The 110,952-nt window shown below is 51.1% G+C and carries 116 protein-coding genes (2 of these 116 only partly in view); 68 read left to right on the top strand and 48 right to left on the bottom strand.

Features of this window, described 5'->3' with window-relative positions; genetic code table 11:
• Together ACO0LI_RS17880 and ACO0LI_RS17875 are read left to right on the top strand one after the other, a co-directional pair.
• Positions 1–1,174, top strand: partial view of a glycosyl hydrolase family 18 protein gene (locus tag ACO0LI_RS17880; RefSeq protein ID WP_423034230.1) — the 3' portion only. It extends 182 nt beyond the left edge of the window; the window shows 1,174 of its 1,356 coding nt (coding positions 183–1,356); its start codon lies off the left edge, out of view; it ends in the stop codon at positions 1,172–1,174.
• A 363-nt stretch (positions 1,175–1,537) separates the two neighbouring features.
• Entirely contained in the window at positions 1,538–2,419 is an 882-nt protein-coding gene (locus tag ACO0LI_RS17875) for a hypothetical protein (protein WP_423034228.1), read from the top strand.
• A gap of 269 nt (positions 2,420–2,688) precedes the next feature.
• Here ACO0LI_RS17875 and eutC read toward each other — a convergent pair whose 3' ends face one another.
• The 3 genes from eutC to eat are packed head-to-tail and all read right to left on the bottom strand — an operon-like array spanning position 2,689 to position 6,325.
• A complete protein-coding gene (gene eutC, locus ACO0LI_RS17870; RefSeq protein ID WP_423034226.1) occupies positions 2,689–3,489 on the bottom strand; it encodes an ethanolamine ammonia-lyase subunit EutC in 801 nt (266 codons plus the stop codon).
• Positions 3,486–4,913: an ethanolamine ammonia-lyase subunit EutB gene (locus tag ACO0LI_RS17865; RefSeq protein ID WP_423034224.1), complete on the bottom strand. Its 1,428-nt coding sequence runs from the start codon at positions 4,911–4,913 to the stop codon at positions 3,486–3,488. Before ACO0LI_RS17865 ends, eutC begins: the two co-directional genes overlap by 4 nt.
• A complete protein-coding gene (eat, locus tag ACO0LI_RS17860; protein ID WP_423034222.1) occupies positions 4,910–6,325 on the bottom strand; it encodes an ethanolamine permease in 1,416 nt (471 codons plus the stop codon). The genes ACO0LI_RS17865 and eat overlap by 4 nt, the downstream gene beginning before the upstream one ends.
• Positions 6,326–6,505: 180 nt before the next feature.
• On the opposite strand from eat, the gene ACO0LI_RS17855 reads away from it, so the two are divergent.
• The gene (locus ACO0LI_RS17855) at positions 6,506–6,913 is read left to right on the top strand and encodes a hypothetical protein (RefSeq protein ID WP_423034220.1); all 408 of its coding nucleotides are present in this window, start codon (positions 6,506–6,508) and stop codon (positions 6,911–6,913) included.
• 171 nt (positions 6,914–7,084) lie between these two features.
• On the opposite strand, the gene ACO0LI_RS17850 is transcribed toward ACO0LI_RS17855, so the two are convergent.
• The 5 genes from ACO0LI_RS17850 to ACO0LI_RS17830 form a co-directional block, all read right to left on the bottom strand.
• Complete coding sequence (locus ACO0LI_RS17850) at positions 7,085–7,291, bottom strand: hypothetical protein (protein ID WP_423034218.1); 207 nt, start codon at positions 7,289–7,291, stop codon at positions 7,085–7,087.
• Entirely contained in the window at positions 7,281–7,892 is a 612-nt protein-coding gene (locus ACO0LI_RS17845; RefSeq protein WP_423034216.1) for an RNA polymerase sigma factor, read from the bottom strand. Before ACO0LI_RS17845 ends, ACO0LI_RS17850 begins: the two co-directional genes overlap by 11 nt.
• Positions 7,893–8,053: 161 nt before the next feature.
• Complete coding sequence (locus tag ACO0LI_RS17840; protein ID WP_422954184.1) at positions 8,054–8,263, bottom strand: YgaP family membrane protein; 210 nt, start codon at positions 8,261–8,263, stop codon at positions 8,054–8,056.
• Between the two features lie 86 nt (positions 8,264–8,349).
• Positions 8,350–8,691, bottom strand: a complete 342-nt coding sequence (locus tag ACO0LI_RS17835; protein WP_422954185.1) for a low molecular weight protein tyrosine phosphatase family protein — start codon at positions 8,689–8,691, stop codon at positions 8,350–8,352.
• 91 nt (positions 8,692–8,782) lie between these two features.
• Positions 8,783–9,508: a hypothetical protein gene (locus tag ACO0LI_RS17830; RefSeq protein WP_423034214.1), complete on the bottom strand. Its 726-nt coding sequence runs from the start codon at positions 9,506–9,508 to the stop codon at positions 8,783–8,785.
• A 247-nt stretch (positions 9,509–9,755) separates the two neighbouring features.
• On the opposite strand from ACO0LI_RS17830, the gene ACO0LI_RS17825 reads away from it, so the two are divergent.
• Entirely contained in the window at positions 9,756–10,202 is a 447-nt protein-coding gene (locus ACO0LI_RS17825) for a hypothetical protein (protein ID WP_422954188.1), read from the top strand.
• 9 nt (positions 10,203–10,211) lie between these two features.
• Here ACO0LI_RS17825 and ACO0LI_RS17820 read toward each other — a convergent pair whose 3' ends face one another.
• Positions 10,212–11,000 carry a hypothetical protein gene (locus tag ACO0LI_RS17820; protein ID WP_423034212.1) on the bottom strand — a complete coding sequence of 263 codons (789 nt, stop codon included), beginning with the start codon at positions 10,998–11,000 and terminating at the stop codon, positions 10,212–10,214.
• A 135-nt stretch (positions 11,001–11,135) separates the two neighbouring features.
• Entirely contained in the window at positions 11,136–12,305 is a 1,170-nt protein-coding gene (locus ACO0LI_RS17815) for a serine hydrolase domain-containing protein (RefSeq protein ID WP_423034210.1), read from the bottom strand.
• A 252-nt stretch (positions 12,306–12,557) separates the two neighbouring features.
• On the opposite strand from ACO0LI_RS17815, the gene ACO0LI_RS17810 reads away from it, so the two are divergent.
• Entirely contained in the window at positions 12,558–13,388 is an 831-nt protein-coding gene (locus ACO0LI_RS17810) for an APH(3') family aminoglycoside O-phosphotransferase (protein WP_423034208.1), read from the top strand.
• A 277-nt stretch (positions 13,389–13,665) separates the two neighbouring features.
• On the opposite strand, the gene ACO0LI_RS17805 is transcribed toward ACO0LI_RS17810, so the two are convergent.
• Complete coding sequence (locus ACO0LI_RS17805) at positions 13,666–14,418, bottom strand: SIMPL domain-containing protein (protein WP_423034206.1); 753 nt, start codon at positions 14,416–14,418, stop codon at positions 13,666–13,668.
• Between the two features lie 412 nt (positions 14,419–14,830).
• Here ACO0LI_RS17805 and ACO0LI_RS17800 point away from each other — a divergent pair, with 412 nt between their 5' ends.
• The 6 genes from ACO0LI_RS17800 (at position 14,831) to ACO0LI_RS17775 (ending at position 18,851) form a co-directional block, all read left to right on the top strand.
• Positions 14,831–16,057, top strand: coding sequence for an HPP family protein (locus ACO0LI_RS17800; protein ID WP_423034204.1), 1,227 nt, complete (start codon positions 14,831–14,833; stop codon positions 16,055–16,057).
• Positions 16,054–16,536, top strand: a complete 483-nt coding sequence (locus ACO0LI_RS17795) for a hypothetical protein (protein WP_423034202.1) — start codon at positions 16,054–16,056, stop codon at positions 16,534–16,536. Before ACO0LI_RS17800 ends, ACO0LI_RS17795 begins: the two co-directional genes overlap by 4 nt.
• A gap of 89 nt (positions 16,537–16,625) precedes the next feature.
• On the top strand, positions 16,626–17,432 hold the full coding sequence (locus tag ACO0LI_RS17790) for a hypothetical protein (protein ID WP_423034200.1): 807 nt from the start codon (positions 16,626–16,628) through the stop codon (positions 17,430–17,432).
• An 84-nt stretch (positions 17,433–17,516) separates the two neighbouring features.
• On the top strand, positions 17,517–17,891 hold the full coding sequence (locus ACO0LI_RS17785; protein WP_423034198.1) for a hypothetical protein: 375 nt from the start codon (positions 17,517–17,519) through the stop codon (positions 17,889–17,891).
• A gap of 1 nt (position 17,892) precedes the next feature.
• Complete coding sequence (locus tag ACO0LI_RS17780; protein WP_423034196.1) at positions 17,893–18,309, top strand: hypothetical protein; 417 nt, start codon at positions 17,893–17,895, stop codon at positions 18,307–18,309.
• Positions 18,310–18,494: 185 nt separating this feature from the next.
• Complete coding sequence (locus ACO0LI_RS17775) at positions 18,495–18,851, top strand: DUF1801 domain-containing protein (RefSeq protein ID WP_423034194.1); 357 nt, start codon at positions 18,495–18,497, stop codon at positions 18,849–18,851.
• Positions 18,852–19,035: 184 nt separating this feature from the next.
• On the opposite strand, the gene ACO0LI_RS17770 is transcribed toward ACO0LI_RS17775, so the two are convergent.
• Positions 19,036–19,530: a hypothetical protein gene (locus ACO0LI_RS17770; RefSeq protein WP_423034192.1), complete on the bottom strand. Its 495-nt coding sequence runs from the start codon at positions 19,528–19,530 to the stop codon at positions 19,036–19,038.
• Between the two features lie 128 nt (positions 19,531–19,658).
• Entirely contained in the window at positions 19,659–20,225 is a 567-nt protein-coding gene (locus ACO0LI_RS17765) for a GNAT family N-acetyltransferase (RefSeq protein ID WP_423034190.1), read from the bottom strand.
• Positions 20,226–20,332: 107 nt separating this feature from the next.
• Between ACO0LI_RS17765 and ACO0LI_RS17760 the strand changes: the two genes are divergently transcribed.
• A complete protein-coding gene (locus ACO0LI_RS17760; RefSeq protein ID WP_423034188.1) occupies positions 20,333–20,731 on the top strand; it encodes a GFA family protein in 399 nt (132 codons plus the stop codon).
• A 3-nt stretch (positions 20,732–20,734) separates the two neighbouring features.
• On the opposite strand, the gene ACO0LI_RS17755 is transcribed toward ACO0LI_RS17760, so the two are convergent.
• The 4 genes from ACO0LI_RS17755 to ACO0LI_RS17740 form a co-directional block, all read right to left on the bottom strand.
• Positions 20,735–21,145 (bottom strand): hypothetical protein, encoded by a 411-nt coding sequence (locus ACO0LI_RS17755; protein ID WP_423034186.1) that lies wholly within the window; start codon positions 21,143–21,145, stop codon positions 20,735–20,737.
• Positions 21,146–21,200: 55 nt separating this feature from the next.
• Complete coding sequence (locus ACO0LI_RS17750; RefSeq protein ID WP_423034184.1) at positions 21,201–21,875, bottom strand: GNAT family N-acetyltransferase; 675 nt, start codon at positions 21,873–21,875, stop codon at positions 21,201–21,203.
• 412 nt (positions 21,876–22,287) lie between these two features.
• Positions 22,288–22,815 (bottom strand): demethoxyubiquinone hydroxylase family protein, encoded by a 528-nt coding sequence (locus ACO0LI_RS17745; RefSeq protein ID WP_423034182.1) that lies wholly within the window; start codon positions 22,813–22,815, stop codon positions 22,288–22,290.
• Positions 22,816–22,870: 55 nt separating this feature from the next.
• A complete protein-coding gene (locus ACO0LI_RS17740) occupies positions 22,871–23,299 on the bottom strand; it encodes a MarR family winged helix-turn-helix transcriptional regulator (RefSeq protein ID WP_423034180.1) in 429 nt (142 codons plus the stop codon).
• A 136-nt stretch (positions 23,300–23,435) separates the two neighbouring features.
• On the opposite strand from ACO0LI_RS17740, the gene ACO0LI_RS17735 reads away from it, so the two are divergent.
• Complete coding sequence (locus ACO0LI_RS17735; protein ID WP_423034178.1) at positions 23,436–24,239, top strand: alpha/beta fold hydrolase; 804 nt, start codon at positions 23,436–23,438, stop codon at positions 24,237–24,239.
• 17 nt (positions 24,240–24,256) lie between these two features.
• On the opposite strand, the gene ACO0LI_RS17730 is transcribed toward ACO0LI_RS17735, so the two are convergent.
• A complete protein-coding gene (locus tag ACO0LI_RS17730) occupies positions 24,257–25,414 on the bottom strand; it encodes a serine hydrolase domain-containing protein (RefSeq protein ID WP_423034176.1) in 1,158 nt (385 codons plus the stop codon).
• A gap of 257 nt (positions 25,415–25,671) precedes the next feature.
• Here ACO0LI_RS17730 and ACO0LI_RS17725 point away from each other — a divergent pair, with 257 nt between their 5' ends.
• The 3 genes from ACO0LI_RS17725 to ACO0LI_RS17715 all read left to right on the top strand — a co-directional run bounded on the left by ACO0LI_RS17725 (position 25,672) and on the right by ACO0LI_RS17715 (position 30,105).
• Positions 25,672–27,003: a hypothetical protein gene (locus tag ACO0LI_RS17725; RefSeq protein ID WP_423034174.1), complete on the top strand. Its 1,332-nt coding sequence runs from the start codon at positions 25,672–25,674 to the stop codon at positions 27,001–27,003.
• A gap of 457 nt (positions 27,004–27,460) precedes the next feature.
• Positions 27,461–29,587, top strand: coding sequence for a S9 family peptidase (locus ACO0LI_RS17720; RefSeq protein WP_423034172.1), 2,127 nt, complete (start codon positions 27,461–27,463; stop codon positions 29,585–29,587).
• A gap of 161 nt (positions 29,588–29,748) precedes the next feature.
• Positions 29,749–30,105 (top strand): hypothetical protein, encoded by a 357-nt coding sequence (locus tag ACO0LI_RS17715; RefSeq protein ID WP_423034170.1) that lies wholly within the window; start codon positions 29,749–29,751, stop codon positions 30,103–30,105.
• Between the two features lie 324 nt (positions 30,106–30,429).
• Here ACO0LI_RS17715 and ACO0LI_RS17710 read toward each other — a convergent pair whose 3' ends face one another.
• The 4 genes from ACO0LI_RS17710 to ACO0LI_RS17695 form a co-directional block, all read right to left on the bottom strand.
• Positions 30,430–31,524, bottom strand: coding sequence for an SMP-30/gluconolactonase/LRE family protein (locus ACO0LI_RS17710; protein WP_423034168.1), 1,095 nt, complete (start codon positions 31,522–31,524; stop codon positions 30,430–30,432).
• A gap of 112 nt (positions 31,525–31,636) precedes the next feature.
• Positions 31,637–32,305, bottom strand: coding sequence for an O-methyltransferase (locus ACO0LI_RS17705; protein WP_423034166.1), 669 nt, complete (start codon positions 32,303–32,305; stop codon positions 31,637–31,639).
• A 49-nt stretch (positions 32,306–32,354) separates the two neighbouring features.
• Positions 32,355–32,867 (bottom strand): hypothetical protein, encoded by a 513-nt coding sequence (locus ACO0LI_RS17700; protein ID WP_422954029.1) that lies wholly within the window; start codon positions 32,865–32,867, stop codon positions 32,355–32,357.
• Between the two features lie 4 nt (positions 32,868–32,871).
• The gene (locus ACO0LI_RS17695; protein ID WP_422954030.1) at positions 32,872–33,342 is read right to left on the bottom strand and encodes a YbaK/prolyl-tRNA synthetase associated domain-containing protein; all 471 of its coding nucleotides are present in this window, start codon (positions 33,340–33,342) and stop codon (positions 32,872–32,874) included.
• Positions 33,343–33,514: 172 nt separating this feature from the next.
• Here ACO0LI_RS17695 and ACO0LI_RS17690 point away from each other — a divergent pair, with 172 nt between their 5' ends.
• Positions 33,515–34,168 carry a hypothetical protein gene (locus ACO0LI_RS17690; RefSeq protein ID WP_423034164.1) on the top strand — a complete coding sequence of 218 codons (654 nt, stop codon included), beginning with the start codon at positions 33,515–33,517 and terminating at the stop codon, positions 34,166–34,168.
• Between the two features lie 62 nt (positions 34,169–34,230).
• Here ACO0LI_RS17690 and ACO0LI_RS17685 read toward each other — a convergent pair whose 3' ends face one another.
• The 7 genes from ACO0LI_RS17685 to ACO0LI_RS17655 all read right to left on the bottom strand — a co-directional run bounded on the left by ACO0LI_RS17685 (position 34,231) and on the right by ACO0LI_RS17655 (position 40,335).
• Entirely contained in the window at positions 34,231–34,962 is a 732-nt protein-coding gene (locus tag ACO0LI_RS17685; RefSeq protein ID WP_423034162.1) for an ATP-grasp domain-containing protein, read from the bottom strand.
• Positions 34,963–35,022: 60 nt separating this feature from the next.
• Positions 35,023–35,427, bottom strand: coding sequence for a hypothetical protein (locus ACO0LI_RS17680; protein ID WP_423034160.1), 405 nt, complete (start codon positions 35,425–35,427; stop codon positions 35,023–35,025).
• Positions 35,428–36,179: 752 nt separating this feature from the next.
• Positions 36,180–36,551, bottom strand: a complete 372-nt coding sequence (locus tag ACO0LI_RS17675; RefSeq protein WP_423034158.1) for a VOC family protein — start codon at positions 36,549–36,551, stop codon at positions 36,180–36,182.
• Positions 36,552–36,741: 190 nt separating this feature from the next.
• On the bottom strand, positions 36,742–37,173 hold the full coding sequence (locus ACO0LI_RS17670) for a hypothetical protein (RefSeq protein ID WP_423034156.1): 432 nt from the start codon (positions 37,171–37,173) through the stop codon (positions 36,742–36,744).
• A gap of 26 nt (positions 37,174–37,199) precedes the next feature.
• Complete coding sequence (locus tag ACO0LI_RS17665; RefSeq protein WP_423034154.1) at positions 37,200–38,732, bottom strand: ankyrin repeat domain-containing protein; 1,533 nt, start codon at positions 38,730–38,732, stop codon at positions 37,200–37,202.
• Between the two features lie 154 nt (positions 38,733–38,886).
• Positions 38,887–39,339, bottom strand: coding sequence for a DUF6714 family protein (locus ACO0LI_RS17660; RefSeq protein WP_423034152.1), 453 nt, complete (start codon positions 39,337–39,339; stop codon positions 38,887–38,889).
• Positions 39,340–39,435: 96 nt separating this feature from the next.
• On the bottom strand, positions 39,436–40,335 hold the full coding sequence (locus ACO0LI_RS17655; protein ID WP_423034150.1) for a LysR substrate-binding domain-containing protein: 900 nt from the start codon (positions 40,333–40,335) through the stop codon (positions 39,436–39,438).
• A gap of 129 nt (positions 40,336–40,464) precedes the next feature.
• Here ACO0LI_RS17655 and ACO0LI_RS17650 point away from each other — a divergent pair, with 129 nt between their 5' ends.
• The 3 genes from ACO0LI_RS17650 to ACO0LI_RS17640 all read left to right on the top strand — a co-directional run bounded on the left by ACO0LI_RS17650 (position 40,465) and on the right by ACO0LI_RS17640 (position 42,047).
• Positions 40,465–40,806, top strand: a complete 342-nt coding sequence (locus ACO0LI_RS17650; RefSeq protein WP_423034148.1) for a carboxymuconolactone decarboxylase family protein — start codon at positions 40,465–40,467, stop codon at positions 40,804–40,806.
• A 3-nt stretch (positions 40,807–40,809) separates the two neighbouring features.
• On the top strand, positions 40,810–41,214 hold the full coding sequence (locus ACO0LI_RS17645) for a tautomerase family protein (RefSeq protein ID WP_423034146.1): 405 nt from the start codon (positions 40,810–40,812) through the stop codon (positions 41,212–41,214).
• A gap of 254 nt (positions 41,215–41,468) precedes the next feature.
• Positions 41,469–42,047 (top strand): DUF4865 family protein, encoded by a 579-nt coding sequence (locus tag ACO0LI_RS17640; protein WP_423034144.1) that lies wholly within the window; start codon positions 41,469–41,471, stop codon positions 42,045–42,047.
• A gap of 125 nt (positions 42,048–42,172) precedes the next feature.
• Here ACO0LI_RS17640 and ACO0LI_RS17635 read toward each other — a convergent pair whose 3' ends face one another.
• Positions 42,173–45,841 carry a tetratricopeptide repeat protein gene (locus ACO0LI_RS17635; RefSeq protein WP_423034142.1) on the bottom strand — a complete coding sequence of 1,223 codons (3,669 nt, stop codon included), beginning with the start codon at positions 45,839–45,841 and terminating at the stop codon, positions 42,173–42,175.
• A gap of 538 nt (positions 45,842–46,379) precedes the next feature.
• Between ACO0LI_RS17635 and ACO0LI_RS17630 the strand changes: the two genes are divergently transcribed.
• The 5 genes from ACO0LI_RS17630 to ACO0LI_RS17610 all read left to right on the top strand — a co-directional run bounded on the left by ACO0LI_RS17630 (position 46,380) and on the right by ACO0LI_RS17610 (position 54,002).
• Positions 46,380–47,219 (top strand): YdaU family protein, encoded by an 840-nt coding sequence (locus ACO0LI_RS17630; protein ID WP_423034140.1) that lies wholly within the window; start codon positions 46,380–46,382, stop codon positions 47,217–47,219.
• 72 nt (positions 47,220–47,291) lie between these two features.
• Positions 47,292–48,506: a hypothetical protein gene (locus tag ACO0LI_RS17625; RefSeq protein ID WP_423034138.1), complete on the top strand. Its 1,215-nt coding sequence runs from the start codon at positions 47,292–47,294 to the stop codon at positions 48,504–48,506.
• The gene (locus ACO0LI_RS17620; protein ID WP_423034137.1) at positions 48,506–49,180 is read left to right on the top strand and encodes a hypothetical protein; all 675 of its coding nucleotides are present in this window, start codon (positions 48,506–48,508) and stop codon (positions 49,178–49,180) included. The genes ACO0LI_RS17625 and ACO0LI_RS17620 overlap by 1 nt, the downstream gene beginning before the upstream one ends.
• A gap of 212 nt (positions 49,181–49,392) precedes the next feature.
• Positions 49,393–51,912, top strand: a complete 2,520-nt coding sequence (locus ACO0LI_RS17615) for a beta-1,3-glucanase family protein (RefSeq protein WP_423034135.1) — start codon at positions 49,393–49,395, stop codon at positions 51,910–51,912.
• A gap of 410 nt (positions 51,913–52,322) precedes the next feature.
• Complete coding sequence (locus ACO0LI_RS17610; RefSeq protein ID WP_423034133.1) at positions 52,323–54,002, top strand: MAC/perforin domain-containing protein; 1,680 nt, start codon at positions 52,323–52,325, stop codon at positions 54,000–54,002.
• Between the two features lie 95 nt (positions 54,003–54,097).
• Here the strand turns inward: ACO0LI_RS17610 and ACO0LI_RS17605 are convergent, their stop codons facing one another.
• Positions 54,098–54,301: a hypothetical protein gene (locus tag ACO0LI_RS17605; RefSeq protein ID WP_423034131.1), complete on the bottom strand. Its 204-nt coding sequence runs from the start codon at positions 54,299–54,301 to the stop codon at positions 54,098–54,100.
• Between the two features lie 234 nt (positions 54,302–54,535).
• On the opposite strand from ACO0LI_RS17605, the gene ACO0LI_RS17600 reads away from it, so the two are divergent.
• The 3 genes from ACO0LI_RS17600 (at position 54,536) to ACO0LI_RS17590 (ending at position 57,073) form a co-directional block, all read left to right on the top strand.
• Complete coding sequence (locus ACO0LI_RS17600) at positions 54,536–55,087, top strand: hypothetical protein (RefSeq protein WP_423034129.1); 552 nt, start codon at positions 54,536–54,538, stop codon at positions 55,085–55,087.
• 127 nt (positions 55,088–55,214) lie between these two features.
• A complete protein-coding gene (locus tag ACO0LI_RS17595) occupies positions 55,215–55,553 on the top strand; it encodes a hypothetical protein (protein WP_423034127.1) in 339 nt (112 codons plus the stop codon).
• A gap of 380 nt (positions 55,554–55,933) precedes the next feature.
• The gene (locus tag ACO0LI_RS17590) at positions 55,934–57,073 is read left to right on the top strand and encodes a hypothetical protein (RefSeq protein ID WP_423034125.1); all 1,140 of its coding nucleotides are present in this window, start codon (positions 55,934–55,936) and stop codon (positions 57,071–57,073) included.
• Positions 57,074–57,192: 119 nt separating this feature from the next.
• On the opposite strand, the gene ACO0LI_RS17585 is transcribed toward ACO0LI_RS17590, so the two are convergent.
• The 4 genes from ACO0LI_RS17585 to ACO0LI_RS17570 all read right to left on the bottom strand — a co-directional run bounded on the left by ACO0LI_RS17585 (position 57,193) and on the right by ACO0LI_RS17570 (position 60,591).
• Positions 57,193–57,645 (bottom strand): hypothetical protein, encoded by a 453-nt coding sequence (locus ACO0LI_RS17585; RefSeq protein WP_423034123.1) that lies wholly within the window; start codon positions 57,643–57,645, stop codon positions 57,193–57,195.
• Positions 57,638–58,279, bottom strand: a complete 642-nt coding sequence (locus ACO0LI_RS17580) for a hypothetical protein (RefSeq protein WP_423034121.1) — start codon at positions 58,277–58,279, stop codon at positions 57,638–57,640. Before ACO0LI_RS17580 ends, ACO0LI_RS17585 begins: the two co-directional genes overlap by 8 nt.
• Complete coding sequence (locus tag ACO0LI_RS17575; protein WP_423034119.1) at positions 58,276–59,070, bottom strand: hypothetical protein; 795 nt, start codon at positions 59,068–59,070, stop codon at positions 58,276–58,278. Before ACO0LI_RS17575 ends, ACO0LI_RS17580 begins: the two co-directional genes overlap by 4 nt.
• Positions 59,071–59,199: 129 nt before the next feature.
• Positions 59,200–60,591 (bottom strand): acyl-CoA thioester hydrolase/BAAT C-terminal domain-containing protein, encoded by a 1,392-nt coding sequence (locus ACO0LI_RS17570; protein WP_423034117.1) that lies wholly within the window; start codon positions 60,589–60,591, stop codon positions 59,200–59,202.
• Positions 60,592–60,867: 276 nt separating this feature from the next.
• On the opposite strand from ACO0LI_RS17570, the gene ACO0LI_RS17565 reads away from it, so the two are divergent.
• From ACO0LI_RS17565 to ACO0LI_RS17555, 3 genes are read left to right on the top strand one after another with little or no spacing between them, the layout of a single operon-like run.
• Positions 60,868–61,473, top strand: coding sequence for a SecDF P1 head subdomain-containing protein (locus ACO0LI_RS17565; RefSeq protein ID WP_423034115.1), 606 nt, complete (start codon positions 60,868–60,870; stop codon positions 61,471–61,473).
• A 50-nt stretch (positions 61,474–61,523) separates the two neighbouring features.
• Entirely contained in the window at positions 61,524–62,228 is a 705-nt protein-coding gene (locus ACO0LI_RS17560) for an SOS response-associated peptidase (RefSeq protein WP_423034113.1), read from the top strand.
• Positions 62,221–62,805: a hypothetical protein gene (locus ACO0LI_RS17555; RefSeq protein ID WP_423034111.1), complete on the top strand. Its 585-nt coding sequence runs from the start codon at positions 62,221–62,223 to the stop codon at positions 62,803–62,805. Before ACO0LI_RS17560 ends, ACO0LI_RS17555 begins: the two co-directional genes overlap by 8 nt.
• Before the next feature lie 134 nt (positions 62,806–62,939).
• Here the strand turns inward: ACO0LI_RS17555 and ACO0LI_RS17550 are convergent, their stop codons facing one another.
• Both ACO0LI_RS17550 and ACO0LI_RS17545 read right to left on the bottom strand, forming a co-directional pair.
• Positions 62,940–63,389, bottom strand: a complete 450-nt coding sequence (locus ACO0LI_RS17550) for a GNAT family N-acetyltransferase (protein WP_423034109.1) — start codon at positions 63,387–63,389, stop codon at positions 62,940–62,942.
• A gap of 4 nt (positions 63,390–63,393) precedes the next feature.
• A complete protein-coding gene (locus ACO0LI_RS17545) occupies positions 63,394–63,882 on the bottom strand; it encodes an arsinothricin resistance N-acetyltransferase ArsN1 family B (RefSeq protein WP_423034286.1) in 489 nt (162 codons plus the stop codon).
• A 406-nt stretch (positions 63,883–64,288) separates the two neighbouring features.
• Between ACO0LI_RS17545 and ACO0LI_RS17540 the strand changes: the two genes are divergently transcribed.
• The 3 genes from ACO0LI_RS17540 to ACO0LI_RS17530 are packed head-to-tail and all read left to right on the top strand — an operon-like array spanning position 64,289 to position 65,803.
• Positions 64,289–64,618 carry an ArsR/SmtB family transcription factor gene (locus tag ACO0LI_RS17540; protein ID WP_422954197.1) on the top strand — a complete coding sequence of 110 codons (330 nt, stop codon included), beginning with the start codon at positions 64,289–64,291 and terminating at the stop codon, positions 64,616–64,618.
• A 43-nt stretch (positions 64,619–64,661) separates the two neighbouring features.
• Positions 64,662–65,141, top strand: coding sequence for an arsenate reductase ArsC (locus tag ACO0LI_RS17535; protein WP_422954198.1), 480 nt, complete (start codon positions 64,662–64,664; stop codon positions 65,139–65,141).
• Positions 65,138–65,803 (top strand): aquaporin, encoded by a 666-nt coding sequence (locus ACO0LI_RS17530; RefSeq protein WP_423034107.1) that lies wholly within the window; start codon positions 65,138–65,140, stop codon positions 65,801–65,803. The genes ACO0LI_RS17535 and ACO0LI_RS17530 overlap by 4 nt, the downstream gene beginning before the upstream one ends.
• A gap of 42 nt (positions 65,804–65,845) precedes the next feature.
• Here ACO0LI_RS17530 and ACO0LI_RS17525 read toward each other — a convergent pair whose 3' ends face one another.
• On the bottom strand, positions 65,846–66,748 hold the full coding sequence (locus ACO0LI_RS17525; protein WP_423034105.1) for a LysR family transcriptional regulator: 903 nt from the start codon (positions 66,746–66,748) through the stop codon (positions 65,846–65,848).
• A 282-nt stretch (positions 66,749–67,030) separates the two neighbouring features.
• Between ACO0LI_RS17525 and ACO0LI_RS17520 the strand changes: the two genes are divergently transcribed.
• Positions 67,031–68,266 (top strand): MFS transporter, encoded by a 1,236-nt coding sequence (locus ACO0LI_RS17520; RefSeq protein WP_423034103.1) that lies wholly within the window; start codon positions 67,031–67,033, stop codon positions 68,264–68,266.
• A 93-nt stretch (positions 68,267–68,359) separates the two neighbouring features.
• Here ACO0LI_RS17520 and ACO0LI_RS17515 read toward each other — a convergent pair whose 3' ends face one another.
• Positions 68,360–69,073: an L-2-amino-thiazoline-4-carboxylic acid hydrolase gene (locus ACO0LI_RS17515; RefSeq protein WP_423034101.1), complete on the bottom strand. Its 714-nt coding sequence runs from the start codon at positions 69,071–69,073 to the stop codon at positions 68,360–68,362.
• Positions 69,074–69,291: 218 nt separating this feature from the next.
• Here ACO0LI_RS17515 and ACO0LI_RS17510 point away from each other — a divergent pair, with 218 nt between their 5' ends.
• Positions 69,292–69,939 carry an NAD(P)H-binding protein gene (locus ACO0LI_RS17510; RefSeq protein WP_423034099.1) on the top strand — a complete coding sequence of 216 codons (648 nt, stop codon included), beginning with the start codon at positions 69,292–69,294 and terminating at the stop codon, positions 69,937–69,939.
• Here ACO0LI_RS17510 and ACO0LI_RS17505 read toward each other — a convergent pair.
• Positions 69,929–70,372: an ester cyclase gene (locus tag ACO0LI_RS17505; protein ID WP_423034097.1), complete on the bottom strand. Its 444-nt coding sequence runs from the start codon at positions 70,370–70,372 to the stop codon at positions 69,929–69,931. The genes ACO0LI_RS17510 and ACO0LI_RS17505 overlap by 11 nt on opposite strands.
• An 83-nt stretch (positions 70,373–70,455) precedes the next feature.
• Here ACO0LI_RS17505 and soxR point away from each other — a divergent pair, with 83 nt between their 5' ends.
• The 5 genes from soxR (at position 70,456) to ACO0LI_RS17480 (ending at position 73,318) form a co-directional block, all read left to right on the top strand.
• Complete coding sequence (soxR, locus tag ACO0LI_RS17500; RefSeq protein WP_423034095.1) at positions 70,456–70,923, top strand: redox-sensitive transcriptional activator SoxR; 468 nt, start codon at positions 70,456–70,458, stop codon at positions 70,921–70,923.
• A gap of 47 nt (positions 70,924–70,970) precedes the next feature.
• Positions 70,971–71,864: a hypothetical protein gene (locus tag ACO0LI_RS17495; RefSeq protein WP_423034093.1), complete on the top strand. Its 894-nt coding sequence runs from the start codon at positions 70,971–70,973 to the stop codon at positions 71,862–71,864.
• Positions 71,865–71,882: 18 nt separating this feature from the next.
• Positions 71,883–72,116: a hypothetical protein gene (locus ACO0LI_RS17490; protein ID WP_422954207.1), complete on the top strand. Its 234-nt coding sequence runs from the start codon at positions 71,883–71,885 to the stop codon at positions 72,114–72,116.
• A 64-nt stretch (positions 72,117–72,180) separates the two neighbouring features.
• Entirely contained in the window at positions 72,181–72,714 is a 534-nt protein-coding gene (locus ACO0LI_RS17485; protein ID WP_423034091.1) for a DUF6882 domain-containing protein, read from the top strand.
• Between the two features lie 64 nt (positions 72,715–72,778).
• Positions 72,779–73,318 (top strand): hypothetical protein, encoded by a 540-nt coding sequence (locus tag ACO0LI_RS17480; RefSeq protein ID WP_423034089.1) that lies wholly within the window; start codon positions 72,779–72,781, stop codon positions 73,316–73,318.
• A gap of 46 nt (positions 73,319–73,364) precedes the next feature.
• Here ACO0LI_RS17480 and ACO0LI_RS17475 read toward each other — a convergent pair whose 3' ends face one another.
• Positions 73,365–74,297 (bottom strand): LysR substrate-binding domain-containing protein, encoded by a 933-nt coding sequence (locus tag ACO0LI_RS17475; RefSeq protein WP_423034087.1) that lies wholly within the window; start codon positions 74,295–74,297, stop codon positions 73,365–73,367.
• A 106-nt stretch (positions 74,298–74,403) separates the two neighbouring features.
• Between ACO0LI_RS17475 and ACO0LI_RS17470 the strand changes: the two genes are divergently transcribed.
• Together ACO0LI_RS17470 and ACO0LI_RS17465 are read left to right on the top strand one after the other, a co-directional pair.
• Entirely contained in the window at positions 74,404–75,036 is a 633-nt protein-coding gene (locus tag ACO0LI_RS17470) for a chromate transporter (protein ID WP_423034085.1), read from the top strand.
• Positions 75,029–75,562 carry a chromate transporter gene (locus ACO0LI_RS17465; RefSeq protein WP_423034083.1) on the top strand — a complete coding sequence of 178 codons (534 nt, stop codon included), beginning with the start codon at positions 75,029–75,031 and terminating at the stop codon, positions 75,560–75,562. The genes ACO0LI_RS17470 and ACO0LI_RS17465 overlap by 8 nt, the downstream gene beginning before the upstream one ends.
• A 436-nt stretch (positions 75,563–75,998) precedes the next feature.
• Here the strand turns inward: ACO0LI_RS17465 and ACO0LI_RS17460 are convergent, their stop codons facing one another.
• Entirely contained in the window at positions 75,999–76,355 is a 357-nt protein-coding gene (locus ACO0LI_RS17460; RefSeq protein WP_423034081.1) for a hypothetical protein, read from the bottom strand.
• A gap of 36 nt (positions 76,356–76,391) precedes the next feature.
• Positions 76,392–77,657 carry an OmpA family protein gene (locus tag ACO0LI_RS17455; RefSeq protein WP_423034079.1) on the bottom strand — a complete coding sequence of 422 codons (1,266 nt, stop codon included), beginning with the start codon at positions 77,655–77,657 and terminating at the stop codon, positions 76,392–76,394.
• Positions 77,658–78,588: 931 nt separating this feature from the next.
• Between ACO0LI_RS17455 and ACO0LI_RS17450 the strand changes: the two genes are divergently transcribed.
• The 3 genes from ACO0LI_RS17450 to ACO0LI_RS17440 all read left to right on the top strand — a co-directional run bounded on the left by ACO0LI_RS17450 (position 78,589) and on the right by ACO0LI_RS17440 (position 82,728).
• On the top strand, positions 78,589–79,485 hold the full coding sequence (locus tag ACO0LI_RS17450; protein ID WP_422954216.1) for a glycoside hydrolase family 16 protein: 897 nt from the start codon (positions 78,589–78,591) through the stop codon (positions 79,483–79,485).
• Positions 79,486–79,877: 392 nt separating this feature from the next.
• Positions 79,878–80,747 carry a hypothetical protein gene (locus ACO0LI_RS17445; protein WP_423034077.1) on the top strand — a complete coding sequence of 290 codons (870 nt, stop codon included), beginning with the start codon at positions 79,878–79,880 and terminating at the stop codon, positions 80,745–80,747.
• Between the two features lie 172 nt (positions 80,748–80,919).
• Complete coding sequence (locus ACO0LI_RS17440) at positions 80,920–82,728, top strand: hypothetical protein (RefSeq protein ID WP_422954219.1); 1,809 nt, start codon at positions 80,920–80,922, stop codon at positions 82,726–82,728.
• A gap of 269 nt (positions 82,729–82,997) precedes the next feature.
• On the opposite strand, the gene ACO0LI_RS17435 is transcribed toward ACO0LI_RS17440, so the two are convergent.
• A complete protein-coding gene (locus ACO0LI_RS17435) occupies positions 82,998–83,435 on the bottom strand; it encodes a DMP19 family protein (RefSeq protein ID WP_423034075.1) in 438 nt (145 codons plus the stop codon).
• A 68-nt stretch (positions 83,436–83,503) separates the two neighbouring features.
• Between ACO0LI_RS17435 and ACO0LI_RS17430 the strand changes: the two genes are divergently transcribed.
• Positions 83,504–84,400 (top strand): alpha/beta fold hydrolase, encoded by an 897-nt coding sequence (locus ACO0LI_RS17430; protein ID WP_423034073.1) that lies wholly within the window; start codon positions 83,504–83,506, stop codon positions 84,398–84,400.
• 31 nt (positions 84,401–84,431) lie between these two features.
• Here ACO0LI_RS17430 and ACO0LI_RS17425 read toward each other — a convergent pair whose 3' ends face one another.
• Positions 84,432–85,073, bottom strand: coding sequence for a class I SAM-dependent methyltransferase (locus ACO0LI_RS17425; RefSeq protein WP_423034071.1), 642 nt, complete (start codon positions 85,071–85,073; stop codon positions 84,432–84,434).
• A 137-nt stretch (positions 85,074–85,210) separates the two neighbouring features.
• Between ACO0LI_RS17425 and ACO0LI_RS17420 the strand changes: the two genes are divergently transcribed.
• The 4 genes from ACO0LI_RS17420 (at position 85,211) to ACO0LI_RS17405 (ending at position 92,241) form a co-directional block, all read left to right on the top strand.
• Positions 85,211–86,329, top strand: coding sequence for a DUF4214 domain-containing protein (locus ACO0LI_RS17420; protein WP_423034069.1), 1,119 nt, complete (start codon positions 85,211–85,213; stop codon positions 86,327–86,329).
• A 555-nt stretch (positions 86,330–86,884) separates the two neighbouring features.
• Positions 86,885–88,390 (top strand): DUF4214 domain-containing protein, encoded by a 1,506-nt coding sequence (locus tag ACO0LI_RS17415; RefSeq protein WP_423034067.1) that lies wholly within the window; start codon positions 86,885–86,887, stop codon positions 88,388–88,390.
• 453 nt (positions 88,391–88,843) lie between these two features.
• The gene (locus ACO0LI_RS17410) at positions 88,844–90,313 is read left to right on the top strand and encodes a DUF4214 domain-containing protein (RefSeq protein WP_423034065.1); all 1,470 of its coding nucleotides are present in this window, start codon (positions 88,844–88,846) and stop codon (positions 90,311–90,313) included.
• Positions 90,314–90,384: 71 nt separating this feature from the next.
• The gene (locus ACO0LI_RS17405; protein ID WP_422954227.1) at positions 90,385–92,241 is read left to right on the top strand and encodes a DUF4214 domain-containing protein; all 1,857 of its coding nucleotides are present in this window, start codon (positions 90,385–90,387) and stop codon (positions 92,239–92,241) included.
• 130 nt (positions 92,242–92,371) lie between these two features.
• On the opposite strand, the gene ACO0LI_RS17400 is transcribed toward ACO0LI_RS17405, so the two are convergent.
• Positions 92,372–92,623 carry a hypothetical protein gene (locus ACO0LI_RS17400; protein ID WP_423034063.1) on the bottom strand — a complete coding sequence of 84 codons (252 nt, stop codon included), beginning with the start codon at positions 92,621–92,623 and terminating at the stop codon, positions 92,372–92,374.
• A 311-nt stretch (positions 92,624–92,934) separates the two neighbouring features.
• Here ACO0LI_RS17400 and ACO0LI_RS17395 point away from each other — a divergent pair, with 311 nt between their 5' ends.
• The 7 genes from ACO0LI_RS17395 (at position 92,935) to ACO0LI_RS17365 (ending at position 100,157) form a co-directional block, all read left to right on the top strand.
• Positions 92,935–93,390 (top strand): hypothetical protein, encoded by a 456-nt coding sequence (locus tag ACO0LI_RS17395; RefSeq protein WP_423034061.1) that lies wholly within the window; start codon positions 92,935–92,937, stop codon positions 93,388–93,390.
• Positions 93,391–93,466: 76 nt separating this feature from the next.
• The gene (locus ACO0LI_RS17390) at positions 93,467–93,991 is read left to right on the top strand and encodes a hypothetical protein (RefSeq protein WP_423034059.1); all 525 of its coding nucleotides are present in this window, start codon (positions 93,467–93,469) and stop codon (positions 93,989–93,991) included.
• A gap of 14 nt (positions 93,992–94,005) precedes the next feature.
• The gene (locus ACO0LI_RS17385) at positions 94,006–94,545 is read left to right on the top strand and encodes a DMP19 family protein (protein ID WP_423034057.1); all 540 of its coding nucleotides are present in this window, start codon (positions 94,006–94,008) and stop codon (positions 94,543–94,545) included.
• A complete protein-coding gene (locus tag ACO0LI_RS17380; protein ID WP_423034288.1) occupies positions 94,508–95,029 on the top strand; it encodes a hypothetical protein in 522 nt (173 codons plus the stop codon). The genes ACO0LI_RS17385 and ACO0LI_RS17380 overlap by 38 nt, the downstream gene beginning before the upstream one ends.
• 308 nt (positions 95,030–95,337) lie before the next feature.
• Positions 95,338–97,368, top strand: coding sequence for a DUF4214 domain-containing protein (locus ACO0LI_RS17375; protein WP_423034055.1), 2,031 nt, complete (start codon positions 95,338–95,340; stop codon positions 97,366–97,368).
• A 189-nt stretch (positions 97,369–97,557) separates the two neighbouring features.
• A complete protein-coding gene (locus tag ACO0LI_RS17370; protein ID WP_423034053.1) occupies positions 97,558–99,525 on the top strand; it encodes an ankyrin repeat domain-containing protein in 1,968 nt (655 codons plus the stop codon).
• On the top strand, positions 99,522–100,157 hold the full coding sequence (locus ACO0LI_RS17365; protein ID WP_423034051.1) for a hypothetical protein: 636 nt from the start codon (positions 99,522–99,524) through the stop codon (positions 100,155–100,157). The genes ACO0LI_RS17370 and ACO0LI_RS17365 overlap by 4 nt, the downstream gene beginning before the upstream one ends.
• Here the strand turns inward: ACO0LI_RS17365 and ACO0LI_RS17360 are convergent.
• Together ACO0LI_RS17360 and ACO0LI_RS17355 are read right to left on the bottom strand one after the other, a co-directional pair.
• Positions 100,154–100,453, bottom strand: a complete 300-nt coding sequence (locus tag ACO0LI_RS17360) for a cyclic-phosphate processing receiver domain-containing protein (protein WP_423034049.1) — start codon at positions 100,451–100,453, stop codon at positions 100,154–100,156. The two genes, ACO0LI_RS17365 and ACO0LI_RS17360, sit on opposite strands and share 4 nt — an antisense overlap.
• A gap of 14 nt (positions 100,454–100,467) precedes the next feature.
• Entirely contained in the window at positions 100,468–101,502 is a 1,035-nt protein-coding gene (locus ACO0LI_RS17355) for a hypothetical protein (protein WP_423034047.1), read from the bottom strand.
• Between the two features lie 336 nt (positions 101,503–101,838).
• Here ACO0LI_RS17355 and ACO0LI_RS17350 point away from each other — a divergent pair, with 336 nt between their 5' ends.
• The 10 genes from ACO0LI_RS17350 to ACO0LI_RS17305 form a co-directional block, all read left to right on the top strand.
• Complete coding sequence (locus ACO0LI_RS17350) at positions 101,839–102,585, top strand: hypothetical protein (protein WP_422953782.1); 747 nt, start codon at positions 101,839–101,841, stop codon at positions 102,583–102,585.
• Between the two features lie 95 nt (positions 102,586–102,680).
• On the top strand, positions 102,681–104,504 hold the full coding sequence (locus tag ACO0LI_RS17345; protein ID WP_423034045.1) for a Wzy polymerase domain-containing protein: 1,824 nt from the start codon (positions 102,681–102,683) through the stop codon (positions 104,502–104,504).
• A gap of 113 nt (positions 104,505–104,617) precedes the next feature.
• Positions 104,618–105,004 (top strand): energy transducer TonB, encoded by a 387-nt coding sequence (locus tag ACO0LI_RS17340; protein ID WP_422953780.1) that lies wholly within the window; start codon positions 104,618–104,620, stop codon positions 105,002–105,004.
• Positions 105,001–106,644 carry a tetratricopeptide repeat protein gene (locus ACO0LI_RS17335; RefSeq protein WP_423034043.1) on the top strand — a complete coding sequence of 548 codons (1,644 nt, stop codon included), beginning with the start codon at positions 105,001–105,003 and terminating at the stop codon, positions 106,642–106,644. The genes ACO0LI_RS17340 and ACO0LI_RS17335 overlap by 4 nt, the downstream gene beginning before the upstream one ends.
• 189 nt (positions 106,645–106,833) lie before the next feature.
• Positions 106,834–107,232, top strand: a complete 399-nt coding sequence (locus ACO0LI_RS17330) for a hypothetical protein (protein WP_423034041.1) — start codon at positions 106,834–106,836, stop codon at positions 107,230–107,232.
• A 293-nt stretch (positions 107,233–107,525) separates the two neighbouring features.
• Positions 107,526–108,374 carry a hypothetical protein gene (locus tag ACO0LI_RS17325; protein WP_423034039.1) on the top strand — a complete coding sequence of 283 codons (849 nt, stop codon included), beginning with the start codon at positions 107,526–107,528 and terminating at the stop codon, positions 108,372–108,374.
• Between the two features lie 334 nt (positions 108,375–108,708).
• Positions 108,709–109,059, top strand: coding sequence for a hypothetical protein (locus tag ACO0LI_RS17320; RefSeq protein ID WP_423034037.1), 351 nt, complete (start codon positions 108,709–108,711; stop codon positions 109,057–109,059).
• Positions 109,060–109,231: 172 nt separating this feature from the next.
• Positions 109,232–109,672, top strand: coding sequence for a DUF4279 domain-containing protein (locus tag ACO0LI_RS17315; RefSeq protein WP_422953775.1), 441 nt, complete (start codon positions 109,232–109,234; stop codon positions 109,670–109,672).
• A gap of 234 nt (positions 109,673–109,906) precedes the next feature.
• On the top strand, positions 109,907–110,617 hold the full coding sequence (locus ACO0LI_RS17310; RefSeq protein ID WP_423034035.1) for a hypothetical protein: 711 nt from the start codon (positions 109,907–109,909) through the stop codon (positions 110,615–110,617).
• A 323-nt stretch (positions 110,618–110,940) separates the two neighbouring features.
• Positions 110,941–110,952, top strand: the 5' portion of a protein-coding gene (locus tag ACO0LI_RS17305; protein WP_423034033.1) for a hypothetical protein. Its footprint extends 282 nt past the window's final position; 12 of the gene's 294 nt are visible here — the first part of the coding sequence; it begins with the start codon at positions 110,941–110,943; the stop codon falls past the right edge of the window.

Below are 110,952 nucleotides of genomic sequence, written 5' to 3'. Positions count from 1 at the left end.
CATAGAAATTGGCAGTTCAACGCATGAAGGCGGGCTCAGCAATCAGGATTATCTGAACTCTGTGCTGCATGATGCGCGCCAGGTTAACCCCGGCATCAAGTTTCTGGCGACGATGGTGTATTCAGGCGCCAATACCCTGGCCGCGATTTTTTCCAAGACAGGCGACCCGCAGACACAGGCAACGCAATTTGCCAATAATCTTGTCAGCTATCTGCAAGGCAATGGCATGAATGGCCTTGATATAGACTGGGAAGGCGATGTCTCTGACGACATGACCCAGGACCAGTTCAAGATACTGTTCTCCACGATACGCCAGGTGTTTGATGAGCAGCCTGTCAAATATTTCTTGTCATTCACACCTGCATGGCCGACTGATTCCATCGACTATCCCACCGTCAACAGCGCCTTCGATTTTGTCTCGCCGCAATTCTACGACGGCACTCCTTTATCCAGCTTCATCAATGCCGGTTTTTCCCCGTCCGTGATCGGTTATGGCGCGCAGTTTGAACCAGGTAATTCAGCACCTAACGCCAGCGCACAACAGGTATGGAATGCCGTTTCCACAGGCTTTAACAGCGGTGGCAAGCAGTACAATTATCAGGATATTTTCATGTGGCGCCTGAACTCAGGCAACTTCCAGTTCGAGCAGGCGCAGTTAATGATCCTTGATCAACTGGCGAACCCGCCCGCTGGCAATGCCTTTGACGACACCGCGATTATCGCAGCAGCGGGTAACCCGAATATCACGCAAGTGACGGTGCGCTCCGGTGATGTGCTCAACGCCATACAGTCCGTCAATACCGGCACCGGCCCTTACAACATCGGCACCCAGAACAAGGAAACCGGTATCTTCACCACCCTGCAGCATGGCGGCAATAGCGGGGCCAGCCAGGTCGCCAACATCCCGTATAACGATCCGATAGTGTCCGTCTCTGGCTATACCGGCACATGGTTTGGCTGGCAATGCGTCCTGCAACTGACCCTGACCGGAAAAAGCGGCACCACTTATGGCCCCTACGGCAGCATGGCCCACGCCAGTTCCCGCACTCCTTTCACGCAATCGGCCTCGTCAGGACAAAGCGTGGTTGCTTTCAAAGGCAGCACTGTAACGGTTCCCCTGGCAGATGGCAGCCAGACGGCGATCATTGCTAGCCTGAATGCGGTTTTTGCCTGAGTGATTTTTTGCCGGGCCTGCACTGAGACTGTGTGGGTCTGGTGAATTTTAAAGAATGCATCTCATCCCGTTGATGACATGAGTTCTGGTAAACGTTCCTGAAAATATCCCTGATTGAGCGTAGATACGACTGTGCATCGCCATTGATAGTCGTGCAAGCGCAGTGTGGCAGTATCGCACGCTAACAATCGATTTCCATACCTGACATTATCTTGCATGTAGGACACCGCCGACCCAATTTTGAGAATTCCGCCATTTAATTTGCTGTGCCGGATTGTTATCCTTCTCTTATTCGCGATGCACAAAAAAATATAAAAGTGCACGCACAATTTTTGAAGAACAATTGATCATCAGGAGCACTCCATGGCTGGATATACACTAGAATTTATTCCACAATTCAAACAATTTAACTTGCGTACGCAGCTTGCAAAACCTGCCCGCGCAATGCTGCTCATGAGTTGCATGGCAGCAGCCGCATCAACAGTATCTACGGCATCTGCGGCAGATACCACGGTATCGCCTGCGCTTGACCGTGCCAGTGTGTCGTTCGGTGCTATCAATGCCGATACCAGCTTTCAACTTGGCGTCAACACCACATCGGGCCGTTACGAAACCCCGTCTTATGATGGCGAAAGAGTGACCATACCCAGGATCAAGGCAGATTTTTTGCTGGGCCACAGCCAGGGTATTTCTTTTGATTATTATCGCTACGATAAATCTTATTCCTCCAGTCTCAACGGCAGCACGACCCTGAATGGTCAGCCATTGAACGGCACTGCTGCACTGGCGGCGGATGCGCGGCTGGAGATAGGCCAGGTGGCTTACCGTTGGTGGATGGGTCAGGGATCTGATGTGGTGGGCTTGGGGCTGGGGGCAGCCTATTATCGGGCGACTGTGGGTGGCACGGTGACAGGCTCGGTAGCTGGCATAAGTAATAGTGGCGCAGATAGTTTTGAGCGTAGCACCTTTGCACCCTTGCTGGAGCTGGGCTGGCGCCATTCGTTCACACCAGCTACGCGCATGTTCGTCGAGGCTTCTGGCGTGAAGAAAAATGGCGGCAGCATCAATGGCCATATCTATACAGCGACGATAGGTGCAGAGTGGTTCCCGGTGGAGAACATCGGTATCGTGGCAGACTATGGCATATCCAGAATCAGCCTCACACGTGACATTGGCCGTGATGACAGTGCACAATTGAACCTGCGCCTGAATGGGCCGTCGCTGTATGTTAAAGCAAGGTTTTAAAAAGTCCTTGGACTTGTTGGTGTTGTGAGAGACATGGAGCAATTCAGCTTTCACATCTGCAAAAGCAATTAACTTATCCGGTGGCTTGAGTGGTGCGTTGTAACGCACCCTACTAAACTCAAGCGTAGCCGTGACGTAGGGTGCATTATAATGCGCTCTACGTGACGGCAATTGCGATGGATGTTGAATAACGGGTAGGGTGCGCCGTGCGCACCGCTTTATTTTCACATACAAATTACATAAGCATGAAGCGGTGCGCATGGCGCACCCTACTTTTCCAGCAAAAAATTCGACACGGCCTGGCTGCCAAGCTGAACCGGTGCGTCTGTTTCATCCTTCAAAGCCACTCCCGTTAGCCCTCTCTTGCGTGCTTCTGTCAGCAGGTAATGCATCTTGTAAGCGGCGGTATCGTAACTAAGGCCATCGGGCCGTATGTTGGAGATGCAGTTGCGCGCAGCATCAGTCAAACCTGGTTGCGGTGCCCAGCTCAGGTAGGCTCCCATGCTGTCGGGGGAACTCAGGCCAGGTCTTTCTCCTATCAAGACGAGTACGGCACGCGCATTCAGCAGCGCACCTGTTTCATCTCCTATGGCAACCCTGGCCTGGGTGGCGATGACGATGGGTGTCAGGCTCCAGTTGTCAGGCGTGAGTCTGGCCTGCAAACTTGACAGCAAGGGCAGGGCATTTTGCGCGACGGCAGGGGCTGATAAACCATCGGCAATGACGATGGCGAGATCGCTAACCGGGGATGGCAATTGGCCCAGATGCTGGCGTGCTTCTTCATTCAATCGGCGGCCCAGGTCTGGCCGCTGGAGATAGGTATGACGGTCATGCGCCGCGCTGTTGACATGCATGCTCGCATATCCAGCAGCTTGCAAAGCCTGCGCCAGTGCAGCGACATCCAGCGCCTGATGCACGGCATCACGAGCCTGTGCATGGGCGAGCTGGAAGGCCAGTTGCGCACCGGTAGGTACGCTGACGCCAGCACGGCCCAGGGCAATGCGCGCCTGGGTGAACTGGCGCAGGGCTTGCCATGGGTTGGCATGGACAGGAGGCTTGACTGTACTCATCTCAGTCTTCGCAGCGCAGGTGCAAAACCCCGCGGCAGGGCATCATGTAATTGTAATTGCTCATCGTGCTTATCGTCGTGCTTATCATCGTACTTATATATCTCCATCTGCTTGAGCCATGCTTCAAACTCAGGCGCAGCCCGCAAGCCCAACACACGCCGCAAATACAGCGCGTCATGGAAAGACGTGCTTTGGTAATTGAGCATGATGTCATCCGACCCTGGCACGCCCATGATGAAATTACAGCCTGCGGTGGCGAGTGATGTCAGCAGGATATCCATGTCGTCCTGGTCAGCCTCGGCATGGTTGGTGTAGCAGACATCGCAACCCATGGGCAGGCCCAGCAGCTTGGCGCAGAAATGGTCTTCGAGGCCAGCACGTATGATCTGCTTGCCATCATAGAGATATTCAGGCCCGATGAAGCCGACGACAGAATTTACCAGCAGCGGTTGGAATTTGCGTGCCACTGCATAGGCACGTGCCTCGCAGGTTTGCTGGTCCATGCCATGATGTGCGTTGGCTGACAGGGCACTGCCCTGGCCGGTTTCAAAATACATGACATTCTGGCCCACCGTGCCTCGCCCCAGTGACAGGGCGGCACTGCGTGCTTCAGCCAGCAAGGCGAGGTTGATGCCAAAGCTGCTATTGGCTGCCTCGGTGCCCGCGATCGACTGGAACACCAGATCGACTGGTGCCCCACGCTCGATTGCCGCCATGGTATTGGTCACATGGGTGAGCACGCAAGACTGGGTGGGTATAGCATATTGTTCTATGATGGCGTCCAGCATGTGCAGCAGCTTGATCACTTGCGGCACATTGTCGCTAGCGGGGTTGATGCCTATCACGGCATCACCACTGCCATACAATAAGCCGTCGAGTATGCTGGCTGCGATGCCTGTCGTATCGTCAGTAGGATGGTTGGGTTGCAGGCGCGTGGCGATACGGTTTTCCAGACCCAGGGTATTGCGAAATGCCGTGACCACGCGACATTTCTTAGCTACCAAAATCAAATCCTGTACGCGCATGAGCTTGCTGACGGCGGCAGCCATTTCTGGTGTGATGCCAGGTGCCAGTGCGGTCAGCGTTGCAGTATCTGCTGCATCTGACAACAGCCAGTTACGAAAATCTCCCACGCTCAAATGGCTGATGCTGGCAAACGCAGCGGCATCATGTTCGTCAATGATGAGGCGCGTCACTTCATCACTTTCATAAGGCACCAGTGCTTCATTGAGAAAGGTTTTCAGTGGTAACTCTGCCAGACACATTTGCGCGACCACGCGCTCTTCTGCCGTGCTTGCGGCGACACCTGCCAGCAAATCGCCAGACCTCAGCGGCGTGGCTTTGGCCAGCAAGTCTTTAAGGTCGCGGAACTGGTAAGTGCGCGTGCCGACGATGTGGCTGAATTGTGCAGGCCTTATGCTCATCGTGCTGCGGTTTCTGTGGTCATGGGATTGTTGTCTGCTCCATGCTGCAATGGCGAACGCCTGCCCACTGTCATCGCATGATAAACATAAGCCAGCCCCAGGAAGAGACAAAAAATCCCGAATATCAGCAGATTATAATAAATCATGGTCGCCATGCAGATGCAGGCGCTGATCAATGCAAACGCTGGTGAGTAAGGGTAAAACGGCGCACGGAATGGCCGCACGGTATCCGGCTCTGTGCGGCGCAGTTTGAACAGGGCCAGCATGCTGACGATATACATCAGCAACGCACCAAACACGCTCATCGTGAGTATATTCGCTGTCAGGCTCTGGCCGCCTATCTTGATCAGTTCATCGCTATAAATCGCAGCAATACCGATGGCACCGCCCGCCAGAATTGCCCGGTGCGGTGTCTTGAAGCGCGGGTGTATTTTGGCAAAAAAATGCGGCAGATAATTCTCACGCGCCAGCGCAAATATCTGCCGTGAATAGCCAAGTATGATGCCGTGAAAAGAAGCAATCAAACCAAACAGGCCCAGCCACACCAGCATGTGCAGCCAGTTGCTGTTATTACCAACCACCAGCTTCATCGCCTGCGGCAATGGGTCATTGATATTCGACAGCTTGGTCCAGTCACCCACGCCACCAGCAAACACCATGACACCTATCGCCAGCACCACCAGGGTGATGATGCCGCCTATGTAAGCTATGGGGATGGATCGTTGCGGGTTGCGCGATTCTTCTGCCGCCATAGCGACACCTTCTATCGCCAGAAAGAACCAGATCGCAAACGGGATAGCCGCAAACATACCGGGCAGCGAAGCGATGCTGAAATGATCTTGTCCGGCCCAGCCACCCTTGGTGAAATTGCTCATGCTAAAACCCGGAGACACCACGCCCATGAAGACCAGCAATTCAAATATCGCCAGCAGGGTGACGGCCAGCTCAAAATTGGCCGCGATCTGTATGCCCAGAATATTCAGTGTCATGAACACCAGATAAGCCCCCACCGCCGCCGTCTTGGGATTAATTTCAGGAAATTGCACATTCAGGTAGGCACCTATCGCCAGCGCAATGGCGGGCGGTGCAAATACAAATTCGATGAGAGTCGCAGCCCCGGCTAAGAAACCACCGAGAGGCCCAAAAGCCCGCCTGCTATACGCAAATGGCCCGCCCGCATGCGGTATCGCCGTGGTCAGTTCAGTGAAGCTGAAGATGAAACTGGTGTACATCGCCGCAATGAACAGCGCCGTGACCGTGAAACCCAGCGTACCGGCAGAGGCCCAGCCATAACTCCAGCCAAAATATTCACCAGAGATGACCAGACCCACCGCAATGCCCCACAACTGCAAACTGCCCAGCGTGGGTTTCAACTGTGCAGTCGTGGTTGAGCTTGCCTGATCTGGGGTCATGGATAGCCTCACTGTGGGGTAGGTATCTTGAAGTATCCATGATTCGCGGAGTTATCACAAGTGCCAGAATTGGGTTGGAAGGGAGGTTCTAATTCGTATATTCTGTGTACCAAGACAAGTTATTGTTACGCTCAACTTATATTGCAATTATTAGCTATCACAAAAAAACGAGGCTCCGTCATGAGTTTGAACGCCCATTTATATATAGCAGAGACATTTTCCTATGCAAATTTGCGCGGCTTTATTCTTGACCGTGGTGGCTGGGAGGTCCAGTCGAATTCAAAAGATGCGGTACAGTTCTTTTTACCATTTCTAGAAGGACATGCTCACATATTCATGGATTTGATCTACAAAGAAGAGATATGGGACGATAGTGATATAGTTCATCTACAAAAAATTCAAGAAAAATTAGGCACAAAGCCAAAAGCAAGCATATTTTTTGATTTTGGCCGAGATACAATTCCACAATCTTATTATGAACTGGCTTATGATTTTTGTCGTAAATGGCATGCGATCTTTGAAAACGTTCCAGAAGAACTTCTTTCTTGTGAACAGTTGAAAGAGGCGTTGATACTGTCAGTTTGGTGATTGCTTTTGAATACTCTCCTGCTTATTCACTGTAGCACTTGCGCTCAATGTGTAGGTTGGGCTACGTCTTACCAGCCCAACACTCGGCGCTTAAATAACGTATACGTCTATCAAAGGCCGAGTGTTGGGCTGATACCCCGTAGCCCAACCTACAGGAAATTCAGCTTACGGTTAGCCCTTGTTTCGTCTCTCATAAATCGTCTCAATCAAACCCATCATCCAGCACATGGGGCAGCCGCGCATCAACAAAAATGCAGCTATGAGTGCCAGGCCTGACCAGAGCATGCCAAATGGTTCAAGCAATAAAGCGGCGATCACCAGTACCAGCGCACCAAGACCGCGCAGCAAGTGCACCGTCACAGATGTGCTACAAAACATGATTGCCTCCATCTCGTTCAGCAACTCCGGTAACTCCGGCAGCGTTGGCAACCTCAGGTGCACCATCCTTGAGCCAGTAACCACTGCTGAGCAATTGCTCGCGCACCTGTGCACGGGCGCGGTGCAGGCGGCTTTTGACCGCTTCCAGGCTCAGGCCCAGTTGGGCGGCGACTTCGGGGGCGGTCAGTTCATGCACGTCACGCAGTATCAACACTTCGCGGTAAGGAGGCGACAGCCTTTCCATCGCGCGTACCAGGTCCATGCGCAAGTCAGTCGGCACCATATTGGCCATGGGCATGTCGTGTTCATTGAGCTCATCCAGGGCTTCATGGTATTTCTTGACGCGGAACAGGCGGTAACACTCACGTTCAACGATGCGGAACATCCAGGTGGCAAAGGTCGCCGCACAGCGCAGCGCGCCTACCTTGCGGTACAGCGACCACAAGGCCATTTGCACCGCGTCTTCGGCATCCTCGGCATTTGAGCAGGTGCGGCGGGCAAAGCGCTTGAGATCGGGCTGGCAGACTTCCAGCAATGTGGCAATGGCTTTACCATCACCTTGCCGGGCGGCTTCCAGTAATTGAGGGCGGGACAGGCTCATCTCAGTTATCCAGGTATTTGCGCCCTGGCGGACTATAACAGTAGGAGATAGAAGTGAAAGACGCTTGCCCGGCGATCAGGACAAGGCGCAAAGCACAGTGATAGCAAGCTATCACGAGCATTTGCAACACAGTCATGATCGTCGCGCAAGTGGAAGGCACTCTATTTCCTACTGTTGTAGTTCGCCAGTATTGCGCAGGCGGGGCAAAAACCGACAAAGGCGGTCATGATCATGGTAACAGCGCTGGCGATGATAACCCAGTTCAGCATGCCGCCAACTTGACCACTGTATGCGAGCCAGAACAGCAACAGGCCGCTGATGATGCGCAGGGCGCGTTCCCAATGGGGCAGATTACGTTTGAAATGAAACATGGTGAACTCCTCTTTGTAATGAATGACATAGACCAAGAGTGTTCAGATGCGTAAAAGGATTCAGATTTTTTTAAATAATTTAAAAATCAGTTTAAACCCAGGATGTCGCCTATAGCTTGTTGTAATTGTTCCACCAGTTCTGCATCCATGTACTTGTATTCGTCAGGAATATCCAGCACATGCACAGGCTTGTGTCCTATGAGGTTGCGGTAGCTGGCCATGAGGCGGGACTTGTGCTTTTCTTCCATCACAAAAATGACTTCTGCCCATTCTATGTCAGCGGCAGAGACCGGGTGGCGGGCATTCGGGCTGGTGCCGCCAGAGCGGGCGCGCACCATGGGGTGCTTGCGCCAGACCTGCTCGGCAGTCGGGCTGCGCCACTGGTTGCGGCTGCAGACGAAGAGGGCGTTGATGGGGGTGTCAGGCATGGGATGCTAAGAAAAGATGATGAATGTCATTGTAGTACAAGGCTGCGCTACCCTTGTGTTAAGGAGAATTTTTGCCGCCTTTGCCTCTGAGTCAGACTGGTTTTCGTGGCGGGCATTTAAAATTGATCGTGTCTTCATAAGTCGCGAAGCAGCATTTGCTTCCATACTGGCTAAATGAAAAGGCTGCGATTTTGTCCAAATCCAAAGGAAAATTTTTGGGTAATGGATGTGGTTCGACTGATTTGAAGAGATGGTTTTTGTTGAGATAGTCAACTTGCCTGATAGCGTATTCAGTGTCGTCTTCAGCAATTTCACGGGGAGCATAAATTTTATGGATACGTACTTTACCATCATTAAATTCGATTTCACCTACATACGCCAGGACGCCAGTCCAGCTACGGCAGAAATAAATCCTGGATTGGTAAAGGTAAATATCCCATTTTTCTTCCATAGCCTGTGACTTGAATAAGGCACCATCAGCAATTTCCCCGGCATACGGGTATTCAAGCGAGCATGGTATTTCCATGCAGTTGTCAGGAAGGAGTCCTATCAGCCTTTTACCAAAATCACCCCGCAGATTGAAGTAGGATTCTACGTTTTGCTGGCTGGTGGTCGATCTCAGTGATTGTGTGTAGGCAAAGCAGTCGCAGCCTGCAATGCCAAATGGATTTCCCGGGTCTGTGGCATCCATCCATCTTGGTGCGAAAGACGTATTTTCCGGCTGCTGGGGGCTTAAGTCCCTGGGGGCAGCATCACTTTCTTTCTTGGCTGGCGTAATGTTTTTCTTCCACAGTCTGGATAAAATTTTTTCAAACATGGTTCTGCTTGTACCTGATATTGGTCAGTGAAGAATTATATGCTTAAAATCAAAGGGAACCCGAGCCAACTTGCCCTTCGCATCTGCATTCATGTATGGAACCGGGACGTATGCAATTTCTGTCTCCTGTCCTTAAAAAGAAGAAAAGCCCAGTGACAATCTGGCAGCCGCTCGGATACACTACGCGGTGCAATGCAATGCGCCCTGAGCAGGGTGTTTTCCCAAACATGACAACATCAGGATAATTATGGAAACTATGGGGCCGGTATTCGACATCAAGACTGAATACAGGGATAGCAGGAAAAGTGAAGCAGTAACGTTCACCGCTGCACATGCGCAGATTTGGGGCGAAATTGGCCTGGACAAGTATATCAAACAGCTTGGTGTCTGCCTTGTGATTTATTTGCTTACCCTCGGTATTTTTTGGTATTCGGTAGTGACAGGTAGGCCAGTCAATCCGCTAGTGAGCTTGTTTTTCATGCTCTTTGCTTCGTTTAATTTCATTTTCCTGACGACGAGGGCCTACAAGATTCAAGTTGCCCTCAAGAAGCATGGTTTTCAGAAGCAGGGCGGGTGGCATGTCGTAGTGGGCACGCTGCTCCTTAATCCGTTTTTTCTAGGCTGGTATATTTCATTGTCTGTGCTGATAAAGGCACTTTTGACACGCAGACGTGTAATGATCGCTGGACGGTGAAGCACTTGCTCAGTGCCTGAACATTTCGAGCTTGTCACCATTAACTTCTACGACGGTAGTGGACCAGCAGCCTGCCAGTGAACTCTTATGCTGACTTGCTGCGCTGGCTGGAGTACTTGCGGCATTGCTGGCAGCAGCATCCCCCTCATCATCATTATCATCTGCGCCATCGTTCTCACAGATGAGCCCATCCAGCCACAGTTGCAGACGACCATTTTTGTTGAGGCTGGTGACGGCACTGAGCTTGCTGCTTTCATACATGAACTTGAACTGTGTGATGTCTTTCAATTCCACGACGCCGGTCTTATCGACGGCCAGCATGATGCCGTAGTCGGTGTCGTACCAGCCTGGGTTACCGTCTTGGCCGGGCGATACCAGGTAATAGCAATCGCTGACCAGCAGCTTTTCGGCAACATCCTTCTTGAAATACACGCTTATTTTTTGACTCTCGCAATGCTGGTTTTTCAGCTGGGCCAGAGCTTGCTGGCGCTGGGCCGGGTTCAGGTATTGCGAGAGCAGGGCACGGTCTTCGAGTACGGCTATATCAAACTTTTCGGCTGTGGGGGCGGGCAGCATGCCGGGTTCATCCCTGACGCCTGGCAGTTTTGTCACAAGCGGTGCACTGGCTGCTGACTGCGCAGGGGCAGAAGCTGCGGCGCTGGCGATTGCATCAGCACTTGCGCTGGCACTTGCATTAGCACCGGCAACAGGCCCATCCTGATGCCAGAACAGCCAGGCAAATACCGCCACCATGAGCGCGGCAGCGATGAAAATAAAACGCAATTGGGATTGATTCATACCGGCAAACACAAGCAATGACAAGACCCGCCAAATTATACGAGCAGCCCTGGCATTGCCAGTGTTTTTACCCAAGGTAACAAATGCGCCAGCTTGCGGCTCCGGCTCATTATCCCTGCGCCTGCCCCCGTCAGATTACTTAGCCCCGTCGTCGTAGAGTGCTGCAATGCCGCCCGCCAGCGCATGTGGTTGTGATCCCTGCAGATTGGTCAGTACAACCACGGTCAAATGCTTCTCAGGCAGGTGTACACGCCAGGTGGCAGCACCGCCACCGTAAGAAATCGCAGCCTGTTTGCCAAAGGGCATGAAGATAAAGCCCAGGCCATAATCACCGTCCTGACCATTGCGCAACTTGTAGGGCGTGTTCATTTCTTTGATCAGCGCAGGTTTGATGAGCTTGCCGCTGGCCAGTGCCTGCTCAAAACTGACGAGGTCGTGGATATTGCCATTCAAGAGGCCGGCCGGGGCCAGGTAATCGGGCATGAACTTTGCGCCATAGTGGTAAATCTTGTCTTTCATAACCACGGGGCGGCCATTCTTCATCTCCAGCTTGCTATGGTCTTTGCTGATATCGAGTGAAGTATATAGGTCACTGCGGCCAGGGATGATGGACCAGGCATCACCAAACTTTGCGCCAGTGATGCCCATGGGCTGGAACAAGCGGGTTTGCACAAACTGCTCATACGGCATGCCACTGATTTTTTCTATGACCATGCCCAGCAGCATATAGCCAGTCTGGTTATACACAGATTTTTCACCTGCGGGCTGCAGCGGCAATTTTGCCAGCTCCTGAATCAGGATGTCACGGTCGCCGCTGATGGTGGTGATGTTGACGTCATCGGTAATCGCATCCGGCAAGCCCGAGGTATGTGAGAGGCAATGACGCAGCGTGATGCCAGACCAGGCCGCAGGCAGTTGCGGCAGGATTTTTGTGATGGAGTCGTCGAGGGTAATACGGCCATCCTGCACCAGCAACATGATGGCGCTGGCGGTAAAGGTCTTGGTCATCGAGGCCAGTGTATAGACCGTTTCTGTTTTCGTTGCCACATTGTGTTCCAGGCTGGCCAGGCCATAAGCGCTTTCCTTGATGAGCTTGTTATCACGCAACACAGCCACTGTCATGCCGGGGATATGCCGCTTTTGCATTTCAGCACGGACATAATCATCGACAGTGTCGGCATGTGCCTGCATGGGGCAGGCAGCCAAGCCACCCAGCAAGGCCAGGCTGGCGGCAAGAACACGGTATGTGGGGAACAGGGATGGTGCAGAACGCAGTATTGATTGTACGGATGGTATTGATTGCATTGATTTCTCCTAGTTTGATTTTCACGCTGGCGGGCAAGGTTTGCCATATCGCCTTTGCGCTGTTTTTTCTTGTCTGCCGACAAGTGCAGGCTTACTTTATTGCCAAGTAAAACAGGCGGCTATGGAGAAAAGATGGATTGTAAAAGCAGGGGAATGAAATGCAAAAATCGCAGACAGATGGCGAGACCCTGGATGGCAGGGCAAAGCAAATTTGAATAAGAAACTTGAAATAAGCTGTGCCGCCCAAAGATCATGGACACCAGTAAACCAGAACAGCAGCCCATGCACCCTATGCACCAGCTACCACCCACCATCACTCATTTCATCGCCAACGCCACCCTGATTGCTGATGACATTGGCGAATCCCCCAGCAATGTATATCGCTTCAGCAAAGGCGGCGAACACTTCTTCCTCAAGACTTCGTCACCTGTGCTGGCATCCACCACTTATAGCATCAAACGCGAAGCGCAGGCGCTGCAATGGCTGAGCGGGCGCCTAGGTGTGCCTGAACTGGTGGCGGTGGCTGACAATGAACACGGCGAAGCCATGATCACCCGCGCCGTGCCTGGCGTGCCCTTGTCAGCGCGGATAGAAGCCGGGCAGCCAGTCAGCCATTTATTTATCGAAGCCCTGCGTCAGTTGCAAGCCTTGCCCACGCATGGTTGCCCGCTGCATGCAGGCGCCGCCATGCGCTTGCGCGAGCTTGAATACCTGGTCAGCCAAAACCTGCATGCGCAAGAGTATGAGCTTGATCAATGGCCGGGCCTGCACAGCGTGCAAGACCTGATCAACTTGCTGCACGCGACCCTGCCAGCAGAAAATCCGCAAGACCTGGTTTTTGCCCATGGTGATCTCGGTGACAGCAATGTGTTTGTCGATGAGCACGACCAGCTCTATTTCATCGACCTGGGCCGCGCAGGCCTTGCCGACCGCTGGATGGACATCGCCTTTGCCCACCGCAATCTGCGTGAAGAAGTGTCTGACAAAGTGGCGGATGAATTCCTGGCTTCACTTGCCTCGTTAGGTTACGCAGATGCGCCAGCGAAGCGGGAGTTTTATATGCAGTTGGATGAATTGTTTTAGTGGTGTGGAAAGCGTGAGCAGATGTCGATAATTTTGCGAAAATTCCCTGCATAGCGTCAGACCGGGCATTTGATACAAAAAACGGTGCGCACGGCGCACCCTACTGGCTGCCATGCATTGTCTGATTGAGTGAGCGAATTTATTTTCTGTGCCATCTCTGTGGCTCAGTTACTCTATGGCGAGATTCTTGGTATTAAATTGGGTGTATTTGAGACATTTCGAAATAGCCCTATCCAGTAGGGTGCGCCATGCGCACCGCATCCTGACCAATTTTATATCAACGCTCTATCCCATATTCTATCGTCACCACCACCCGCGCGACCTTGTCTATCGTGGTCTTATCATAGGTACCGCCGTATTCATCTGCACTGGTTTCTGTGCCGACTGGCAGGATATAAAACGCCCCCTGCGAGGCAGAGCGCATGCTGCCTACCTTGACTGCACCATACTTGGCAAATTCAGAGGCGCGCTTGTTGGCGTTTTCGGTGGCGGCACCTATCAGTGACATCTTGATGTCTTCGAGTTTTGATACCAGGTATTGCGGTGCGCTGTGGAATACTGGCTGGCCATCCGCTTCGAGTTGCAGGGCAGCGCGGCTGACGTTCGTTACCTTGGTCAAGTCCTTCGATGTGACCAGTATGCTTTGCGTGGCCTTGTAGCCGCGCTGCACCTGGCGGTTGCGGCCATCGGGCAAATCTTCTGTAACCATATTGGGCTCTACGGCTTCTTCTGATTCTTTCAGCGCAGTTTTTTCAAAGCCTTGCTTACCCAGGAATTCATCAAGCACAGGGCGTGATTTGCGCAACTTGGCCAATGCCTCGGCAAAGCTGGGTGCCACTACCGTTACGCCTATACGCCATTCCGCATAATCAGCTTGCACAGGTTTTTCTGCCAGACCTTTGACCGAGATACTTTGCTTGCCCGCACCGATATGCCTGGCCTGCATGCCAAAGATAAAAGCCGCAGCCGACATGCCCAGGGCCAGCAAGACGCCGAGTATGACCAGGGCACGGGATAAGTCTTTGTTCATTGTATTCTCCAGAAATGACAGGGCATGAAGCAGGTATTTGTGCATTGCAAAAGCACGGTGTTAACATACTCCAACAAAGCAATTATTTTCCCTATACACTTTGCACTTTGTTGCAAAATAAAATGAGGACTCATTTCATGATTGGGAGTGAGTGCGAACGATGTGAGTCGGGATGCAGTGCAAGGCCTTAGGTGTGTACCTTGTGCAGCTAAGGCTGGGCGCCTTAGCAAAAGGCACAACGCAGCAATGCGCCCGAATCGCCCGTTCCCGTAGGGTTTGCCTCGTAACGCTGGTCAGATTGCTGTGGCCCGCGGCAAACAGGCGAATGATTTCGCAGCTACGTACGTCTTGTCGGTTAAAGTTATGAGGCAAACGCACCTCACTCCTAATTATGAAATGAGTTCTACACGCCATGCAAAGAAAATGGTCTACTCTGGAGAGCCTGCTAGCCTGGCTCAAAACTTTTGCGCCTGCGCAAATAGGTACCGACAATCGCGAACGCCTGCGCGCCTGTGCCGGCATGCTGGCCGGGCTGTTACTGACGGGGCTGGCGACCAGGGCCATGCTGGGTTCAATCGACAAGCTTGCCGCCATCCCCATGTTGCTGGCACCGATAGGTGCTTCTGCCGTCCTGTTGTTTGGCGTGCCTGCCAGCCCGCTGGCGCAGCCGTGGTCTGTTGTCGGTGGCAATATGTTGTCGGCCCTCGTGGGGATGTTGTGCGTACATCTGTTCGGGCCGTCGATGGCGACGGCGGCACTGGCGACTGCGCTGGCAGTGGCGGCGATGTTCCTGCTGCGCTGCCTGCATCCGCCCGGTGGAGCGGTGGCGCTCACCGCTGTGCTCGGCGGGCCGGTGATACTCGGCCTTGGTTACCAGTTTGTGCTGATTCCTACCGGTATCAACTCTATCTTGCTTGCGCTGTTCGCGCTGGCGTATAACAATGCCACAGGTCGCCGCTACCCGCATGCGGCACAGCCTGATCATTCCAGTAAACATGGCACCGGCGATGTGCGGCCAATAGACCGCCTCGGTTTTCAGTCGCGCGACCTTGATGAAGTGCTGCAAAAATACAATCAGGTGCTTGATATCAGCCGTGATGATCTTGAATCCCTGTTCCTGCAAACTGAGATGCATGCCTACCGCCGCCGCTTTGGCGAAATCACTTGCGCCGACATCATGTCCAAAGACCTCGTCACAGTAGAGTACGGCACCACGCTCGAAGAAGCCTGGACGTTGCTGCGCAAACACAGGATCAAGGCCTTGCCCGTCATCGACAAGGCACGCCGCGTCATCGGTATCGTCACCCTGGTCGATTTCATGAAAAATGCCAACCTCGACGTCTATGAAAAGTTTGATGAAAAACTGCGCCAGGTATTGCGCCGCACCCGCCTCATGCACTCGACCAAGCCAGAAGTCGTTGGCCAGATCATGAGCCACCCGGTGCGTACCGCCCGCCATGACATGCACATCGTCGAGCTGGTACCGCTGCTGTCTGACCAGGGACTGCACCATGTCCCCATCATCAATGAAGAACGCCGTTTGACGGGCATGCTCACGCAATCCGACCTTGTCGCGGCTTTGTACAGGGGGAAACTGGCGGATACTGAAACTGAAGTGCAAGCACAGACCAAGCAATGAAAGCATATACACCCACCATATTTGCCTTGCGCCAGTTGCTGTACAGGGCTATCCCACTTGCCGTATTCTTGCTGATCATGCTGGGCAGTTACCTGCTGATAGGCAAACTGCTTGATACCATCTTCATTATTTTCGCGTCAGCCGGGCTGGCACTGGCCTACCTGGCCTGGTTTATCTCTGCATATTCAAAGGGCCTGATCGATACCCCAAGGCGGCAATGGCAACTGGCATTCGGGCATGCGACAATCAACATCAATGCAGTATGGGGGCGCACCGTGATTGACCTCAATGCCGTCAAGAAAATTGTCCTGGTCAGTGATGATAATTGGGACCAGATCATAGGCATGGAAGTGCAATGCCTGAAACTGGTCCTAGTCAATGGGTTTTCCATTATTATTCCCGGCAGCTCTGCTAATTTTGATAGTACGCTGGAAGCGATCAGACAAACCAGGCAGGTGGAAGAGGTGCTGGTCAATTAGAATGCCGGGCAAACCCGCAATACCTCAGACATACTGAGCGAGTGTCAAAATGAGATTGTGGATGTTCATGATTATGATGAGGAGTAAGCGTGAAGCAATTTATTTCAAGTATGGAAAACGACGTTCAAGATAAAAATTCTCTGGCTTGGAAAAAGCTTTGCGACTATGTTGATGAATTGGCGATGAGCGGGCATGATGAGTTTTCTCCACGTGACTTTTTAGGCGCTGAGCTTTTTTCCCAGATACATACCTTGCCTGCAACTATCGCCAAACTGGACAAGGTCAAAAAAATCTGGCTCTATGGCAGCAAACTGAAAAGAATTCCTCCAGAAATAGGTGGCATGACCGCCCTTGAATTTTTCGATCCTTACACTTCATATGACCTGCACTGGTTTCCATATGAGATAACGCAGTGCAAAAACCTGGTATCGAGCCGCATCAGTACGCGAGCCTTGTATGGGAATTATAAGTTCAGAACGCCATTTCCTCGTCTGGATCACAATCCTGTCAGATATGACGGCGATATGCTGAAATGCAGTATCTGTAAAAAAACGATCAGCTATGCAGAAACGAATCAACTATGGATCAGCCTGAGAATTGGCACTGATACCGTCCCTTTGCTGGTCAATGCCTGTTCAACGCACTGTGAAGAACAATTGCCAACGCCGCCAGAAAATTATGTGCAATACCCGCATAAGGGCGGAAAATCGCTGCAGCAGCCGCCAGACGTAGAGACCTTCGTAAAAAGCGAAATACTGCGCAGGAGGAATGAAAGTGCCGTGCCAGTATCGCAGACAAGCACGCAGGATGCCAATGTGCTGGATGGCAGTAAATTCAAGGCAGACGCCATGGCACTCAAACCTCTTAACCTGGTTGTGAAGATTTGGGATAAGTAAAATGTTATTCCCAAGCATATACCTATACAAGCTGCCAACACTTCAAAACAAAATGTTGATCTTGATGGATTTTAATTCTCCCTGATGAACCACACTGTACGCCAACTTACTCAAATTACCCTGATAGCACTGCTCACATGCAGCGCTATCGCATGGGCATCTGGCGGCACCGGCGAATACACCCTCAATTGGCCAGTGCGCGGCGAACTACTGGCCTATCATTCCAGCGGCTGCGCAGATGCCTGCTGGGTCGCCGAGGTGCGCAAAAAATCCACCCGCCAGGTTAGGGCGCGTTTGCGTTGTGGTGGTGATCAACTGTATTTTTCAAGAGCAGGTAAAGGCAAGGAGCAACTGCTGTCTGAGGGCTGTGCAAGCTACAATGACAGTAATGACAAACCCAGACTTATTTCTGAGAAGTTGATGATGCTGCTCCAACACAAACACCTGCATCCGGCCTGATATGCGTTTCAAGATATCTGTACTGCCGTTAATGGCTACACTTTTCATCAGCGCTACCAGTATGGCCGCCAATGAGGCCTCACTTTTTGGTCGTTACGAATTCAAGACCGATACACAAAGCCTGGAAACGCTGGGTGGGCTGGTTTGCTTTTATCCCTCAACAGCATCATCCACACTCTTGCACTCGCCTGACGATATGCCAGTAAGCTGGTTTTGTTTCAAAAATGAAGTAGCATCAAAGAAAATGCTTGGCATTCCCACTCGTATCAAAGGAAAAAAATGCGGTATATCAGGTCATGCTACAGTCATAGTCAGCGATCGCGTATCCATGAGTGAAAAAGATGACTTGTATTTGACAAACCTGGTGGCCGTGATTAAGCACTCGGTACACAAGAAATTGGTTTGTGGCGGTTCATAAATACAGCTACTCAGGCGGTGTTTTTAATGTTGCTTAGATTCTTGATTGCGCATGGATACCAGAGTGTATTGCGCGATCATTTGGCATATTTTGTATGGTGCGCCGTGTGCACCATATAAACCATATGCACCACGTGCATCAATTGCGGCAATCCTGACACCGCACATGAATAGGGAGCAGACCTCATGAGTACAGAAAGAATCGACAAGCTGCTGCAAGACATACGCATGCTTAATGAAGAGAATTATGCGCTGGTACAAAGCCTGCGCGAAATGATCCTTAAGCTTGATGAGGGCGTGAGCGAAGATGTCAAATACGGTGGTCTGCTGTTTTCAGCAGCGCGGTCATTTTGCGGTGTTTTTTCTTACAAAAACCATGTGACGTTGGAATTTGGCCTGGGCGCATCCCTGCCTGATAAATACAAGAAGCTCGAAGGCGAGGGCAAGTACCGCCGCCATATCAAACTGACTTCTGAGCAGGACATCAGCGATAAACATGTACATGCTTATTTGCTGCTGGCCTTGAAGGCGGCGAGCGAGTAGCCGTGAGTTGTACCGCGATGGCCGTAAAAGGATAAGCGTAGGGCGCATTGCAATGCGCCGCATGTGTGCGTGTTGTACGGCACAAATATTCCCCCCCGAATGCGGTGACCTCATACGGCGCATTACAATGCGCCCTACATCACGGCGATGATTTGGGTATTAGAGTACCGTACGATGGTGAAAACTACGCAAGGACAGATTCTTTAAATAACCTCAGACCCTTACGTAGCGTCTTGCGTATAATTTTTAACTGACCCTTAGTCCAGAATGGTAGATATTCTTTGTTGGGAGGTGTCAACGCAGACAAATTACTTCCCCATACTAACTTGAGATAAATACGGTTGCTTAATCGCTGGTTACGGTCGAACCGTTGGTTGCAAGAGCGGGCTACATCGTCAAATAAGTTCCATGCATTTAACATATCTTGACAGGCCGTCGGTGTCGTTATTGCGCCAGTTAACTCTGCGGTCATTGCGTCAAGGTCAAACAACAACGGTTCATTGACCTGAAGGCTCAATTCATGTTGATGGGTGTAACTCTCTATCTCTGCAATTGTTTTGAAGCGCAGTGCTTTTTTAAAGGCACTGGTGACTACATGATTTTTTGGTGAGTCATACCACAAGAGGTAGGCATCTTTTCCTGCAAGGCGATACCAGCAAGGATAATAAATATGATTCATTTGAATTAATCAAAATAAGTGTGTAGTCACCATGCGCTATTAATGAGCAGGATCTACAAGCTGCTCACCTCCATCTGGTACGACAATGATACTCAGCCGATATTTAGGCGCCGCACGCGCAAACCTAATTATTGGTCCTCGCCCCGCTTCACCCAATCACTACGCAGCAAGCCATAAATCGCCGAATCCGACACGACGTCGTCGATGATCCAGCGTTCGCGCAGATAGCCTTCGCGGATGAAACCCAATCTTTCGAGTGAGCGGGCGGAGTTGATATTGTCCGGGTGGATGTCGGCGTCGATGCGGTTGAGGTTTAATTCATTGAAGCCATAATTAAGCAGGGTCACCAGGGCTTCGTTCATATAGCCCTGGCCCCAGTAAGTTTCATCCATGTCGTAGCCAATCTCGGCGCGGCGGCAGCCTTCGTCAAAATGGAACAGGATGCAACTGCCCAGAAACACCTTGTCAGTCTTGCGTATCAAGGCCAGGCGCAGCAAATCGCCCCTGACCATGGCGGCCTGATCCCGTTCGACCATGCCAGTGGCCTGGGCAAGTTCTGTCCATGGTGCGGTGGTCATATAGCGCATGACCTTGGCTTTGGAACGCATGCGCAGGATGGCGGCGGCATCGTCCATGCACAGGGGGCGCAGGTGCAGGCGGGGGCTGTCTAACGTGACCTGGTTAAAGGCGGGCATGATAAGTCTCCTAAGTGGATAGCAGGCAGATTATAACCGCGCACCAATGAACTGCACTTCAATAAAGTCTGTGTACAATAACAGGCCACCTACACAAATAAAACATCATGAAAACCTATCACGGCAGTTGCCATTGCAAGGCCATACGTTTTGAAGCGGACATCGATCTGGCCGATGGCAGCATGCGTTGCAATTGCAGTTTTTGCCTGAAGATACGTTGCTGGGCAACAGTCGTAAAACCAGAGTCTTTTCGCCTGCTGGCAGGTGAATCTGAGCTCAGTGAATATCAATTTGGCGCAAAGAACGAACAACACTTTTTTTGCAAGCATTGCGGCGTGCGTCCGTTTGGCATTGCTCATTCACCCCGACGCGGCAAATTCTATGGCGTCAGCGTGAGCTGTCTTGATGATGCCAGCATTGCAGAACTGGCGGCAGCACCGGTGACCTATGTCGATGGTATCAACGATAATTGGGATACGCCGCCAGCAGTAAGCTCTCATCTATAGTGTCTATACAGGCCTGGTGATAAGGGTTTTGATGCCGTGTGAGCCGACCGTATGTTCCCTGATTTGTATGGCAGGAGCATACATGGACCAAATGAGCAGGATGAGGATCATGAATTCGATCATAGCCAGCGCAGCAAATGCGATGCTGCCTTGGCGCCTTGCATGCGGATGCGTGAAGTTGAAAGTACAAAACAGCCATATCGCCAGACATGGAATGACCGCACACCACAACAACTGTGGATAGCTTTCAAACAGGCGTGTGAATGCATTCATTTGCTCCCGGGGGAAATAGATATGCACATCACGAAATGCGGGAACAAAAAAAGTCCCGGCCAGGCCCAGCAATAGCGCAAAAACACTGGCGCAAATGCCATTTGTCCAGAAAAAAAACGGATGCTGTTTCAGGTTTTGCATTTACTTGCGCCATTCTGCTGGTGTCTCGTCTCCATTCATTGTTGCTAGCCCACGCTCACTCCACCAGCACAGCCGCCGTCATTTCAGAAGCCAGTGTCCAGCCCATGGCGGTGTAGAGCGCACGGCCTTCATCGGTCGCCACCAGAATGCCGGTGGATGCCGCTTTGCTGCACGCATGGTTGGCCAGGCTTTGCATGATGGCAAAGGCCAGGCCACGGCGGCGGTGCGCGGGTTCGGTGACGATCTGGTCAAACACGGCATATTGCTTGTAGATGGCCATGCGGCCCGTCGCGGCATGGTGGCCTTCGCTGCTGCAGGCGCGGGCGGTGACAGCATCGCCATCTTCAATGAGGTTGATGTGATAAGCCTCAGGCATGGTGACTGCCGTCGGGGCGATGGGTTTGCTCATCAAATATTCCAGCGGTTTGACCTTCCAGCGTGGCGTCAAGATGCCCGCGACGCTGCTGTGCGGAGCGCATACCTTGAGCCAGGTATCTGGCGTATCGAGCTCTTGCGCGAGTTTTTGTATGGCACTCAGGACATGGCCCTGCAAGACATAGCGCTCCAGATGGCCGGGCAGGCCTACCTGTATGCGATAGCCAAAATCGGCCAGCGGTATGGGGGCATCAGTGCCACGCGAAATCGTCCAGCCATGTGCCCAGGCGCCGAGCAACTGGTCAGTATTGGCTGTGTCTCCAGCAGTGCCACTTGTAGAAATAGGGTTGTGCATATCAGCCTCTGCTTGTATCAAGATAATGATCTATCCAAAAAGCAATTTACTGCATTATGTTGCCTTTAAGTAAATATATCAACTATTTGTCAAAAGCTTAATTAAAATTATTGTGGATGATGCTATTTTGTTAGCCTGCCTCATCAATTTGCCTAGCCTTGTCTGGCAGTAATGCAGGTTACTGTCATAGGTAAAAGCGCATATTGTGCCGGCATATACAGGGTTCTGAGAAGATAGGCGGGGGCGGTCATGACAGCAGGGGTGGCGTTGTAAATATGCAATCAATGTCATAAACCATATGCTGGTTTTTATGCGTTTTTAGCCTGATCTGATACAGGCTTGTGGATGTTTTGCGGTCGGCTGTATCGCGCAGCCTGCGGCATTACACACCATTACACACCATTAGACACCATTAAACACGCATGCCTGTCCAGATAACCGCTTCGGTCGCGCCAGATACAAGGGCTTGCAGGGGTTTTGTGCAAAACGACTTCGTATCCATGTGCGTGGCTGACTGATCATGATGCAATTGTTCTTCAGCGACAATGGAGGCAACGACCTTGCTTGCCGCCTCGTCTATTGTTGCCAGCGCCACGAGTTGCGCCTGCAAGTGGCGCAACACAACGCGCTCAACTGCTACCGTGGTGGCGGCAATGGCGTTGCGGCCAAACAGGCCAGTGATGAATCCCAGTACAAAGCCGCCTGCTGCACATAAAAAAGCGCTGCGGCATGGCGGGCAGGCACGGCGCTGCAATTCTGCTGCAAACAGGGCGCGGTGTTTTTCTTCATGAGCTTTGAACTCGCGCAACTCGGCGAGCATGGCGGTAGCGGTGAAGCGGGCAACAAGAATTTGCCCTGCATAGATGTGTATTGCTCCATACTCACTCGCATGATTGACCTTGAGGATGCGCATTGCATGGGTGCTTGCGTGTGCAGTCATGATTTTCTGTTTGTGCTAAAAGAGAAGGGGCAGCGCCACTGTATCTTAGCCCATCTTACTCCAGACCCGTATCCTCTGCCTCAACCAGCTTGCTCAGCAGCTTAAGCAACTGCTTTTGCTCTGTCGCATTGAGTACGGCAAATTTGTCTGTCAGCACCTGCATGGCGACCTCATTGGCGGTGACGAGCATGCGTTCGCCTTGCTTGTTGAGGAAGTGTTCTATGCGCCGCCCTTCGCCGGGGCGGCGCTCTATAAGGCCTTGCGTGACGAGGCGGTTGGCCAGGGTGCCAAAGGCCTGGTCAGTCTGGAAGGTGGCCAGCGCCAGGTCATGCGATGATGCGCCCGGCATGCGGCCTATGGCGCGCAGGGCATCCCATTGGGCGAGCGTGCTGCCTGCCGCAACCAAAGCTGTTTCGAGTGCGCGGTGCTGGCGGTATTGGGCTTGCTTGACGGCGCGGCCCAGGTATTGGATGTGATTTAGCATGCGGCCAGTCTAGCATAGATGTAAATATACTGATATAAATCAATTTATATAAGCATATTTATATAAATGTGTTTATAAATATGTTTATAATTAAGTCGCTTCATACGATCATCATTTTGCTTTCGGAGTATTCACCATGTCCTACGCACCAGAAACCCATATTGCAGAGTTGCGCCCCGGCCTTTCCATCACTTATGAACAGGCAGGTCAGGGGCAGCCTGTATTGATCTTGCATGGTGGCGGCGGCACCGCCACGGTGGCCGGTATAGCCCGTCATGTATCTGTAAATGCACTGAGCATCCTGCCTACCCACCCTGGCTGGAACGGCACTGCCCGCCCAGACGATATACAGACTGTCGCTGATGTCGCCAAGGCGTATCTGGCCCTACTGGATAAGCTGGACCTGCGCAAGGTCGTCATCATCGGTTCATCGATAGGTGGCTGGATAGCCTCAGAAATGGCCTTGCAAGATACTGCTGACGGTGGCGAGCCGCGCATTGCCCGTCTGGTACTGGTGAATGCCGTAGGCATTCATGTTGATGGCGAGCCTGTTGCTGACCCCTTTGTACTTGGCCCGCGTGGCCTGGCTGAACATGCTTTTCATGAACCAGACAAATTCTTTATCGATCCGTCCAGCCTGCCTGCAGAGCAACAAGCCATGCAGCGTGCCAACATGGCGACCATGCGTATCATCGCCGGCGCACCCTTCATGCATGACCCGCATTTGCGTGCCCGCCTGCAGCAGATCAGCTTCCCAGTGCTGGTAGTATGGGGTGAGAGCGACAGGGTCGTGACCACCGCTTATGGGCAGGCTTTTGCCGCTGCCTTTGCCCACAGCCGCTTTGCACCCGTGCCGCTGGCAGGCCACTTGCCGCATCTGGAACAGCCTGTAAAAACCTTCGAGATCATTGATGAATTCATTACGGCTGGCGATGCATAAGCCCCATCAATGCATGATCAGCAGATGCTGAGGGCCTGACATAAAAAGCCAGACTTCAGCCCCAGCATGGGGAACTGGAATAGCTCAAGCTGGCCGGGGATGATATTTGCCGTTAGTGCCTGCGCCAGTTTCAGGCCCTGGTCACTGCCGGTCAGCAATATCATGGCGTCGCCCGTTGCCGGGGCGGCAATCACAAAGGCGCGGTAGCCATAGTTATTGCCCCAGTGCCAGAGCAGGGGCGCGCGGTCTGTTGTGCTGGTATGTGCAATCCCCCAGCCCAGACCCCATTCCGTGTTGCTGCGCTGGTCTGCCATGACGGGGTGATCGAATATCTGCTTTTGCAGATCAGTATCTTTTAATACCGCCTGCACAAAACGCGCATAGTCGCCAATGCTGGTATGCAGGCTGGCCGCAGCTACCCCTCTCCGATCAGAGCGAAGCCGCGAGGGCAGGGCTTTGCCCTGCAGGCTGCCAGCGATGAGCTGGTTTTGCCATTCTTTAGGTGGTTCATAACTGCTGTGCTGCATGTCCAGTGGCGCAAATACGGCTTGTTGCATCCAGGCCTGCAAGCCCATGCCGGTGATGGATTCAATCGCGGCTTGCAACAACACATAGCCTTCACCAGAGTATTGCCAGCGCGTGCCCGGTTCTGATTCAAATGCCAGCTTGCCGCTTGCCCAGTTGGGCAAGCCTGCAGTGTGCTGCAAGACCATGCGCGCAGTGACTTTTTGCAGGCGCGGGTCAGTGAATGGCTCACGCGGGCTGTTCACTTCTCCAGGTTTTGTCAAATGCTGGTAACCCTGCGGCAGGTATTGCATCAGCGGCTCATCCAGCGCCAGCTTGCCCTGCGCAGCCAGCTTCAGCACCGCATAGGCAAACAGCGGCTTGGAAAGGGATGCTGCCTGAAAAATGCTGCTGGCGTCAGGCATCACAGCATCTTCACAGCCCTTGGCAAACAATGGTTCCTGTATCTGTTGATTGCGGATGTATACCAGCGCAGCCGTGCAGACCTGGTGTTTGCTGGCGAGTTGCTGTAGTTGTTGCAGCTGCTGTCCTTGCTGGATTTTTAAGGGCGTCGCTGCAACCGCATTGTCAGCCGTATCAGCAGCCTGACCAGGAACAGCAAGCAAGAGACTGGCCGCAGCCAAAAGGACGCCGTAGTGTTTATTGATCATGGAGGTAAAAAAGCATGAAGACAAAAAATAGCTGGTCGCAAAATTATACGACATCAAGGGTTTTATGTATTTGTCATGACAAAATGATACAAAAAACATTTCCTGATATTGATAAAAAAGCTATTATTGATGCTAAATTAACCACATTATCGATGTACGCATGAATTGACCACGGCAGACGTATTCGCCTGCCATCGCTCCAGATTTTTTCGCATCGCCCCCTTTTTTCACCATCGTCCAACATTCAGGAGAGCAGCATGGCAGAACTCACGCCAGTTTTTTTGCACAGCATAGACAAGCCGGTACGCTATTACTACGACACCAATGTGGCCAGTTACCCTGGCTGGTCTGAAGGCGAGATTTTCTTCCAGGCGTATAAGGACCAGGCGCCCGGCACCGTCCCCATCTACAGCCATTTTGCCAAAGACCCCGACCGCTTTTACTACGACACCAACAAAGAAAACAATGCGGGCTGGAGTGAAGGCACGGTCGCGTTTTACGCCTATACCAGCGAGCAGAAAGGCACGGTCGCCATTTATCGCCACAACGCCCCCGACCCGGACCGCTATTATTACGACACCAGCAAGGAAAACCACTCAGGCTGGAGCGAAGGCGTCATTGCCTTTTATGCCTACCCGCAAGGCTGGATGTCTGCGATAGACGACAAGGCCCTGCTGTCCATGATCAACCTGCCTGGTACGCATGAATCGATGTCACGTTTTGGCTATGGCTGCGAATGTCAGCAATGGACACTGGCAGAACAATTGCGGCAAGGCCTGCGCGTGTTTGACATACGCCTGCGCTATTTACCGGTTGCCAATAACGAAGTCAATTTCTCTATCCATCATGCCAGTTATTACCAGGAAGCCTTTTTTGATTCCAATACTCCCCACGACCAGGGAACCAAGTATTTTGTGCTCGACGATTGTCTGCAATTTTTAAAAGACAACCCTACAGAATGCGTAGTGTTATTGATCAAGCAGGAAAAAGATGCGCAGGTACGTTCAGTCTTCTACGACGCCTTCTGGAAAATCATTAACAAGCGCAATGGCTACAACGGTAAGACCCTCGACCAGTTATTCTACAAGGACCACACTGTCCCCACATTGAAAGATGCCAGAGGTAAGATCATCTTCGCCTTTGTCGATGGCGATGATGGCACCAACTACCAACTGACCGCACCAGACCGTGGCCTGTACTGGGGCAATATCGATTACCAGGTTGACTGGCGGCACGTACAGTCAGGTCAGCAACCCGGCCTGGATGTAGAAAACCACTGGAAAGATATTAAGGACGCCAAATGGGACAAAATAGAAAAACACCTGGACAAAGCGCTAAGTAGCGGCACCGCGTCTGTGATCTGGTTTGTCACTTATACCTCGGCCAGTCGCGTGCCTGATCTGGGCTATTTTCCTGGCGACTATGCCGCCTACCTGTTACCCAAGGTGCGGGACGATATCTATACCAATTTCATCACCCAGCCCCAAGACCCCTGGGGCGCCTACTTCGGCACCGTGCTCATGGATTTCCCTACCAGAGACATCATCAGCCTCATGGTGCGGGCGGCGATGAAGTATCAGTATGCTTGATCTTTGGAGGCTGTGATCAGCTAAGGTGTATTTAGTAGGGTGCGCCGTGCGCACCATCTGTGCAATCCGCATAGACGTGAATGCGGTGCGCATGGCGCACCCTACAGGTCTTTATCCGCAGGAAAAAAGCGTACCATTCACAATTCTTGAACCAAAAAAATTGCACTGAGACTTTAATGCATATGCGTCTTGCTTTACGCACTCATGCAAATATCTTTGAAGTGTACCTCTCAGTGCCCACTCTGTGTCCCGGAGCCTCTGTATTGAGAGGTCTAGAAGTTCTCAGGGATCATCTCATGCAGACGGCGTACTGCAATGGCCCTGCATCACTGTCCGCAGTTGATACTGCTGATACTCACTTAAAGCATGTCATAATGAAAATACTTTCATTGCGTTCCCGCTGAACCAATGCGTATTTTTCTGCTCTTCACACAAACTGATCTGAACAGGTTTTGACATGCTGCGTCTGTTGTTATTGTTGGCGATTTTCCTTATCCATCCTTTGCCATTGTCAGCGCAAGACACTGATAGTGTGCCCATTGCCAAAAGACAGGCCAACAAAAAAACCTACCACGGTCAGGCTTACATCGATCACTACCACTGGCTTAGCAACAAGCAAGACCCCAGGGTTATGGCTTACCTGCAGCAAGAAAATGCCTATACAGAAAAACAGATGCAGCCTTTGCAGCCGCTGGCGACGCGCCTGTTTGAGGCCAGCAAGGCCAGGGTCAAAGAAGTCGATATGAATTTGCCAAAGCGACATGGGCAGTTTTATTATTATTCACGCATTGAGGCCGGACAGCAGCATCCCTTGCTGTGCCGCCGCGCTGCGCAAGTGGTGGATGGCGTCACGAAATGGGATGAAGCGGCAACAGAAGAAATCCTGCTTGATCTTAACCAGTTGGCACGCCAGCACCGCTATGTGGCGCTTGGCGAATTCCAGGTCAGCCCTGACGGCAGCAAACTCGCTTATACACTGGATTTTTCCGGTGACCTCAGGTTTGAGCTGTTTGTTAAAGACCTTGGCAGTGGCCAGCTCTTGCAGGACCGTGCGCAGCGAGTGTCATCCTTGGCCTGGGCGGCAGACAATCAAACCTTGTTCTATGTCAGTGGCGATGCCGTCACTCTGCGCCCGGATCGCCTCTACCGCCAGCGACTCGGTGGTAAACCTGTGCTGCAATACCATGAAGCTGCGCAGGAATTCAATCTCGCGGTTTATCCCTCCAGTGATGAAAAACTGATTTTCCTCGACGCTTCATCCTACGACAGCAATGAAACCCGGATGCTGCCCGCTGCCACGCCGCAAGTACCCTGGCAGATGATACAGACCAGGCAAAAGGGCTTGCGCTACAGCGTTGCCCATCGTGAGGGCAGGCTGTATATCACCACCAATCTGGACGCAATCAATTTTCGCATTGTCACCGCTAGCGTGACCCAGCCATCAGCACGTTACTGGAAAAATTTTGCTGACTATGACCCTGAAGTCCGGATCGAGAAACTGGATGTCTATCGTGATTTTATGGTCGTTACCGAAAAAAAGCAGGCAGCCACGCGCATGCGGATTTATCTCTTTGCCCAACAGCGCTGGCAAACGCTGGACTTTGATGAGGCAGTCTATTTTGTCGCTGGCATGGATGGCGACGGTTACGAATCGTCTTCTTATCGTATCTCATATCAATCTCCACTGACACCACCCGTGATCTTTGAAGTTGATGTTACCAGCGGCCAGCGCAAGGTGTTAAAGCGCTATGAAATACTTGGCAAGTATGATCCACAACACTATGAAAGCAAGCGTCTGTGGGCCACTGCCCACGACGGGGCGCGAATCCCTTTGTGGGCCGTGTATAAAAAAGGGATAGCCCTTGATGGCAGTGCGCCATTGCTGCTGTATGGCTATGGTGCCTATGGTGAAGCTTCAGACGCCCAGTTTGATGTAGGCCGCATCAATCTGCTGGATCGTGGCGTCATCTATGTAGAAGCTGGCATCAGGGGCGGCAATGACCTCGGCGAGCAATGGCGGGCTGACGGCATGCTCATGAAAAAGAAAAACAGCTTCAGCGACTTTATCGCGGCCTCTGAATATCTGATCGCACAAGGCTGGACCAGCCCCGGCAAACTCATCATCCATGGTGCCAGCGCTGGCGGTTTACTGATAGGTGCAGTCCTCAATGAGCGCCCGGACTTATTTCACGCCGCCGTGCTTGAGGTACCTTTCGTCGATAGCCTCAACACCATGATGAACCCCAAACTGCCACTGACTACGGGCGAATACCTGGAATGGGGCAATCCCAATAACAAGGCCGTGTATGACTACCTGCGCAGTTATGCACCGTATGACAATCTGAAGCCGCAGGCTTATCCGGCCATGCTGGTGCTCGCTGGTCTCAACGACAGCCAAGTACACTACTGGGAACCCGCCAAATACGTCGCCAAACTGCGCAGCCTCAAAACCGACCAGCGCCAGTTGCTATTCAAAACCAATATGCATGCAGGCCACTCAGGTGCATCAGGCCGCTACGACAGCCTGCGCGAACACGCATTTCAACAGGCATGGATGCTGGGGCAGTGGGGGCTGGTGGATTGAGCTGGATGAGATTTTTTGATTGGAGTATTCACCAAAAATTCAATCAGTAGGGTGCGTTGTAATGCACCGCTCTTATTGCCATTTCTTCGGTCTCTTGCGCTATGGAATATGGTGCTGGGCATGTGGTGCGTCAAGACGCACCCTACTGGCTGAATTCAATTATGAAAAATAAAAAACCAAAAAATCAAATGCTTGAAACAATTGAGGTTTTGTTAGAAGTTATTGGCCCCGAGGCAAGTTTAGGAAAAGAAGCTTGGGACGATATAGCCAGTTTAGATATCACTAAAACAGATGGAATTCGTACCTTGGTTAGGAATTATGTACTTCCATATTATTTGGCTTGTTCAGAATCATTCAAAGAGGGATATTTAAATTACCTTGAGAAGCTTTTAGCAGACGATAATGTTGCGTGGGAAGAAATACATATGGATGAATATCCATATATTGAAGATGTGCCGCCAAGGTTATTTTTTTCTATTCTTCATGAAGAAATAAAAGGGAATGGTAAAACGGAGTAGTTTCGCATATGGCCGGGGGTCATAAAGCTGGCGGCACTCATTAGCAACGTAAAATGCTGAGTCATGACAAACAAGCTTGATATTTACTTCTTTATACCTTTGGGCATACCTGCCAATGTTGGTTTATTGTGGGATGTTGCAGATCAATACGGTCTCGAATTTGTCGAAAGCGGTGGATGCTATAGCCTTCCATTGACTGTGGACAGCCAGAAATTTGAATATGAAACGACAAATGACAATGCGCTTATCCGTACCCAGGCAGATTTATTGATCCTGAATGAGGACAGGCGAAAGAAGAGGTGTATTGTAAGTTGCCATTTTACTTTACTTCCCCATCCATCCCAAACCCTTGCCACTGACATTATGAATATACAGCCGGTTCGCGGTTTCTGTCACGCCAGTAACGGTGGGTGAATTGCCGCTGGGGTCTTGCAGGTCGTTGATGACTTTGCCGTCTTCGGTAAAGGCAATGACGTGGCCATAGGCTGGTGGCATTTTCCAGAACAGGCGCGGGATGCGCAAGGCCATGCTACGCAGGTAGGGGCGTTGGGCGGTCTGGTCGAGGAAGTTGCGTTGGCCGGCTAAGCCCAGCCACAGCTTGTCGTCTTTGCCGCGCGTGAGATTGTCCGGGTAGCCGGGCAGGTTATCAAACAGGATGGTTGCTTGTGGCGAGGGTTGGGCCAGGTCCAGTTGTTGGGCTGCAGTCGTGATCTTCCATACCCTGAATTTGCCGCTCTCGGCAACGAGCAGGCTGCTTTCATCACCGCTGAGGGCTATGCCATTGGCGAAGCTCAGGCCCTCGGCGATGACGCGCGCAGACTTTTTCACCGGATCATATTCCAGCACCCGGCCGGTCGATGACTGTTCAAAAATATCCAGCATGGCGGCCTCGTTGGTGCTGCCCCATTGCCTGGGCGTGAAGCGGGTCGATGAATCTGTCAGATAAATCTTGCCTGTCCTGGCAACGACCACAGCATCCGGGAAATGTAATGGCCCGTCTTTGGCAATACCCAACAAAACGCTGATATTGCCGTTGGCAGCGATGGACAATAAACCCTTCCAGGCATCCGCCACGACGAGCTGGCCGTCTGCATCAAAGGCCATGCCCAGCGGCCTGCCGCCGGTAGTGCAAAATACTTCCTGCGCGCTGCCGTCTGGCTGCATGCGCAAAATCTTGCCGCTTTCAACACCGGTGTAGAGCTTGCCATCGGGGCCGATGACGACATGTTCCGGCCCCACTTCGCCTTGCAGGTCTATCGTGTGCAAGTCTTGCAGTTTGGTATTGGCTGCATGCACGCCAGTGTAACCCTGGCTGACAGGAGCCTGCCAGGCGACGGGCGTGATGGGCACGGGCTTCAGGCCCATATAAGCCGCGAAGATGAGGATGAGCGGGAGTGACATTGTGACGATGCGTTTCATGGAGGATGATGTTGATAGCGTGCTGTAGGGTGCGCCATGCGCACCGCTTTTATCTTTACGTAAATTGCTAAAACGGTGCGCACGGCGCACCCTACAAACGATCAGGCAATGGTCAAGCAATCACCAGCGCCATCGAGAAGCCATCATAGCCTTTGCTGCCCACCGTCTGCAAGGCCGTGGCAGACAGGCGCGGGTTGTTCGCCATCAAGTCAAAAAAACTGCGCACGCCCTGTACATTGGCGTCTGTGCTGGCAGGATCAGCCACCGCACCATTGCGCACCACATTATCACCGATGATGAGGGTGCCGGGGCGCGAGAGCTTGATCGACCAGTCGAGATAATGCGGGTTGTTCGGTTTGTCGGCATCGATAAAGATCAGGTCAAACGGATGTATGCCTTCTGCCTCCAGTTGCGGCAGCGTGTCGAGCGCCTTGCCCACGCGTATATCCACCTTGTGCGAGAGGCCGGCACGTTCTATATTCTTTTGCGCAATCGCCGCATTGTGCGGGTTGAATTCCAGCGACACGACCCGCCCATCTTCTGGCAGGGCACGCGCCAGCCAAATCGTGCTGTAGCCACCGAGGGTACCAAATTCCAGCACCGTCTTTGCACCCTGCAGTTTGGCCAGCAAGTGCAAAAATTTGCCCTGATTTGGTGCCACATGATGCTGCGGCAAATCGCCTGCATCACTGTCTTGTAGCGATGCATTCAGCACAGGGTCGCCAGGGATCAGGCGTTCACAAAAATAATCATCAACTGCAGTCCAGGTGGTTTGTTGCATTGCTTGTCCTTGGGGGAGAGTAGAAAATTTAAAAACGTGATAATGATGTTCAGTCGTGTTGATAAAGCCATTGTCTTTTCTCGAAATCGTAATTCCAACCCGAAAAAGGCGCAAAGCTAGTTGCATAGAATAGAAAAGGTCCGTTTTTTCCATTCAGGTAAAAAAGCATATGGGGACGCTTACCTTGATGCGCCAGTGCTGGAATATCGTTCAGGCTGAGAGGCAGTTTTCCATGCAATTTGTAATATTGTTCCAGTTCACCGGCGATGTGATCGGCATACACCCTGGCTTTATCATCTTTGTATTTATGCACCATGTTAATGGTCATGAAGGCCAACACGATCAGGACACAAAGGAGGATATATTTATGACGCAGTTTGCTCGTGCGCCAGTTGAAGGCGCATTGGACGATGGCGTATAGCAGGCTGGGTAAAGCAAGCAGATATATTGCGAAGCCAAAGTAGTCCTGGCTGCAGAACCAAGTGATAAGCACCCATATCGCGATCAGATAAGGATGACGCTTGATCAGTGACCACAAAGGCGCAAGCCGGGTGAGCTGCATTGCATCAAGCCGCACAAATATCATGCAGCATCGGTTTGGCTATGCGCAGATAATCTTCTGTATTCAAAATGATGGAGGTATCCAGCCGCCCCGCATTGAAAGCGATCTCTGCATAACGTGCGACCAGAGTAGGGTCCAGCACCAGTGCAATGTCATCAGAAAATACAAAAGGCGGTATCGCACCGATGACGCAGCCGGTTTTTTCCATCGCTGCTTCAGGTGCAGCAAAGCTGGTTTTCCTGACCTGCATGACGGCCGCCAGTTTTTTGAAATCGATCTTCTGGTCACCAGGCAGAATAGCCAAAATCAGTTTCGCAGATTCATCCTTGCTCTGGCACAGCATGGCCTTGGCACCCTGGCCAACTTCTGTACCACGTATGGCAGCGACTTTTTCAGATTGGCCCTCGGCAGGGTGCTCAACAACACGGAAGCGGGCATTGTGGGTTTGCAGCAGAGTTTTTAATTGGTCGAACATGGTGTCACCTTGGTGCATTTGATTTGCACTTGACTCAGGAAATGGATGGAATACTAATATAGCACGCGCTACTATTGTCGTATGATTTCTGCATGCAAGAAAAATAAGTTCAATGGAACTGTTTTGTCATAGCCAATGTCCAACACCCTGTTTCCATGTTGAAGACGAGTTGATGCAAGAACGTAAGCTTATCCTGCCGAATCAGGCTGCCTGGCAGTCAGTGTTCTCTTTCGTCATTGCCTGTCTGATCACCGCCTTGTTATTGTTCCAGCTTGTGCGGCCCTGGCACAAAAAACCAATGTCAGAAACTGGCTACATCACTCTCGACTTATCATTCATGCCCAAGGCTATTCCCAAGACCCCAAGTGCAGACGCCGGGCCTGTCAGCAAAAAAACCGACATCTCCAAAATGCGGGAACGCGAAACCCGGCAAACCCGGCAGCGGGCCAGCCCCAGCGCGCAGCAAGCTGCGCAAGCCATTACGCTACCGGCAGCAGAACCGTCAAGGCAAGACCTTGGCAAAGATGTATTCACCGAAGAAAAATCGACGGCATCATCGGGCTTGCGCACAGATAAAGACGCCATTGCCCGTGCCTATGCCGATAGCCGTAGCGACCTGCAAAAACTGGCTAGCCGCTCCGGCCAGCCGCTGGAAGCCACAGAGCGCAGCCCCATACGCAAATTCGGACACGAAGTTAGCAAGGCTCAAATCACTGATTGCATCAAGCCCAATCCCGAAGGCATCACCATAGGTCAGACTACCTACAAAGGCTATTTCGCCGCCGCTGCGCTGGCCTATAACGCGGTGACAGGGCAGTGCAAGTGATGTCAGGCATGCACGCAGGAGCAGCTTTGGCCGCGAAGTATGTTGGGATTTGACTTGAGAGCTTAAATCTTGACAGAAGCATGCCGCAATACTTCCAGCACCCTGGCAGGATCGCAACCATAAATGCCCGCACCCCATGCCGCATTTTGTTCCACGCAGGCCCATGCACCGCCAGCCAGCATGCCGGCATCGATGACGCAGGCATCGGGTAAATCGACGCGTTCATCTGCCAGCAGGGTGTGCATGAATGCCTTTAGCGCGTTGTCTTCATCCATCGTGCTGGCGAACTCTGTTTCCCGCTGAACATCACCAAAGCGGGAATAGAGAGAGTAGGTGACTAATTGGCGCTGCAATATAAAACAGCGAAATTCTTTTTCCCACTGGACGACCTCTGACACCAGCACCGGCATGTCGTCATCATACTCAAGCGGCAGGCTGGCACCGGTATATACCTCTGCCGGAAAACTCTTGTCATTGGGTGGCTTGATAAAAGCAGGCTTTGTCAGTTGGCGTGCCTGCCCCAGAGTTTGCATGCTGATCTGACGGTGTTTGTATTCCATGGGCAGGCGCACCAGCCAGTCTTCTGGCGGGCTCAGCAGGCGTATGCCCAGTTGCTCTGCCAGCGTCGGGCCAAACAGGGCCTCGCCATACAATACCGCTTGCTCAAGGTTTTGCAAGTGCTCAGGTACCCGCCAGTTCGTCAGGCGCTGCACCTGCCAGCCCAATGCACCTGCTGCTTTCCACAAGGCTTGTGAGTCGTCGGTATAGCGCGGGGTGAAAATCAGCGTGGGCATGGTGTGGAATTTTTAAGAGTGAAAAACTATACACTTGAATGGCAAAGACAGACAAGCGGCTCAAGGTGTTTTCGCATTGGCAGGCTGGGTTACACCTGGCCGGGCGCAAGTTTCTGCCACCTCATCCTCATACCAGACTGACAGCACGATAGACAGACAAAAGCTGAGCACCAAAAACACAGATGCCTGCCCCAGCCTGCGCCATTTGCTCACACCCGGCCAGGTGCCGAGTATGAACGCACCTGATAACATGAACAGCCATTGAAAACCGGCAGAGATCATACCCAGGTCAATTGATGCTATCGTCGCGCCCACCCCCGGGTTTTGCGCGCAGCCTGCCTGATGCAGATAATCGATGGCGCGTTCCAGTGAATAGAGCATGAGACAGCACAGCAGGGATATTCTGATCCACGGGAGCAGATGTTTGCGCCTGGTGCCAGTTGGTGATGTGGGTATGCTGGTCATGGGACAGATTAAGTTGATCGCCTTTGCATGCACATGCATGGCTTGACACATGGCAGGCAACAGGAAAAAAACGCAATATAGCATCGTTTGGCTCAATTGATATTGCCATCAGGCGCAAGTGTGCCTGGCAGGGCGTCATTGTGCTAATGAACTGAGCTGCGTACTCCAGGGCTGATTTGTTGTTCGCTTAAAAGACCTTGAGCTTATTGCTGACTAAGACCTCAAACCCGTCATGCCTGACTTGATCTGGCATCCTGCGGCTTTGGTTATGTACGGATGCAGGTATTCAGGAATGAGAAGCTGCGCACGGTTTTGCATAGATCATCAGCAATTTGAAGTCTGGGTGTAAAGACACTAGATGCCAGATCAAGTCTGGCATGACGGGTTTGAGGGGAGTGGTTAAAATGGATTGCAGCTTGTTCAGTTCCGTAATGTAGGGCGCATTGTAATGCGCCGCATGTATTTTCAAATACGGTATGCTGCATTTATGTCTGGCCTGAAACAACTTTGCTAATTTCCTCCGCGCTTGGCTTTTCAAGAGCAAATATGCTTCCCTCCATGCGATGATGTCATACGGCGCATTGCAATGCGCCCTACGCTTATCTCCTTGCTGACATTGCTGTGATACAGGCACGCGGTTTTGACATCATTATTATTGCCCGCGAGACTAGCCGGTGCGCACGGCGCACCCTACTGAATGCGCCTATGTGCTGGGTTTGCCGTTAGCAAGATAGAAACCGGGTTCTGCAGCATTAACTTTTTGGCGGTTCCCACAACTCCACACGGTTACCCTCAGGGTCCATGACCCAGCCGAACTTGCCGTATTCTGATTCATCTACTTTGGCATCGACATCGCAGCCTTCGGCGCGCAAGGCGGCGAGCAGGGCGTGCAGGTCATCGACGCGGTAGTTGATCATGAAGGGCTGGGTGCTGGGGGCAAAGTAGGTGGAGTCTGCCGGGAACAATGACCAGGCAGTTTTTTCTGTGCCGTCGCCATTGGCCTTGAATACGGCACCGCCCCAGGGGCTGAGTTCAAAACCGAGATGATCCTGGTACCAGGCGCTTAATGCTTGCGGGTCTTTTGCCTTGAAAAACACACCGCCTATGCCAACAACACGTTTCATATTGCCTCCTGAGGATGGATTTTTGAAATAGAATTGAATGAATTAAACTGTCTCCCCCCAAAGATACTACATGAGCATCTAATCCTACGCAAATCGGGCCACAAGAGATCGGCATAAAATTTACGATGGGATTTGCATGGAAAGGGATTCATAGTTATCGACCCAGCCAAAGCGTCTGATTAAACGGACGCTAGTAGTCTGGTATGTCAACTATGCGCTCGATGCAATTTTTTTCGGATATAAAATCTTTCCAATGCAAAATTGCAACCATATATTTATCTAAACTTATCAAGCCTGTATAGATTTCTTGATCCGTTTTATTACATTGAATAAAAAAAGTAACTCCAGTCGATTCGATACGTGCTTTGCGTATTTCATATTTGTCGGAAAGAATTTTTGATGTGGATTCTTCTTTTTTGATCAAATTAATAATTCTAATTGCGTTATCACAATCACTGATACTTTGAATGACATTGGTGATATGTATGGCAAACAAACCTCTTGGGTCCCAATACCCGTTGACGGTGGGGTTTTCTAATTGAGCACTGGCATATGGCTGTAGTTCTTCCATCAGCTCGTCGTTCTCATCCCATGCTTTTGCGCGTACAAAGTGCAGTTTCACGATATTGTCTCGTTCGGTAATTCACATCACTGAAACTTGATCGTAAAACTGGCCGGGCGGAAGTAGTCTGCGCCCATGCCTGATCTGGGCACGGTGCCTATCATCATGGCTAGTTCCTTGCCTTTGTACTGTGCCAGGGGGACTGGGTTACGGTCGTTGATAAATTCGGTGACGTTGTAGCTGTATTCATTTCCGTTAGTGCCTTTTGTGCGTTGCGTACCGGTCTTTTCATCGGCTTTCTCGGTATAGCTCAGTTCTTTGGTTGCACCGTCGAATAGCCATTTGCCTCGTTCCTGAGCAATTTTTCCGCAGGACAGGTATTTGCTGTCGTCGGCTGACGCGCCAACATTGAAAGGGCTGAGGGTGTCAGTCCTGAAGTGGATGTCTTTGGCATGTTCAAACAGGCTTTTGTCCTCGGCACAAATCAACCTGAATGAATGCTCGGGGTTGATTTGCATGACAATCTTGAATGGTGTTGTTTTGAGCTTGATGACGGCATTGTCGGTGAGTTTTGTCCTCTGGCCGTTTTGCTCTATCCAGGCAGACCATTTGTAGTTGCCTGTCTTTTCCAGCGCCTGGTCTATTTTTGTTTGTAGCCAGCTGGTAAATGCGGGATTGTCTGCAGGCGCGTATTGCAGCAAGGCTTTGTGTATGTCACCGCCAAATATGACTTCTTTCTGCGGCAAGAGCGGGTCTGCACCTCTGGCCAGCAAGAGCTCGACAATGTCTTTGTTGGCTAATAAGGCAGCTAACGATAGTGGGCGATAAACATCATTGCCGCCATTGGGGTTGGCGCCTGCATCAAGCAGTTTTTTGATGAGGGCGATATCCTGTGTTTGAATGGCGCTGTTCAAGGGGCACAAGGGCGTGCATACGTCTGCACGGGCACCGTTCTTGAGCAGTGTATCGATCATTTCTGATTCTTTGAAAATGGCGGCCCTGCGCAAAAGGGTAGAGCCATCTGCCAGTTTGATGTTGATGTTACTGCTGTTGACTATGCCAGCTTTTAAGGCTGCATCCAGCGCTGCCGGGTCGTAGATACGGCTCAGTTCGCGCCGGGTAGTCAGGGTATTGTCGGTTTTTAGATCATTCAAGCCGGGCAAGGCTGTCAGAGCATACTGGTCCAGCCAGTTTTGCGGATTGATGTTTTTGGGGAAATCGCTAGGCCCTGTTGATTTCATGAGCACCATGACCCAGGTCTTGCTGGCAGGATCAAGTACGGGCTTGCTGATGGTGGAGTTGCGCTGGTTGTTGACGATGTCTTTCAGGTAAAGCGGAACAGCAGGCAAAGGCAAGCGGAAACTTTGTTTGCTGATAGCTTTGTTACCGACGCAGGCATATGGATTTTTGTCACAGGCAAGTGCTGCCGCTTCACTGTCAAAACGCAGCAATTCGTATTGATATTCAGTACCGTTGAAATAAGAGATGGCTTCTGCCCATAGCAGTTTTTTATCGTCCAGCGTGTAGGTGGCGGGCAATTGTGCCTGGCTGGCTGCAGCCAGCAAAAGGCCGGAGGCAAGTATCAAGGCAGAGACTGGGCGCAGTTTGAGAATAGGCATGGGCAGATGGTAAAAGATGCAAAACGTACATCATATCTGAATTTGAAAACGGGATTTATCAAATTCTTGATTTAGGCCAAAAATCTTCCAGGCATGTCGAGCAAGCTGTTGCCAAAAGCGATAAACTCAAAACGAAGCGATATCGGATCGCAAGCTAATCATGTCTATGCGCTTCATCCAGGAAATTTAGAATGGTTGCGCATTCCCTGCTGAGCATGCCCAGCTCCCTTGCTTTAACAAATACGATATAAGAGCGCAATGCGTTTCTCTGCTTGGCGTTCAACATGGTAACAATAGATTGAGTCTGATAGCGATCGAGTCTGTACAGCATTCCCTCAACATTGACATCCGATACCTCAGGCTCTTCGATGTCGGCAATCATGTAGGATGACAGATAGTAGGCAAATGCCTCATCGGTAAAAAATGTGAGCGCATGAGTCAGACGCCGCAGTTGTGCCGCATTGTGGCCTTGCCATGATTTGCCGGTAAAGTAGGCGGCCACGCCTTCGTCGTCGTAAGTAGGCTGGGAGATATTGCCGGGCTCAGGTGGCGTCGCATTTTCCCAGGCGGATCGTATCATTGTGACGAGTTCAATTGCTGTGAGCATGGTGCTATAGATTTGAAGGTTGATTTAATTCATAAACTGGCGGTGTTGCGTCATGGAGCAGTGCTGCAATAGCTGGCGTTCAGCCCGGTACGGCCTTCACGCCGCCCTGAGCTGCTGCCCCATCTCTTCTTCCATCAGCGTCTCCACCATAATCTCACGCAAACGCTGCACGGCCATGTGCGGTTCAGCCTCAAGGCGGTGCAGGCTCAGGCCCAGCATGGGCAAGGCGGGCAGGGCGGGGTTGTCGATAATGCGCAGGTGTTTGGGCAGGCCAGCGGCGGTGCGCACGGTGACACCCAGACCTGCGGCGACGGCGGCCCAGATGCCGGACAGGCTGGGGCTGGTGAAGGACAAGCGCCAGGGGATGTTGGCATGGTCGAGTGCACTGGTGGCGCAGCTGCGCATGAGGCAGGGGGCTTCAAAGGCGACCAGTGGCAGGGGTTCATCACAGGGATAGCTGGCTTGCAGTTGCGGGTCTGCCGCGCCTATCCAGTGCATGGCAAAGTTGCGCAGGTGTTCGCTGTGCGGGGTGCTGATGCCGCCATCCCAGGTCAGCGCCAGGTCTAACTGGCCGCCGGTGATGAGGTCAAGCAGGGTGGCGTTGCGGGCGATTTTGGCTTCTATCCTGACCCTGGGGTGGGCGCGGGCGAAGCGGCCCAGCACATCAGTGAGTATGCGCTCGCCAAAGTCTTCAGGTATGCCCAGCCTGATCCAGCCTTCGAGATCAACCCCACGCACGGCGGCGGCAGCTTCATCATTAAGTTCAAGCAGGCGGCGGCCATAGGCCAGCAGGGTTTCGCCCGCAGCCGTGGGCAGCATGCCACGGCCAGACTTGCGCAGGATAGGGCTGCCGACCTGGTCTTCGAGTTTCTTGAGCTGGGCGCTGACTGCAGAGGTGGAACGGCCCAGCCTGTCTGCCGCCTTGGCAAAGCTGCCCAGCTCTATGCCAGTCACAAAGGTGCGCATGACATCAAGGTCAAAGGTGATCTTACTCACTGGCTTGCTCCTTTTGTTTATCTTTTGTCCATCCCGATTTTTGGAATGATGGGTTTGAAATTATCTGATTTTATGGATGAAGATAGTCGGGTATCTTGTACTTGTCAATAACGCTTTTGGAGTCGCACCATGCAAATCCCCAGCACCATCGCCCGCGAACTCATGGGTGACATCGCCCCCAAGTTTGCCGAGCTGACCGACACTGTTTTATTCGATGACATCTGGCAAAGGCCGGGCCTGGCCGCGCGTGAACGCAGTCTGATCACGGTTGCCACCCTGATTGCGCTGAACCGCAGCGAGCAATTGCCCTTTCACATACAGCGCGCGTTGGACAACGGCATCACCCATGCAGAGCTGGTCGAGGTCATCACTCAACTGGCGTTTTATGCGGGCTGGCCTACGGCGGCATCGGCTGTCACCGCGCTGCGCCAATTGTCTGCGAAACAAACTACTTCAACATCAAAGGAGTAAATCATGCCCATGAGCCGCGTATCCCTGTTAAAGGGTAAATCACCTGAATACCTGCAAGCCTTGTCGGATGCTTTGCATCAGGCACTGGTAGAAGCATATGAAGTGCCACTCAAGGACCGCTTCCAGATCATCCATCAGCATGAAGTGAATGAACTGGTGTTTGACCGTGATTATCTCAGCCACGAGAACAAGCCAAGGTCGGACGATTTTGTACTAATACAGATCACTGCTGGCCGCCAGCGCAGTGCTGCGACCAAGGCGGCGTTTTACCGCAGGCTGGTGGAGCTGCTGGGAGTGTCGCCAGGTATCAGGTCTGAGGATGTGCTGGTCATTATCAATACTACCGCAGCTGAGGACTGGTCGTTTAGTGGTGGTGTGATGTATGACGGTGTGGCGCGGTATGAGTGAGGTTTTGTAATTACGCAGGTTGGGTCGGGTTCGATAATTTTGTAGGTCGGGCCGGTTTCGTAGGTTGGGCTACGGGGTATCAGCCCAACACTGGGCCTAAGCAAACGTATACGTCATTGAAACGCCGAGTGTTGGGCTGGTGAGGCGTAGCCCAACCTACAACGCGCAGCCTAGCGAGGCTGGCCCAACCTTCGACAATTGCAATCTACAAGAAAAAATTCCCCATCAAACTAATCGCAAAAAGGACACCCAACATGATCGCCATGCAATACAACTTCACCCTTCCTGCCGACTACGATATGGACATCGTGCGTCAGCGCATTGCCAGCAAGGGGCATCTGCTGGATAACTTCCCCGGCCTGGCTTTCAAGGCCTATCTGCATGCGAGTAAAGGCCAGGAACCAACGACGTCCAGCCATAATGCATATGCGCCTTTTTACCTCTGGCATGACAATGAAGGTTTGAATAATTTCATCTGTGGCGATGGCTTCAAGGCGGTGTCGCAAGCCTTTGGCTGGCCTGCGGTCAGTCAGTGGTCGGTGTGGCATAGTTATGTGGATGCGCAGGTGCGTAGCGCGACATTTGCTACGCGCGAGATCAGCCAGATTGCGGCTTACACAGATCTTGGCGCTTTGCGCGAGCTTGAAATTGCCGCCGTAAAAAACATCAGCCAGCAAGCCGGTGCGCTGGCAACGCTGGTGGCTTTTGATCCGAATGCCTGGACACTGGTGCGCTTTACTTTATGGCGTGATGCCTCTGCCGCGCAAGCTGCAGGTTTGCCTGATCATGTGCAGGCGTATGAAGTGGGGCATGTGTCGGCCCCAGGGCGCTGATCTTGTGGGCCCTCACGCGCCCAAATGAGTTTCAACTGCAAGGCCTGGCATGGTTGCATGGTTGGTCAGGCCAGCACGCTCTGGCAGACGTGCTGTGAACCTGATTCTGGCGCGAAGTAAAATGCTTATAAGCCCTTGGTATTTTTAATAAAGAGCTTGATTATATCGACGCGTGCCTGGATTTTCGGTGGCAGCGACCCTGTGCGCTCGGCAAGCTGCACGATTTCTGCATAGACTTGCCTGACCTTGGGCAAATCCTTGTTGAGCATATGAATGCTGGAGAGCAGGGCAAGATCGTCGATCAGGTCTTGCTGCTCAGCTTCAGTGTCCTTTGCCAATTGCCTGCGGACAGCCAACGCTGCATTGATATGTTCCTGAGCATCTTTGAGACGCCTTTCGGTAAACTCTACGGTCGCCAGGCTGTGGAGTATTTTGGCCAGTTCAGCTTGCAGGGCAGGGCTTAATTGCTTTTGCTCCTGCAGCAGGGTACTGGCTTCACTAAAAGCTTTGATTGCTGCTGAGGCTCTGTTATCTGCCTCGTTGAGCAAACCCAGGCCATACAGGGCCATCGCAAATTCATTGGCAGTGTCGCTGCGTTGTGCGTAATCCAGGCGATAGATACTGATTGCTTCATTCAAAAAAATACGGCCCTGTATCAGGTCTTTGCCGATGATGTTGAACGTGCCCAGTCTGGCAAGCACCCATGCCAGTTTGCGCTTTTCAGTAGCCGGTTTTTTGTCAATTTGCTGGCGGCAAAGTGCGAGTATTTCTGCATACATCTTGCGGGCATCATCGATACGGAATTCTTTCAGATTGAGCTCACCCAGTTGTGACAGCGTAAAGATCAATTCATCCGTCAATTCTGGTTTTTGCTGTACCAGTTTGCGATAATTGGCGATAGCTTCTTCCATCAGAGGTCGCGCCAGGACAGTCTTTCTCTGATTGTTGAAGGCCATGGCCAGCCTGACTTGTACCGACGCAAGATCATGCAGGTAAAGCGGTTCTCTGGCAGCAAGCGGGCGGTAGATAGCCAGAGCTTCAGTGAACAGTGCTTCGGCCAGTTGTGGCTTGTTATTCAGATTCAGGTAGCCAAACTGGCTCAAGACGCTGGCAAGCTTTTTCGCATACAGCTGCGCTGAAGCTGCATCCTTTGCCGAGAGCTTGCGGTAATTGGCTGCCGCTTCTTCCAGCGCGGTGTAAGCTTCTGCATTGCGTTTTTGCGTCAGGTCTATCTCTGCCATGTTGACCAGCAAGCTGGTCAGTGGTGGCAAATAAGTGTCACTATCTTTTTTAAACAGTTTGCGGTAAAGGGCCAGGGCTTCGCCATAGGCCACATAGGCTTTTTGGGTTTGCTTGTTGACGAGCGCAGCATCGCCGAGGTTTAAATAGCTGACGGCAAGATTGTGCGTCAGCTCAGGGTATTTTTCTACCTGCGCGCCATACATGCTGATGGCTTCTTCAAGCGCCTGCTGTGCCTCTTGATTTTTACGTTCATTGTAATAAATCAAACCGAGTGACAATTGCGTACCTGCCAGTCTCCTTTGATAATACTCTGGTGTTTTGGCAGCCAGTTTGCGCCAGTTAACGACGGCTTCTTCATAAATCACACGCGCCTTGTCGCTTTGCCCTGTCTGCTTGTAGATATCTGCGAGCTCATTAAGTGTTGCTGCAAAGTTGGGCCTTGCCTGGTCGGCATAGCTGGATGGTACCTGGCGATAGATAGTGGCGGCTTCTTCATAGGATGTTTGCGCTTGTGCCTGCTTTTTTTCTAAAACATTCAGATCGCCCAGGTTTTTGAGTGTGTCACCATAGGCATACAGGGTATGGGCGCTCTTCTGGCTTTCAGTGCGGTAGATGGCGATGGCCTCGTCAAGCGCCTGCCGCGCTTCGGCATATTTTTTGTCATTCTTGTAGCTGATGCCAAGATTGGAAATACTCAGGGCAAGTTCAGGCTTGAATCGGGGTTCTTTTCCTATCGCAGTACGGTAAAAATTGACGGATTCCTGATATGCCTGTCTTGCATCTGAATATCTGTCTTCGTTGAAATGCAGCACGCCCAGATAAAAATAGGCGCTCGCCAGCCTGGATGTATAAGTGTCAGCATCTTTCTGGATTAACTGCCGGTAATTGGCGACGACCTCACCGTAGGCACCAATTGCCTTGTCAGACAGCCGCATTTGCCGGTACAAGTCACCCAGACTGATGAGCGCAGTTGTCAAGGCAGGCAAGGCTGGCAAGACCTGTGCTGACTCTGTCGCCAGCTCTTGCTTATAGACGCGGACGGCTTCTTCATAAGCTGCCTGTGCCAGCGCCAGCTTGTTCTCTTTCTTGTTGAGCTCAGCGTAGCTCTCCAGTGTCACGGCATAGCCATGCAGGGACGCCGGATTGTTTTTTATATCTTCCTTATAAAGGGCAATGGATTCATCAAAAGCCTGGCGCGCTTCAGGGTTTTTATTATCAAGTTTATCGATGAGGGCAATATTACTCAGGGCTAAGGCAAGCCCGGCATTGAACCTGGCTTCTTTTAATGCCGCAAGGCGGTAAAAACTGACTGATTCTTCATAGGTTTTTTTTGCTTCTGCATATTTTCTATCATTATGTAGAACAAAGCCCAGATTAAGCAGCGCATTGGCCAGCTTGGGTGTGTAGGTCAGCGCATCTTTCTGGCTTAGCTGGCGATAATTGGCGATAGCCTCAGTAAATGCACTGATTGCTTGCGCTTGAAGATTATTTTGCTTGTAAATGTGTGCCAGTTCTATGAGGGACGCTGCAAACGATGGACGGGCCTCGTCAGCGTAACTGGCAGGAATTTGCCTATAGATATTGGCTGCTTCTTCGTAGGATGCTTGCGCCTGGGCCCGTTTGTTTTCGATGGCATTCAAATCTCCCAAGCTTCTGACGGAGTTGGCATACACATACTGGGTATGGGCGCTTTTTTGCTTTTCAGCCTGGTAGATAGCAATGGCTTCATTAAAATTTGCCCGTGCTGCAGCGTATTTGTTGTCGGCTTTATTGGTGATGCCAAGATTGGACAGGCTGAGCGCCAATTCCGGTTTGAATTTTTCTTCTCTTACTACCGCAAGACGGTAAGACGCAATCGATTCTTCAAACATCTGCCTTGCTTCAGGAAGTTTTTTCTCCTGGTACTGAACCACGCCCGCATGAAAAAATGCGCTGGCCAGCCTTGGCGTGTAGGTATAGGCATCTTTCTGTACCAACTCGCGATAGTTGGCGATGACTTCGTTATAGGACGCCAGCGCTTGCGAGCGCAGAGCCTGTTCTTTGTCATGATCTGCCAGGCTATGCAGGGTCGAAGTCAATTGCGGCAAGTAAGCATCACGGTTTTTTTCTACCTGCAGACGGCTGACGGCAACTGCTTTTTCAAAATAAACCCTGGTCTGTGGCCAGTTTTTTTCTGCCTGATACAGCAAGGCCAGATTGTAGCGCAGCATGTACAGGTGTTCCTGGTAGGTTTCTGCTTTGCCTGCCTCTACCTTGTTACAGAGTTCCAGCGCTTCTTCATAGGCAACATGCGCCTCCTGATAGCGGTTTTCCTTATGATAAATAGTGCCCTGCCGGATGATGGCCGTGATCAGCTGGGGCAGGTATTTACCGGGGTTTTCTGTTGCTTGCTTGCGCAAGTTATTGGCCTCTGTTTCAGTGGCAGATAACTGCTTTTTAATCTGAGTGCTGGTAACGGTCGCCTGTTTTTCAGTAGAAGCCAGGGTGCTTGGGCTATACATGGCAGGCAGCGCCAGGGCAAGGCAGAACAGGGGTTGAAATTTAACCGGCATTATGTTGTCGATGGTGGAAAATGAACCAGCTAGTATTGTACTGGGGTGCAGGTAAAAAAGCTTGGTTTCGGGAGTTGGGCCATGTTTTTTCAGGGTTTTTCTTAGACCTGGTCTGCGTTTTAAACTGACTTAAGAAAAATTTGGTGGATGCGTGCAGTTTGTGTAACATGCATCATTGCGGGGAAAGTGTATCTTAAGCTTATCTTCCGGCAGGCTGGCGTCACTACCTGGTTTTCTGAACAGCGTTTTTACACAACATTACCGCGTGCAATCAAGGCGCGCATTCAAACTACGCATCTACGCGACGTTTTAACACATCTCGCAACGCGCCTGGCCGCATATCAATTCGCGTTGCTTTTCAGTTTGCACACATATCATTTTCCGCACGGGTTGTCCTGACCTGTGCCTTACTATTTTTGTTAATGAGGTTTTCATTGAATATTCTAATTCAAGCGTACAGTCACGCCCGGTCATTTGCAGGGCTGACCATTTATTTTGCATTTCGCAGCTACAACAACAATGCGAGAGGAGGGCGCGCATGAATTTTTATCCCTTCCACCTGGGCGATTATGCGTCCCACACCCGTCACCTGAGCTTGCTGGAAGACCTGGCCTACCGCCGCATGCTGGACCTGTATTACACAACTGAAGCAGCTTTGCCAGCCGACCCTGAAAAAGTCGCACGCTTGATAGGTATGCGCGAATATATGCGTGAAGTGGCAGATGTCTTGTCTGACTTCTTTGTGATCTCAGATGCAGGCCATACGAATAGTCGTTGTGAAGAAGAGCTGGCCTTATACCGGGCCAAAGCCGACCGTGCCAAGTCTGCCAACAAAGCACGCTGGGGCGGTGCCAGGGCAGGCTTGGTTGCAGAGCCAGATGAAGAATTTGAGCAAATCGGCATAGGGAAAACACTTCATGCAAACGCTCCACCTCTGAAATCAGAAACAAGATCAGAGACGAAATTGCAAACTGCACAGATCGCAACCAGTAACCATGAACCAGTTACCAGGAACGATAAACCAGTAAACAGTCAACCAATAAAAAAAACAAAACCAAAATCAAAAGCTGCGGTCACGCCGCAGCAGTGCGATGAATATTTTGAATATGCATGGGAAGATTATCCTAAAACATCTGCCTGCACCAGAATCGCCGCTTACCAGGCCTGGAATGCCCGCCTGGCAGAAGGAGCCAGCCCAGTCCACATGTTTCATGGTGCCAGTTGTTATCGCTCTTATGTTGAAGACAAGCAAGTGGAGCTGGATGCCGTGATGCATGCCAGCGTGTTCTTTGGTCCTGAACAACATTATCTGAGAGATTGGGAGGCACGCCCCTTATGGACGAATGAAGAGACTTATTTTGATGAAGAAGAATATTGACGCTTAAGCGCATCATGCACGCAGAAAGACAGGCGTAGGAAACGATAGACCATTAACATCATAGAGGATGACATGATAAGAAACACCTACACAGGCAGGGATGGCTTGCCGTATTTTTTTCCAGTTCTGGATGACGATCTGGCGGGTTTGCCAGACAGCGACAGCAGTTCACAAGCTGATATCCCTGTATTCCAGGCAGATCGGCGACTAGATCAGGAGCAGATAGTTTCTTGGCCGCAGCAGGATATACCAATAAGGACAGACGGTATGAACGACAGGGGTGATCCCTTGTTGTTGCGTGGCAGGCAGCAGCCGGATTTACCCTTCAATAGCTGGCAACGCAACGAGATGCGTGATGTCGAGCAGGAGCCAGCCTCATGGGGTGAGTACGATGGGCAGTCTATGGATGCTGCCATGCGTTCCAATGAGCAAGGCCAGGGAGGGGCTGCGGCAGGATATACGGGGGCCGACGTGCTGCAAAAACATAAGAAACTTTTAGAGTTGCCGCCACCAGGGCTCACACGCGAGCAGGAAGTGATATGGTTGCAGCGTCAGGTATTCAAGAATGACCTGGGTTTGGATATTAGTCGTTTACCTGAGGTGGATTATGCTGACTTTGCCAGAAAGGGAAGTAAATACTATTCGCAAGTCTCGCCTGAAGATATAGGAAAAATCCGCGCGAGAATTGCTGCACATATAGCAAATAGTCCAGAACCCACACCCAGCTCCATACGCGAATGGAATGGCGCACAGTTGGGTAATTTGCAAAACCTGAACATTACTGATAACGTACTCTCTGCCAAGGCTGCACTGGAATGTATAGGTACCGTTCCTGATTGTGATCTGGCTGTCAAACAACTGAATCTGATTAATGGCAAAGACGGTAAATACGGCATGAATGTAGATTTTCATCTCGCGCAAAAAGATGAGTCCGTTGCATTCAAAATGAATGTGATGGACGACGAGGCCTTCAGAAAAAAGGTCGCAGAGAACAGCAGACTGCCTAAAAATACCGGTGGATACTGGGACAGCAATGAGTTGACGATGTATCTGCCTCGTGGCCGTAATTTCAATGTCACCGGGCATGAAATCCTGCATGCCTTGGGACGTGGTCACGACGAATTCAAATATATCGATCCTGCAATGCGGCCCGGCATTATGTCTTACGCTTCAGATATTATCCGTTCACCCAGACCTGTAGAAAGAGACTATAAAATACTGGTCGATAATTATCGCGATTATCCGGCCAGGGTGCCCCGCAGCATCTGGGATTTTTGGAGGAAGTAATGCTACCCATCATTGTTTATGAAGTCCCCAATTTATCCTGTGACGTCGCAGCGGTTGAGCAAGTGCTGAGCGCCAACGTTATGGCGCAATCGAGCTACAAGCTGGACAATGGCATGACGCTGGTGCGCTGTCTTTCCAAGCCAGATGCGTTTGTGGTCAGCAAACCTGCCATCAAACAGGGCAAGGCTTGCGTGTTTGATGAGGTGAGCCTCAAATGGGAGAACCGGGCCTGGCATTTTCGCGAAAGCGAAAGCAGGAAATATGCAGCCCGCATCAATAGCAAAGGTCTATGTCCGTCCCTGGATTATCGTGAGCAGTTTTACCCCGGTCAGCAATGGACAGAAATCCCTCCTGACATGACGCTGGAAGTTTCGATGGAGATCAAGAACCTGGCCGAACGCAGTGGCATAGCCCTGTTGCGCAAGGCAGGTTTGCCATGGGAGCGTTATAGCCGCAACGCCGATGATCCATCTTTGCTGCATGTAGCTGCCGTGCATGAGGTAAAGACAGAGCGATGCCTCAATGAATGGGACCGTATCTGGCCATTCAACAAGCCTGTGCAGTGCTACCAGGCAATCATGGGCAGGGATTTTTCTTATGTTGAATGGATGGCGTTTGCCAGATACAAGGATGGAAGCATACGTTTCAAGGGGACCAGCATTATCATTGCCTGAGATGTTGCTGCCAGGGTTGCCACTCATCAGTTCTCTAAGGGAAGGATTTGGCGGCGAGCAGCATGGATGTGTCGAAGTTGTGTTTTGACCATAAGATCAAGCAGATTTTTTGTGTTTTGATCATGTAGAATAGGCAAGGATATTGCGTCAGCCGTGGTGGGCTTGCCGCCTGCCTTTTCTACGATGTCACTACATTCTAGGAGCGTTTCCTCATGTCTTCCTTCCCCATTCAATCAACCGTCCCCGTCACGATCACCAATAATTCGCCCGCCAATAATGACAATGTCTGGGTGACGGTATATGGCAGCCTCATCATCAATCCCGGCAACAGCCAGACTCCGGCGCAGGGTGCCAATTATTATCTGGTGCCACCAGCGGCAGGGCAGACGCAGGTGGTGCCGACTGCCGTAACTGATCTGCCGCCGCCAGGGCCCAATTCGCCAGATGGCGTTATCCTGCCGAGCTACACACTGACGCAATGGGGCAATAGCCTGAGCCTGCCTGCACCGGCTTATACGGGGGATGCAAACGGCAACAACAACCAGCAATATTCGGGGCGTATTTTGATTTCTGTCGGTGCACCCACGCAGGCTCAGGTATCGGTCACATCCACACCTGCCTCAGTCTCGTCACCGAGCCCGGCCAGTGCGCAAGACCCGAGTACTGGCACGTTTTATGATTTTCTCGAATTTACCGTGGCCTCGAATTCCAATGGCAGCATCAATGTCGATATTGATACCTCACAGGTCGATGCCTTTGGCCTGCCTATGCAATTGCAGTTCTTTAAAGATGCTGCTGCGACCCAGACTTACAATGACAATTTTACGGGTGACACCACCGCCGGCAGCGATCAGGTGACCAGCCTGGGGCCCAGCAATGGCCTGGGCCAGGGTGTGCCTGTGACTGGCAGCGGCATTGCGCCAGGCAGCGCAGTGGTCAGTGTGCCTGTGGGTGCCAACCCCGGCAGCATGACGCTGAACCTGCCAGCCACTGCCACTGTCAGTGCTGCAGCCCTCACTGCCGTCCTGGCCGGGCCCGTCGGCGTGGTTGGTGTGCGCGATGATATTTTCAATGGCAGCGACATGAGTAATTTTGCGACCTTCATCAAGGAGCAAAGCAACAAGGGCAACGCCAGCCCTTTCATGGAATGTCTGGGTGCTGCCCCCATGCGTATCGTCTCGCCCAAGGACATTTGCGAGAACCCCAATGTGGCCGCCAGCGATGCGCTGAACAATTATTTCAATGCTCAGGTCGATAATTTCTTTTTGCAATACTTCAGCAGCCCCGCCACATCAAGCCCCGGCGTGCCAGGCAATGGCGGCGGCAATACCTTCAGCCTGCAATCCTCAGCCTTTGGCCAGCCATTGACTTATAGCGGCAGCGTGGCTTTGCAGACCGATGGCAGCTATGCGCTCTCACTCGCAGACGCCAGCGGCACCGACAGCAATACCTACACGATTTACTACCCGTTCTCGACACAAAATGTACTGGCTGACTACACGCCGGTTTTCCCGGTCGCTGCGCCACCTGCATGGATCAGCGCCGCCATGGCCAAGGAATCTGCCTCGCAAATGATCTTCGCCTGCGATGCCGTGTTTGCTGACAATACCCTGCGTGGTTTGAGCGGTGCGGCACTGGCGGTGCAGGGTGATCTGGAGAATTCTGTTTCTGCCGCCTTCAACCGTGGCATCATCCTTAATGAGCCATCGACCTGGGGCGACAGCAGCACCTGGTATCCAGATAGCCAGCCCTTCAACTACTGGGTTAAATACTGGCATCAGGCTGGCCTGACCGAGAGCGGCCTGGCTTATGCTTTTCCATACGACGACAAGTTTGGCAGCAGCACCAATATCCAGCAAAGCAGTGTCGGCAATGTCAGCATCATCCTCAGCACCTGGGGCAGTACACCCATGCCGACTGTGACACTGACAGCACCCACCAGCGGCACCCAGGGCGGCAGCCTGCAACTTGCTGCCAGCGTTGCAGGTAGTGGTGCGACTCCAACGGGCAGCGTCAGCTATTTTGTCGATGGCTGCGTCATGAGCAACACCAGCAGCCAGACCAGTGTAGTACTGGCAAATGGCCAGGCTGCAGCCGCCAGCTTTACTGTTCCCGCCTTGCCTGATGGTGCCTATACCCATAGCTATACCGTCACCGCAGTGTATTCAGGCGACAGCAATTACCAGCCTGCCGTTGCCACCCAGACCGTGCAACTCACAGGCCCCAGTGGTGATTTTTCCGTCAGCCTCAACCCGCCACAATTCCCGGTTGGCACCACTGTCAGCGTCACCACCGTGCTGCCAGTCGCGACAGTCGCTGGCACGCTGGCCTTGAATCTCATCGATTCATTACAGAACGTGGTCGCCAGCGTCGCCGCCTTCAGCGTCAGCAGCCCCAGCAATGTCACGCCCTTTGACATTCCCGCCAATGTGCTGAGTTTTATCGGCATCGTCACCAGCGGCAACAACCAGATCACTGGCGTCAGCAGTACCAATGACCTGACCCCTGGGCAAGTGCTGACAGGCACAGGCATACCAACAGGCACGACGATAGTCTCATTCAGCCCCGGCACGATCACCATGAGTGGTAACGCCAATACAGAGGCCACGGGTGCAAGCACCACCATCACATCCAATGCGGCGCTGGTGGGCTATGCGGTACAGGCGATATATGTACCTGCAGATAAAAGTGGAAATTTGACGGGGCAGATTAATTTTTCGTTTCAGAGCTAGGGGGTAAGTCGCAGCTTGGGTCAGGCTTTGCACTGCCCAAGCTGCTGTTAATGCAATCTGGTTCTCCGCTGTTTGCAGCAATGCCAATGTCAATCAAACTCTCGCAAAGGAAAATCATAAAAATAGGTGAAGAATATGCAAGTAAAATTATGTTTTTGACATTGTTAATAAGGATACTTATGCCTCATGCTGTCAGAGCTTGTTGTTCAGCCCAGGTTTGTCAATAAACTGGCTGATCAAGACGGACAAATGATCGCGGTGTGAACGACCCTGGTGATGGCACCCGCGGCTTGCATGTCCTTAGAGCGCGCAGTCACTTGTTTGACATGGACGAATGGCTGCGCCATATGCTCATTGCGTCAAGCGAGTGTCAATTGATCTGTCCACGGCAGCATTCCAAGGAAACCAATATGAGCTCAGCATCATCAACACCGGCGAGTTTTATCCTGCAGTCTTACAATGTCTTCAATAATAATATTGCACAGTCGCCCAACAATATCCTCAATTTTCTGCAAGACTACCGGGGCAAGGTGATAGACCCGGCACAGATTACCGAGCAAACCAGTCAACAAGAATTTTCTTCGCAGACCGACAAGAGTAATTCATCGGTTGAAACAAAATCGAGCTTCGCTGTCTCCGTTGGTATAGAGGGCAGTTACAGTTTCTTCAGCGGTTCTGTGCAAGCCAACTACAACAAGGAAACTTACCAGTCATCTACCGCATTCAATTTTGGTTTCGGCGCCACACTCAGATGCGGCAGCGTTTATTTCAATCACAGCAGCGATGTGGAAGTGATCAAAAGCTATTTGACGAGTGGCTTGCTTGCAGACTTGCAAGGTATAAACTCATTGGCGAGCGCAGCCAGATTCACCGATCATTACGGCACCCACCTTGTCCTGGGTGTCTATCTCGGTGGCGCACTGTATGTCAGTATAGCTGCCAATACCACCAGTGAAAGCAGCAAAACCAGTATGGACCTGACGGTTACTGCACAGTATAAAAGCGTCGCCAGCGTAACGGCAACGGCAAAGGTCACCAGCAGCCTTGAGAGCACTTATAAAACCGACCAATACCATTCTGAGGTTAAAGCTATAGGCGGCAGCAGCGCTGTTGCCGCCAACATGGATGTTAATGACCCCAAAACCTATGCAGCCTGGGCTGAAACATGCACTGCCAGCACGGTATCAGGCGTCAGTCAGAGTAAAGAATTCTGGGAATTGGCAACCGCTGGCAGCACCGCGCAAAAATTCCTGCAGCTCTATGTGCAATTGAAAGTTTTGATGCAGAGTATTAATTATCCATCCTACTTCTCCAGCACGATCAGTGTCCTGCCTCGTCAGGAAAACCTGGTAGAAGTCACTGTTGGTCAAGACTACAAAATCATATCTGGCGGTGTTTCGGTAACGACAGGCAGCCCCAACTATTTGCTGGGTTGCTACCCCAGCGTAGATCAAAACAAGAACATCACAGGCTGGACAGCAGCTTCGCATGATCATAGTTTCCCTGCTGATCCTGGATCACAGACATTGACATCCTATGCCGTTGCCATCTATGACCCAAGCAACTTGCTCAAGGTCGGCCTCACTAGCGCCAGTGGCACTAATCCAGGTATCGGGGGCGACACTGCCACGGCCATAATCGGTGACAACTTCATCCTGACAGGCGGCGGTGCACAAGCCAACTGGACCGGAGGTGAATGCAAATTCCTGATGCAAAGCTACCCGAATGCTGAGGTCAGCGCCAAATCCTGGACAGGCATGATCCATGACTATGGAGATGCAGCTAATAACGTGCCGCTGAAGGTATATGCAATTGGCGTGTATTCAGAATATCTGAGCATCACATCGCAAATTACCAAGCAACCAATCTTTAACGTCCAGCACGGCAATGCCGTGGCAAAAGCAGTCACCGCGATTGCAGGTGGTGGTGTCAGCGTCAGCAATGTCAAAGGCATGGGCAACCTGGTCCAGAGTAATGCCCCTTCGTCTGCGCAGACCTGGTCTGAATATAACTCCGACATGGAAGGTAATGTGTCACCGGGCGATGCCACTGCCTATGCAATCCAGTTAAGCGCCAGCCTGCATGCTTAAATCCCTCATCACGCAAACTTTGCGTGAGTAAAGATACGTCATGCACGCCGCCAGCGGTATGCTTGACGTATTGATGCAGGGGTATCGCCCAGGCATCAGGGCCAGGTAATACCACAGGTATGGCACTGTTCGTCAACAAAAATGGTCTCGCGGCAGGCCGTATCACCAGTGCTGATGGCTTGCGCATAGAGCTTGGTATCTTCAGCCCAGGGCAATGGCAATGCAGACGCTACAGGTGCAAGCACCGCCATTACATCCAATGCGACGCTGGTGGGATATGCGATACAGACTGTGTACATGCCAGCCGTAGGTAGCGGGACTTTGACGGGGCAGATTAATTTTGCGTTTCAGGCATGTTGATAGATCGCATAAGATGTGAGCAATCATATGCACAATACAAGACCTCTATTTTGGTAAATTGACCCATGCGAACTTATTTACTCCTGCACCTGACCGCAAAAATCTTGATTGGGTGCGTGATTGGTTCAGCGCTTTGCACACCTGTTTACGCCGGAACTTCTTTAACTGCCTGCGTGTCCCGCACTAATGACCTGGCTTGCGCGCTATTCGCAAGCCGGATCAGTGGGGCTGCCGTTCGCACCAAACCAGACGAGATGGCAGAGGTCTCTTTTCGTCTGGCATTGGGGGAACTTGTCCGTATCAACTGGAAGTTAAGCAAGACCGCGGATAAGCAATGGATATATGTGGGGATGAAGTCACAAGACCCCAATAACATCTCACCATGGGGCTGGGTCAGGTCACAGGATCTGGCAGGGGAAGAAGATTTTCGTAAAGTAGTTAACTGCTGGCCGTTTGCCTCTATTTTCGACGAATCACAGGTCGATGCCCCTGTTCTGGATGTGAAGTTTTCGCGTGCTGGCAAGACCGACTCCGCGAAAATCAAGGCCTGGTCAGTAGGGAATTTAATAAGAATAGGCGTGAGCCGTCGCGATTCTCTGGTGTATGCTTATGACCCCGACATGTTCAGGCTTACTCATGCTGGCAGCGAAGAGCGTGGGCTGAATGTAAGTCTGTTTGATCCGCCATTATTGCCGGGCTGTGCCCGCATCCAGATGCGTCGTTAGGCAAATCTGCGGTCAGTAGCAGCATTCCTATAATCAGACCGAAAGTCGGCATGATGCAGACTTTTCTCACCCCATGTCCTGCTTTAATTTTTAAAGTAATTTATTATCGAAAATCAAGAGATTAATAATGAGCGTAACAGCAAGCGTGAAGACACCACTGAATGATCAAGAGCGATTATTCAATGTTCCTGTTTGTAGCGAATCATGGTTTCGTGACGTAATTTTTCCGATTGCAAAAGCCCACAATTTGTCACTGATAGATGACTGGGGTATCTTTGTCAGTATCCAGCATGAAAACATAAACTTGTTCGTTGGCGAATTGAATACGCTTTGCGATTGCATTGAACAGCTGGATAATTTATCGACTCAGGCAAAGCAGCATACTCTCCAAAGATTGAACATCTTGTCATTTGAGACGGTGAGAATGTTAAAGACAAGGAGTGATATTGTTGTCCTTATTGGATAAGCTGGCGAGGTCAGTCTGCACTCTCAGCGTAAGTCCGATGTATTCCAGTCCGCAACAATGTGGGAATGATTTTAATATGGGATGATGAGGCGTGACGAATTCGTAGTCTGAGTCTCATTAATCCCGGTAGATTCTGCGCAATTACTACTCCCTGCATATTCTTTTCCCACTTGCATCACCCCACTTCGATCGGTATCGTTTCACCCATGCGCTGATGTCATGAACGGGCTTTTCGGCATCAGGCAGGGCCGCTTGCGCATGCTCGCAAGCTCTATTGAACGGTGGATAAAACAGGGGTGTGCAGGCTTCCACCAGATTGTGCTGTCTCTGCAGATGCACAATGCCGCTCCGGTCTACGGGCCGGATTTACACCAGACTTCATGAAAAAATTCAATCTTAAAAAATATCTCGGCGGTTTTAGTGCACTGCTGGCCATGAGTGGCTCCTGCTTCGCTGCAGGCTGGCAATTGACTGATCTTGGTGCCTTTGAATCAGGTACCAGTGGTGGCTATGCCTTGACGGCGGATGGCCGGGTTGGTGGCCTGTCGGCAAGAGCCGACGGTTTGCCATACCCATTTCTTAGCCAGAATGGTCAACTCGCACCCATAGGCAATACCACAGGCGTAGTGCTAGTCGCCAACAAAAATGCTCTCGCGGCAGGGCGGGTCAACAGTGCTGATGGCCTGAGTGTTGAGCTGGGTATTTTTAGCGGCAACCGCACGATACGGCTGGGCAGTTTTGGCGGGAGCTACTTTCAAATCAATGGCATCAATGATAATGGCCAAGTCGTGGGCTACGGCACCTTTGTCAATTATGATGAGCACGCCTTCGTCGCCACCACAGCCGGGCTGGTGGATATAGGCACCTTGGGTGGCCGCTTCAGCAGGGCAATGGCAATCAATAATGCTGGTGTTATTGTTGCCAGTGCCACCAATGCAAAAGGACAAACTCGCTGCGCCTTGTCTTACGGCGGTGGCTTGACCGATATAGGTTCTTTGTCGTCCAAGGGCAGTTGTTTGCCAGCGGCGATTAATTCATCAGGGATGGTCGCGGGTACTGCATATAATGGCCAGGAGTATCGCGCTTTTTTATATGATGGACGGCAGTTCTCTGATCTTGGCACCCTGGGCGGTAATTACAGCGAGGCTACAGGCATCAATGATCTTGGCCAGGTCGCAGGTGCAGCCAGAATTGCCAATGGTGATTACCGCGCCTTTTTATATAGCGCAGGCAGCATGCTCAATCTGGGCATGCCCGGCGGTGCCGCAGGCAATAGCTATGCACGCGGCATCAATAGCAAAGGGCAGGTGATAGGTTATTACAGGCTCAGTAATGATCGCAACCAGGTTGACCGGTCCTTCTTGTACAGCAATGGTGTGATTGCAGATGTCAGCAGTCTTGCAAGTGGCCTCACCGACATAGATTACCAAAGTCTGCACATCAACGATGCTGGCCAACTGGCCGGCACCGGCAAGATCAATGGTGTGCAGCGGGCATTTTTATTGACGCCGCTGCCTTGAGTGAAGTAATGAAATGCGCTAGCTAATGATAGAATTTTCTGGCGCTACATTTTTCCAGTTCTCATGGATACGATGAAGCTCTGGTCGTATCCATGTAGGGCATATATATGATACACCGCTTACGAATGCGAAAACTGCGGCGGTGCACCGTAAGTGATGTGATCAAATGCTATGGGGAATTTAGAAAAATAATCTCTATACTGCTCTGGCAGGATAAGTTTATTTTCTTTGGCGATGAACCCCAGATCGCCATGATCTTCTTTGACCAGATAATACCCTCCGATAAGCTCGTATAAATTAGAGCACTGTTCCAAAGCGTGGATCATGCGGACATCATTCCATGATTTTTCGCAGTGGAAAGAGATTGCTGTATTCCAAATCAGTTCAGCATGAGGACGATATGCTTTCCATTCTGGTTTTCTGATCTTGATTTGAATGGGACCAAAGGCAGCGTCACATGAAATATCTTCTGTGTCAGATTTGTCGTGCCAATCAACATCACCGAAAAGAGACCAGATGCGATGTGAGGGAAGTATCGCAGTCGTATGCAATTCAAGAATTGTATTAGTCATTTTTACCAACGCAAGTCAGGTCATTGATAAAATTGTTGTTCGTGAAATTATGGGGAAACATATCATAGTATGCCCGCTCGGCCTCATTGATGATGAAGCCTTTATCATCTGTCCAGAATTCTATAGGAGCATCATCACGGGATACGACATAATGCCCTCCAAATTTTTCATGAAGTTCCTTGCATAATTGCATCATCAGGATTTCCCGCGAGTGCACCCACGAATTTTCACATTCAAATTCAATCCTGAACTTAAATGGTACGCCACTGCTCGTCTTGTATGATTTCCAGAATGGCTCTCTTAAATTCACCATCATTTGTCCGATAACTACAGTAGCAATAAAATTGTAATAATTATCCACAGGCTCAAACTTGATGTGCAAGATATCTTCGATGTCAGATATTTCTACATCTGCCGCAATATGAAGCATTAGTTCTTGAGGTGAGGACATGATTTTCTTTCGGGTATGAAAACGAGATTCAGGGGTGTTGCGGCGAAAAGTTGAACGCTTAAGATGTGCGGCGATAGGCAGCGAGATTAGGGAGTATTGTAGCGTGTGATTCAGCAGGAAGTTTTTGTGCTTTCTTCCAGAACATGCCATTGTGATTTGGATGTAATTGCTGGCATCGCTCATTGTTTGCTTGCACCAGCACCCGCGCAATGAAAAAACTGCGGTATCGCCAGTTTTTTTTCAAGTGCTGGCCTGGCTCTGTGCAGGCCAGTGCCAACGGTAATTTCATGATCGGAAAAAGATTCGCCACCATCAGAGCATGGGGCAGTTCTGTCGCCGGGTCTGGCTTTTTTGCAATAGACAAAATCTTGTGCCAACTCTTGCATGACGGGTGACAGGTCGCCTCGTATGCTGTCAAGCTTGTCTGGATATTGCCCAGTTCCTGATTTCACATTTTCCAGTGCAGCAATGACAGCATCGTAGGTTTTTTGCGTTTTTGTATACAGCCTCTGGCTAGTCTCGCAGGGATCTTTTTTGCCACTCTGTGAATTGCTGTTGTTTGAATTGTTAATCTTTGAACCGCGCGCGTTGCACACGGCTTCATAGTAATCATGCGCCTGCACCAGTTTCAATTGGTGTTCAAATTCCAGCGCCTGCTGGTAGATTTTTTCTACCTGCTCGTCACGGCAGGCCAGTACAGCTTTGGGGACTGGTTTTACGCTAAGGCAAATTCCGAATAGGGCAGTATGCTGTATTACCGCCAGGGTCTGGGCAGGTAGTGGCAGCGCATCTGTATTTCGTGGCTTGCAACTGGTCTCGTCACCGCCACTAAGAGGCAAGTTATAACGCATGTTGTCTGCGTCGCTGCTGATGATCGTTGTCATCATTTCTGTGGCTGGAAGCTGGCGGTCCAACAGCAAAATACCAGCCATCAGAATAAGCAGAGCAAGTAAAACTTTCAGACTGGAATGCATGGGAAAAATTGGTGATGTGAAGATGAGGGCAGCTTGCAAAAGCCCTTATCATAAACAAATTGGCGGCAGCCTCAAAAAATCTTTTTGCTCAATGCTATTCAAGATTGGCATGCCTCCGCATCATCGCCATCATTTCCCACTCTGCAAAGCCTTCTTCAAAAACACCATGGTCGCCGGCCAGGCAACAGTCTGTGCATGACCATCTTCTTTGGCATTGCCACCCATGGCGAATGGGGTGTAGTAATCATTCGGGCTATAGCCATCACTGCCGACCAGGTGCCCGGCCTTGGGGAAGGCGAGTAATTCTGTTTCCAGTCCCGCTGTCTTGCGGCTGTTGACGATGTTGTTGGCCATGTCCAGCGAAGGCCACATCTGGTCATCACCGCCTGCGATCAGCAAGAGTTTACCTTTGAAATTTTCTACCGCGATGCGGGCCGCCTTGGCACGCTCGGGGTAGGCTTTGCGGCCTTCGATGTAGATGTGTGCCAGCACCGGTTGGGTGGTGGCAAAGGCTTTGTCGAGACCGGCATTGGGCGTGTAAGGCAGGGTCTTGCGCTGGTAGCTGAAACTGCCGTAACGGCCAGCTTCCAGCATTCTGTCCATGGCAAAGCCTTCCCATACCAGGTCGCTCGGGGCGATGGCGACCACGGCTTTTACCCAGGGCAGCAGGCTGGCAGACAGCAAGGCCATCTCTGCACCTTTAGAGCCGCCCATCAAGGCGACCTGGGTGCTGTCTATGTCATTGCGTGCTGCCAGGGTTTTGTACAGCGCATCCAGGCCATCGATGGGGATGTCGATAAAGTCTTTGGGCAGGCCGGGCACTTCTTGCCCGCGCGGAGTATTTGGTGAATAGTAGGGGTAGCTCACAGCGGCAAAGCCGCGCGCTGCCAGCTTGAGGCCAAAGCGCCGCCCGGCAGAATCACCACCTTCAGAGCCGCCGAGGATGATGACAACAGGTGGCTTGCCATTGACATTGACGCTGGTGGCAGGCAGGTAAATCTTGGCACCCGTGTGTCCAGCAATGGCCTCGGTCTTGACCGGCGTGATTGAACTGCGCAGGGCGAATGTCATTTGCGCGAGTTGCTGCTGGCCCGCCAATGCGGTCAGCCGGGTTTCTGCGGCTTGCCATGCTGTATCGACCTTGTTACTGGTTTGCATGGACCAGAACAGGCCCGCCGCATCCACACCAGTGTAGCTGCCAGCCTTGGACTCAGTTGTGGCCAGGGCGATATTGCCTTGCGCATCAGCCTGCATTTCTGCGCTGGACATAAAGATGGGTGCATTTGGTGCAAAACGGCGCTCGGCAAAGATCTGCACGGTTTGCCCGGGCTGCAAGCCCTTGAGGCTGATGCCCAGAGGCTCGCCCGACAAAGCCGGGTTGCTGGCTGCCATGCTGAATTGAGCCCGGGCATGCGCGCTGATATAAGGCAAGACAAGCAGAGTTGAAAGCAAGGCCAGCTTGAACAGGTGGCCACTTACTGATCTTGCCGATGCAGGCGCAGCTTTGATGGTTGCGGGCATATCCTGGTCTTCCGATTTTGTTATTTGAATAAGATAGAAGCAGGACTATAACCAGACATGCATAGTGTGCGCAAGTTTTAAGCAGCGGTAATCGGGCAGTATTTTTACCATGGCAGATGAATGTGAACGTATCCCGTTGCTGATAAGGAATGCCTTGTGGGTATAATTCGAGGGGGAGGGAAAGTATTTCCTTTTGAAAAATTCAGGGCAATCAAGAAAGTTGTGAACATTTCTTTCGTGCCACTATCAAGGTCACCCCATCAAAGCCAATTATCAATGAAATCCAGATTACTGATTTGTTTAGCTTCAAGCCTGCTTTTTGCCTGCACCGCCTTTGTAGGCGAACCCGCAACGATTTATCTTGAAGCCGCCGTGCCCCTGAGCAAGCGCGATGAAAGCATCATGCTAGAGCGCTTGAAAGAAATGTCTGCCAGCAATTTTGTCGTGAGCGATGAGCCAGGTCGTAAGGTGATCAAGGCGAATGGCGTGCCACCTGATGCTGAGCTGGCATTTCTTTTGCAGCATCGCGGCCAGTTCAAAGTCAGCTCAGAAGCGGGCAAACTATGGTTTTCCAATGAAGATATCGTCGATGCTGTTGCCGCGTTTGATGAAAAAAGCCAGCCAGTCTTGCGTTTGAAATTGAATGATGCAGCAACAGCCCGCGTTGCAGGTTTGTCTCAGGCTGGGACAGATCATATCTTGATTGTTCTGTTCGACACCAAGGTCTTGGCGCAGGCCAGATTGACCTCGGCTATTACAAATGGCATGTTGTCGCTTACAGCAAATAGTACCCCAAAAGAAGCCTCGTTAATTTCTGTCATTTTAAGATATGGTGCCTTGGAAAATGCGGCGACCTCAGTGGCGACGAAGAGGCCCCAATAGTGAGAAAGTAAGTACAATACTTTTTGTCGCAGTATCAACCATCAATTTCTATGTGCATCAATTTCACTTCTACACCACAAGAGCGCATGGCCTACTTCAAGGCCAATACCAAGGGCATAGGCCCATGGAGTGCAGAAGTCTGGCAAGATTACGATGCCCCCATCGTCGTGCATGATGCCGGGGGCAATCGCCAGGCCTTGCTGGGTGCCTATAGCATGATACCCAAGTCAAAGATGCAGCCTGGTGTCAAGCGTTTCTCTACGATGAACGCACGTGCAGAAACTCTGGGCAGCCTGCGCAGCTATGCGCCATCCTGGCACAGCGGCAAACTCTGCCTGGTGCCCATGCAGCACTTCTTTGAACCCAATTATGAAAGCGGCGCAGCCGAACGCTGGCGCATAGGCCTCATCGAAGAGCCAGACTTTGCCGTGGCGGGTCTGTACAAGGAATGGCCGCAAGAAGATGGCAGCGTCAGCTATTCCTTCACCCAGATCACCATCAACGCCGACGAGCACCCGCTGATGAAGCGCTTCCACAAACCCGGCGAAGAAAAACGCTCGCTTGTCATCGTGCCGCCAGAAGATTTTGACGACTGGCTATCTTGCCGCGACCCCGAATTCGCCCGTGCCTTTTTGCGGCCTTACCCGGCTGATCGCATGTTTGCCGACTTTGCGCCGAAGCCTGTAGTGGAGAAGATCATCAAACCCAGGAAGCTGCAGATTATTGTGCCGACTAATCTGGATTTGTTTGATTGATGCCAAAACCATGATGATTTGCGAAATGTGCGGGAAGTATTCACCATCTGATTCCATCGTATGTATAGAGTGCGCTTGTCCATTTTCTGCGAGCGAAGATTTATTGACGCATCGCGAAGATAGCTCAGTAAATATCGTCAAGCTTGAGCCGCAATTGCAGGTGGGTTTAAATGATTTTTTGTGCGCGGCCAATTTCGGTGGTGTCAGAATTGGCATGAACAAGACGGAAGTTTTGGCGCTGGCAGGGCCACCCGCAGTGTTCGGCGACGGGACTTGTCTTGAAGATGCTGCGTGCTGGATCAATGGAATTTGCACATTCTGGTTTTCTGGTGCAACACTGGAGCGGATAGGTATATATTTCACACTCGACTACGCTTCCAATAATGCAATCCAGTACGACAGTGATTTTCCGCGCCATCGTTGTCAATATAGAGAAGCGACGCAATATATGGAAAGAGAAAAAATTCTATTCAGCCATGATGTCAAAAAGCGTGCGATCATCAGCGGCGGCGGAGTGTATATTTATTATCGCAATGATGGTGAAATAAGTAGCATGGTATTTCCCGCTGTCAGATAGTGAATAGACTTAGATCTTGATCCTCCAAATTATTGAGTGCTTCAAACAAATCCCATCCAGGCTTCACAAACGCATCCACCCGTAACTCAAGTTTGTGCCGGGTCTTTGAAGTGCTGGCTATTGTTTCAAAACCCTTACTTTCTTGATTTATATATCATCTCCGTCGCATAAGAAACAAAGCCCAGGTCCTGGTACAGTGGCTGGCCTTCTTCTGATGCACTCAGATTGAAAGTGTTCAGACCTTGCTCTTTGCCCAGTTGCAGCACGCCTGCGACCAGTGCCCTGGCAATGCCCAGTCTGCGCCAGTCTGGTGCGGTATAGACGTTGACGATTCTGCCGCGACGGGCTTGTGTATCACCGCGTATTGGTCCCCAATCCAGTATGGAGAGGCCGGCACCAGCGACCACTGTGTCTCCGGCCTGGGCCAGCAAGCCCAGGTAATTGCAGGCAGCCAGTGCGCCTGGCAGCCAGTTTGCATAGGCATCCAGGTCTTCTTGCCGTTCGTCTTCGCGGTGGAAGCGGTGGCGGGTGATGATGGCGATATCTGATGGTGTCGCCGGGCGTATGATCCAGTCTGTCTTCATGTGCTCATTCCAGCCCCAGTTCCCAATAACCCACATCCACCCATTGTTCAAACTTGCGTCCGACATCCTTGAAGTGGGCGACTTTTTCGAAACCCAGGCTTTCATGCAGGGCGACGCTGGCGGCGTTGGGTTGGGCGATGCCGCCTATGATGACGTGGATGCCGCGCTGGCGCAGGTCGGCTATCAGGGTTTGATATAGCCGCTTACCTATGCCCTTGCCTGCATGGCTGGCGGCGACATACACCGTGCTTTCTACTGAAAACCGGTAGGCGCTGCGGGCCCGCCATGGAGTGGCATAGGCATAGCCGATGACTACGCCATCCTGTTCTTCTACATACCATGGTAGGCTGGCGCTGACGTCCTTGATGCGCTGGGCCATCTCCTGTTCTGTGACCGGGTTTTCTTCAAAGCTGATGGTGGTCGTGGCGATGTAGTGGTTGTAGATGGCCGCGATGGAGGTGGCGTCGTCGGCGGCGATGGCTGGTCGTATCATGGTGCTGGCGGCGGTGAATTGGGTGGGCATCAATGCTCTGTGGGATGGACTTTAGCCGCGAAAGGCGAAGGCTGCAAGCTAAGCATGATCTTGGGTTTCTGCGCTTGTGTGTTCGCGGCTGAAGTCGCTTGATGATTTGGAGCTAAGCTTGGTTTTCTCTGTAGGAGCGGCTTTAGCCGCGAATAGCAGGAGCTACAATTTCTCCATCACCCTTGTCTGTTTGACACACTGTTCGCGGCTGAAGCCGCTCCTACGGGTGATGGCACAGCATGTAGTGGCAAGATTGGCAGTGAGACAAAGGCGGAAAGGGGGATATTTGTCCATGCAAATTCTGCTTTACTTCAATTCTATATTTCCATTATTATTGAAATATAGAATTGATGACGAAACTTTGAACACCCAAATCATGGAAACCAAACAAGCCTTGCTGGCCCTGGCGGCCCTTGCACAAGAGTCGCGTCTCGCGGTATTTCGCTTGCTGGTACAGACCGGCCCTTTGGGCATGGCGGCCAGCAAGATTGCTGAGGAGCTGGGCATTGCTGCGTCCTCGCTATCCTTTCATTTGAAGGAGTTGTCGCATGCAGAGCTGGTGCAGTCGCGCCAGGCCGGGCGCTTTGTTATCTACTCGGCCAATATCACGACGATGAACCAGATGCTGGGCTTTTTGACTGAGAACTGCTGTGGCGGCAATCCATGTACGCCGGTGTCGGTGCAGCAATGTGCTGCCACAGAATAAACAACCGTAGCCTTGAATCCAAACTACCCTGGCAGGCAAACCCATGAACGTTTTATTTCTATGTACCGGCAATTCCTGCCGTTCCATCCTGGCTGAGGCCACTTTCAATCTCCTGGCCCCGGCAGGCTGGCATGCCATGAGTGCGGGTAGCAAGCCAACGGGTGAAGTGCATCCACGTTCGTTGGCATTGCTGGCGCGGGAAGGTATTTCGGCCACGGGCTATGCCAGCAAATCATGGGACAATCTGCCAGCCACACCAGACATCGTCATCACCGTTTGCGCCAGTGCTGCGGGTGAAACCTGCCCGGCCTATCTGGGGCCAGTCCTGCGTACCCACTGGGGTGTGGCAGACCCCGCCCATGCGACCGGGACAGATGAAGAAATCGACGCTGCCTTCATGACCGCCTACAGCATCCTGCGCACCCGCATTGAGACCATGCTGGCACTGCCGTTGGATACGCTGGCGCAGGACAGGCAAAAGTTCAAGATCGCGCTGGACCAGATAGGCGAGATCACGCCATGAGCATGGCCAGACGTTTGGTGGCTGAAGGTTTGGGCACAGCCTTGTTGCTGGCTGTCGTGGTGGGATCGGGCATCATGGCAGAGCGGCTCGCGAGCGGCAATGTTGCGATTGCGCTGCTGGCCAATGCCATTGCCACGGGTGCGGGTCTGATCGCATTGATATTGATGTTTGGCCCGGTCTCGGGCGCGCACTTCAACCCTGTCGTGACATTGTCTGAGGCTTATCAGAAAAACCTGCCAGCCAGGGATGTGCTGCCGTATATCCTGCTGCAAGTTCTGGGTGCTTTTGCCGGGGTAGCGGCGGCGCATGCGATGTTTGACCTGCCGGTGTTTTTTGCGTCGGCACATGCACGCACTGGCATGGCACAGTGGTGGAGTGAGTTTGTCGCCAGCTTTGGCCTGATTGCGGTCATCATCAGCACCAGCCGTAGCCGCCCGGCGGTGACACCATTTGCAGTGGCAGCCTATATCACGGCGGCATACTGGTTCACCTCTTCAACCTCATTTGCCAACCCCGCAGTGACACTGGCACGCGCGGCCAGTAATAGCTTTGCGGGCATACGCCCTGTCGATGCGCCGGGTTTTATCATTGCGCAATTGCTGGGTGCGGCGGTAGCGACGCTGGTGTTTTGCTGGATGTATCCGGCCCGCCCGGTTGCGTAGCAATAGGTTGGCGTCTCGATTTTCACCGCGACTGTTCGCTACTCACACCAGTCCACCAGCCAGCTTCACAAAAGCTTCCACCAATGGCGACACTTCCCCCTTGCGCTGCGCCAGCAGTAGCGAGGTAGTTGCCCCCGCATCAGCAATCGGCCGGTAGCAAATGCCATCAAAATGGATAGTGTAAAACGAACCTGGCAAGATGGAGATGCCGCAGCCAGCAGCCACCAGGCCGATGATGGTGGAGGCGTCGTTGGCTTCTTGCGCGATTTTTGGGGCAAAGCCTGCGGCATGGCAGAGCCGCAAGATGTGCGGGTAAATACCGGTGCCTGCGCTGGGTGGGTACATGATGAAGGGTTCTTGTGCCAGGTCTTTCATGGGCACTTTTTTCTTTTTTGCCAGCACATGCGTGCTCGGCAGCACGGCCACTAGCGGGTCTTCACGCAGCTTGCGAAAGCGTAATGGTGATGATACTCCACGCGCCAGTTCACCGCCTTCTGGCGGGCGTATGAAGCCCACGTCAAGATGATGCTGGCTCAATGCTTCGAGCTGCTTGTTGGTCGCCATCTCGCGCAAGCTCAGCGTCACATCCGGGTATTGTTCGCGGTAGCTATTGATGACGGCGGCAAACAAGGGCGTGAACGGGGTCGAGAAGGTAAAGCCTATGCGCAGCTCGCCCGTCTCGCCACGCTGCGCACGGCGGGCGTTTTCACTGGCTTGCTCAGCCAGCGCCAGGATATGCCGCGCATCCTGCAAAAACAGCTTGCCCGCTTCCGTCAGACGCACCCAGCGTTTGCTACGCTCAAATAACTGCGCACCTATGTCGGCTTCCAGCATTTGTATCGCATGGCTCAAAGGTGGCTGGCCTATGTGCAGCCGCTCCGCCGCACGGGTGAAGTGCAGTTCTTCGGCGACGGCGATGAAGTATTTGAGGTGGCGGAGTTCCATGGGGTTGTGGTTAGAGGTTGAATAGGGCGTAGGTTGTGCCGAGTCTTGGTAATTGCGTAGGTTGGGCTACGGGGTATCAGCCCAACACTGTGCCTTCATATACGTATACGTTTTTATAGGCCCAGTGTTGGGCTGGTAAAGCGTAGCCCAACCTACGGGGAGCAAGCTTTATTCGCTATCCAATCATCTAAAAAATGTATTACTAACGCCTTAAATATATATTGGACGCTATAAAAGCGCAAATATAAGATGGCTACTCCCTGATCGTCCAGCCACACCATCATGACCGTCGCCAGCATTACCCCGCCGCCGCAAATAAACCAGCCAGCCCGCATCGTCGCAGGCACGCCAGCGTTCCGGCATATCACCCGCGCCATGATCTTTGGTGGCTTTTCCACCTTTTCACTGTTGTACAGCATGCAACCGCTGATGCCTTCTCTGGCCCTGCAATTTGCGCTGAGTCCGGCGCAAAGCAGCTGGGTCTTGTCGATATCGACTTTATCGCTGGCTTTCTCTTTGCTCATCAGCAGCGCCATCAGTGAACGCATAGGCCGCAAGCCCATGATGGTGGCAGCGCTGGCACTGGCGGCCATTGCCACGGTGCTGTGTGCGCTGACGCAAGACTTTAGCCAACTGTTGCTCTTGCGCGGCCTGCTGGGCTTTGCCCTCGGTGGCATGCCAGCAGTGGCAGTAGCGTATATGGGCGAGGAGATCGAGGCCGCAGCCATGGGCACGGCAGTGGGCCTGTATATCGCAGGTAGCGCCATGGGTGGCATGATAGGGCGATTGCTGTCGGCCCTGTTGAGTGATCATTTTGGCTGGCGCACGGCGATGGCAGCGATTGGTGTTGCTGGCATCTATGCCGCGTGGGAATTCTGGCGCAGCCTGCCACTGGCGCGTAACTTCAAACCGGCGGCGCGGGTCTGGGGCAGCCTGCACCAGGGCTTGCGTATGCATTTGTCTGATGGTGGCCTGTGCATGCTGTTTTGCCTGGCCTTCATGCTCACGGGCTGTTTTGTCAGTGTGTATAACTACATAGGCTACCGCTTGCAGGGCACAACATTTGGTTTTAGCCAAAGTACCGCAGGCACGATTGCCTTGCTATATGTGCTGGGCATGGGCAGCTCGGTCTGGGTAGGACGTCTGGTAGACCGCGTAGGCCGCCGTGGTGTGCTGTGGATAGTCTTGCTGGTGATGATGGCGGGCTTGCTGCTGAGCCTGTCCAACTCGCTGTACATCATGATCCCTGGCGTGGCCCTGTTCACCTTTGGTTTCTTTGCCTCGCATTCAGTCGCCAGCAGTTGGGTCGCGCGCCGTGCGCAGGCTTACAAGGCTGTTGCTTCTGCAATCTACCTGTGTTTTTATTACCTCGGTTCCAGCCTCATTGGTTCTTTCACGGGCGTGGTGTGGGCCAGCCACGGCTGGGCGGGGGTAGTCATGCTGCTGGGTGGCATACTCAGTGTGGGGTTGGCGATTACGCTGCGCTTGCGTACTTTGGTGCCTGTGGTGGCTGTCTGAGGTAGGGTGCGTCTTGACGCACCACATCTCTTTCTAAAATTGCCGGGTTGGTGCGTCAAGACGCACCCTACTCAATGATGAGCTGAAATTGTCTTAGTCAGCCGGCAGTTTTGAGAAGCGAAAATCACAGTGACTAGCCCCACCAGCCAGGGTTTGCGTTCTTTCGAGGTGTATGCCCCGCGCTGCATAGGCAACAAAATCGAGCCCGCAAATGTTTGGTAAAACTTCTTTATCGCCATGGCTGGCGGCGAATTTGCAAAAGCCGCAAGCCTTGTAGTTGATGCCAAATTCAAACTTGTCGCCTGGGCCAGGCTCGACAAAGTCATATACAAAATCTTGCGGAAACGCTTGTTGATGTTCTTCCGTCGCGCTTTGTGCCGCCTGCTCGCGCAGCAAAGCCTGGTTCGCTGCCGACATGAACTGATTGCCCGACGCGAGGCGATCTGCTTCTGGAGTGCTCAGTAATTGCGCCTGGTAAGTGTCCCGCTCTATGTCACCGATGACAGGCACTGCCACACCATGCCGCCGCAGCACACGGCTGATCGCCATGAAACCCAGTAGCCGCATCAAGAAATCGCTCATGCGGCTTGCTGCGCCACCGACATAGGGCATCTGCCTGAGTACGATGTCAAATTCATCCATCACCTCTTGCCTGATTACCGCGATGTCAGACAAGTGCGCACGTTCGCGCAACATAGGTTCCGCCAGTTCAAGGCGGCGGTGCATCGCTGCCTCCATTGCGCCACGATGTGACTCGTAATATGGGTGGATAGCAGGGTGGGTAGAGTGATGAATGAACTCAGCCATTGGATACCTTTCTCAGGCAATTGGTGTATAGCAAACATGCCCGCGCGCTGATGCATGTACTACAGAAAGCAGTATGCCAGTAAATCCGGTAGTATTGAGTTTGATAGCTCGTGCGTGAGCATGGTTTGACTTTGCTTAGCATAGCAGCATTCACGCAGTGTTGATAAAAGCCGGGCATGAAATAAATTCACTGAGCATTTCACTAAGGAGTATCAGGCATGGTAAAGCGCACTGTCATTATCGCCGGGGCCAGCGGCATGGTTGGAAAAGAGATTCTTGCCGGCCTGCTGGCGGACGATAGCGTGGCAGAAGTGCATAGCCTTGGCCGCAAGCCGCCCACTGTGCAGCATCCCAAGCTGAGTGCATATATCGTCGATTTCTCCAGCCTGCGTTTGCCGGTGTTACCGCAGGCCGACGAAGTGTATCTGGCGCTGGGTACGACCATCAAGGTCGCTGGCAGCCAGGAGGCTTTTCGTGCCATAGACTACGATGCCAACCTCGCCGTTGCCAGGGCGGCGCAGGCTGCTGGTGTCAAGAAGCTAGGGCTGGTCAGCGCGATGGGGGCAGATGCCAGTTCAAAAGTCTTTTATAACCGCGTCAAAGGCGAGCTCGAAAACGCGCTCGAGAAAATGCCGTTTGAAGGCATGGTCTTTGCCCGCCCATCCCTGCTGGTCGGTGACCGCGAAGTGTTAGGGCAACCAGAGCGGCGTGGCGAAAAAATCGGCCTGGTCGTCAGCAAGCTAATTGGTTTTTTGATACCCGCTAACTACCAGCCTATCGAAGCTACAGCCGTTGCCAGGGCCTTGTTGAAGGCTGTCCCGCAGGCGCAAGGTAAAACCGTCCTACTTTCTGGCGCTATGCATTAAGCTCTAATTGCTGTATCAAACCCAGCCTGTCTATCTGCACCCAGGCCTGAGCGATCTTGCTATTCGTGACCCGGCAAATCACATTGCCCTGCTGCCTTACTGCCTTGCCTGTAGCGGGGAAACCAGCAAAAGCCCCACTGTGGATAGCGCTGAAGCTCCACCTGACTGCGACCCGGTCAGCTGCGCCAAAGATATCATCAACGACAAAGCACATATCAGGAAAAGCCTTGCGCAAGCCCGCTATATTGGCGGCAAATTCCACTTGACCATGCTCGCCACGGTTGCTGACAAAATCAGTGACGATCATCTGTGGCACAAGATCAAGATTGCCGGTATTGAAGCAGTCTTCATACAGGCGGCGCACGAGTTGCAGATTGTGTTTGGTGTGAGACTGTCCGGTGTGGTTCGGTTCAACTTGATTTGCTGCCGTCATCTTTATTTCTCCAATTGTTAGCTTGAAACCAGGCGAAGAGTAGTGTAAAACCTCAACTTAACTTGAGGTCAAGGAGATTTTGCATGGCACAAATCAATCCGCAAGATATAGGCAAACCGCTGGCTGTCGGTGAGGTGGCGGCACGCAGCGGCGTCGCGGTGTCAGCCATCCATTTCTATGAAGCCAGGGGGCTCATACACAGCCAGCGCAATGCAGGCAACCAGCGCCGTTATGCGCGTGACGTGTTGCGCCGCATCGCTGTCATCAAGGTCGCGCAGCGCCTGGGCATCTCACTTGCCTCCATACAAACCGCCCTGGCAGAGTTGCCTGAAGGCCGCGCACCCACCGTGGCCGACTGGGCCAGGTTGTCAAAACGCTGGAAGGCAGAACTCGATGAACGCATCAATAATCTCATGGAACTGCGTGAACAACTGGGCGACTGCATAGGCTGCGGCTGCCTGTCGATCAAGGCCTGCAAGTTGCGTAACCCGCTGGATGCCTTGTCGGAAGAGGGGGCAGGGGCGAGGTTGCTGGGGATGGAATCGTCATGAAGACGGTGACATAAATAAAGAGAAAATAAAGAGAATGAAATACATCAATGACAAAAAATGAAGAGCAAAAAAATGATGCGGCACTAAGCGGCAAGATCACCCCCGCTGATATCAAAAACCTGCGTGCCAGAGGGGCGATACATGAACTCCAGCTCTCGAAAATGCCCACGCTGACCGACAAACTGGCGCAGGCTCTGCCAACATTAGAATCAGTGGAAAAGCTCTGGTTGTGGTGCGATGTCACACGCAAGGCCATGCGCCATGTCATCAACACCCCCGGTTTGCGTGTGCTGGACATACTCAATATCAAGGGGCCGGACAGGATGGACAGCTTTGCCACAGCCCCTGATCTGGAGATTGTGCGGGCTAATCTTGGCATGTCTGAGAACGATGTAGCAAGCATCCTGCAGGCACCTGCACTCAAAGAGCTGGGCATGCAGGGCGCAGACCTGTCGCCACGTCTGATTGCTGCGATGCTGGCCCACCCGCACCTGCTTGCGCTGGATATGGAACGAACAGCATTTAATGATGCCATGGCCGCGAGCCTGAGCGCCAGCAAGCAGATTCATACGCTGGACCTCGGCAATACAAAAATCACAGGCAAGGGGCTCGTGCACCTGTGCCGCATGACGCAACTCAGGTCGCTGGATTTATGGGCAACGAAAATCGAGCTTGATGATCTTGATCTACTCGCACAACTGCCACATCTGGAGTACCTGTCACTGGGCAATGTTGATGATGCGCCAGGTTTTGACGCAGCTGAACTGATATCCAAAGTGGAAGCGCTGGTCTCATTGAAGAATATCTGGCTTGATGGTATTCAATTCAATGAGCAGCAGGCTGCACATTTGCGTCAGCGCATAGCGCGGGTGAATATCACTTCAGTGATATGCCGAATGCCATTTGTTTTTGACGGTTTCCGTGATACATTGAAGTATTAAAATAACATCAGGATAGTCATGCATAATCTTGGCGTTTGCACTCTGTTATCTGGGATGGCCATCGCTTTTCTTGCCCAGCTTTACCTTAGCTTGATGCTGTTTAAGTTTGATGCAGGCAAGGCTTTTGTAGCCTTGTTTATTCCGGGTTATGTTTTTTTGCTGGCGAAGCGGCATGGCCTGTTTAGCCATTTTCTCAAATTTTATATTCTGGGCCTGGTGCTATTGGTTATTGGTGGCGTCATACTGAGTTAATTTCTGTTGACTGTGAGGGCGAAAGATGGGGCATGGCTGCAAATCATCTGAAAATACATACAGCATGCCCGCCCTCTCTCTGATATCGCTGATCAGTATTGTGTTAATGCTTTTGACTGGCAACGCCCACGCCCGCCAGCAAGGCTGGGAGCAGGTTCTGAGCGCCAGCGCCGACTATTCAGCAGCCACCCAAAAAGCGCTTGATGACGATTACCTGGTTTCCAGCTATGAATATTGGGATCTTGATCAGGTAACCGGTGAGCTCACATTCGCAGACGGGGGTGTGCAGAAGCTCAGTGCCAGAATCGAGTTTGTCGGTTCTTATTCTGACCGCAGCAAGACCTGGCTATGGAGCTGGGGTAATTCGACGATCACCCCGGCCTTATACAAACGCATGGATGTACTCAGGAGCCTGGGTGCAAAACACCAGTTCAGCAAACTGACGCAACGCAGTTGGTCTGCAAAATTGTCAGATGGATGGGAAATGGCGACCGTGGCCAATTATCTGCTCAAGACCAAGGGTATTTACCGCGTGCCGTTTGAAACTGGCTTTGTGTTTTTGCTTATTACTGATATCAGGAAAGTGCAGCCGGAATAAATACTGTCTGCATGATACAGTCTGGTTTTTACAGTAAATTTGTATGATTGCGAGTAATTGATTCATGCGTGCGCTTAATTTTTTGATGTCAGTGGTGTTTGTGCTGGCGGGTTTGCCAGGATTGCTTTTCAGCTTGTATCTTGCCCTGGTGCCTAGTGAACAACACAAGGCCTTTAATGGAAGTTATGAAACTGAAATTACCGATGCTAAAGAGTACGTACAGCGCTTTCGGGAGCAGCATGCGCGCATGCCGACTACTCAAGACTTTGATGACTGGGCACGTGTCAGGCCAGACCTGCAAGGCATAGGCTTTTCATATAAGACAGCACCGTTTTCCGATGAATTGATCAGCGAATTTGGCAAGCCACCTGTAGATGCTTATGTTTTTGAGTTTTTTCGTGGCGGTTCCCATGTCTATTATCCATCCTGGTCAAGCAAGGGTAATTCTGTGTATATCGCTGACGAGACATGGTGGTCATATGGCAGTCGCTGGGCAGATCTGGCCCACGCGTCAGTCTGGTGGCTGCTGCCATTTTTTCTGGCGGGATTATGCATGATGGGATACCGGGATGAAACTGAAGCTGGCTTGAAAAAACCGACGTGACGACACGCTCTGCATGCCTGTGACCATGCCACGCTCCCTCGCTCCCTTATTTAACCACCCGACTATCCCTGATCATGTCATACAGCAGTTGTGCCGCCGGTGACAGCCTGGCTGCCTTGCGGGCTACCAGCACCAGGGTTCGCGAAATCACAGGGTCTTGCAGCCTGATCACGCGCAGGCGCGGGTAGTTGGCTTTTTGCATGGCGAGATTGGGCACGATGGCGGCAGCGATACCAGCATCGACCAGGCCGAGAGCGGTGGAGTTGCGCTGCACTTCATAATGTATCTGCAAGCTTAAACCTGCTCGCCCATCTTGCGCACCCCGGCCACCATGCATATTCTCTGCACCCAGGTAACCATCCAGCAGAGCACGGTTGCCGCTGGCCTGTCCGGCAAAAATCAGCGGGTAGGGCTGCAATTGTGCCCAGGTCAGGCTCTTGCGCCTGGCCAGTGCATGATCATCACGGCTGACCAGCACGAAGCGGTCTTCCAGCAAAGGTGTGCTGGTCAGCTCGGGATGGTTAGGGCCAGCGAGGTTGATGCCAAATTCTGCCTCGCGCCGCAACACGGCCTCTGCCACGCCGACCGATGCATGGTCGAGTATCTTGATACGGTTGTCGGGGAAGAGTGCTGAATATTCACGGATCACCTGTGGCAGGTAGCGCACCCCCGCTGTCGGTATGCAGGCAATCGAGACATCACCGCGCAACGCCTTGCCGGTTTCGCGTATCTCGGTCAGGGCGGCAGACAGCTCTTGCAACAACCGTCTGGCTTGCGGCAAAAAGTCTTGTCCCGTCCTGGTCAGGGCGATGGAGCGGGTAGTTCTTTCGAGCAGGGTCACGCCCAAAAAAATCTCCAGATTGCGCAGCCTTTGCGTTACCGCTGTCTGCGTGACAAACAGCACATCAGCCGCCTTGTTAAAACTGCCATGATCGGCAATGGCCACAAAAGCCTGTACACCGAGAATATCGATTTTCATAAGAAAAATGAATCAATCGTCTAAATAAATTCATTGTACTTTTAATTGCCCGAGTAAGAAGATGTTCTTGCTGTAAATATTTTTCACCGTTTTTGATGAGTACCCCATGTTAAATCCACCATTGCCAGGCCTGGGTGTTAATGACACTGCCAGCATCACTTCCTGGCGCCTGTTCCTGGTGTTTTCCAAAATAGCGATGACAGGTTTTGGCGGCGTCATGCCCTTTGCCTACCGGGCATTGGTCGAACAATACCGCTGGCTCAGTGCCGAAGAATTCGCCCGCTACCTGGCCCTGAGCCAGGTCTTGCCCGGCCCCACCATATGCAATGTCGCCTTGATGATAGGCAAGCGTTATGCCGGTATCCCAGGTGCGCTGGCCGCCATGGCAGGCCTGATCATCGCCCCTTTTTTGCTGGTGATCGCGCTCGGCGTTGCCTACCAGCGCTTTGGTAAACTGGCCATGGTGCAGGACGCTCTGACAGGCATGACAGCCGTGGCAGCCGGTCTGGTGTTGTCAACAGCGATCAAGATGGCAATGTCCCTGTTTGGGAAAAATGCTCAGGGTGCCGGGCCAGACAAAAGCAGCTTGTTCAACAGCCGCACTGGCTTGCAGGCAGCATTGATGACGCTGGCCTTTGCCGGGCTGGCCCTGCTCAAGTTTCGCCTGATTATTGTTTTCGTATTGCTGGCCTTACCAGGCAGCGTGGCCGCTTATTTTCTGAAAGACAAAAATGAATGACGAATCCCCCATGCTGGACCTGTGCCTGCATCTGTCCATCCTGTCAATGATGGCAGTTGGCGGCGGGCTGGTCATGATGGCACCCGACATCAGCCATTTTGTCGTCACAGAAAAACACTGGGTCACCAGCGCCCAGTTCGCCTCTGCCTATGCGATTGCTCAGGCAGCACCCGGCCCCAATCTCTTGTTCATCTCTCTGGTAGGCTGGCTTATCGGTGGCTGGGCCGGCGCGATATTGACAACACTCGCAGTCATCATCCCTTCGACAATATTGACGCTATCCGTCATCAGCCTGAATACCTCCAACTACAACCAGCGCCTGACCGCTGCCGTACGCGACACCTTCGCCCCGATCTCGATAGGCTTCTTGCTGGCCACCGCCTGCCTGTTCACACAACTCGACACCGCCAACTGGCGCACCGACGTCATTACCGCACTGACAGCCATCATCGTCCTGCGCAGCAAACTGAACCCGGTCATCCTGATCGTCGCCGGGGCTGTTGCGGGGATGTTGCATTTGATCTGATCTGAACTCAGGGGGGGAATCATGCACGGCGCGCACACCAGCCTTACTCTCCAAATGCTGGAATGGATACAGCAGCGGCCTCGCAGTTACACTGAAGTCATCGAGGCCTGGCACAGTACGTGTCCAAGATTATGTATTTGGGAAGATGCCTGCGCAGAAGGATTGATCAGTTGCGAAGGTGGTGTGAACGGGCTGGTGACATTGTCGCAAAAGGGCGGCGCGATGCTAATGTCTGCAAGCAAAGAAAGGTGTGTAGGTACGATTAGCAGAGCGTAATCGTACGCATGTCAGCTACGGATTCAGATTTTCAAGTTTGATTTTTTCGTGATAATTCATATCTGTCGTAGCTTTTTTTGGAGATAACGGTCTGGAAATTATATACATTTTTGTTGCTGTCAGGTCCAACATGCGTACGATTACGCTGCGCTAATCCTACCTACGCGACTATCCATTCAATCTCAGAATTGACTTCACCCAATTCGATTTCGCCAACCCTGAATCCAAGTATTTTTGTTGCTTGCAACTTTAAATTGGAAAGCCACCAATTCCATTTTTCTTCATCCATGTTCGTGACAAAAAACTGCAAACCGCCAGGCTCTACCGAAGCTGAAATGTGCGCTTCTTCTTCATTAAATCCAAACCAGTACGGTATGCCGTCCATTCCCTTGATTCCATCTCCAAAGCCCAGCCATCCTTCCATGAGTGCATAAACATCAGGAACCTTGGCCCAAATTTCTGCAGGCAAGTCGTATCGGATGTTGAGATTTCTGGTTTCACTTAGCAGCTTGGTCATGTGTAAATTTTTTTTGAAAATGTTGAACGGAACTTGTCAACGCTTGCAGCTCAATTTCGCCAGCTCCACCCTGCGGTTACGTGCACGGCCTGTGTCTGTGTTGTTGTCTGCTACGGGACGTGACTTGCCATAACCTTTGGAAGTCAGACGCGCAGCATCGATACCATGCTGCACCAGCCAGTTACGCACACTGGCGGCGCGGGCGTCAGAGAGTTTGAGGTTGTAGTCGTCGCCGCCGACATTATCGGTATGGCCTTCGATCTCGGCCTTGATGCTGGCGTCGGTTTTGAGCAGGGCTGCGACCTTGCTCAGCACGCTGTCGGACTCAGGCTTGAGTGTTGTGGCCTTGTTGAAGTCAAAGAACACGCCGTACAGCGGCACATGGCAATCCTTGGCGAAGGCGCTGGCGAGATCAGTCTTTCCCACGTCGGTGGTACTGATCGAGAGTGAGGCAGTGAATTCATAATTGATGCGTGCCCAGATGTCGCGGCCATCCTGGGTGTAGTGTGCCACCAGCATGCCATAGTCGCGCACCGCAGCGGCGCTGGCAGGGAAGATCACGGTCCAGCCAGCCTTGATCAAGGCTTCACGGTATTCGCCTATGAATTGTAGTTTGGACAGCGTAGTCGGGCCCTGGTAGTTGCGTATCTCTACTGCCTGCCCTACCAGTTGTGCCTCCTGGCTCTTGCCGGGTTCGGCAACATCAAGTGGTTCATTGCCATGACCTTCGCCTGTGCGTTTGGAGCCGGGCCAGGGCGGCAGGTAGGGGATGTCGTCCTTGGCACTGAATTTTTCGGGCTGCCTGGCGGGTCTGGGGATGGTGAATGCGGCGCCTGCATCGGCAGACTCGATCAGTTCTACCCACACTTGCGCCTGCGGTGCGTCCATCTTGACCTCGGCCCAGGCCTGCTTGCCGCCTGCCTGATAACGCATGGTCCAGCGCGCCTTGTTATCGTCGGCGCGCAGGGTCTGCCAGCCAGCTTTGCTAAGTACCGCCTGCATGGCGTTATAGATGCGCAGCTCGCTGCCGTTGTAATAACCGAGTGCAGGCTCACCGGCAGCAGGTTTGTAAGTCATCCAGCGTGCAAAGCGCTTGCCCTTGAACAGCTTGCTGGTGCCCGCTGCATCGACCACAAACTCAGCCTCGGCGACATTCTCTGCCTGCAATGCCTGATCAGGATTTGCGATGATTTGCGGCGGCAACTTCAGATAGTCGGGAAAGCCCAGGTCAGCCCAGGCAGGTGTTGCCAGTGTGCAGGCCATGCTCAGCAGTATCAGTTGGGGTTTGAAAAACCATCGCATAGTGATTCCCGTTTGGTGAGCGTTGATAGTCAATGACAGGCTGCGCCATATTAACCCTGGCATGTCGTGTCGATCAAGTGACTTTCCTTGCACGCATATCTGCGGGAAGCGCGCAATATGCGCGTATGCAGCATGCAGAAATTGTGCAGGAATTGTGTAGGAATTGTGCAACTGAGACATGTCGGTTATGGTAAATCTGCATCTGTCAATTTTTCATTTGCGCCGTTTTTGCTCTTGTCAGTACAAAATGAGGTGTGAAATGCTGTCTCAATATGCAAATAAACACACATTAGTATCTGAAATTTTTATATCAATGAAAATCTAAAAAATAAATCGCATGTTTAGCAAAAATAATGCTGTCAGTTAAACGATTTCGTAGCTAAACAGCAATATATTTTAGCTAAACTGCAGCGCAGCAATTTTCCTTTGCAAAATGTTTTGCTAGTATCCGCTCAAGACATTTAAGTAAGAGAAAAAAAAGAAAAATACCTTGAATTACAAGCCAGGGCGCTAAATGAAAAGAGCAGCAATGGGGTTGAAAATGCAAGCGGCATTCACGGCATTTTGCCACATGCTCTTGTGCCACATTGAGCCGGTAGAAATTTCTTGACCTGCATTTTTGCAGAGTAAGGCATGACGCAACTTGGGATGCTTTTGTATTTGGCATCATTGAGCATTATCAAATCTGATTTTTTCGCATAGCTGGTGACGACACGCGCTGGCTATAGGTGATCTGCGCGCGTTTTTTTTGATCGCTTGTTTGATCGCTTGTTTAGCCATGGCATAAAAGAGCCTGCCTGCAGCAAAGTATTTGCAGAGCCATTGCGCTACCTGCATTTCCCGGTTTTATTTTTTGCGTGACCCGTGGTCCGGCGCAAGGTAGCGACACGCCTGTCCATTTTTTCTCTCTATTTTATTGAGGACTGACAATATGAAAAAAATGATGTTTGCTGTACTTGCTCTGCACATGTGGAGCGCCAACGCAGCGTCTCAGTTATGGGAACCCATTATGGACCGTGGCACATCTTTTGTTCCCAGCGGCTATACGCTAGTGTTCAACGATGAATTCAATGGCGCGACGCTCAATCGTGAACGCTGGTCAACACGTTATATCTACGCGAATGGCACGGTGGATTACCTCAACGAGACTGAACTTGAGCGCTATCGAGATAATAATAATCATGTTTTGCATGATGGCATGTTGTCGCTGACGGCGAGGAAAGTCGGGCCAGGTAAATATGAGTCAGGGATGATACGGTCTAACTGGGAAACCAAGTATGGTTATTTTGAAGCCAGCGTGCGCATGCCCGGTGGTAAGGGGGTCTTCCCTGCATTCTGGTTGAACTCTGGAAAGCGCAAGTCAGACGGGCGTTTGTATTGGGGGCCGGAGATCGATATTTTCGAATTTGTTGTCAATGGAGTGGAAGATAATCCCGGGCCATTCAAAAACATGCTGCATAGTGGCGTGCAAACGCATGGCGGCAAGATAGAAAGCCGCCTTCTGGCCAAGGGCCCGCGCTTTGATACGCAGTGGAATAATTATTACGCCAACGAAGACCTGACCAAAGGTTTTCATACCGTGGGCCTGGAATGGACTCCCACCGATGTGACAGTCTATGTTGATGGCCACCTGTTATACCAGCGGACCTATCGCTGGCTCTACAACGATGATCTTACTGAAGCAGGGCCAGCGCACGTGCTGTTGAATCTCGCCATTGGTGGTGGCTGGGCTGGCAGGTATGGCGTTGACGACAGCGTCTTTCCTCAATCGCTGGATATTGACTGGGTGAGAGTCTATAAGAAAGTCGGTGGATACCCACCAGGCTAACCCATCTGGCCGCTATATGCGGCACTGCTAATGATTGTGTAGTGATGATGCAGGCATGCCCCGGTTGCCTGCAGGGGCTGACTTGTCCCGGTTTTTGATGTGAGCAGGGCTTGACAGTACGGTCTTCATCGTGCGGCCCTGCTGATGCGATTTTGCATAAGTTTTCACTGGATTGGAATGGGGTTTTTTAACAGGTTTTCCTGGTTGCCCTGGACGGCATTTTTCGGTGATTTTTTCATCTGGGATGTCGTACCAGATGCAGCGGGATGTTGCACATGTATGCCCCGCATTGTTACAGATTAGACAGAGGAGGTAAGGCATACAGATCAAGAAAAAGGATACCTCTTTGGACGTGTAGTTCATTTATTTTTATATCCATCAAGGAAATTACCATGAATCATCAATTGAAGTATTCGCTGGCACTTGTTCAAGCCATCGTTTGCATTACCCTCGTGGGTTGCGGTGGCAGTGGCGAGAGCGAGCGTGCTACAGCAGCAGTCGTTTCACCACCGCCAGCGCCGGGTAGTACAACACCGCCGCCGGAGCAAATTTTTCAGGCAGCAAGAAGTGAATTGATCGCCGTTGATACAACCTGGAGCTGGGTTGCAGATGAAAACAAGCAATTTACGCTCAGTGGCAGCAAGACAGTGCGTTATGGTTCAGGTACCAGCTGGGTGACCAAGACAATCTCAGGTACTGCCACATGCAGCAATGAATTCTTTGGTAGCGACCCTTTACCGCATGTTGGTAAAAGATGTGAAGTCGCCGCTTCGACAAGTTTGCCTTTGGCGCCTGCGGCCGGCACCTGGGTCAAGATCGCTTCGCAATACCAGAACGTGACATTGGCAGCGCCACAAGTGGTGCGCTATGGACACGATACCCGCTGGGTAGAAAAACAAATCACCAGCAAGACCTTGTACTGCAGTGAATCTTCCTTTGGTAAAGACCCGGCACCCGGCATCACCAAAGAATGTCAGGTATTCAATGCAACAACAGGTACTTCTACTGGTACAGCGAGCCTGGCATGGAGCGCGCCCACCGTCAATACCGACCTGAGCGCACTGACAGACCTGGCTGGTTACCGTATTTATTATGGTACTACCAGCGGTAAATACACCAAGACCATCGATCTTGGTGCATCTGCTACCAGCTATGTGCTCAAAGACCTGGCTCCGGCAACTTACTACTTTGTGCTGACCGCAATAGATACCAGCAACAACGAAAGTGCCATGTCGGTAGAACAGAACAAGGTCATTAATTAATAGAGAACAGGATTGCACGTCAGCACTGTAGATGAATCGCAATAGCAATGCGGCGACAGCGCCCATGCTAATGCTTTTCTTAGTCAGCTCCATGTCGTCATCGACCATGGTGACGGTATGGAACCACTACATTGCGCGGTAACTATTTCACTCCATCATCAATGGAAAAAACATGAAAATTTTGAATAGCCTGGAAAGAAGTAAAAAATTTGGTATCGCAGTCTCAGGCGCGATGCTTATTACGCTGGCATTTGGCTCGCAAGCGAGTGCAGCGACATACTATGTTGCAGATTGCGCAAAAAGCACTTCAGTGAGCCCACTTGATACAACTCCGGTGAGCTCAATTGATGCCTGCAAACCGGGTAATGACCAGGCTTCGGGTACGTCGCCTGCTGAAGCATGGCGAACTGCAGCAAAGGTGCAAAGTAATATGCGCGGGTTCACAGCCGGCGACAAGATATTATTTGCGCGTGGCGGTGCGTGGGATGATGTCGCGATGATTATCGAAAACTATCAATCTTCGACAGCAAACCCTATCGTCTTCGATGCGTATAACCCTTCCTGGGTAAGCGGTAAAGATGCTCCGAAACCTATTCTCTTCGTGCGCAAATCTGTTCCCAATGTTGACCCTAATAAAAGCTTGCATTATGCCGCGATAACGGTACAGGGCAAGTCTGCATATGGCAAAAGCAGTGGATATGCTATACGCAATATCGATTTTCGTGGGCGCGGTGAAGGGCATTGGGGCGTAATGGTGTATCAGGAAGGAAAGGGAGGGTTGAGCGATGTTGAAATGTCTAACCTCAATGTAGAAGGCAATGTCATCGGCATACAATGTCAGCCAAGTATCCAGGCCGTCAAACTGCTGAACTCGACCATCACCAATAATAGCAGTCAAGGTATTTTGTGGGGATGCAACAGTTCGCTCATAGAAGGTAATACCCTTAATTACAATGGTTATGCCAATGGTACGCTTGACCACAGCATATATATTGGCAATGAGCAAGCGGATGCAGGAGAGGTCACTGTGCGCGCAAATAAGCTGTACAAAAATTCGCTACCACCATTGTCGCTGACGAGCAAATGCGGCGGCGTGGCAATTGTCGGCCATGGTCACTGGACAAAAGTAACGATTGAAGACAATCTGATCCAGCAGGAAGAAAATAGAGCCGACGCTGGCTGCTGGGGTATCTCTGTCGATGCAGCTTATCAAAATATCAAAGAAGTTTTTACGAATGTCAATATTCATCGTAATACCCTTGTCAATGTTGGTAATGTCGGGATTGGTTGCGCAGCCTGCATTTCACCCTTTATCGAGAACAATGTATTGGTTTGGGAGACAACGCCGGAATGGGGCGGCCCTACAGGAATCCGTGTTCCTGTCAATGGAGTTGAGCCTGGTGATGCCGCTGATACTGGTGCCACTATCCGCAACAACACGATCTATTTCAAAAAGACAGTGCGTGGTTCAATTGGTATTGAACTTGCTAATCAGAACGGGGCTACACCCGGTCAAAATTTGAAAGTACTGTCAAACCTGATTTATTTCGGACCACTTGATGCTGCGATACATAGTAATTGGGAACTGCCTTATTGTTTTGGTTTTGGTGCGCCTAAAACCACCCAGACTGGCCGGGACAAATTTACAGCGTTCGACAATAACCTCTGCTACGCAAGCAATGCCAGCGATCTGAAATACAGTGCTGACATACTCACCCTGGCGGAAGCAAAGGGTAAACAATTTGACTTCAACGGTCTGAATACAGATCCCCTGTTGAGCGTGCCCTCTGTTGCCAATGAATGGAAAACCATACCAGCCAAAAACTCGCCGGTAATCGACAAAGGTGCGTCTGTCGACAGCGCATTGGATGACCGCTTGGGCAAGCTGCGCGTCAAGCCAGATATCGGTGCCTTTGAATATGCGGGTGGTGCAGTCGATACCATTAAGCCTGTAGCACCGACTAACTTTACCGTTAAATAACACCTCAGTCATTTCGACGCTGGATTGCCAGGAGACGTATGTCTTTCCAAGCACTGGCTGACGAAATGAGGGAGCTTGGTGGCAGGTGTTGCGGCTGACAGTACGCAGCCTTCAGCACCGGCCATGTTTATTGTAAAAAAGACGCCAGTACGCAGTAAATAATCAGTACTCCTCCTGTAACATCAGCCCCGGTTTGTTGAGTGCCGGGTGTTTGGTGTTACTGTTTATATGTACTGCAACAAGCTGATTTGTCGCAGTACATTTTTTTTTCAGGCAGGCAAACCGCTCACCAGAAAAGCATGCGCCTCGGTCTGGAAGTCCACTCTCTTGCCAAGATAAGCAATGCTGAGCAGATGCAGCTCGTCTTTGAGCGCATTGGCATCGGTATAGTTGCTGGCTAAAAAGCGCTGGTAATCCGCTTTGTTCTTCAGGCACAGGCTGATGGCCTGTACATAAAAATCATGGGCGACGTGGGCATTGGCGGCGATCAGCATGTCTTCAATCTGCGCCAGTAAATGCCCGTTCATATTGTAGAGAAACTGGGCAAAGCCGCCCTGGCGTACGTCATGGTCAAAGCGTGCGGCCAGCAGGTGGGGCAGTTGTGGGGCATACGTGCTGGCCAGCTCTTGCCAGTTGCCTGAGGTGGTCGTGGCCAGCCACAGTGTGAGCTGGGTGGTGATGGCATCTTGCAGGGTATTTTCTTGCATGGTTGATCTCTTGCGGAAATCACATCGGAGTGTAGTATGCTAGCAGAATATTAATAGAAGGATTTTATATGATACTCCGTCGTCACTTGCTTAAAACCATCCTGGCAGTCAGTTGCGCTGCATTGAGCCCTGTCGCCGCCTGGGCCGCAGCTTTTAGTTCTGAGCGTATCAGTGTCAGGGTAGAAGGCGAGGGCAGTGATGTGATCCTGGTGCCTGGCCTGAGTTCGTCCCCAAAGGTGTGGGCTGAGATGGTCAAGGCTGTGCCTGGCTACCGGTATCATCTGGTGCAGGTATCGGGTTTTGCCGGTGTGCCTGCGGGTGGTAATACTGAGGGTGCAGTGGCGGCGCCAGTGGCAGAAGAAATCGCCCGCTATATTGCCCAACTGGTACCACATGGTTTGCAAAAACCTGTATTGATAGGGCATTCCATGGGTGGCACGATAGGCATGATGGTGGCGGCGCGGCATCCACAATCCATCAGCAAGCTGATGATCGTTGATATGTTCCCGTTTCTGGGTGTCATGTTTGGCCCACCAGGCACGACACCGCAAAGTGTCAAACCCATGGCAGACGATATGCTGGCCAAGATGCGTGCAGCCGCACCAGAAGCGCGGGCGCAAAGAACCACGGCAACCATCAACAGCATGATCAGTAACACCGCCATGCGCCCAGCAGGGCTGGACGATGCACTCAAGAGTGATCAGGATGTTTCCGCCCGCGCTTATCATGAGTTGATCACGACGGACCTGACACCTGAGCTGAAAAACATTGCCGTGCCGACGACAGTCTTGTATGTTGTGCCAAATGGTGCGCCGGTGACGCCAGAACAGATGGATGGTTTTTACAAGATGGCTTATGCCACCGTCAAAGATGTGCAGCTCAAGCGTATCAATGCCAGTGCCCACTTCATCATGTGGGACCAGCCTGAGCAATTTCAGGCTGAAGTCAAAAACTTCTTGAAATAAGCTGCATCACTAAATGACTAAAGCGCAGTCATCAAGCAGCACGCTGGCGGGCCAGGATAAATAAATCCGTGCTCGCCATGCTGCTTTGTGCAGGGCCAGGTTTGCGCCTGACATCGATGATGTCAAAGCCGTGCCTTGCCAGTGCAGTGCGCAAGTGGGCTTCATCATGATAGTGGATATAGACCTGGTCACCAGTACTTGATGTTTGCCAGCCTGAGCGTGCTTCTTCTGCTTCCATTGCGCTCAGGTAAAGCAGGCCACCGGGATTGAGCACTGCAACGGCATCAGCGATGAGTGTGGCTGCTTCTGCGCGTGATAAATACGGCAGGCCAAAGGCGCAGACCAGCGCATCAAAATTTTTGCCTTGCCCACCTACAGCACGACAATCCATGACGGCAAATTGCGCTTTTGGATTATTGCTACGCGCCAGCTCCACCATTTGCGGTGCGAGGTCAGTTGCTATTATCTGTAAATCAGGCAGGCGTGCCAGCAGGGCGCGTGTCACATTGCCTGGCCCGCAAGCCAGTTCCAGTACACGCGCATTGCTGGAAACCAAATTCTTGCAAAACAGCGCATAGGTATCGTCATAATTTTCCAGGTTCATATACTTATCCTGGTAGCGCTGCGCCAGTTTATTGAACGTGGCGACGGTGATTTCTGTAGGGTTCTTCATACGCAAGTTTCCATGCTTGATTTTTTCATGCTTAAACTTTTTTGACATTCCTGTCATCCGATGATGCCGCTATTGCGTTAAAGCTGCAAGAGTCAAGCGCGTTTTTGCGTATGTCCTGAAAGAGTAAGGAGTGAAATATGGCCTATATTTATGGTGATGATGGTTTATATGATGAGAGAACCAAGGGTTATGATTCCAGCTCCCTGAGCGCCAATTTCCAGGTCAACCTGGGCAAAGTGTCGTTTGGCAAATTGTCAGCGACTGACCTCACAGACTGGTATCAGCTCAACCTCGATGGCCCTGGCACTTATACGCTGGTGGTTTCTACCGATGTCGTCAATAACTATAGTGCGACCAATGAATGGCGCGAAACCTATAGCGGTATTGAAGTCAAGATCACTGACAGTGCAGGCAACCCGCTGGCTGGTCTGGACACCAGCTACGCCAGCCTGACGACTGACGGTAGCATCGTTTTCAATTACACAGGCGGATATTCGCACGGTGATTTTTTTGTGCGTATCAGCAACCTCTCGTATGCGGCTACCGACTATATACTCGGCCTGAACCTCTCTGTGCCCGGCAAGAATATCTATGGCACCAGCGGCAATGATTATTTGCAGGGTACAAATGGTGACGATAATATCACCGCAGGGGCGGGCAACGACACCATCATCAGCAGTGCAGGCAATGATGTGATAGACGGTGGCGCTGGCCTCGACTTTTTGGTGTTGGCGGGCAAGCTCGGCGACTATGCGATTAATGGCACGACCACCAGTTTTACCGTCAAAGATACGGTAGGCAAGGATGGCACGGATTCAGTCGCACAGGTAGAGCGCCTGATCTTTACTGATGCTGCACTGGCCTTTGATATCAACGGCGCAGCCGGGCAGGCCTACCGTCTTTACCAGGCCGCATTTGGCCGCAAGCCTGACCTTGCTGGTCTTGGTTACTGGATAGACAGGATGGATCACGGCGTCAGCCTCACGCAAGTCGCCGCAGGTTTTTTTCAGTCGGCAGAGTTCCAAAAGCTGTATGGCAGCTTCCCCAGCACAACGACACTGATCAATAATTTTTATCAGAATGTGCTGCACCGCGCGCCAGACCAGGCCGGTTTTGATTACTGGTCCAACCAGCTCAACAAGGGCATGATTTCACCCGCAGGTGCGCTCGCCAGTTTTTGTGAAAGCGCAGAAAACCAGGCGCAGGTTATAGGGCAGATACAAAACGGTGTGGTGTATACCGAATGGCTGGGATGAGCCGGGTAGCAATCGTATAAGACATCTTGTTGTTGAAGAAGTGAGTACCAAACATGAAGCCAGTGCTGTGAGATCAGCACTGGCTTCATGTTTTTGTGCGTCTTGTGTGTCGGACCGCTATATCTGAAACATGAATTTTTGCCTCCAGCACCTGTTTGACAGGGGGGGAAGTGCTGCGTGACACAGTTTCTGGAACTTAATAAGATATTGCTATAATAATAAATAATTAAATATAATGCAATATTGTATGAGAATGCTGCGGACATAGAAATCCATATTGGCCGCTCATGAAACGCGAGTACAGACGGTCATTTTTCGCTCCCACAATTTTTGCATGGGCCAGTTTTTCTCAGGCGCAACCTGATTACAACTGAGGTACAACTCAGCTACAACTCAGCTACAACTTAACTACAATTTAAACATAACTTAAATGCAATAGTGATGCTTGCAGCACATGAGACACGGCGAGCGCAGGCAGGTCACTGATTTCAAGATGCGTTTGCACTTTTGATTGAATCCACCCTTTAATTGAAGCCTTTAATGAAGGTCCGCAAAATGGCTAATGCAGATAATCTTGATACCCTCGGTGTACGTCATGCATCCGGTCTCAAATCCGGTTTGAATGTCATCCAGGCAGCCGTTGATACCACGCCGCCTGTCCTCAATTCCCTGATCATCCCGGCCAGTATCAATCTGGCGAATGGCAATGCGCCGCTATTCATCAGGGCTGGTGCGACCGATGTCGGTTCGGGTGTTGCCAGCGTCATGATAGAGCTCGATAATTTCATTGCCTATGATGTCAAGATACATGGCGGCACCCTGGGTGCCTTTGTGATGGATGGGCAGGATGACAGCTGGTCAGACGGATTATCCAGCCAGACCTATACCATCGCCAGCAACAACAAACCCGGCGACTATCATGTGCTGCGCGTGCAGGTGATAGACAATGCGGGCAATAGCACGAGCTATGAAGCAGCGCAACTCAAGGCCATGGGGGTGAACACCACCATCAGCGTGCTGGCGACGGCAGACACGGCGCCACCGACCGTGCTCTCATTTACCCCGGCAGCCACAGGTAATGTGGTGCAGGTTAATGGTGACCTGGTATTCACATTCAGCGAAGCCATACAGGCGGGCACTGGCAAGATTATTCTCAGGGATGGTGCAGGCAATGTTGCTGCCAGCATTGATGCGGCTGGCCCCGGCATCAGCATTGCAGGCAATACCCTAAGCATACATCCCGGCACGACGCTGGCGTTTGACAGCAACTACACCATCAGCCTGCCTGCTGGCAGTATCAAGGACCTGGCCGGCAATAGCTATGCGGGTTCCAGTGCCTCCAGTGCGTATGCCTTCTGGACTGCATCTAACCCGGCCCAGGTCGGGCTGACCATCAACGGCACAGACGGCAATGATGTGCTGACGGGCAGCAATCTCAACGACAATATCTCGGCTGGTGCGGGGAATGACCGCATCATCGCCAGCCCCGGCAATGACAGCATCTTTGGCGACAGTGGGCTAGATACCCTGGTCTTGTCCGGCAAAATGGCCAACTACACGGTGTCTGGCACGCCTGCCTACTTCATCCTCAAAGATAATTTCGGTAATGATGGCACTGATTCAGTGGGCCTGGTAGAGCGCCTGCAATTCACCGACGTGACGCTGGCCTTTGATCTCAATGGTGTCGCTGGCCAAGCTTATCGCCTGTACCAGGCCGCATTTGGCCACAAGCCCGATCAGGCAGGCCTGGGGTATTGGATACAGACCATGGATAAAGGCGCCAGCCTAAATGCTGTCGCGGCAGCCTTTGTGCAGTCAGCAGAATTCCAGCAACTGTATGGCGCCAATCCCAGCACCACGACCCTGATCAACAACTTTTATCAAAACGTCCTGCACCGCGCACCAGACCAGGCAGGTTTTGATTACTGGTCCAATCAGATTAACCAGGGTCTGGTGACGCCTGCTGCTGCACTCGCGAGCTTTTGTGAAAGCGCAGAAAGCCAGGCACAGGTTTTGGGGCAGATACAGCAGGGCATTGTGTATACGATGTGGGTGGGGTGACGTGTTGAGAATTGTGTGGGAGGCGGGGCATGAGCCACGTCTTTCACTTTTCAATTTTTTTATCAGAATTACCTGTTCTTCGTTTTATCTGACGGCACCAATACACAGTTACTAAACACAGTTACTAAACACAGTTACTAAAAAACCTGGCGGTCTTTTGTTCCACGTCTCTGCTGGCAGCCCGTGCTTTGCATCCTGCATATAAGCATTTCTTTTCCTTATCCCCTTCTTCATCAGTGATATCGCCGCCCTCTGCTGCAGGCATCACAAAAAACTTCCGCTCCCTTTCCAATTGATGAGTGAAAACTATTTCAGTTCACCTTCAGTTCACCTCGAATGTAAAATTTGAAATAGAATATTACATTCACTTACATCTGTTCCTGCGCAAAGCAAAAGCAATAAAACCTGGGCTAAATATGCCTTTTCCAATTCTTGGCTCTGAAAGGCAGTGGTATGGCATATCTCGTTGGTGTTGATTCCTTTACAGATGAAAAAACCTATGGTTATGATTCAAGTGCTGTGAACCAGGTTTTCAGGGTGCAAATGGGGAGAAATTCTTTCGGCAAGTTGTCTTCTTTTGATACAACGGATTGGTATGAACTTGATCTGGATGGACCTGGCAGTTTTAATCTGATTGTATCGACCGATAGTAGCAATAACTACTTTTTCAATACCTGGACCAGCTCCAGTATCGGTGTGAAGATAGAAATCACTGACCGCAATGGCAATGTGTTGTCTGGCACCCAGTCTGCCATCGCCAGATCCAGTTTGGATGGCAACATCAACTTCAGCTACACCGGCTCATACAGTCATGGCGATTTTTATGTCAAGGTGAGTAACCTTGGTTTTAGCAATGCAGATTATGTGCTGAATTTAAGTACACGTACCACCTTGCTGGATGTCACGCCACCAACGGTATTGTCTTTCATGCCCACGCAATCGGTCACGGCTGTACCAATCAACAGCGACATCATCCTCGGCTTTAGCGAAGCCATACAACGTGGCATTGGCACCATTGTGCTCAAGGATGCGGCCGGCAATATCGTCGCGAATTATGATGCTTCATCCAGCTCCAACCTGAGTATCTTAGGCAGCACTCTGATAATACATCCGAGTGCCGCACTGTCCTATGGCACGACTTACAGCGTCAGCATTAGTGGTGGCAGTTTCAAGGACCTTGCTGGCAACAGCTATGCAGGTACCACCGGCTATTCTTTTTCAACGATAGTGAATCCTGTCTCAGTTGGCGCCAATATCAATGGTACTGTTGGCAATGATTATTTAACCGGCACCAGCGGCAACGATAATATTTCAGCCGGTGCAGGTAACGACACCATCATAGGTGGCGCTGGCAATGACAATATTGCTGGCGGTAGTGGTCTCGATACCCTGGTACTTTCAGGAAAAGGTGCGAACTATACGCTGACTGGTACGGCGGGCAATTTTATTCTTAAAGACAATGTTGGCAATGATGGCACTGATAATGTGACGCAAGTTGAACGCTTGCAATTTGCCGATGTCGCGCTTGCCTTTGACATTGATGGTGTCGCCGGGCAGGCATATCGCATCTATCAGGCTGCATTTGGCCGTCAGCCCGATCTGGCAGGGCTTGGTTACTGGATCAAGGATATGGACAAGGGTTCTAGCCTGACCACGGTGGCTGCAGGTTTTTTCCAGTCGGCAGAATTCAAGCAACTGTATGGCAGCAACCCCAGCACCACTACCCTGATTACCAATTTTTATCAAAACGTGTTGCACCGCGCCCCAGATCAGGCAGGCTTCGATTACTGGAATAACCAGTTAAGCAAGGGCTTGATTACGCCCGCCGGTGCACTTGCCAGTTTTTGCGAGAGTACAGAAAACCAGGCGCAAGTGATAGGGCAAATTCAAAAAGGAATCGCTTATATAGTGTGGCCAGCTTGAACGGCATCCTTTGTTTCTTTTGATGGCTTGAATGAAGCCGCCACCATTTCTTATCTTTAAAGGTCAGTTTTATGTCTTATGTTTACGGTCTGAATTCGAATGCAGATGAAAGAACCATCACCATCGATTCATTTAACCGCAGCACTGTTTACAAACTCGGTAATGGCAAACGTTCTTTTGGTAAATTGTCTGCTACCGACACAACAGACTGGTATGAGCTGGACCTGGATGGGCCAGGCATTTATTCCATCGTCGTGTCGAATGATGCCCTGAACAATTACCGTGGCAATACCTGGGACTCTACCTATGCCGGTGTCAAGATAGAGATCACCGACAGTGCAGGCAATATACTGTATAACCTGACGCCCGCCATTGCGCAGACCTACAACGATGACGGCATCAAGTTCAGCTATTCAGGTGGTTATAATCACGGCGGCTTTTTTGTCAAGGTCAGCAATCTTGGTTCTACCAATGCTGACTATGTCATTGGCCTGAGCAATGCTGTTGTCAAGAATGATGTTACACCACCGGTGCTGAATTCCCTGAACATCCCGTCCGTCGTCAACCTGGTCAAGGGTGATGTCAATATAGATCTCAAAGCTGTTGCAACGGATTATGAGTCAGGCATACGCTATGTCTCCATCATCACCGACCCGCCATTGACCCATGATGTAAAAACCGATGGCAGCCTGTATGCCGGTATCGTGCTCGGTGGCTTTAAAGACCCCTGGGCAGATGGCACGACCAATCAGACCTTTACTATCGCAGGCAATAACCCCAACGGTTATTACAACGTCAGCCGGGTAGAAGTCGCAGACATGGCTGGTAACGTCACCGTCTATAACGCTGCCCAGTTACAGAAAATGGGGATCAATACCTCTATCCGTGTAGTTGGCCAGGGCGACACCACCGCCCCAACTGCCGTCTCGTTTGCGCCCACGCAATCTGGCAAGTCCGTACCCATCAATAGCGATATCGTGGTCACCTTCAGTGAAGAGATTGCGCGTGGTTCTGGCCACATCCTGCTCAAGGACGGCACAGGCAAAACTGTGGCCGATTTTGATGCTGCCTTCAGCACCAACCTGACCCTGACTGGCAACAAGCTGACGATACACACGAACAACCCGTTGTCCTATGACACCACCTACAGTCTCAGTATCCCCGATGGAAGCATCAAGGATCTGGCTGGTTATAATTACGCGGGCACCAGCAGCTACCAGTTTTCTACTATCGGTAATTTTGTTGCCCCCGGCCTCAACATCAATGGCACGGCTGGCCCTGATTACCTGACCGGTACCAGCGCCAGTGACACCATCTCTGGCGGTGCCGGTAATGACACCATCATCGGTGGCGGCGGTAATGACAGCATCTCTGGCGGCAGCGGGCTTGATACCCTGGTCTTGTCAGGCAAACTCGCCAACTATACCAGCACAGGCACGCTTAACAACCTGGTGCTGAAAGACAATGTCGGCAATGACGGTACCATCAGTATGAGCCAGGTAGAACGCCTGCAATTCAGCGACACTGCCGTGGCCTTTGATACCGACGGTGTCGCTGGCCAGGCTTACCGCATCTACCAGGCCGCATTTGGCCGCAAGCCTGATCTGGCCGGTTTGGGTTACTGGATCAAAGACATGGACAAGGGCTCCAGCCTGACCACGGTGGCCGCTGGTTTTTTCCAGTCAGCAGAATTCCAGCAACTGTATGGCAGCAACCCCAGCACCAATACCCTGATCACCAACTTCTATCAAAACGTCCTGCACCGCGCACCAGACCAGGCAGGTTTTGATTACTGGTCCAACCAGTTCAGCAAGGGCCTGATCACCCCCGCAGCAGCACTGGCCAGCTTTTGTGAAAGCACAGAAAACCAGGCACAAGTCATAGGGCAGATACAGAATGGGATAGTGTATACGGTGTGGGCGGGGTGAGGTAGTAGGTTGCGGTTTTTCTGGACTCATCTCTATTGATGAAATGAGTTCCAGTGTGCGTGATGCATGATCATGTAGTGCATGCACAACATGCATCTACTGACATTTACAGGTTTTAATGGTAAAGGATCTAGTGTAAAAAACCGCCAGATAGAGATATTAATTTTGCCCCAATAGGTTGCGAGTCCGATTGCTGGAAGCGATCAGGAAAGTAGCACAACGGCAGAGGGTTTTTGCGTTCTTTGCGCTGTTGAGGTTTGCTATCATCATGGAAAACCGGAACCTGCAATGCTGCATCCTGAAATTGCTGCGCTACATAAGCGTTTAAATTTTGTTGGGCCAGGCAATTTGTTGCGTGATGGTTGATCGCGAAAGCATTCATGGTACGAATTCTCCTGATAGGTGTGTTTTGATCTGGTGCCCATTATGCGTTCATCGTAAAAACCTTAAAATCGGTTGTCATGCTGCATGTATGTAAGACTTCGATTACATGACAAATCTAGGCGAGGCGTGGTGCAAGGAGATACGGCCTCATCAACAGCTGTGCCGTTCATATCTAAATGTGCTGATATAAGCTGAGAGCGCTTTATTTGCGCTCCCCGATTTTTTTGGTATTGCGGTTGCGTTTGACATTACGTTTACTCCAGACCCTGTGGCAGAGCATGTCACTATGCTCTCAGGCAAATAAAAACCATGAACAAGAAATTAAAGAAAAGAGTATTAGATCAGTTCGCGGCATGCATGCAAAAAGAATTGCAGGCATTTTCTCTTTTCAAAGGGAGTAGCGACTACTTCTTTGATACAGAAAAAGTTTGGGAAGACAGTTCTACGGTAGCCGGAGTCAATCTCTATGTGATTTTTACTCCAGAGTTCAATGGTCGAGACCAATTTACCATCGAAATTGGCTGGTCGAGATTGCAGCGTTTTCCTCAACTTGGACGCAGGCCATCTTTATCCTTTTCCTCAGAATTTACTCTCTGCTCTGATGCGCAGGAGGCAACGGCCCGCCTGCCAAAAATAATGTCTCTGGAGCTGGACTCATGGGTAGAGGTAAATAAGGATAATGTGGAAGAAGTGGTATCCACGCAATTCAAAAATTTAATGGCATATGGTATGCCTTTTTTAAAGAAAAATTGTCTTCCGCAATGATAGTGTAGCTTGGAACTTGTCTCTTGATTTCAAAAAATATGTCAATTTGAAGATATGATGAATGCTTTAAAAGAACATGGCTGAAAAGAAAATCTACGAAAAATTTATTGCTGCCTTTTGGAAATCTGCAAAGCAACGATATCCCTCTATCAAAAGACTGGACAAGCCATTTTGTTCAGCCATACCAAAGAGCAGCAGTTTCTATCTGGGCCTTCATCCCAACTTAAGGAAGTATATTCTGATCGCGTTTCAGGCGTCGAATAAATCATGGCAAGTGGGAGAGTTTGCAATCAATATCCACATTTCAGAAAAATTTGAACCTACCAGCAACTTTCATCCAAAAGAAGGGGAATTTGAGCAATTTACTGACGGCTATTATCGCTATCCTTCTGTGATCGGCAGGGATAAATGGTGGTGTCTTAATCCCACATCTTTGGACTCCCCACTTCAATCTTTGATCGATTACTGGCGACCAGGTTCTTATGAAGTCGAAGATATTATTATTCAGGAAGCTGTGCGGGATGTATGCCTGACTTTAGAGTCCGGGTTTCTTGACCGATTGGGGCTGTTGCAACAAGGGTATGACAAGGAGCCAGCTTGAGCTCAAGAGATGAAATGAAAAAATTTATTCCAGTACCAGATAGCATCTTTGCAGAATCTGATGCGCATCTTGTCTTTGAAAGTATTTACTTTCACCTGCTCAAGTTATTTGATCATCAGATATTGTCCCCTGAACTGATCGATGAATACCCTGATCTTCCTGAAAGTGCAAAAACAGCTTGGTATTTATGGCAGTTTGCGATGGACGTGTCCAGTTCAGGCCTGCCTGATTATTTGTCGAATCATTGTCCATCAGTTCAGCAAATAAAGCTGACTCGTCACGCACTTGCAGTGGTTGCCGCCGATGAATTAAAGATGCTGCTTGATGCGGCAATTCCTTTTGCCAGAGATGGCGCTAAAGAATATGGCGAGTTCAGCGTATTTCCGCAAGATGTATGGTTTGAGCAGTTTGATGTCAGCCCATCCTTGCCTGAGCCGGATTTAATTGCAGAGACATCGTTGAGGTTGGCAGGTTTGCCCTTGTCTTCATTGGTGGGCACATATCTGCGTGCACACCGTGAAGAACTTCAATGTAAAGCAGACGGTGCCGTTTAACTGCCTATCAGCTCGTGGTTGCTCTGTTTGGCTTGTACAAGTAAACAGTACCTGTTCACCCTCAACGCATCTTCTCTTCACACTAGCGGTTTATGATGCATGTGCCTTGATTGACAAGGCGATAGCAGAAATGAACACAAAGTCCCTGATGAACAGTAAATACGTTTTTTTTGCACTGCACGTATTGATGGCCGCTTGCGCTTATGGCTGGGCATATTGCGAACAACAGTTTTTGCAGATCATTTCAGATTTCGCTTGTACCGGCAATGCGCAATTGTATGGTGGTCTTTCTCAGGGGATGCTGGCCATGGCATTGCTCCTGTGGGGAGTTTTGATCTTGATGACATGCAGGCAATGGAAGCTAATTCGTCATGACCATGAGGGCAGATCCTTGCTTTTGTTTGTGCTGTCTTCCCTTGCTCCGCCAGTATATTTTTTATTTATCGGATCTGGGTTTGTTTCTCCAAGCGTCAATTGCTTGTGATGCCTGAAGCAGTGTTGTATATGCTCGCTTTGCGATGCATATGTATGGCTAAAAATGTTCTAGTGGCAGTCGCGTGCTGTTAAGCATATGAGAGTAAATGAAGGTGACGATGTCACTATTTAAATTCCCAAAAAACCGAAAAATCATACGCTCCCCATTCCAATCTATAGTCTTGTTCGTACTTAATACAGCTACACAAGAAGGTGCCCAATGACAGCAGATCACGTACAATGCCAAACTGGCATTCACTGTTGATGTGCACCCTTTATATCTGGCAAATTCAAACTGCGAACTGATAGAAAAATACCATGGCGACTTACATACCCTATTTCCCCCAGACCCCGATTACCCGGGCCATGTTCAATTTTGACGGGGTTGGGCCTGGTTTGATTAATTACATCCTGTCGGGATATATCCGGGTCTCGGTGTCGGACAGTTTTACCACTGATGTGATGCAGGGTGGCAGTGATTATCCCTGGACACAAAAGCAGATTAATAACATCAATGCGATATTGGATATTTATTCGCAGTTTGCCAATCTATCGTTTTCCAGCGTGGTGGATTATGACACCTATGGCGGTTATTCATTGGTGACGCCCGCAGTGGTCGGGCAGGCGAATTTGTCGGACATCAATATCAACTGGCAGAACCTGAAGAATGTCAGCTACAGCGCCATTTCAGGTGCCAATGACGACAGGAATTTTGGGTATGTGGGTGGGGCTGGTGACATCAAACTGAATCAGGCTTCGTCCGATTTTGGTGGTGATTATTCACTAGACCTGACCACGGTGGCAACCCAGACCCTGATGCATGAACTGGGACATTCTTTGGGTTTGTCGCACCCGCATAGCTCTTACAGCAACGGCGTACCTGTGATCACCACTGATTATGCCGCGACCCAGTATCTGGGCTTCGATACCCTGGGCTTTAGTATCAAAAGTGCGAAAGACATGTACAAGGAATATTTTTCCATCATGTCTTATGATGACCAGAACCATTCATCATTTCTGCATGCGTTTACACCCATGATCCTGGATGTGATCGCTTTGCAGCAGGCCTATGGCGAAGGCAAGGGTACCAGTGGTAGCGGTGACGATATGATAGTCGCTGGCACCGACGGTTATCGTACCTATTTTGACAAGGGCGGTGTTGATACGGTTGATTTGTCCATGTACACCCAGGGCGCTTATTTTGAGATGGGCGTGAAGATCGTCAGTGCCTCGCACCTGGTAGGTGTAGCGATGAGTTATTACGATGCGTCAAATACCATCGTCAATGGCGGTGACCCGGTCAGTTTGCGCTGGTTTTACGGCGAATATGAAAATGCCATAGGATCGGCCGCTGCTGACGTCATCGCTGGCAACGACCTGGCCAATAGTATCCGGGGTGGTGGTGGCAATGATTTTCTTGGTGGCCTGGGTGGCAATGATGTTATCTATGGCGATGCAGGCAACGACAGCCTTGAAGGCGGCGCAGGCAATGATACCCTCATCGGTGGCGACGGTGATGACCGTTTTGACTGGCTGGAGAACAGCCGCGACGGCAATGACCTGATGATGGGTGGCAGGGGCGACGATGACTATGTACTCGACAATAGCCTCGACAAGGTCATCGAAGTTGCCAACGAAGGTTTTGATACCGTCTGGGTGAATTTCAATGCCTCGATAGTCAATTATGCGAATGTCGAATACCTGCATGCTTATGGCAACACTGGCGTTAGCCTGCTGGGCGGCGCTGGCAATGACCTGATCTCGGGCTCGGGTGGCAGCGATACGATAGACGGTGGTGCTGGTAATGACCTGGCGCTGTATAGCGGTACTGCGTCGCGCTATGCGATTACCAAGTCAGGCAGCACGGTCACCGTCAAGGATACTACCGGGCAGCTAGGTACCGATACACTGTTGAATGTCGAGCAGCTCAAGTTTGATGATCGTCACTATGTGACTTTTGATGTCAAGGGCATCGCGGGCCAGGCTTACCGTTTGTACCAGGCAGCATTTGACCGCAAGCCTGATTTTGCTGGCCTCGGCTACTGGATCAATGATATGGAACATGGGTCTAGTTTGACGACGGTAGCGGCGGGGTTCTTCTCTTCTGCCGAGTTCCAAAAACTGTATGGCAGTAACCCTAGCACCACGACCCTGATCACCAATTTTTATAACAATGTCTTGCACCGCACCCCTGACAAGGCAGGTTTTGATTATTGGGCCAATGCGCTTAACAGCGGTGCAATTACACCCGCCGGAGCACTCGCCAGTTTTTGCGAAAGCACAGAAAATCAGGCGCTGGTTATCGGGGTGATACAGAACGGCATAGAGTATGCAGGCTGGCTGGGTTAATTATTCCTGACCTTGTTTGTCATAAAAAAACCAGCATTGCAGCTGGTTTTTTTTATGGAGAGGGCAATTTTTACTTCGTGAATGTGACGGCAGTATGACATTGTCAGCGCAAAACAGCCTGTTGCAAGTAACCATCAGTGTTGCATCGCAGATATTGCAGTGCGCAAAACGGTTTGCTACATTGCAGACATGATAAAAACAAAAAGAATAGGTAGTAAATTAGGTGCCAGTCTATTTTCACTGGTGTTCGTAGTCGGATTTGGTTTAGGTGGCTGGTTTGGTGGGATTTTTCCCATGGCCCAGCAACTGCATGGTTGGTGGCGTGCCGGTGACTTGGTGGCGGTGCAGGCCAGAATCGACAAGCTGGAACTGCGTGAAATTCGCGCTGAAGATGGCCCGGTTTATTCAGTCGATGCTGAATTTGTGTATCAGTATGACGGCAAGGCTTACCGCAGCAAACGCATCAGCGTAGGCGGTGACAACAGCGATGGCTACAACGGTTACAATCGCAAAACACACGCCAGCCTGCTGCAAGCCCGCAGCAACGATCAAAGCGTCACCCTCTGGATGGACCCGCAACAGCCAGCTTTTGCCGTGTATGACAGGCAAACCCACCTGAACGCTATCATTTTCCTCATCCCCTTTGCTACCTTGTTCCCGGCGATCAGCCTGGGCGCCTTGTGGGCGCTGTGGGCTATCTGGTTCAGGCCTGATGAAGAAGATACTGGCGGAGAATTCAAGGGCAATCGACAGCTAAGCTCTCAAGGCTACTCCGGCCAATTGGAGCTGGCTGCAGAGAACAGCGGCGCCGGGCCCATGACCTTGTTTGCCGTAATCTGGAACCTGATTTGCATGCCGGTAGCAGCCACGGTGTATATGCAAAAAAATGCAGATGGCATATTGACCGCTTTTATCACCGTATTTGTGATGGTGGGTGTGGTGATGATCTGGGCAGCCTTTCGCATGCGCTTTTTGCGCAGACGCATAGGGGAGCCCGTACTGAGCCTGGCACAACAACCCTATGCCGGCATAGAAGATATGCTGCTGCGCCTGCGCTTTGAGCCCGTCCTCGGCTTGCGTATGGCTACCGCGAGAACCCATTACCCGGTGCAGGCAGAAGTGCTGTGCGAGCATGAAGACCGGCGTGGCGAAGATACCTCAACAAAAACCCTGTGGTCACAAGAACTGGGCACAAAGCAAGTCGTGCATGGCGCGCCAGGCGTGGACTTCAAGATCAGCCTGCCCGCAGACATGCCTGCCAGCGGCACGCAGGATCATAAGGATGTAGAGGTCATCTGGAAACTCAAGCTCAAGGCACTGGATGCCGAACTGATCTTCAAATTGCCAGTGCGCCAGGGCGTGGGCGGGCAAGTCAATGCCAGTGATGTGCTGGCCAGGCAATACCCGCGCGAGCCAGCCAACCTGTTTGGCCTGCCGATATTACCTGGCGACACCCGCAAGCAAACCCGTAACTGGTTCTGGGCTTATGGCATTTTCTTTATCCTGATTGCGATTGCAGCGCTTGTCATTTTCAGTAGCGCGGGTGATAGTCGCAGCCGCAAGCGTAGCAGCAATAATCAGCACACAGAAGTGCAAGCCGAAACCCTGGCACAGCTGCAAGCCAGGCTCGATGCTGGCGGTGATGTCAATGCCAGAGACGCAGAAGGGCGCAGCCTGCTCATGCAGGCGGCGGATGACAATGACATTGCCAAGGTGCGCTACCTGCTGCAAAAAGGCGCGCAAGTCGATCTGGTAACGCCACGGGATGCCGATGGCAACGGTGAACGCAGCGCCCTGTTTGCCGCCATCGCGAATGATAGCGTAGAGATAGTGCAACTGCTGGCCGATGCTGATGCTGACCTGCGCCGCCCAAGTAACAAGGTGTGGACGCCTGCCCACTACGCCGCCTACAAAGGCGCCCTGAAAAGCCTGCGCTACCTGCATGAACGTGGGGTCGCCATGGACCAGGCTTTCGATGGTGGCCGTGGTTCTACACCCCTGATGATCGCTACCCAATACAACCAACTGGCTGTGATCAGCTTCCTGCAACTGGCAGGCGCAGACCGCAGCAAGAAAGACTTGTACGGTGAAGACGCCTGCGGCTATGCACGCTATTTCAACCAGGCACAGGCAGCGGCGGCGCTGGGGTGCCCATGAGCGAACTGACAGCAACTGCCAGGCCAAAGATAACCCGCCGCTATATACATGCCGAACATGCCACGCACACTAATCTCTTGGTCGCGTCCATCGTTTGCCTACTGATGACTACGGGCTTTTCGTGGGGAGCAGCAAGGCAATGTGGCAGCGCTTGTGTCTCTGGGGAATATCTGCTGATATTGTCGCCCGTCGCCAGTATCATGCTGGTCGCGTATGCTTGCTGGCGCGTTTACCTGCGCAAGCGCCTGGGCAGACTGGTGTTGCAGTTGCCAGTACCTTTGCATCCTGGTTGCAGGGATGTGCCTGCGGCCCTGACCTTCACCGGGGGACTGGGGCAGGGCATGCGCCAGCCTGCGGCAGACTATCCCTTGACATGGGAAGTCGCTTGTATCCATGTAAATAACAGTGCAGAGGAAAGCTCCACGAGTACCTTATGGTCGCAAGAACTCAAGCGCAAGCGCATCGCCCATGGCGCAGGCAGGGTAGATTTTACGCTCAGCCTGCCCGCAGAGCTGCCACGCAGTGGCCCGCTGGGGCGCTCTGAATTCAAGATCATCTGGAAATTGCAGGTCAAGGTGCTCGGGACCAAAGTGAGTTTTGTCTTGCCTGTGAGGCTGGCGACAGCTAGCTAAGTCTTTTGCAGATGCCGCAAAATACTCTGTATGCCCGCTTCCATTTTTTGCCGGGCAGAAGAATTGGCCGAATGCACGCGCATTTCCTGCGGTGGTATAAAGCCGGTTGTCATCACGGCTTCTTCTATCCATAACACCACGTCGTAGCCTGTGCCGTGTTCGTCGTCCCCCAGATCATGATCCAGACTAAGATGGGTGACTTCACCTGTTTTTAGCAAGGCAATCGTGTCTTCCGGCCAATAGGTGCGCGTCCATCCATCCGGGGTTGTTCTTTCGTCGTCGAGATAGACTTTCATGTATTTTCAGGTTCTTATTTTTGGAAAATATTGTCCAGTTTATCGAGCGCGTCACTGCTCTTCTTCATGTGGCGTTCTTGCATGTCATCCTGTTCTTTACTGATGCTTTGCAAGCGCTGTTGATGTTGATCGAATTGAGCCATAACGACCCGATCGTAGAAAATTATTTGCTCACCCTGGAGGTTCCATTTCTTTTTGTCAGTCAGTAGCGTGAGCATTCCTTCGACTTCCTGCATGGTTTTCTTTTCCAGCGCCCAATTTTGGGCAAACTGGTTTTTTGAATTTTGTGCGCTACGGTTAAAGCCCTTCAGCAAGCCTCGCTTGGCCTCTTCGTCCAGTGAGAGTGCGTTAATCTTGGCCCTGTAGGTCTCAAACAGATTTTCAGTATTGCCCTCAAATTTATTGACGACGGCTCTGGCCGCGTTAAGTATACGTTTACTTTCAAGCATGTCTTTATCTTGCCTGATGCGCTTGATGTCGGTAATATTTTCCCAGCCAGTTGCCTTGAGATCGCGAACATAATCATTCCTGAAAGTGGCCGCGCCCATCATGATGTCTTTCAGTAAGCGCTCGATTTCTCCATACTGCCCGCTTGCCCTGGGTGTTGTGGCAGAGCCCGCTTTTATGACACTGGACAATTGATTGCCATCTTTGCTGTTATTGTCCTGCTGAACGGCGGTCGTCAGTTTTTGCATTTCTTCCCTGGCCGACTGTATGGCGATTTTGGCTTGCTGCCGTTGCTTGTCCATACCTATATCACCAGCCACATACATGACTGCAAAAAATAACAGGAAGATGAAGAGCAGGTAAGTCTTGCCGCGCTTGCGCAAGAGCAGGTAGTAAAATATAACTGCGCCTACAGCGGCTTGTGCAAACAGTTGTCCCACCAGATAGGGCATGTTCTGCATATTCTTTATGCCCAGGTCGTAGGAAAGATAGGCCGCGACAAAGCAGGCTGGCAGCAACAAGAACAGCCATAAGGCATTGAAATAAAACATCCACAGTAGCTTCTTCAGAGGGGAGGCAGGTACAGGTTCTATTTCATTCATGATAAGTAAGATGGATGTCTGCGACAGATCACAGGGTAAGAGTTATGAGCGGGATAGTGCGCATTAGTGTGCAATAATATTGACTTTGATGCAAATATTTATCCTGAACCGCGTCGCCGTATCCTGATTTTGCATGTCGTGCAAGCCGCGCCAGTCTTGATCATGGCGAAAAAACTTATTAGAATATGCATGCTTTTCTTTGATTTTGACCGATACCCGGTCGGTGATGTCAACTCCATGGAAATGCTTTGGTATTCAATCTGAGACCAAGATGCCCTGATGTGACAGAACCTGACCCGGGTCTCCGGGATTTTTTTACGATTCATGTCAACTACTATGAAAACATCTATATCTCGCTATCGTGCCAGTGGCACGCATTTTTTCCTGAGCTGCATGGTTGGTCTCGGCTTGCTCATGATGTGTTGGTATATGTGGTACCCCACGCCCATGCTGAGGGCAATCGGCGGTTATGAAATCTTCTTCCTCATCGTTGGTATTGACGTAGTACTGGGGCCAGCACTAACGCTGGTGGTGTTCAAACCGGGCAAGAAAGGACTGGTGTTTGATCTGGCAGTCATTGCTGTTGTGCAGGTTTCTGCCTTTTTGTACGGTGTCAGTACCTTGCTGGAAGCACGTCCGGCCTACATCGCTGCGCTGGGTAAAGAATTCCAGGTAGTGCAGGCGTCCGAGATTACCGATGGTTCGCTGGCAAAAGGCAAGACGACTTTGCCGATATGGGGCCCTAAACTGGTCGGCACCAAAGAACCGACCGATCCTGCCGATATCAGCAATGTCAACGCCATGATGTCTTTTGGCGGTAACAAAGGCCATTTGACGCAGTTGCATATCCCCTATGCCGACATGAAGGACGAAATCCTTAAAAACGCCGAGGACTTCACCGTACTGGAAAAAAACAATGAAGACAAAAAGGCAGACATACAGTCATGGCTAAAATCGAATGACTGCGATGAAAAAACCTGCAAATACCAACCCATCAAAATAAGGGCATCGGTTTTCCCTGCCGTGCTTGATGCAAAAACAGCGGCCTACAAAGGCATCATGCCACTCGCTCTTAAAATGTAGTTAAAATGTAGTTAAAATGCAATACTTACCCGGCCTGGCATGACTCATTGATACACAATGAGTCATGCCAGGCCAATTCTTGAAATGTATCCCGAATGGCATCCGCAAAGGAAGGCAAGCTGGCATTGATCATTTTTGCGGTAGCGATTTTTTTCAGCTACGCACATCCTTATCATATCCATCCGTACAGAACTTTTTATCACGACCTGATCATCTGTCTTGGTCTGTTAAGTGCAATGGCGTTTTTTGTCATTCGCCCGTCTTCAGTATCTGAATTTGAATCTGAATCTGGGTTTGCACCTGCATCCAGAACAACAGTGCGCCTGCGCTTTCCGGCACTGCTCGCCTTGCCTGGCGCGATCATCCTGCTGATCCTCCTGCAGGTGGCGCTGGGCATGATAACGCCAGCCAGCTTTGTTGCACTCCCCATCCTGTATCTGCTGCTGTTTGCGCTGGCCATGGTGTTTGGCAGCAGCCTCGCGCTTGAGCAGGGCGGGCTGGACATGGCGGTGAGCGCGATTGCTCTCGCCAGCCTGCTGGCAGCATCGGTGTCGCTGGTGTTCCAGCATATCCAGATCCTGGGGCTGGATGCAACGCCGGTCGTCATGTACATCGCCAAAGACCCGGCTATCGCCATGCGCCCCTATGCCAACGTGGCGCAACCCAATCAACTCGCCCTGTTATATTTTTTTGCTCTGGCAGGGCTCTGGCATTTTTACCGCACACGTACATTTTCTGGTTTTAGTTCGATTGCCATCGCTGCGCTCTTGCTATGGGGTGCGGTACTAACGCAATCGCGCATAGGCTGGATACTGGTGCCACTGTTTTTTGCCTATACTGCCAGTAAGCTGGGCACCAGCAAACGCAAGGGCACGCCCGTCATCATCGCCATGCTGGCCCTGGTCACCCTGTATGCCGTGCTGACCTTTTGCCTGCCGCAAATCAGTCAGGCCATAGGGTTTTCTGGCGGCTCCGTGGCCGACCATGTCGGTGGCCGCTCTGAACGTACCGGCCTGTGGCAAACCGCCTGGCAACTCGCAGCACAACACCCATGGCTGGGTGTGGGCTGGTTTGGATTTGGCCCTGGCCAGGTCAGTGTCGGAGCAGACTTTACCTCCAGCACCTATGCCGAGCATGCCCATAACCTGCCACTGAACCTGGCTGCCGAACTGGGCTGGCCAGCCACCATCCTCATCATGGGCGGCTTGTGCTGGTGGTTTTACCAGACCTGTATCAGATATGGCAAATCCACTGACAAAGCCGTTGTTAAAAGCACTGCGGAAAACAACGCCAAAAGTACTGCCTTGCAGTTTTGCACCCTCAGTCTGTTTGCCGTTGGTGTACACAGTATGGTCGAGTTCCCGCTCTGGTATGCCTTTGTGCTGATACCTGTGGGCGTGCTCATGGGCATGGTGCATCAATTGCGCTGGCCTGCTGCCGGTACCGTGGTCAGGCCCGGCATCGTGCTGGCCGGGTTTGCCATCGGCTGCATATTGTTGGCGGCTGTCACTCTTGATTATCAACGCGTGGTCACCGGCTTCAAGTCCATACGCGACGTGAGCTCAGGTTTTGAATCGAAAGAAAAATTCCTGCAAAAACCAGCATTCACCCTGTTCCCGCAGTTCTTTGAATACTTCAAACTGACCCGCATCAAACCACGCGAAGGCATGTCGGCAGAAGAGATCAACTACATGGAAACCTGGGCACCACGCTTTGGCTTTGTTCACATCCTCAATATTGAGGCCGAAGTCTATGCACTCAATGGCCAACCCAAAAAAGCCGCCCGCAGCATGCTGACCCTGCAACGCCTGCACCCCATACCTTATCCAGAATATTATGATTACTGGAAAGCCAAGGCCGAGCAAGACCCGCGCTATCAGGCGGTGTTTGAGACCATGCCAGCCAGGGATGCACCTTGATACTTGAGTTGTCAATTGCCAGCACACCGTGTCAGGACAAAATTGATCAGTCCCCTTTGTCCTGACACAAGCCCACATTGTAAAATCGTTCTCTGACTTTTATTGGATAACACATGAAATTTGTATCTACCTTGCCTGCCATTGGCATTCTGCTGTGCTGTGCAGGCACCAGCTATGCCGATACACCGGCAAACAGCGGCTTTCAACCCGGATTCATGGATGAAGAAGTCGGCGGTGAATTACTGACCGCCGAAAACTGCAAGCCAGAATATCCCAGAGCCTCTTTGCGTAATGAAGAAACAGGCGTCGTCAGGCTGGAAATGCTCATTGGCAAGGACGGTAGCGTCATCGACGGAAAAATCAGACAGACTAGTGGATTCCGCAACCTGGATTATGCAACCCTCCAGGCCACCATGAGATGCATCTATCGCCCGTATTCCAAAGGTGGTAAGCCTTTTCAAGAAAAACACTTGCTCCAGTATGTCTGGAGATTAGAATGAAAAAAATAAAGTATTTTTTACTCGCCGCAGCGATGACATGTGGCACAGTCCAGGCCCAAGAATTGGGCAAACTGACAGACAAAGATTGCAAAGTACAGATACGCCGGACAGGCACCGCGAGTAAAGCCACGACCGATAGAAACATGTCTGAGCTGGCAGCCATACCTGATGATTCCATAGAGGGATTAAGACGCTTGCATGCCCTGGCGCTTCAAACATTTATCCAGGATTTCAGCACGGCAGAAAAAGCGATACGCAAGCATCAGGCTGCCCTGTCGAACTGGAACATGGCAGAAGCCGCACTTGCAGAAATCGACACGTCTTCAAAAGCACTGATAAAAAGAGGCTGGTGCGAATATGCAGAGTCTTATTTATTGCTGGGATCTGCCATAGCAAAGAAAAATGCGAACTTTTATCAGCGAGACATGCAATTCCAGCTCGGCCTCGCCAGATTGTATCTGGAAAGCAAAAGACATGACCTGGCACAATCCAGGCTGAAGCCATTGCTGGATAGCGGCAGCCCGGGCTCACCCTTGCCCCCTGCCCAAAAAGCGGAAGCCAATGCCCTGATGGGCGAGTCATACTTTACGATTAAAGACTATGTTAATGCAGCCGGGTTTTTTGAGCAAAGTGTGGCTATCCTGGAGCAAAATAATGTCAATGATAAAGGCTACTTGTCAGAAAATTTATATCTGCTCGCAGCCAGCCAGTATCTGACGAATGAGTTTCTCAAGGGCGAAAAAACCTTCGAAAAAATCAAGCAGTTAAACGGAAATGACATCAGATTTTCCAACGGCGGGTCTTTGTATGATCAGGACATCGTCGCGAACTACAAAAACGGCAATCTCAAAGAAGCTATCCGCATTGCAGAAAAAAGACTGGAGTTTTTTAATGGCAGGCAGGAAGAGTTGCAAACAAAAATAAAAGCACTGTCTGGAAACCCGGTTGAAATGAAGAAGCTCTTGAATGAGCAGCGAGAGACCGAGCACAGGCGCATTGCAACCATGCTGACTCTGGCAGAAATTTTGCATTCACAAGCCCAGTTCGATAAAGCACGTGAGCTGTACGTACAAATTCTGGCTTCAAGTAAAAGCCAGCAATTTTCTCAAAAACTGATTTTCCAGGTACACAGCAATCTGGCACGTCTGTATTTGAGCAAAAAAGAATTTGGCCTGGCGGAAGACAATTATTTGACTGCCTATGAAATTGCACAGAAATTTTTTGCCCCTGAACATCCGTCTGTGACAAGCGCAATGGCAAATCTTGCCTATGTCTATAAAATCAATGGCCAGACAGATTATGCTGAAGGATACTATCTCAAGCTGATAAACAGACTCAAGGATGATTCAATCTACGGATATGAAGAACTGCCCGCTTACTACGAGTATCTAGGAGAAATTTACCTGGCAAAAGCGAACTTCCCGGATGCCAGAAAATTCTATGAACTGGCCTACGAAAAAAATGCCGCCTTGCAGATAAACAAAAAAGACACTCTCATCCGGTGCACCAAGGCCCTCATCACTGTTTATAGAAAACTCGATGAAACAAACAAGGCCAGAGAAATGGAAAAGGAACTGGCGAAATTTGACAGCCCGGCTCAAAAATTGAAGACATCTTCAAGCAAAAAAAGCAAGGCATAAACGTTAGCAGAAATGGGTACAGTCCCTGACCGTGAGCCAGACAGTAGGTTGCTTTGCAACGCACCGCTCGACAGCTGTAGGCCAGGGAGTATCTATCCGGGGGGCTGCTTCAAGTATTTTCCTGCCCTTCATGTGGTGCGTTGTAGCGTACCCCACGCGCTGAACAAGATGAAAGAACTAAGGCGAGTCATGACAATATCAAAAACTTTATCTCTATTTCAAAGAGTTCCTAAAATAGCGTTCTTTTTTTGCATTGGTCTGGTTGCCTGTCTTCGAGAGCAAAAGATAGAATACTTGGTCACTATTGAAAATGCTCTGAATGAATCCATTCATTTATGCAGATCAGAATTGAAAACAAGATGCTACGAAATTAAACCTGGAAAAACTGAAGATATCCAGTTTTTTGAAAAAGATACATCCAATCGCTGGATATCTCATCTTAAGCAGAATAGTGTAAGTTTTTGTGGAAGAGATGTGTTCATTCCAGAAATTGTTGCAACAACCGGAATTGTATCTAGACCTAATGGATATTTGATTAGAATCGATCGTCGCGTTGAGCAGAAGTTATGTTCAAAAAATGTACCTTGAGCTTGGTTGATTCACGATTTACCTCGCCATCACACGCCCCCGTCAAAATGCCGTCGTGGCTTTTGCTATAACGTGTGGTTGCGCGAATTATAGCTTCGCCCATGTGTATCTGGCAAACATAAATCTGAATTTTCCCATTAGCACAGCTACTCCAGAATCCAGAAATATCTCAGCCAGTAGGCGGAGTTACAACGCACCCCACGCGCTTATAAAATTCACAGAGCCATATGACGAAAGCAAGTGGCGATGGTAGGCGCTAAAACTGTTTCCTGATAACAAAGTTAGGTCTTTTCATGACTTTTATCCTGCGTACTTTGTCCCTGATCTCAGCTTTTCTTATGGTCGTGTGCTTTGTCATGCCTATCATGATGCTCGGCTATGGCACATCCCCAATTCGGGATGCTATTGCCTCCGTCATTATTATTGCGATAGCCGTTCTTGCGATGCGTTGCACCAAATGGCTCTGGCGGAAAAGGCGCTTCTGGACCGAAATTAAATCTCTCAGCGAAGTTTCGGCATTTGGTTGCCTGTTATTGCTTTCGCCCGTTGTAGCGTTTCTTGAACAAAGAACTAGCGGTGTAGTGAAAGGCGCTATTCAAATTGCCTTCGTGCTGATAGCCGTTTCCGTGTATTTTTTTGTTCAGCGTTATGGCCGAACCAAGAGAGCTTCCGTTGTTGAGTCCTCACGTGGCACCTCACTTCCAACGATTGGGGCCAGCCAAAAGACAGTGTTACCCATTAGCCCCGGTAGTCAAGTAGTTGAACAACATAATGAGATGTCCATCTCCCTGGATCTTTACTGTAAAGTTTACGTAAATGGAAATGTCAATTACATCTCTTTAGCAAAACTTATTTCTGTAATACTTGGTGGGAAAATTGAGATGAGGTCGGTGCATGGCCCGTATTTTACTGCAGATGTTTTTGTCAATGAGCATGCAAATATGATGGCAGACCCAGATGACTTTGTTGAATGGCCACTGTATCTTGAAATAGAACCTGATGATGAAAATATCGACCCTCAGTTATATATAAATTCATTGGCTTCATTCATTTCGGCATTAAGGACGAACGGGCTTAGAGTTGTGACTGCATGCCATTTTGAAGAAGAACTTAATGCATTGATTCTCAATCATAAAGTTTAGGCCAGATGCGCATCTGGCGTAACATCAAATCTGCATAAAATCCTGCTGAGGTTATCACTATTCAAAATTGCGGGTATCTTTCATTACAATTGTGGAGTTGATCGAATTTGCCTCAAGTATTTTCATGTCCTTCATGTGGTGCGTTGTAATGAACGGTGAAGCAGTCATAGTGAACACCATTGCGCATGAGTTGAGTCACGCACGTGATTTTCTTCGCGGCGCAAATAGAAATGGCTGCGATAAACCACATGGTAATGATTTCTCTCGGCCTGGCGATGGAAGCGTATATGGTTCTGGAAATGCACTTGAGGATTGGATTAGGGGGAATCGATAAATGTTAGAATTGGAATGGAAAGGAGTGCCGTTGGAGCACTCGAAGAAATGGCAAGATATATTTCAGTTATCTCCACCGAGTGAAGGTATGCACTTAGCAGCCGCGTGTCCAGTTTGTGGCGCAAATTCGCTATTCAGATATTTTGCGCTGGGAAGGGCCGAACCGCGCGAAATACAGGGAATAAAGGTCAAAGGATCAGGCAGCTATTGGGAATGGTGTTCAAGATGCCGTTCATTTGAACATATGTCAGTTTGGGTTCCTGAATGGTGGCAAGTTGACCCGCTTAAAATAGACCACGAGAAACTGACTGCGCGCCCTGATCTGCTTGATGCCGCAGTTGCCGCAGCGTAGTTTGTAAAACGGCGTCAGACTATGCTGCTGCCCTGTTCAGTGTTCATGATGCTGTGAACGCAGCAACAGTGGGAGTAATGCGCTGTTGCTGCTTGCTGTAGCCAACAGGGCGCGTTACAAGGCACCCCACGCGCCTGACCTCATTTTTTCTTTAAAGAAGCAGCTATTTCTCATGACATCATCAAATTTCACGCTGTCCCCACCGCAATTCAAGCATTCAATGACTAGCTGTAAAAGGTGTTATGCCACGCTAAGGTTTTATCATGCAACTCAATCCCCGGATGAAATTACAAGTGAATTGGAGCTTGTGCCAACTAGATACCAGGTTGTTGGCGCTCCTAAACGGGATGCTTTTTACACGATTAGCGGCTGGTTTTTATCTACTAAAGATAGGTTGAATTCTAAAGATATCAGGGCTCATATATGGGAGCTGGTTTCTGATCTCAAGGATAAAAGAAGAGCATTAAAAGTACTTGCCGAGAATGGTTGGTCGGCAGACATTTATTGTTATTGGGAGTCAAAGAGTGGAAATGGTGGCCCGTACTTCGATGTTTCCACGTTATCAGCATTAAGTCTGCTAGAAATAGAACTTGGTTTTGATATCTGGTTTTGAATCAAATCATTGAGCATTCTATTTTCATGGATTACATGCCAATAAAATTGAACAGCCATTAAGCCTCATGGCTGCGCCTGTTCGACGATTACGTTTCGTCATCGTATCCGCAGGATTTGCATGAGCGAATAGCTGGGCATCTTTAATATACGAAAATTATAAACTTGACAATATAAGAAAAGTGAACTAATTTATAATTGCAATACGGAAATTAGTTGTGCAAACATCATCAACATGATGTCACTTATTGAGAATTCAGTTTTTAATTTAAATCTATGTTTAAGGAAAATGATGAATACTTTTGCAATTAGTAAATATCGCGCTATTACGGTTTTAGCGCTGTCGGGTTTGCTTGCGACGCAAAGCAGTATCGCGGCAACGGAGATGCCAGCGTATAACAAGTATTACGATATACCGTCACGCAACGTGCTGTGCCAGGCCGGGCATTTGGTGACGCTATATGACAATGGTTATCTGCAAAGTTGCACAGTGGCGGATGGCACTCAGCTTCAGGGCAAGACGGGGGGCAATGGCGCGCAATTTTATGCCTGCTCCTCTAGTCAGCCAGTGGTTATTTATGCCGACGGTTTTCTTAATCGCTGCATTATCACTAACAATATCCAGGTGGGCGGTCATAACGCTCCAAATGGCACGCAATTCTATACATGCAAGGCGAACAGTCTGGTAGAAATCAAGGAGGATGGGTATCTGTCCAGCTGCACCCTGGCAAGTCCCATCAATGTTTATGGCCGCTATGGCAGTAACACGGTGGTGCCATACACGTGTAAAGAAAATGCCTCTCTGGAATTGCGTTCTGATGGATATCTGAGCAGCTGCACCCTGGCTGGTGCCAATTGGGTGCAATCAAGCAGTGGCATGAAAATGTGTAATGCCGGCAGCGTTGTTTATATAGATGCGAGTGGTAACGGCTCTTGCGGCAATTGATATAGAGACAGAAGTAGCAGAAATAGGTGCCTGCTCTGCAAGCTTGTGGAGCAGGCACTTTTTTTGGGGACGGACGCACCTAAACTTTAGTCATACCGACCAGCCAGCAGGGTGCGTTATAAAGCACCCTACTGGATATGTCACTGTGAGTAGGGTAGTGCTGGCATTTGAGAAAAAATCCTCATTTTCACGAGAGCCATATTGGAGTTGTACTTGTAAATCGGAGATTACAAACAACCCAAAAATGTCGAACAACCCATAAATGTCGCAAGGTAAAACCTGACTCTGCTTTCACAATTACAATCCTAATAAAATTGAGAAAAATGAAAAAATAC

This window comes from Undibacterium sp. Tian12W (assembly GCF_049339405.1).
GTDB lineage: Bacteria > Pseudomonadota > Gammaproteobacteria > Burkholderiales > Burkholderiaceae_D > Undibacterium.
The sequence above is the reverse complement of the archived record's forward strand: the minus strand, read 5'-3'. Positions and strand labels throughout refer to the sequence as shown.

Excerpts from the sequence above, each read along its gene's own strand:
- ACO0LI_RS17675 (WP_423034158.1), bottom strand. The coding sequence starts at position 36,551 with ATGAAACGTGTTGTTGGCATAGGCGGTGTGTTTTTCAAGGCAAAAGAC.
- ACO0LI_RS17795 (WP_423034202.1), top strand. The coding sequence starts at position 16,054 with ATGAAAGCATATACACCCACCATATTTGCCTTGCGCCAGTTGCTGTAC.
- ACO0LI_RS17435 (WP_423034075.1), bottom strand. The coding sequence starts at position 83,435 with ATGCAAGAAAATACCCTGCAAGATGCCATCACCACCCAGCTCACACTG.
- ACO0LI_RS17355 (WP_423034047.1), bottom strand. The coding sequence starts at position 101,502 with ATGAATGAAATAGAACCTGTACCTGCCTCCCCTCTGAAGAAGCTACTG.
- ACO0LI_RS17700 (WP_422954029.1), bottom strand. The coding sequence starts at position 32,867 with ATGCAGCTCACCCGGCTTGCGCCTTTGTGGTCACTGATCAAGCGTCAT.
- ACO0LI_RS17825 (WP_422954188.1), top strand. The coding sequence starts at position 9,756 with ATGGAAACTATGGGGCCGGTATTCGACATCAAGACTGAATACAGGGAT.
- ACO0LI_RS17335 (WP_423034043.1), top strand. The coding sequence starts at position 105,001 with ATGAAAAAAATAAAGTATTTTTTACTCGCCGCAGCGATGACATGTGGC.
- ACO0LI_RS17750 (WP_423034184.1), bottom strand. The coding sequence starts at position 21,875 with ATGCACAACCCTATTTCTACAAGTGGCACTGCTGGAGACACAGCCAAT.
- ACO0LI_RS17460 (WP_423034081.1), bottom strand. The coding sequence starts at position 76,355 with ATGACCAAGCTGCTAAGTGAAACCAGAAATCTCAACATCCGATACGAC.
- ACO0LI_RS17410 (WP_423034065.1), top strand. The coding sequence starts at position 88,844 with ATGGCATATCTCGTTGGTGTTGATTCCTTTACAGATGAAAAAACCTAT.
- ACO0LI_RS17495 (WP_423034093.1), top strand. The coding sequence starts at position 70,971 with ATGACAAAAAATGAAGAGCAAAAAAATGATGCGGCACTAAGCGGCAAG.
- ACO0LI_RS17845 (WP_423034216.1), bottom strand. The coding sequence starts at position 7,892 with ATGAGCCTGTCCCGCCCTCAATTACTGGAAGCCGCCCGGCAAGGTGAT.
- ACO0LI_RS17710 (WP_423034168.1), bottom strand. The coding sequence starts at position 31,524 with ATGAAACGCATCGTCACAATGTCACTCCCGCTCATCCTCATCTTCGCG.
- ACO0LI_RS17345 (WP_423034045.1), top strand. The coding sequence starts at position 102,681 with ATGGCATCCGCAAAGGAAGGCAAGCTGGCATTGATCATTTTTGCGGTA.
- ACO0LI_RS17840 (WP_422954184.1), bottom strand. The coding sequence starts at position 8,263 with ATGTTTCATTTCAAACGTAATCTGCCCCATTGGGAACGCGCCCTGCGC.
- ACO0LI_RS17620 (WP_423034137.1), top strand. The coding sequence starts at position 48,506 with ATGCTACCCATCATTGTTTATGAAGTCCCCAATTTATCCTGTGACGTC.
- ACO0LI_RS17685 (WP_423034162.1), bottom strand. The coding sequence starts at position 34,962 with ATGCCCACGCTGATTTTCACCCCGCGCTATACCGACGACTCACAAGCC.
- ACO0LI_RS17470 (WP_423034085.1), top strand. The coding sequence starts at position 74,404 with ATGTTAAATCCACCATTGCCAGGCCTGGGTGTTAATGACACTGCCAGC.
- ACO0LI_RS17775 (WP_423034194.1), top strand. The coding sequence starts at position 18,495 with ATGAGTACAGAAAGAATCGACAAGCTGCTGCAAGACATACGCATGCTT.
- ACO0LI_RS17510 (WP_423034099.1), top strand. The coding sequence starts at position 69,292 with ATGGTAAAGCGCACTGTCATTATCGCCGGGGCCAGCGGCATGGTTGGA.
- ACO0LI_RS17810 (WP_423034208.1), top strand. The coding sequence starts at position 12,558 with ATGGACACCAGTAAACCAGAACAGCAGCCCATGCACCCTATGCACCAG.
- ACO0LI_RS17465 (WP_423034083.1), top strand. The coding sequence starts at position 75,029 with ATGAATGACGAATCCCCCATGCTGGACCTGTGCCTGCATCTGTCCATC.
- ACO0LI_RS17640 (WP_423034144.1), top strand. The coding sequence starts at position 41,469 with ATGATCGCCATGCAATACAACTTCACCCTTCCTGCCGACTACGATATG.
- ACO0LI_RS17765 (WP_423034190.1), bottom strand. The coding sequence starts at position 20,225 with ATGCCCGCCTTTAACCAGGTCACGTTAGACAGCCCCCGCCTGCACCTG.
- ACO0LI_RS17340 (WP_422953780.1), top strand. The coding sequence starts at position 104,618 with ATGAAATTTGTATCTACCTTGCCTGCCATTGGCATTCTGCTGTGCTGT.
- soxR (WP_423034095.1), top strand. The coding sequence starts at position 70,456 with ATGGCACAAATCAATCCGCAAGATATAGGCAAACCGCTGGCTGTCGGT.
- ACO0LI_RS17415 (WP_423034067.1), top strand. The coding sequence starts at position 86,885 with ATGGCTAATGCAGATAATCTTGATACCCTCGGTGTACGTCATGCATCC.
- ACO0LI_RS17580 (WP_423034121.1), bottom strand. The coding sequence starts at position 58,279 with ATGAGCGATGCCAGCAATTACATCCAAATCACAATGGCATGTTCTGGA.
- ACO0LI_RS17505 (WP_423034097.1), bottom strand. The coding sequence starts at position 70,372 with ATGACGGCAGCAAATCAAGTTGAACCGAACCACACCGGACAGTCTCAC.
- ACO0LI_RS17385 (WP_423034057.1), top strand. The coding sequence starts at position 94,006 with ATGAAAAAATTTATTCCAGTACCAGATAGCATCTTTGCAGAATCTGAT.
- ACO0LI_RS17535 (WP_422954198.1), top strand. The coding sequence starts at position 64,662 with ATGAACGTTTTATTTCTATGTACCGGCAATTCCTGCCGTTCCATCCTG.
- ACO0LI_RS17405 (WP_422954227.1), top strand. The coding sequence starts at position 90,385 with ATGTCTTATGTTTACGGTCTGAATTCGAATGCAGATGAAAGAACCATC.
- ACO0LI_RS17445 (WP_423034077.1), top strand. The coding sequence starts at position 79,878 with ATGAATCATCAATTGAAGTATTCGCTGGCACTTGTTCAAGCCATCGTT.
- ACO0LI_RS17550 (WP_423034109.1), bottom strand. The coding sequence starts at position 63,389 with ATGAAGACAGACTGGATCATACGCCCGGCGACACCATCAGATATCGCC.
- ACO0LI_RS17855 (WP_423034220.1), top strand. The coding sequence starts at position 6,506 with ATGAGTTTGAACGCCCATTTATATATAGCAGAGACATTTTCCTATGCA.
- ACO0LI_RS17680 (WP_423034160.1), bottom strand. The coding sequence starts at position 35,427 with ATGACCAGCATACCCACATCACCAACTGGCACCAGGCGCAAACATCTG.
- ACO0LI_RS17545 (WP_423034286.1), bottom strand. The coding sequence starts at position 63,882 with ATGATACGACCAGCCATCGCCGCCGACGACGCCACCTCCATCGCGGCC.
- eat (WP_423034222.1), bottom strand. The coding sequence starts at position 6,325 with ATGACCCCAGATCAGGCAAGCTCAACCACGACTGCACAGTTGAAACCC.
- eutC (WP_423034226.1), bottom strand. The coding sequence starts at position 3,489 with ATGAGTACAGTCAAGCCTCCTGTCCATGCCAACCCATGGCAAGCCCTG.
- ACO0LI_RS17390 (WP_423034059.1), top strand. The coding sequence starts at position 93,467 with ATGGCTGAAAAGAAAATCTACGAAAAATTTATTGCTGCCTTTTGGAAA.
- ACO0LI_RS17490 (WP_422954207.1), top strand. The coding sequence starts at position 71,883 with ATGCATAATCTTGGCGTTTGCACTCTGTTATCTGGGATGGCCATCGCT.
- ACO0LI_RS17610 (WP_423034133.1), top strand. The coding sequence starts at position 52,323 with ATGAGCTCAGCATCATCAACACCGGCGAGTTTTATCCTGCAGTCTTAC.
- ACO0LI_RS17695 (WP_422954030.1), bottom strand. The coding sequence starts at position 33,342 with ATGTTCGACCAATTAAAAACTCTGCTGCAAACCCACAATGCCCGCTTC.
- ACO0LI_RS17565 (WP_423034115.1), top strand. The coding sequence starts at position 60,868 with ATGAAATCCAGATTACTGATTTGTTTAGCTTCAAGCCTGCTTTTTGCC.
- ACO0LI_RS17660 (WP_423034152.1), bottom strand. The coding sequence starts at position 39,339 with ATGCTCACAGCAATTGAACTCGTCACAATGATACGATCCGCCTGGGAA.
- ACO0LI_RS17590 (WP_423034125.1), top strand. The coding sequence starts at position 55,934 with ATGAAAAAATTCAATCTTAAAAAATATCTCGGCGGTTTTAGTGCACTG.
- ACO0LI_RS17310 (WP_423034035.1), top strand. The coding sequence starts at position 109,907 with ATGATGTCACTTATTGAGAATTCAGTTTTTAATTTAAATCTATGTTTA.
- ACO0LI_RS17615 (WP_423034135.1), top strand. The coding sequence starts at position 49,393 with ATGTCTTCCTTCCCCATTCAATCAACCGTCCCCGTCACGATCACCAAT.
- ACO0LI_RS17320 (WP_423034037.1), top strand. The coding sequence starts at position 108,709 with ATGTTAGAATTGGAATGGAAAGGAGTGCCGTTGGAGCACTCGAAGAAA.
- ACO0LI_RS17420 (WP_423034069.1), top strand. The coding sequence starts at position 85,211 with ATGGCCTATATTTATGGTGATGATGGTTTATATGATGAGAGAACCAAG.
- ACO0LI_RS17665 (WP_423034154.1), bottom strand. The coding sequence starts at position 38,732 with ATGCCTATTCTCAAACTGCGCCCAGTCTCTGCCTTGATACTTGCCTCC.
- ACO0LI_RS17720 (WP_423034172.1), top strand. The coding sequence starts at position 27,461 with ATGCTGCGTCTGTTGTTATTGTTGGCGATTTTCCTTATCCATCCTTTG.
- ACO0LI_RS17570 (WP_423034117.1), bottom strand. The coding sequence starts at position 60,591 with ATGCCCGCAACCATCAAAGCTGCGCCTGCATCGGCAAGATCAGTAAGT.
- ACO0LI_RS17450 (WP_422954216.1), top strand. The coding sequence starts at position 78,589 with ATGAAAAAAATGATGTTTGCTGTACTTGCTCTGCACATGTGGAGCGCC.
- ACO0LI_RS17835 (WP_422954185.1), bottom strand. The coding sequence starts at position 8,691 with ATGCCTGACACCCCCATCAACGCCCTCTTCGTCTGCAGCCGCAACCAG.
- ACO0LI_RS17530 (WP_423034107.1), top strand. The coding sequence starts at position 65,138 with ATGAGCATGGCCAGACGTTTGGTGGCTGAAGGTTTGGGCACAGCCTTG.
- ACO0LI_RS17350 (WP_422953782.1), top strand. The coding sequence starts at position 101,839 with ATGAAAACATCTATATCTCGCTATCGTGCCAGTGGCACGCATTTTTTC.
- ACO0LI_RS17425 (WP_423034071.1), bottom strand. The coding sequence starts at position 85,073 with ATGAAGAACCCTACAGAAATCACCGTCGCCACGTTCAATAAACTGGCG.
- ACO0LI_RS17605 (WP_423034131.1), bottom strand. The coding sequence starts at position 54,301 with ATGTACACAGTCTGTATCGCATATCCCACCAGCGTCGCATTGGATGTA.
- ACO0LI_RS17740 (WP_423034180.1), bottom strand. The coding sequence starts at position 23,299 with ATGCTAAATCACATCCAATACCTGGGCCGCGCCGTCAAGCAAGCCCAA.
- ACO0LI_RS17820 (WP_423034212.1), bottom strand. The coding sequence starts at position 11,000 with ATGAATCAATCCCAATTGCGTTTTATTTTCATCGCTGCCGCGCTCATG.
- ACO0LI_RS17520 (WP_423034103.1), top strand. The coding sequence starts at position 67,031 with ATGACCGTCGCCAGCATTACCCCGCCGCCGCAAATAAACCAGCCAGCC.
- ACO0LI_RS17850 (WP_423034218.1), bottom strand. The coding sequence starts at position 7,291 with ATGTTTTGTAGCACATCTGTGACGGTGCACTTGCTGCGCGGTCTTGGT.
- ACO0LI_RS17805 (WP_423034206.1), bottom strand. The coding sequence starts at position 14,418 with ATGAACAAAGACTTATCCCGTGCCCTGGTCATACTCGGCGTCTTGCTG.
- ACO0LI_RS17800 (WP_423034204.1), top strand. The coding sequence starts at position 14,831 with ATGCAAAGAAAATGGTCTACTCTGGAGAGCCTGCTAGCCTGGCTCAAA.
- ACO0LI_RS17690 (WP_423034164.1), top strand. The coding sequence starts at position 33,515 with ATGCAAGAACGTAAGCTTATCCTGCCGAATCAGGCTGCCTGGCAGTCA.
- ACO0LI_RS17780 (WP_423034196.1), top strand. The coding sequence starts at position 17,893 with ATGCGTTTCAAGATATCTGTACTGCCGTTAATGGCTACACTTTTCATC.
- ACO0LI_RS17360 (WP_423034049.1), bottom strand. The coding sequence starts at position 100,453 with ATGAAAGTCTATCTCGACGACGAAAGAACAACCCCGGATGGATGGACG.
- ACO0LI_RS17315 (WP_422953775.1), top strand. The coding sequence starts at position 109,232 with ATGACATCATCAAATTTCACGCTGTCCCCACCGCAATTCAAGCATTCA.
- ACO0LI_RS17475 (WP_423034087.1), bottom strand. The coding sequence starts at position 74,297 with ATGAAAATCGATATTCTCGGTGTACAGGCTTTTGTGGCCATTGCCGAT.
- ACO0LI_RS17785 (WP_423034198.1), top strand. The coding sequence starts at position 17,517 with ATGAACCACACTGTACGCCAACTTACTCAAATTACCCTGATAGCACTG.
- ACO0LI_RS17725 (WP_423034174.1), top strand. The coding sequence starts at position 25,672 with ATGGCAGAACTCACGCCAGTTTTTTTGCACAGCATAGACAAGCCGGTA.
- ACO0LI_RS17735 (WP_423034178.1), top strand. The coding sequence starts at position 23,436 with ATGTCCTACGCACCAGAAACCCATATTGCAGAGTTGCGCCCCGGCCTT.
- ACO0LI_RS17395 (WP_423034061.1), top strand. The coding sequence starts at position 92,935 with ATGAACAAGAAATTAAAGAAAAGAGTATTAGATCAGTTCGCGGCATGC.
- ACO0LI_RS17715 (WP_423034170.1), top strand. The coding sequence starts at position 29,749 with ATGAAAAATAAAAAACCAAAAAATCAAATGCTTGAAACAATTGAGGTT.
- ACO0LI_RS17635 (WP_423034142.1), bottom strand. The coding sequence starts at position 45,841 with ATGCCGGTTAAATTTCAACCCCTGTTCTGCCTTGCCCTGGCGCTGCCT.
- ACO0LI_RS17770 (WP_423034192.1), bottom strand. The coding sequence starts at position 19,530 with ATGAATCATATTTATTATCCTTGCTGGTATCGCCTTGCAGGAAAAGAT.
- ACO0LI_RS17400 (WP_423034063.1), bottom strand. The coding sequence starts at position 92,623 with ATGAATGCTTTCGCGATCAACCATCACGCAACAAATTGCCTGGCCCAA.
- ACO0LI_RS17830 (WP_423034214.1), bottom strand. The coding sequence starts at position 9,508 with ATGTTTGAAAAAATTTTATCCAGACTGTGGAAGAAAAACATTACGCCA.
- ACO0LI_RS17730 (WP_423034176.1), bottom strand. The coding sequence starts at position 25,414 with ATGATCAATAAACACTACGGCGTCCTTTTGGCTGCGGCCAGTCTCTTG.
- ACO0LI_RS17630 (WP_423034140.1), top strand. The coding sequence starts at position 46,380 with ATGAATTTTTATCCCTTCCACCTGGGCGATTATGCGTCCCACACCCGT.
- ACO0LI_RS17625 (WP_423034138.1), top strand. The coding sequence starts at position 47,292 with ATGATAAGAAACACCTACACAGGCAGGGATGGCTTGCCGTATTTTTTT.
- ACO0LI_RS17525 (WP_423034105.1), bottom strand. The coding sequence starts at position 66,748 with ATGGAACTCCGCCACCTCAAATACTTCATCGCCGTCGCCGAAGAACTG.
- ACO0LI_RS17650 (WP_423034148.1), top strand. The coding sequence starts at position 40,465 with ATGCAAATCCCCAGCACCATCGCCCGCGAACTCATGGGTGACATCGCC.
- ACO0LI_RS17375 (WP_423034055.1), top strand. The coding sequence starts at position 95,338 with ATGGCGACTTACATACCCTATTTCCCCCAGACCCCGATTACCCGGGCC.
- ACO0LI_RS17755 (WP_423034186.1), bottom strand. The coding sequence starts at position 21,145 with ATGCAAAACCTGAAACAGCATCCGTTTTTTTTCTGGACAAATGGCATT.
- ACO0LI_RS17480 (WP_423034089.1), top strand. The coding sequence starts at position 72,779 with ATGCGTGCGCTTAATTTTTTGATGTCAGTGGTGTTTGTGCTGGCGGGT.
- ACO0LI_RS17875 (WP_423034228.1), top strand. The coding sequence starts at position 1,538 with ATGGCTGGATATACACTAGAATTTATTCCACAATTCAAACAATTTAAC.
- ACO0LI_RS17455 (WP_423034079.1), bottom strand. The coding sequence starts at position 77,657 with ATGCGATGGTTTTTCAAACCCCAACTGATACTGCTGAGCATGGCCTGC.
- ACO0LI_RS17325 (WP_423034039.1), top strand. The coding sequence starts at position 107,526 with ATGACTTTTATCCTGCGTACTTTGTCCCTGATCTCAGCTTTTCTTATG.
- ACO0LI_RS17595 (WP_423034127.1), top strand. The coding sequence starts at position 55,215 with ATGAGCGTAACAGCAAGCGTGAAGACACCACTGAATGATCAAGAGCGA.
- ACO0LI_RS17540 (WP_422954197.1), top strand. The coding sequence starts at position 64,289 with ATGGAAACCAAACAAGCCTTGCTGGCCCTGGCGGCCCTTGCACAAGAG.
- ACO0LI_RS17745 (WP_423034182.1), bottom strand. The coding sequence starts at position 22,815 with ATGACTGCACACGCAAGCACCCATGCAATGCGCATCCTCAAGGTCAAT.
- ACO0LI_RS17575 (WP_423034119.1), bottom strand. The coding sequence starts at position 59,070 with ATGCATTCCAGTCTGAAAGTTTTACTTGCTCTGCTTATTCTGATGGCT.
- ACO0LI_RS17645 (WP_423034146.1), top strand. The coding sequence starts at position 40,810 with ATGCCCATGAGCCGCGTATCCCTGTTAAAGGGTAAATCACCTGAATAC.
- ACO0LI_RS17760 (WP_423034188.1), top strand. The coding sequence starts at position 20,333 with ATGAAAACCTATCACGGCAGTTGCCATTGCAAGGCCATACGTTTTGAA.
- ACO0LI_RS17485 (WP_423034091.1), top strand. The coding sequence starts at position 72,181 with ATGCCCGCCCTCTCTCTGATATCGCTGATCAGTATTGTGTTAATGCTT.
- ACO0LI_RS17330 (WP_423034041.1), top strand. The coding sequence starts at position 106,834 with ATGACAATATCAAAAACTTTATCTCTATTTCAAAGAGTTCCTAAAATA.
- ACO0LI_RS17865 (WP_423034224.1), bottom strand. The coding sequence starts at position 4,913 with ATGAGCATAAGGCCTGCACAATTCAGCCACATCGTCGGCACGCGCACT.
- ACO0LI_RS17815 (WP_423034210.1), bottom strand. The coding sequence starts at position 12,305 with ATGCAATCAATACCATCCGTACAATCAATACTGCGTTCTGCACCATCC.
- ACO0LI_RS17365 (WP_423034051.1), top strand. The coding sequence starts at position 99,522 with ATGAGCGAACTGACAGCAACTGCCAGGCCAAAGATAACCCGCCGCTAT.
- ACO0LI_RS17515 (WP_423034101.1), bottom strand. The coding sequence starts at position 69,073 with ATGGCTGAGTTCATTCATCACTCTACCCACCCTGCTATCCACCCATAT.
- ACO0LI_RS17560 (WP_423034113.1), top strand. The coding sequence starts at position 61,524 with ATGTGCATCAATTTCACTTCTACACCACAAGAGCGCATGGCCTACTTC.
- ACO0LI_RS17370 (WP_423034053.1), top strand. The coding sequence starts at position 97,558 with ATGATAAAAACAAAAAGAATAGGTAGTAAATTAGGTGCCAGTCTATTT.
- ACO0LI_RS17440 (WP_422954219.1), top strand. The coding sequence starts at position 80,920 with ATGAAAATTTTGAATAGCCTGGAAAGAAGTAAAAAATTTGGTATCGCA.
- ACO0LI_RS17705 (WP_423034166.1), bottom strand. The coding sequence starts at position 32,305 with ATGCAACAAACCACCTGGACTGCAGTTGATGATTATTTTTGTGAACGC.
- ACO0LI_RS17585 (WP_423034123.1), bottom strand. The coding sequence starts at position 57,645 with ATGACTAATACAATTCTTGAATTGCATACGACTGCGATACTTCCCTCA.
- ACO0LI_RS17430 (WP_423034073.1), top strand. The coding sequence starts at position 83,504 with ATGATACTCCGTCGTCACTTGCTTAAAACCATCCTGGCAGTCAGTTGC.